Here is a 111,805-nt window from a genome sequence, read left to right on the forward strand (position 1 = left end):
CTTCAGGTTTTTTGTAATCCGCCAACAGGCGGTCTATGAGTTCGTTGCTTACGGTCATTTCTCTTCCTTTGAAGATGAAGGCAGTTTCCTGCCATTAGACCGTTTACACAAAATCTAGGACACGCCCGGTGGTGGGCTTTTTTGCGAAAGAACACTGAATACATTGCGTGCTGCGAGTCAGGGGGTAAAGGACCAATGAGTTAGTGTGGGATACCGTTGTTGAGCTGATTACGAAAAGTAGATCATTTCGTGAGATGACCAAGGTCGAAATCTTGGGTAAGGACTACACATCTTTGAAAGGCTCAGAAGAAGAAGCCAAGGAATCGACTCAGAAAATCAAGAGCCTGAAAAAAACACACAAAAAGATCGAAGAGGCACTGGCAAAGGTTGAAACAGATCGCTTGATGGACAGAATCAGCTTAGCCCAGTACCCAATCATTCGGGGAAATCTGACCAAAGAAATGCTGGAGGTTGAAGTTCAAATCGAGCGCTTAACCAACAAGGTCGAAAGCATTGGGAACGACAGACGCTTCTTCAAATGGTTGGACGATTTTCAGAAAAAAATCGCTTCGTTCAAGAACTTTAAGCCAGAGCAAAAAAGGGAAGCCCTGTTGGGCTTGATTACTGCCGTCGACGTCTTTATGATCGATCCACAGACACATTGGCTGGAAATCCAGTTCCATATCCCACTAGTCGGTGATGAACTGGTCTACAAAGACCCCAAAAATAAAAAGCTGGGCTATGCCATCAGGAACGGTCAAGAATCTTTCATGGTTCAACTGGGGCAGAAGTCCCACAGCAAAAAAAAACCTTAACCCGTAAGGCTTTCCATGAAGGTCAAAAGGAATTTAGTCTGCCACTGTTGAATAAAAGCACGAAAAAGTACGTGATAAACGATGCATTTATGGGTCAATAAATGTAGAATTTCGTGCATATGAAAAGTTGCACGCTTCAACTCTACGCCCAAGGCGCATGGCATGACGTAGCCAGTGTTCGCCTGAGCGGCGATGAGGCTGAGGGTTGGAAGGCCAAAACTTATTCAGGTTATGCGCTCGAGTGGGCCTTTGCGCATGCAGGCGCGACTGACGCACATGCGCTGTGCGCGGGCTGGCCGGTTGGCTTAGAGCCTTTGCAGCTGGGGCACTGGCCCGTGTTCCTGATTGACATGCTGCCGCAAGGCTTTGGCCGGCAAGAGCTGTTGCAACGCATCGGGCTCTCACCCATGGCGGGTGTGCCAGCTGATTGGCCATTGCTGTTGGCTGGTGCTGGCAATCCCATTGGTCATTTGCGCATCAAAGAAGCGGCTCAATGGCTAGAGGCCCATGCAGGTGCGCAGCGTGGTTTTACCGACGAAGAGGTGGCGCAGCGTGGCGATGCGTTTTCTGAATACCTCGCGTCGTATGGCTTATTTGTGGCGGGCTCATCGGGCGTGCAGGGCGAGTGGCCCAAAGTGCTGCTGACTCGCGCCAAAGACGGTTTGCTGTACCTCGACCACACGCTGCCTGACGCGCAGGCCGTGCAACACTACATCGTCAAGTTTGGGCGAGGCACGGATCGGCAGTTGGCCAGCATCCTGCGCCACGAAGCACCCTACATGACACTTGCCCAGCAACTGGGTTTGCGCGTGCAGGCGCCGTTGGTGCTGCGCGAGCGGGCGCTGTTTATTCCAAGGTTTGACCGAGTGGTGCAAGACGGGCAAGTGCTGCGTTTGGCCCAAGAGAGCATTGCCACGCTGACCGGCATGCCAGGCTTTGAGTCTGTGCCCACGCATGACCAAGTGTGCGCGGCCTTGATGCGCCATTGCACCGATCCACAAGCGGAAGTGTTGGAGTACATCAAACGTGATGTGGTGAATTTGGCCTTGGGTAACAAAGACAACCACGCACGCAACACCGCTGTGCAACGCGACTTCAATGGGCATATTGCCCTCACGCCCTTGTACGACTTTGCCCCCATGTACCTCCACCCCGATGGCATTGCACGGCGCATTCGTTGGGAGGGCAATGATGGGGGGCAGCCAGACTGGGCGCGCGTGCTGGACCGCGTGTGTGAGCTCAGCGAGCAAGTGACGAGCCATCCAAATAAGTCACGTAAAAAAGGGGCAGCACGACTGCGCCGAGCGCCTTTGGTCGAGGGGCTCAAGGCCATGGTGCCCGCTTTAGAACGCATCGCGTCGGAAGGCGAAACCATGGGGCTAGAGCCGGAGGTGTTCAGTCACCTGCGCCAATACCTGTTGGCGCGTGCACAAGAATTGACTGTATTGGTTTAAGGGCCGGCATGGACAAACGTTTCAACACCCTCACCTTGGCGCAGCAACTCGACCTGCGTCAACAAGCCATTGAAGAGGTGCTGGCTCACCCCGAATGGTCGTTGCCGCAAGCGGTCCGTCACCTCAAAAAAACCATGCGCATCACCACCGTTGAGATGGCCAAACTGTCAGGCGTGGCTTACCGAACCATGCAAGACATTGAACAAGAGCGCAGCGATGGCAGCGTGCAAACCATGAACCGCATTTTTGGCATGCTGGGCCTCAAGCTCAGCGTCGCGCGAATCGCGCGCGACACCGATGCGTGAAACACATGGGTGACAAACATGCCTGAGATTCGCATCGAAGTCCGAGGCTCCGAAGTCCACGGCCAAGGCGTATTCGCCCTGTGCCCCATGGCCGCAGGCGAGACGGTCATCGAGTACGTGGGCGAAATCATTTCCATGGCCGAAGCATTGCGTCGCCACCCGCACGACCCCAGCAACCCTGAGCACACGTTTTACTTTCACATCGACGACACGCGTGTGATTGACGGTTTGTACGGCGGCAATGCGTCGCGGTGGATTAACCACTCGTGCAAACCCAATTGCGAACCGGTCGACATCAAAGGCCGCGTGTTTATCAAAACGCGTCGTCAGGTGTGGCGTGGTGAAGAGCTGACGTTCAACTACGGGTTGATCAGCGACGAGCCTTTGACCGATGCACTCAAAGCCAAATACGCGTGTCGCTGCGGGGCTCAAAAGTGCAAAGGCACAATGCTGGCTGCTTAAGACATTGAAATGACAGACGAGATGAAAGACGACATCACAGACCCGCAAACGCAATGGGAAAAGGCCTGCAAAAACTTGGACGAAGAGTTTCATTTGCGTGCCGAGGAGCTGCCCACAATTGACACCGCCAAGGCTTTGTTTTTGCAGCGCGTGGGTCGCCGCGAGATCACGCAAGAAGCGGCCAATGCGTTGATGTTCAGTTTGTATTTTTCTGGCTATCTCAGCATGTTGCTGGCCTTCAAGGCGGAGTCGCCAGACTTTGCGGTGCCCGATTATTTGCACAGCCATCCCGTGTTGGAGGCGTCCAACCGATGGGCACAGCGTGCGAGCGATGGCCATTTGTTGGCGCAGTTGGCAGAGCCCATCATTCGCGACACGCAAGATTTGTTGGATGCGCTGAATTAGGCGTCACCTCTGCACAGACACCGCGTTGTGCGCTAGCGCACTGTAAGTTCTGTGCCGTACATATATAAATATCCCTACACTTTAAGACAACGGGATGGTCTCGTTCGTCGATAAAAACGGGATGGTTTGTGAATTCTTTGCCTAATGGTTTGATCGCGCAATTGGCGCCTTTGGACCAAGCGTTACTGTTGCGGAATGCGCAACTCATCCGTTTCAAAGCTGGCGATGTCTTGGCCGTCCCCCATCTTGAAACACCACACATTTACTTTCTCACCCGTGGCTCGGTCGCCTTGTTTGTGGGCAAAAAACCGAAAGACATTCACACAGGATTAGCGGTCGGCTTGGTGGGTGCAGAAGGTGCGCTAGATTTGCAGTTGGCCTTGAATTTAGGGTTAAGTAGTTTGACGTTCATCGCGCAATCCCCCGGCACGGCTTACGCGGTGGATGCCTCGCTGGCGCAGCGGCTGGTGCGTCGCAAAGCGGCACTCCTGTTGACCTTCGCACGCTACCTGTGGACCGAGTATGAAAGCGTGGCTAATCTGGCCGCGTTGTCGCACACCCAAGACATTCGTAAGCGTTTGGCGCATTGGCTGTTGCTCAGCGCCCAACGCTGTGCCCCCGATGCGTTGATGCTCACGCGTGCACACATCGCGCACATGTTGGGCGTACGACGAGCCAGCATCAGCATGGCGGCACGGGACATGAAGATGGCTGGCTTGATCGATTACAGCCGTGGTCACCTACAGCTCAAAAAGCCAGAAGCGCTGCAACGCCTTGCGTGTGGGTAGGGCTTGACAGGCGCGTTGTCAGCGCACCGCCCCGTAGGGGCAATACCCAGGCCGTGGCCCCACTTGCGGGTGCAGTCGGCAGGTGTTGGGGCGTTTGTCGTACACGTTGCAGCGGCGTGTTTTGGCATCGAGGTTTTGACAATCGCCGTTCGAGCGGCGTGACAGGGTGAAGATGCTGTTTTTGAAATTGAAGTGTTCGATCACACCCATTTTTTGCAGGCGCTTGGCGATTTGCTTGGGCTCTTCGTGTTCTGCTTCAAACGGGTCGACCAGCTCCAGCCGCACCAAGTCCGGCAGCTTGACTTCCACGGGCATGGTGCAACAGTTCGCGGCGCAGGTGTTGCACAGCCCGTTGCGGTAGCGGGTCCAGGTGTCGCAGTTGTCGACGTTGACGATGGCGATGTGTGAGCGCATCTGGCTTATCCTCAGAACGTGGCGAGGGCGTCAGCCACGAGTTTGATGGAGATCATCAGGAGTCCGAGTTGGACGAATTTATAAAACCAAACGTCGTTGATCTTGCGCGTCAAATAAGCGCCGAGCACGGTGCCCACCAAGGCAAACGGAATCAACACCGCCGCGCTCATCAAGTCGTCATAGGTATAGGGGCGCAGCTGTTGGTAAGGCCAAATTTTGGCGGCGTTGATGACGGTAAACAAGAGCGTGGCTGTGCCGGCATACACCGCTTTCGGTAATTTTTGCGGCAGGATGTAGACCTGAAAAGGGGGGGCGCCTGCGTGTGAAATGAAACTGGTGAACCCTGCCAACAAGCCCCAAAACAAACCCTTCTTCACATTGGCTGGGCGGGGTGTTTGTTCGGTTTTACGTTTGAGCCACGTGTTCAGGCAAAACCCAATGCCCATCAAGCCCATCAACAACTTCACCGCAACGTCTGACACCACCGAGGCGGTCAGCCAGCCAATCAACACGCCGCCAATGCCCGCAGGAATGAGGATTTTTAAATTCACGGCGCTGAAGTTTTTGCGATACAGCCAAATACCCATCAAGTCGGAGATGACGTAGATGGGTAGCAGTAAGACAGCGGCCTTCACGGGCGACATGAACAACGAGAGGACAGGCACAGACAGCATGCCAACCGTGGGCAGACCGCCCTTGGACAAGCCCACCAGCATGGCCGCAAAACCGGCCCAAAGTAAATAATTTTCCATAAAGAGTCAGGCCCATGGCCTGACAAGGTGCAAAGCTGAGAAGCGCTTATTTTCTCTTCTTTGTACGGGGCGCTTTTTGGGTCAACCTTTCCAGCACGTCATAGACCGACGCGGTGTCGTTCATGCCGTGGCCCATGGCCATGGCGGCGTTGTAAATGGGCTGGGTGGCGGCAAACAGCGGAGCCGGCGTGTCTGTGGCTTGCAACAGCGCTTGAATCAGCGCCATGTCTTTTTGCCAGGTCGACACTTTCATGGTGGCGTCTTCCCATGAGCGGTCCACCATCATGGGTCCGCGCACTTGCAGCATGCGTGAGCCGCCTGCCCCATCGGCCACCACTTTGACAATCGTGGCAGGGTCGAGGCCTGCGCGCGCGCCCATCAAAATGGCTTCGGCAGACGACACGTTGTGAATCGCCACCAACAGGTTGGCCACCAACTTCATGCGCATGCCATTGCCAAAGTCGCCCACGTCATAGCGGGCGCGTGCAAAGCCCGCAAACACCGCATGCATGGCGCGAATGGCTTTGGCGTTGCCGCTGGCGTAGACCGCCAAGTCGCGGGTCAGCGCTTGGGCACCAGTGCCCGACAGGGGGCAGTCCAGCAAAGTGATGCGATGTTGAGCCAGCGCCGTTTTGTTGCGCTGTTTGCACACCTCGGGCAAGGTGCTGGTTTCGGCGGCAATCAAGCCCTTGAGGCCGGTGGCCATCAGCTCGGCACAGACTTGGTCAAGGGCGGCTTCGCTGGGCAGCGACAGCAGCAGGTGCGTGGCGTGTTGCGCAACCTCACCTACGCTTTTGCAGGCGTGGCCACCCGCTTTTTTCAGGCGTTGGCGTGAGGCGGCGACCGGGTCGTAGCCAAACACCTCAAACCCCGCCTTCACCAAATTAGCCGCCATCGCTGAGCCCATGATGCCCAGCCCGATGACGCCCACGATGGGGCGGTTCGCGTGTGCGGTGGTGGTCAAGCCTTACTCCACTTTGATGTCAAAGTCTTTGACGATCTTGCCCCAAAACGCGTAGTCCGATGCTGCACCCGCGGACAGCACATCTGCCGATGTACCGGTGGGCGTCAGGCCCAAATCGCGCATGCGCGATTGAATCTCGGGCATCTTCACAATCTTCACAATCTCGGTGTTCAGCTTGGCGATGATGTCGTCTGGCGTGCCTTTGGGCGCGAAGATGCCGTGCCATGAACTGCCAATTTGGCCGTTCACATCCAGCGTAGAACCGAACTCGGTCATGGTGGGCACATCGGGCAAGCTGGCAATGCGCTCTGCACCCGAGATGGCCAAGCCTTTGACCTTGCCCGACTTGATCAACGGAATGGCCGTGGTCGATGCTTCAATCGACAGACTCACCACACCACTCATCACATCAGGCGATGGGTTGGTTTTGTAGGGAATGTGGTTGAGCTTGATGCCCAATCTTTGCGCCCATGCTTCCATGGCAACGTGTGGCTGCGAGCCCACCCCCAAAGAGGCGAAGTCGATCTTGCCGGGGTTGCGCTTGGCAAACTCCACCAGCTCTTTCATGTTGTTGTAAGGCGTGTTGGGCGATGCGGTCAGCACATGCGGCACCAGCAGCAATTGGCTCACCGCTTTGAAATCGCGCACAGGGTTGAACTGAGGCTTTTGATAGACGTTGGGTGCAATCGCATGCACCGCCTTCACGCTGTAAAACAAGGTGTAACCATCGGCTGCGCTGGTGCTGGCCGCATCGGAGCCAATCATGCCGCCGGCACCTGGACGGTTGTCGATCACCACCGGTTGGCCCAGCGCTTGGCTGAGTTTGTCGCCCACCAAACGCGCAATCACGTCGGGTGAAATGCCAGCAGGAAATGGCACGATCATCTTGATCGGGCGGCTGGGGTAGCCTGCGCTTTGTGCCCAAGCGGAGGGCATGGCGATGGTAGCGGCAGCTGCGGATGCGGCGGTCAAAAGGTGTCTGCGTTGCATGAGGTTTGTCTCCGTGGTGTTGTTAAATTTTGGTGTTTTCTGCGCCCTTGAGCTGCAGGATGGCGCGGGCTTCATCGGGTGTGGCCACTTCAAGCCCCAGCCCTTCGATGATCTGTCGGGCTTGGCGCACTTGCTGTGCGTTGCTCTCGGCAAGCTTGCCTTTGCCAATCCACAAGCTGTCTTCAAGGCCGACGCGCACATTTCCCCCTAGGCTCGCGCCCATGGCAGCGATGCGCATTTGGTGGCGTCCAGCGCCCAGCACTGACCATTGGTAATCCTTGCCAAACAAGCGGTCGGCCGTGCGCTTCATGTGCATCACGTCTTCAGGATGGGTGCCAATGCCGCCCAAAATGCCGAACACCGATTGCACAAAGAAGGGGGCTTTGATCAAGCCTTTGTCGACGAAGTGCGCCAAGTTGTAAAGGTGGCCAATGTCGTAGCACTCAAACTCAAAGCGCGTTTGGTTGGCGTTGCAGGCCTTCAATGCAAACTCAATGTCTTTGAAGGTGTTGCGGAAAATCAAGTCGCGGCTGTTTTCTAAATGCTCACGTTCCCAATCGTGCTTCAAATCGGTGAAACGCTCCAGCATCGGGAACAGCGCAAAGTTGAACGACCCCATATTGAGCGACGCCACTTCGGGTGAAAAACGCATCGAAGGTTGAATGCGCTCGTCGATTTTCATGAACGGTGAGCCACCGCTGGTGAGGTTGATGACGGCGTTGGTGCCCGCTTTGATTTGTGGCAAAAACTTGGCAAACGCCTCGGGGCTTTGATCGGGCTTGCCTGTGATGGGGTCACGTGCATGCAAGTGAATGATGGCGGCACCCGCTTCGGCAGCACCCAACGACGCTTCAATGATTTCTTCAGGGGTCACCGGCAAATGTGGCGACATGGAGGGCGTATGAATCGCACCCGTGACCGCACAGGTGATGATGACTTTAGACATGGAAAACCTTCAAAGATGCAGAACAAGACGAGATGCCTTGAATGGTTAGCATGCTACAAATTCAGGCTGCGACCCACACGCTCGTAAACCCTCAAACCATGGGCGAGATTTAGAAAAACTGTCGCCAATGGAACAGTGCAAAAACTTCTTTGTGTGACGATTGCCCGCCTGATGAGTGGCTAGTTCGTGGTCACTGGTCTTGATACCAAGGAGTTCTTCGATGAGAAAGTTCGTCACGTTTTCTAAACTGGTGCTGGGCGGTTTGGCCCTCACCTTGGCTGGCCAAGTGATGGCGCAGGCTTACCCCAATAAATCGATTCGCTTGATCGTGCCGTTCCCCCCAGGTGGTGGTAACGATGTGATCGCGCGCGTGATCGCGCAAAAGCTGGGCGAACGTTTGGGCCAACAGGTGGTGGTCGATAACAAGGCGGGTGCCAATGGCATCGTCGGCTTGCAAGCCTTGATGGCCGCGCCGCCCGATGGCTACACCTTGGCCGTGGGCGCTGCCGGACCCTTGGCCGTCAACCCCAGTCTTTACGACAAGTTACCGTACGACCCGACCAAAGACTTTTCGCCGATCACCAACATGGTGAACTACCCGCTGCTCTTGGTCACGCACCCTTCTGTGCCTGTCAAAACCACGCAAGACGTGGTCAACCTCGCCAAGGCCAAGCCCGGCACCTTGTATTTCGCGTCGCCCGGCAGTGGTAACTCCGGCCACTTAGCCGGCGAGTTGTTCAACAACTTGGCCCGTGTGAAAACGGTGCATGTGCCTTACAAAGGGCAGGGCCCTGCTTTGTCGGATTTGCTGTCAGGGCATGTGCAAATGCTCTACAGCAGCATTCCGTCGGTGATCTCGCAGGTCAAACAAGGTCAGCTCAATGCCATTGCGGTGGGTAGCGCCAAGCGCTTGCCCTCGTTGCCCGATGTGCCCACGATTTCGGAGTCGGGCGTGCCCGGCTACGAAGCGTATTCGTGGGTGGGCATGTTGGCCCCTGCCAAAACGCCCAAAGACATCGTGAACAAACTCAATGCCGAGATTGTCGACATCCTGAAACAAAAAGATGTGGCGGACAAACTCAACCAGCAAGGTGCCTTGCCTGTGGGTGACACGCCGGAGCAGTTCGGCCTTTATATCAAGGCTGAAATTGACAAATGGGGCGCGGTGGTGCGCTCGGCCAACATCAAAGCAGATTGATTCACATGACACAAAAAAAATCTCAAGCCGTCAGCACTTCGGCTGCCAAGACCCTTGCCAAAAGTGAATCTAAGAAAGCAGCCCCCCAAAAGGTGCGTTCTGCCGCCTATAAAGCCGGATTGGCCATGCGCAGCAAAGTGCTGGGCGAAGACTACGTGGCACGCTCTTTTGAAAATGCGACCGACTTGAACATGCCGTTCCAAGAACTCGCCACCGAGTTCGCCTGGGGCAGCGTTTGGACGCGCCCTGGCCTGTCGCTGCGTGAGCGCAGCTTGGCGACCTTGTCGATGTGCATCGCGTTGAACCGTCCCGCAGAAATCAAAATCCATCTACGCGGAGCCATTCGCAACGGCGTCACGCAAGTGGAGTTGCGCGAGCTGATCTTGCATTCGTTTTTGTACTGCGGCGGGCCTGCGGCTTTGGATGCCTACAAGGCGGTGCGCGACGAGTTGCCCTTGATTGCCGAGGTCGAGAAAGCGGCTAAAAAATTGGCTGCAGCCAAAAAGTCTTCACCCAAAAAGGCTTTACCCAAAACGGCCGAAGTGAAAAAAGCGGCGACCTCCAAAGTCGCTAAAAAATAGACTTTAAGCCAGCCATCGCACCCATCACTTCGGCGGTGGATGCGGTGTCTTCTTGTGACAGGCCCTGCGCCATCGCTGCGGTGTAAACCGAGGCCGCGGCAGAAAACAAAGGCGTGGGGCAGTCGACCGACTTGGCCATGTCCCCGATCACTTCCATGTCTTTTTGCCACACCTCCACCTTCATGGTGGGCGGTGAGTATTGGCGCTCGAGCATCATGGCCATGCGCAAGCGCATCACGCCCGTGCCGATGACGGGGCTGTTGCCAAACAGCTTGAGCACCTCGCGTGGGTCCAAGCCCATCTTGCGCGCCAAGGTGACCGACTCGGCATAGGCCACGTTGTAAATGGCCACCAAGTGGTTGGCCGCAAACTTCATCTTGGTGCCGCTGCCGTAGGGGCCAACATAAGGCACGTTGTCGGTGAACACCTGCAACACAGGCCGCACCTTTTTGTAAGCCGCTTGGGTGCCACTGACAAACACCGTCCAAGCCCGCTCTTTGATGCGCACCGCCGTGCCGCTGATGGGGGCGTCTAGTGTGCTCACGCCTACCTTGCGCAGTTGTAGAGCGCAGGCATCTTTGTCGGCCATGGGCAAGGTGCTGGTTTCAATCACGATTTGCTGTGCGGGCCGAATTGCTTTGGGCACCGAAGCAATGGCCTCGGTCACCAGTGACAAGGCCTTGGAGGTCGACAACGACACGATCAAAACTTGCGCTTGCGCGGCCACGTCTGCCGCATTGGGCAAGGGCTGCCCGCCTGCTTTTTTCAGTCGTTTCTGGGTTTTGGCGTCCACATCAAAACCGCACACGGTGTAACCCGCTTTGAGCAGTTCTTCGGCCATCGTGCCGCCCATGATGCCTAGGCCAATCACACCCACAGTGGGGCGCGTTGTAGATGGGGTCGCCATGCTGTTTAGCCCACCACCAAGCCAGCGGCTTGAATACCAGCCATGCAAATGGCTTCGTCTTCATCGCCCGTGCCACCGCTGGCACCGGCTGCACCGATGACCTGGCCTTGTGCATCTTTGATCAATACCGCGCCGGGTTGCGCCAAGAACTTGCCATCGGCAGAAGCCGCCAGCGAGATGAAGAAGGTGGGGTTGTCTTTGGCGCGTTCAGCCAAGGCACGGCTGGAGGTGCCCATGCCCACTGCGCCCCAGGCCTTGCCGCGTGCGATGTCAAAGCGGAACATGCTGGCGCCGTCTTCGCGTGCAAAGGCCACCATCTGGCCAGAGGCATCCAGCACCACCACGCCCATGGGTTTGTAGTTGGCTGCGCGTGCGTTTTGGAGGGCACCTTGCAAGATTTGAGTGGCTTGTTCGAGGGTGAGGGACATGAAATTTCCTTGAGAGTCAAAAAGTAAAGGGGTTGAAAGAACGGCCGAAAGCTTAGTCGATGGTGACGCCGCCGGTCTTGATGACCTGACGCCAACGTTCGGTGTCTTCCTTCATCCATTGCGCCATTTCTTCGGGGGTGTTGCCCACGGGTTCAGCGCCGACTTCGGCGAAGCGACGCGCCATCTCGGGCGTGCGCAAAATCTCACCGATCAGAGCGGACAAGCGGTTGACGATGGCAGCGGGTGTTTTGGGGGGCGCCACCATGGCAAACCACGCCACCGCCACCACACCCGGGACGATTTCTTGCATGGCAGGAATGTTGGGCATGCTGGTGATGCGTTTGGCGCTGGTCACAGCCAGTACCTTGAGTTTGCCGCTGCGTAAATGCGCCGAGGCTTGCGCCACGTTGCCAAACATCACGTTGACATGGCCTGCCAACAAATCGGCCACGGCGGGGGCATCGCCTTTGTAGGGCACATGCACCATTTTCACGCCGGTTTTTTGCTTGAACAGCTCGGCCGTCAGGTGCGCGGTGGAGCCGTTGCCTTGTGAGGCGTAGCTGAGCTTGTCGGGGTTGGCCTTGGCGTAGGCGATCAGCTCTTGCACGGTGCTCACGGGCACCGAGGGATGCACCATCAAGGCATTGGGTACCAACGACAAAATCGTGATCGGTACAAACTTTGACGGTTCGTAATTGAGCTTGGGGTACAGGCTCACGTTGATCGACAAGGGGGGTGGTGGGGCGGCCATCAGGGTGTAGCCATCGGGCTCGGCATTGAAAACAAATTCGGCGGCAATGTTGCCTGCTGCGCCCGGTTTGTTCTCGATCACGATGCTTTGTCCGAGCTTGGCCATCAAGGCCTCAGAGATCAAGCGCGGAAACAAATCAGCGCTACCACCCGCAGGGTTGGGCACGATGATCTTGATGGTTTTTTGCGGCCAAGCAGCATTGCTTTGCGCTTGGGCGTGTGTGGCAGACAAGGGCAAGGCGAGCGCGATGGATGTGCTTAAAAATTCACGGCGGTTAGCGTGTGTCATGTGGCGTCTCTTGGAGTTTGTGGTGTGGTTTAGATGGGAATGACCAGCAAGGTCTCGATGATGCGCGAGTCGTACAAAAACAAACGTTGTTTGAATTTCGGACCTTCGGAGGTGATGAGCACCTCGTCATGGCATTGACCTGTCGAGAAGATTTTCATATCGCCATCCAGGGCCATGGTGCGCACCACCAAGTAGTTGGAACGCACGTGCAACACTCCGTTTTCCTCACCCACAATTTGCACACCCGACACGATGTGTCGGTAGTGGTGTGGCTCGTAAATGTTGGCAATGCGCATGGACTTGATGCGGTCACGCAGCTGCGCGGCGCTGCGGCTGTCGATGACTGCCATGGGCAGATCGCGGTCGTGGTTGAAGCGCGATTTCACGGTGTAGCGGCCCTCGGGCAGCAGCAAGTCGGCAATGGCTTCGACGCGGTCTTCGTCAATGGCGCGCGCCCATTCGTAGATCAAGTTCTCGACGGCTCTGAAGTGGGTGTCGTGGTGCGGGGTCATGCTAGGCCCATGTCTAAACGGTAGTTGTGCCAAAAGTTACGGATCGCGCGCTCGGACAGTTTGGTGTTGCCGCCGCTCTCCAAGGTTTTACCGCCCATCTCAATGAACGATTCACCGCTCTGGCCATCGGCCATGGCGCGTTGCATCATTTCGCACACGGCCGCGTCTTCGACCGAAATCATGCCGGCGGAGCCTGCCAAATTGGCTTGCACCAAACGGGTCTGGGTGGTGGCGTCGTCGTCGTCGGCAAAGCCGAAATAGGTCCATACCAAGTCGGACTCGCCGACGCCACGCGGGATGAGTTGCCGCGTGGCCAAGCTGTTGGCAATTTGGTGCAACACAAACGAGGGGTAGGTGGTGAGCACTTGCACGCTCACGCCGTCGCCAAACTCGTCGCGCCATTTCAAGATGCTGGGGTCTTCCAGTTTCATATCGTCGTTGACGGAGCGCAAGGCTGAGCTGGTGGTGTCGAAGTCTGCCGACTTTTTCTCAGTGCCCGCCTTGGTATAGAAATACACATGGCGGCCGCTTTTGTCCAAGGTCATGCCCGACTCTTGCGATTGGCGCGACAAACCAAAGGTGCCGTAAAACGTGTGCAAGATATTGGCGTGGTATGAGTCGCGTGGGTTCTCGTGGTACGTCTTCCAATTGGCGTGAATGCGCTGGGTGTCGTACCCCAGCACCTTGAGTGGCTTGTGCAGCACGCGGCGAATGCCTTGCGCCACGTCGCCCAACCAGTCTTCGAGCGGTTCTACCTCGTCAGAAAACGTTGCGAACACCAAGCCACAAAAGGTAGCGACGCGCAATTTTTGCAGGCCGTGCTCGGACAGCTGAAAGTCTTTGGGCAGCCCGCCTTCGCCGCGCAGGCCGTGGCTGAAGGCCGCGTGGGTGAGGTCGCCTTTGAGGTTGTAGTTCCACGCGTGGTAAACGCAATAGAGCTTTTTGACTTTGCCAAAGGCGTCGCGGCACAGCATGTTGCCTCGGTGCGCGCAGCGGTTGACCACCACATGCAGCGAGCCATCTTCGGCCCGTGTTAGCACCACCGACTGCTCGCCAATGTAGGTTGTTTTGAAGCTGCCAACGTCGGGCACTTCGGCCTCTAAACCGACGTAATGCCACGCTTTGCCTCTGAAAATTTTGCTCTGTTCTTGGGCGTAAATATCGGGGTCGGTGTAGACCCAATACGGCGCACGCGTGTAGCCCTCGGCGGGCCAAGTGCGGGGCGCTGCTGCTTTATGGCTCAGGGGGCCGTGAACGACGGCCTCATGAAAGGAGGTGTTGGACGTAGACATGGGTTGGCTGAATGCGTGGAATCAATCAATCGAGATTTTTTCGTCTTTCACGATCTTGGCCATGGCCGGAATTTCGGTTTTGAGCCATTGCCCAAATTGCTCGGGTGTCATGGGTGAGGGCTCTGCGCCCAAGGTGGTCAGGCGCTCTTTGACATCGGGCAGTGCGGTGATGCGCATCAACTCGGCATTGAGCTTGTCCACGATGGCTTTGGGAGTGCCCGCAGGGGCCAACAAGCCCTGCCAACTGCCGGTCAAAAAGCCGGGCAAGGTCTCGCCCACGGTGGGCACGTTGCTGAGTTGCGCGTTGCGTTTGGCGCTGGATAGGGCAATGAGTTTGATCTTGCCCGACTTGACGTGTGGGTAGGTGGCGACCATGCCGTTGAAGGTCACGTCCACTTGGCCGCCGATCAAATCGGTCATGGCTTGTGCGCCGCCTTTGTAGGGCACGTAGCCCCATTCGATGCCACTGCGTTGGGCAAACACCACGCCTGCCAAGTGCGTGGCGCTGCCCATGCCTGCGGCAGCTGCATAGTTGAGCTTGCCTTTTTGCGCTTTGGCGTAGGCGATGAGTTCGGCTGTCGTGTTCGCCGGTACTTTGTCGCTGACGACCAACAGGTGGGGTGAGTAGCCCACCATGGCCACGGGCGCAAAGTCGGTCAACACGTTGAAGGGCAGTTTATAAAGCGCAGGGCTGATGACCAAGTTGCCCACATCCATCAGCACCAAGGTGTGGCCGTCTGGCGCTGACTTGGCGCCTGCATCGGCGCCTACGTTGCCACTCGAGCCCGCGCGGTTGTCGATCACCACAGGCTGGCCCCAAGACTCGGTCATTTTTTGACCGATCAAGCGGGCCAGCACATCAGAGGTGCCGCCGGCTGGAAAGGGAACGATGATTTTGATGGGCTTGTCGGGGTAAGCGTGTGCCAAAGGGGCAAACAGCGCGGCCAATAAGAGGAAAAACGAGAGGGGAAGAGCGGTCAATTTTTTCAACATGAAAACATCCTAGTTACCCAATGAACTATCGCCGCAAGCTGGGTGTTTTTTAATCACCAAGGCGACAGCGCGGCAGGGCTTGCCCTCTGGTCAGCGCTGCGCTAACCACGTAAGTTGATGCATCTCCAATGAAGAGCTTTTTATGACCGACACACACGCCGAAAACAACATCCATCCCGAAGGCAGCATTGACACGGAGGTGCGTGGCCATGTGCTGCTGATTGCCATCAACCGGCCCAACAAGCGCAACGGTTTCACGCCCAAGATGTTCCGAGAATTGGGCGAGGCCTACACCCGCCTCGACGACGACCCAACGCTGCGCGTGGGCTTGCTGCATGCCAAAGGCGCACATTTCACGGCAGGTTTGGATTTACCGTCCATCGCGCCGCTGATGCGCCGTGGTGAGAAAGCGGTGCCCATGGGGCTGGTGGACCCGTGCGATCTTGGCATCGCGGGTTATCGGCGTCGTACCAAGCCGATGGTGGTGGCGGTGCAAGGCATCACCTACACCTTGGGCATTGAGCTGATGCTGGCCGCCGACATCGTGGTGGCTGCCGACGATTGCCGTTTCTCACAGCTCGAAGTCAAGCGCGGCATCATGGCCACGGGTGGCGCGACCTTGCGCATGGCCGAGCGCGCGGGCTTGGGCAATGCCATGCTCCATTTGCTCACTGGCGATGTGTTTGATGCCGCCGAGGCGCTGCGTCTGAACTTTGTGCAAAAAGTTGTGCCTGCCGGTCAAGAGCTAGAGGCTGCCCTGGCCATTGCCAACGCGATTGCCGCGCAAGCGCCTTTGGCGGTGGTGGCAACGCGTCTGAATGTGTTGAAAGCCGTGGAGCACGGCCCCGTGGTGGCCATGCATGAGTTCATTGCCACACAACAACTCTTATCCAACAGCGAAGACGCCAAAGAGGGTGTGCTGTCGTTTGTTGAGAAGCGTGATGCGAAATTTACGGGGCGTTGATGCGTTGGCCAAACTGGGCTGGAGCGAAGCTCCAAGCCCGGCCTTCAGGCAACGCCAATTGACTCAGAGTTGTGGCGAGCGTTCTAGCTTGCTGAGGTCAAAGCCTTGCGCGCTCAATCGTTTGAGCAAAGCGTTGTAGGCGTTGGCATCCACCGTCGGGGTGCGCGACAGCACCCACAGGTATTCGCGGGAAGGTTCACTGACAGCGGCGAGCTGGTAGTTGTCATCCAGGTCAATCACCCAGTAATCCCCCCAGACCAGCGGCAACCAGCCCAGCCATGCGGGGGCAAAACGTACTTTGAGTTTGGGTGAGGTGTTGGCCCCAATTTGTCGCGCTAAACCCAAGGCATTGATTTCTTCTCCGCTCTCGGTGACGCAACGGTTCAGCACCTGTACCGTGCCGTCGGCTTGTGGTGTGTATTGGGCCCGGGTGTTGCGAGCACATCTGCGTTGAAAAATGTTGGGATATTTGGCAACTTCATACCAAGTGCCCATATAGCGGGGCACATCGATGCTGGCAATGCTGACCACGTCAGGCCGTGTAGGGGTCGCCAGGTTTGTTGCTGGGGGGCGGTCGCTTGTCTGCGCGTGCAAATGCGCCAACGACAGCGCGCCGAATGACGCGCCCACAACCATCACCCAACGCGACAACACGAACAAATGACGCAAAGAAAGTGTCATGGCTGATTCCTTTAAAACACAGCACCAGCGCGCAAGGTGTTGAGCACAATCTCTGCAATTTGCAACAGCAACAACAACGCCAAAGGCGACAAATCGACGCCGCCCATGTGTGGCAACAACCGACGCAAAGGGCGCAGCAAGGGCTCCACCAACTGTGCCAAGAAGTAACTCACATCCGTGCCGGACTTGAGCCAAGACAGCACGGCATAAATGATGACCAACCACATCAGGCTGGAAAGACAGGTGCTCAACAGCTCAAAGCCTGCCTGCGTGAGCAAACTCAACCAATGCGGCATGGCAGCTGAGATCAGGCCCAGCAAGGTGTATTTGGCCAACAGCACCGCGAAGGCCGCGACCAAGCTGGCGGTGTCCAAGCGACCGAAGGCGGGCACATAGCGGCGCACCGGCAGCACGATCCAATTGGTGAGGGCAAAAATGAACGGTGCTAAGGGGTTGCCCGAGCGCGCTGAAAGCGGCACGCGCTGCAAATGCATGTACATGCGCAACAGGCAGGTGCTGGCCACCACGCCCACCACGACTTGCAAAATGAGGGAGAAAATTTGAAACAGCATGTCAAGAGTTTAGTGGGCTCAGGCAAAATTTGAGCCTTCTTGTGGAAATGGTTTTATGTCACAAAAATCTGCGTTACCTCGATTTATTTTTGCCAGCCGATGGATGCAAGTGCCCTTGTACTTGGGCCTCATTGCGGCGCAAGCGGTCTATGTGTTCCATTTTTGGGTGGAGTTGGTGCACCTGCTGGAGGCGGCCATGGGCAGCCGCACGGCTTTGGATGCCTTGATCAGCAGCATTGGTTACAAGTCTGATGTGGTGGTCACTCAACTGAATGAGTCGGTCATCATGTTGGTGGTGCTGGGTTTGATTGACGTGGTGATGATCTCGAATTTATTGATCATGGTCATCGTTGGAGGTTATGAAACCTTCGTCTCGCGCATGTACTTGGAAGACCATCCCGACCAGCCCGAGTGGCTCAGTCATGTCAACGCCTCGGTGTTGAAAGTCAAGTTGGCCACCGCCATCATTGGCATCTCGTCCATCCACCTGCTCAAGACATTCATCAACGCCGCCAATTACGATGTCAAAGTGTTGATGTGGCAAACACTCATTCACATCACGTTCTTGCTCAGCGCGTTGGCCATTGCGCTGACCGACCGTTTGACGCACCACCCCAAAGATGACCATTGAAAGGGACCGCGTGTCCATCTCCTTGCCTACTGCTGCCCCGCGCCAATTGGCGCACACCCGAGAAGTCACCTTTCATGGCTACCGACGCGACGACGGCTTGTGGGACATCGAGGGCCACTTGCGTGATACCAAGCCCGTGCCCTTCACCATCCCGAATGAGCGGACGTGGGAAGCCAACGAGCCGATGCACGACATGCACATTCGCCTCACCGTAGACACCCAATTGGTCATTCGTGACATTGCAGTGGCCATGCACAAAGTGCCCCATGCGGGATGTCCAGAAGCTGCGCTGCCCATGCACAAAATGATTGGCTGCACCTTGGGCGCAGGCTGGCGTCGCGCCATCGAAGAAAATTTAGGCAACGAAAAAGGTTGCACCCATTTGCGTGAGCTGCTGTTCAACATGGCCACGGCCGCGTTTCAGTCGGTCACGGGCACATTTGCCAACCGAAACACGGACCAACCGCCCCCCCATTTGGGCCGCTGCATGGCGTGGGGTTTTAACAGCCCGTTGGTCGAACGCTTGCACCCCGTATTTTTTAAATGGCCCGACAAGGCCAAGACTGTGAAATGAAAAACGTCATCCATCGCAATGCGCTCGTGCTGTTCTCAGGCGGACAAGACTCCACCACCTGTTTGGCCCATGCCTTATCGCAATACGAGCGCGTGGAAACCTTGGCCTTTGATTACCGCCAGCGTCACCATGTGGAGCTCGAAGCGCGCATTCAAGTGCTGGCGCAAGTGCGCCAACAGTTCCCGCAATGGGCGCCCAAGCTGGGGGAAGACCATTTGCTCGACTTGGCCGTGTTGGGCCAAGTGAGTGAAACGTCACTCACCCGCGACATGAGTTTCAAGATGGAAGCCTCGGGCCTGCCCAACACCTTTGTGCCGGGTCGCAATTTGTTGTTCTTGACCTTGGCCGCTGCCTTGGCCTACCGCCGTGATTTGGATGTCATCGTCACCGGTGTGTGCGAGACCGACTTTTCGGGCTACCCCGATTGCCGCGACGACACCATGAAGGCCATGCAAATTGCCTTGTCTTTGGGTATGGACCGTCGCTTGCTGATTGAAACGCCTTTGATGTGGATCGACAAAGCGCAGACGTGGCAGTTGGCCTACGACCTCGGCCAAGCCGACCATCCGCAAGGCGGTCAGCAGTTGGTGGATCTCATCGTGGAGCACACCCACACCTGCTATTTGGGTGACCGCGAACACCGTCACGATTGGGGCTATGGCTGCGGCACTTGCCCTGCTTGTGATTTGCGTGCCAAAGGCTGGCAGCGCTGGAAGGCTTGAAATTTCTAAGCCTTGTGGCGCGCTAAGCGCTAAGCGCGATCACGGTATGTGAGTGTGAATTGCGCTGCGCCCTCGGGTGTTGGCGCCGCTTGTCCAGTTGACTCAAACACCCACTGCTGCGCGTGATAAGCCGCTACACCTGGGCGGTGCGCGATGGACACCAAGGCGCCGCCTTGGGTCTGCACCATGGCCCGTAATTTTTCGTACAAGATTTTTTCGCTGGCTTCATCGAGTGCACTGGTGACCTCGTCGGCAAACACCCAGCGAGGGCGCTTGAGCAGCACGCGCGCCAAGGCCAAGCGTTGCTGTTCGCCACCCGAGAGTTGCTGCGTCCAATGGCCTTCAACGTCCAGTTGCGACACCAAGTGCGGCAACAGCGCTTCTTCTAAGGCCTGCTGCAGTTGGGCATCGCTGTAAGGCTCGGCGCTGTCAGGGTAAGCCAAGGCTTGGCGCAAACTGCCTTCGGGGAAGTACGGCCGTTGTGGCATGAACACGCTGCCGTCTGGCAGGGTGATCAACGGTGCTGTTGCGATGGCATGCGCAGAGGCTTCAGCGCTTGATTCACGCGATGTATTGCTCAGCGCGATCTCCACAGAGGTTTGTGAGGCATACGGCCAAATGCCCGCCAACACCCGCAGCAGGGTCGATTTGCCGCAGCCTGAGGTGCCGCGAATCAGCACGCTGTCACCGGCATTCACGGTGAGTGTGGTGTTGGCCAGCAACACTTGGCCGTTGGGCAGCCAAACGGTGAGGGGGGCGGTGTGTAAAGAGGTGACGCCTTCGGCGTGCACGGTTGGCGCTGAGCTGATGGCAGTCTCGGTTGAAGCTGCAGTCGCTCTCCCTAGTTCCGAGATTTTTTCCGCTGCTGGGTCTGAAATGGCTTGCATCTGATCTTGAAAACTCGTCAAACGCAGGGTGGTGGCTTGCCACGAGGCCAACCGGCTGTAGTTGGTGATGAACCAACTCAGCGACTCTTGCACTTGGCCAAAGGCCGACGAAATCTGCATCAACTCGCCCAATTGAATGGCACCGCTGAAATAGCGCGGTGCGGCCACCAGCATGGGGAACACCACCGCTGCTTGGCCATAGCCGGAGTTGAACCAGGTGTAGCGTTTTTGCACACGCAGCAAGCGCATGAAGTTGTCCAGCACTTGGCTGAACCGCGTTTGCAGCGATTGACGCTCAACCGTGTGGCCTCGGTCCAGCGCAATCGCTTCGCTGTACTCGCGCACGCGCATCAGGTGGTGGCGAAAATCCGCTTCTAAGCGTTGCTGGGCGAAGTTCAGCGAGGCCATCGACTTGCCAATCCAGTGGCCAATCAGGCTGCCGCTCAAGGCGTAGGCCAACGCCATCCACACCATGAAGCCCGGAATTTCGTAGGCCGAGCCTTGCCATTCAAAGCTGAAACCACCAGACAAGGCCCACAAAATGCCGATAAAGCTCAGCAGCGTCACGGTGGCATCGAGCAAACCCAGCGACAGCCCCACCGTGTCGGCGGTGAACTGTTGAACGTCTTCTTGAATGCGTTGATCGGGGTTGTCCGTGCCGCCGTTTTGCGACTGCAGTTCGAGCCTGTAAAACACGTTGTTTGACAACCAGCGTTGCAAGTAGTCCCGCGTCATCCACGCGCGCCAACGCATTTCGAGCAATTGCGTGAGGTAGAAGCGATACACGGCCACGATGATGAAACATGTCGCCAAGCCCGCAAACACCCCCAGTTGCTGCCAAAAAACCTCGGCATCGCGGTTTTGCAGTGCGTCGTAGAACACGCGGTTCCAGTCGTTGAGCAAGACCATCAGGTAGACCATGCCCAAGTTCAGGCCTACGCAAGCGGCCAGCAGCAAGCGGGCACGCCACTTTTCTTCCGACTTGAAATAGGGCAACGACAAAGCCCAGACACGGCTGAGCTGCAAGCGGCTTTTTTGCCAATTGCGGGTCACGTCGTGCGCGACGCTATAAAAGGCGTTCATGGATTTCAAAGCTCGGTGTTGCGCACACCGCTGGCCACATGCCCAGCGGGGACGTGGCGAGCGGCCGATTCGATGTGGCCGGTTTGGTCGTCAAAGAAAAAGTCGGGTTCAAACTCGCGCAAGAACTCACCTTTTTCTAAGCCGCCCAAGAACATGGCTTGGTCCACATCGATGTTCCAGTTCATCAGCGTGCGAATGGCGCGTTCGTGCGCAGGGGCGCTGCGTGCCGTGACCAGCGCGGTGCGGATGCGCATGTGCGGCGTGCCTGCTTGTTGCAACACTTGTAAGGCGGCGAGCAAGGGCTTGAACGGGCCTGCGGGCAAGGGGTGGGCCGCATTGGTTTTTTCATGCTGTTGAAAGGCGTCCAAGCCTTGGGCTTGAAACACACGCTCAGCCTCGTCGCTGAACAGCACGGCGTCGCCGTCAAAGGCAATGCGCACTTCGTGGGGGTTGGCTTCAGACGCGTGGGCCGAGTGCGGGTACACCTGTGCGGCGGGCACGCCCGCATCGAGGGCGGAGCGCACGTCTGACAAATGAGTGGACAAAAACAAGTTGGCGTTGAGCGGACGCAGGTAGCGCCAAGGCGATTCGCCGCGCGTGAAGGTGCAGCGGATGATGGGCAGCGCATAGTGGGCGGCCGACTTCATGACGCGCAAGCCGCTCACCGGGTCGTTGCGCGAGAGGATGACCACCTCCACGCGTTGCGCCTCGGAGGTGTTGAACGCCAACAGTTTTTGCACCAACGAAAACGCCACGCCAGGCTTAGCGGGCGACTCCAGCCGATCGAGCTGCAGCTTCATGTACGCACGGTCATCGCCTTGTTCGAAGATTTGGTTTTCTTCTTCGAAGTCGAACAGGGCTCTTGAAGAGATGGCGACGACTAACTTACCGTCAAGAGAAACGCTCATGTGAATTCTCCAAGTACGGTCCGCCTTCGGACCGTTCCTAAGGCATGGGATTTTATTTGACCCATTGGTTGAGCTGGATGATGGGCAACATCACCGCCAACACAATGAGCATCACCATGCCGCCCATGGCCACGATCAGCAACGGCTCCAAGATGGTGGCGAGTTGCATGGCGCGGCGTTGCACCTCTTCGCTGAGCTGCTGTGCGGCGCGCTGCAGCATGGTGGGCAAGGTGCCGGTTTGTTCGCCCAAGCGCGAAAACATCACCAACAAACGCGGAAAGCGCTCTTTTTGCGCCAAGGCCGAGGCCAGCGGGGCGCCTTCGCGCACCAGCACCAAGGCTTCTTGTGCATCGTGTCGCAAGGCGGTGTTGGATAGCGTGTCGGCAGCGGCTTGCAGCGCTTTCAAAATCGGCACGCCCGCCGTGGCCAACATGGCCAGCGTGCTGGCAAAACGCGCAGCGTTGTAGCCACGGGCCAAGCGGCCGATGACGGGCAGTTGCAGCCAGGCTGCGTCAAAACTGCGGCGCAGGGCGGGTTGTTTCAAAGCGGTACGTGCGGCGATGACGCCTGTGGCGAGCAGCAACAAGCCCCACAACCAAAACGTTTGCACCAGCTCGCTCAAGCCCAGCATGAAGCTGGTGAGAAAGGGTAATTTCTGTTGGTTGCTGCCAAACACTTGCGCGACTTGTGGCACCACAAAAGCCAGCAAAAACAACACGATGGCCAGCGCCACCACACACACGATGGCGGGGTACAAACCCGCGGCCAGCAGTTTGCCGCGCAGGTTTTGTTGCTCTTGCTGGTCGTCGGCCAAGCGCTCTAGAACCAGTCCTAAATGCCCACTTTGCTCGCCTGCGCCGATCACCGCCACATAGATGTTTGAGAACTCACGCGGATGCTGAGCCAGCGCTTTCGCAAACGGCGCTCCCGCGTTCACCTCGGTGCGCAAGGCGGACACCAAGTCACGCTGGCGCGGTGTTTCGGCCTCGTCACTGAGCGCGCTCAAGGCCCGCTCCAACGGCAAACCCGCGGCCACCAAGCCTGCGAGCTGACGCGTCCACACGGTGAGCGCGGTGCGGCTGAACACTTTGCTTTCCCAAATGACCGTGTTCATGCCCGTGTTTTGGCTGCGCTGCACGGGCTCGACTTTGAGCGGCACCAAATCTTGCGCGCGCAATTGGCTGCGCGCCGTGCGTGCGCTGTCGGCTTCCAACACGCCACGGCGGGTTTGGCCTTGGGGGTCTAGGGCTTCGAACGCGTAGGCGGGCATGGGGGCGCTGCTTCGGGGTTCAGTCGCGGGTTACGCGCACCAGCTCTTCGTGCGTGGAAATACCCAAACGCACCAAGCGTTCACCGTCGTCGCGCATCAGCGCCATGCCGTTTTGCAAGGCGGCCTCGCGCAGTTGCGCTTCGCTGGCTTGGTTGTGGATGAGGGCGCGCATGTCGTCGTTGGTGGTGAGCAATTCAAAAATGCCGGTGCGGCCTTGGTAGCCGCTTTGGCCGCATATCTCACAGCCCTGGCCTTGACAATGCGTGCAGGTTTTGCGCAACAGGCGCTGGGCCAACACGCCCAAGAGCGATGAGCTGAGCAAGAAGGGCTCCACGCCCATGTCGGTCAAACGGGTCACGGCGCTGGCAGCATCGTTGGTGTGCAGCGTGGCCAGCACCAAGTGGCCGGTGAGTGAGGCTTGAATGGCGATTTGCGCGGTCTCAAAGTCGCGGATCTCGCCAATCATGATGATGTCGGGGTCTTGGCGCAGGATGGCGCGCAGGGCCTTGGCAAAGTCCAGATCAATCTTGGCGTTCACCTGCGTTTGACCGACGCCGGCCAACTCATATTCAATCGGGTCTTCCACCGTCATGATGTTGTTGCGCGTGGCGTCCAGACCTTGCAGCGCCGCGTACAGCGTGGTGGTTTTGCCAGAGCCTGTGGGACCGGTGACCAAAATGATGCCGTGGGGCTGGTGCACCAAAGCCTCAAAGCGGCGCAGCGTGTCGCCCTCCATGCCCACGGCTTGCAGCGTGAGTTTGCTTTCTGACTTGTCGAGCAAACGCAGCACGGCGCGTTCGCCATGCGCGCTGGGCAAGGTGGACACCCGCACGTCAATGGCGCGTTGGCCGAGGCGCAACGAAATGCGCCCGTCTTGCGGCAAACGCTTTTCGGCAATGTCCAGCTCGGCCATGATTTTGAGGCGCGAAATCAGCGCCGCATGCAAGGCGCGGTTGGGTTGCACCACTTCGCGCAGCGTGCCGTCGACGCGAAAGCGCACGCTGCTGTGGCGCTCGTAGGGTTCGATGTGAATGTCGCTCGCACCATCGCGTGCGGCTTGCGTCAGCAGTGCGTTGAGCATGCGGATGATGGGCGCGTCGTCGGCGGCTTCGAGCAAGTCTTCCACGGCAGGCAGTTCTTGCATCATGCGCGTCAGGTCGGCGTCGCTCTCGACCTCGCTCACCACGGCAGCTGCGTTGCTGTCAGCTTGCGCGTAGGCCTCGCTGATGCGTTTGGCTAACGTGGCTTTGTCGGTGTATTCAAACGACTGCACGGCGTGGCGGCGTGTGATCTCGCTCCACGCGCTCAGGTCGGGCGCATCGCTGTGCCACAGCGTGAGTGTGTGGCCATCGTCCTCCAGCAAGAGCTGGTGGGTGCGGGCAAAGGCGTAGGGCAGCGGGCGGCGCATGGTTTAGCGGGGTGCAGGCGTGGTGGCGGGCATCGTCGCTGCAGGTTGGCTCGGTGGGGCCAAGGGCGGCAGAACGGGCGCGGGTCCCGTGTCGAGCAAGGGGTTGAACGACGGCACCGCATTGCGCTGTAGGCCCATCATTTGTTGGTAACGATTGTTGCTCAACACATCCGAGGCATGGCTGTCACGAACCACCACGGGGCGCAAGAACACCATCAGGTTTTTCTTGCTGCGCGTGCGGCTTTCGCTTTTGAACAACCAGCCAAAGCCGGGAATGTCACCCAGGCCTGGCACTTTGCTGGCATTGCCCGAGTACTCGTCGGACAACAGACCACCCAACACGATGATGGCGCCATCGTCCACTAGCACGTTGGACTCGATGCTGCGTTTGTTGGTGATCAAGCCAATGCTGGCGGCCTTGGAATAGTCCACGCTGGAGACTTCTTGAAACACGGTCATCTTGACGGTGCCCGTCTCGCTGATTTGTGGCCTGACCTTGAGCGTCAAGCCCACGTCTTTGCGTTCCACGGTTTGAAACGGGTTGACCGCCGCACCGGTGGTGGCGTTGGTGTATTGGCCAGTGACAAAGGGCACGTTTTGGCCCACCACGATTTTGGCTTCTTCGTTGTCGAGGGTTAGCAAATTGGGCGTGGAGAGGATGTTGGCGTCACCGTTGGTTTCTAGAAAGTTAGCCAAGCTGCTCAGGATGGTCGTGCCATTGACGTTGCGAATGGTGCCAATGTTCAAGCCGCCGCCAATGCCTGCTGTTGCCGCAGCTGTGCCGCCTTGCGACAAGCCCACGATGTTGCCGGTGGAGCCAAAGTTGGTACCCGCCACGCCGCTGCTGCCTAGCGCGCCCTGCCATTGAATGCCCATTTGCAGCGCTTTGTCAGCGTTGACCTCGGCAATCAAACTTTCCACCATTACCTGCGCGCGGCGTTGGTCCAGCAAGTCGATCACGGCGCGCAGCTGGCGGTATTGCGGCTCGGGCGCGGTGATGATGAGCGAGTTGGTGGCCGTGTCGGCTTGAATTTGTCCGCCGGTGGTTGGGCCGCTAACTGTGTTGGTGGCACCCAACGTGGTGCCCGATGTGGCGCCGCCCAGCGGCGTGTTGGCAGTGGGCGACATGCCCGTGTTGACTGTGCCTGCGGTATTGCCGCGTACTTCACCGCTGACCGCTGCACGCAAGGTGGCAGCCAGTTTGGTGGCATCGGCATTTTTCAAATACACCACATGGATGTTGCCGCGCGGGTTGTTGCTGCCGGGTTGATCGAGCTTCTCGACCAAGGCGCGCACCAGTGCCACGCGGGCAGGGTTGGCGGCACGCAAGATGAGGGTGTTGCTGCGCGGCTCGGCCACCAAGGTGGTTTTGTATTCGGCACCGGTTTGCCCAGGTGTGGCAGCGACTGCAGTGGCGCCACCCGACTCGATCAAGCGCAACACCAAGGGCGCCAAGTCGATGGCGATGGCGTTTTTGAGCTGAATCACCTCGATGTCGCTGGCGTTGGACACGTCGAGCGCCGCAATGATGCGCGCCATGCGCTGCAGGTTGTCGGCGTAGTCGGTGATGATGAGCGAGTTGTTGCCAGGGTTGACGTTGATGGTGTTGTTGGGGCTGATGAGCGGGCGCAGCACGGGCAGCACGTTGTTGGCTTGCTCAAAGTTGAGTTTGAAGATGTGGGTGACGATTTGGCCGTTGGCCGTCCCCGAGCCTGCGTTGTCAATTTGTTGCACGCTGCCGCCTTGCAACTTCGCATCGGCTTCGGGCACAATTTTGTAAAGTCCTTTGGTTTCGACCATGGCAAAACCTTGCAAGCGCAAGGCCGCCAAGAACTGGCTCCACGCTTCGTTGGGCGAGACGGGCAGCTCGGTGCTGAGGTTGATCGTGCCTTTCACGCGAGGGTCTACCACCAAGTTGCGGTTGGACAGCGTGGCCAAGGTGCGAGCGACGGCTTCGATGTCGGCGTTCACAAAGTTCAGGGTGATGGGCTCTGCCGCATTGGCTTTTTTGACCGGCGGTGCGGCGTTTGTGAGCGACAAGCCGCTGAGCGCAGGAAGCAGGCCCAGACAGAGGCCCAAGGCCAGCGTCAGCGCGGTGGGTTTGAAAAATGTGTGTTGCTTTGGCATATGCGTTAACCCAGTTTCAAGATCGACTTGGCACCTCGGCGTTGGCCGAGGATGTTCAACAAATTAGAGAGTGCGGCCTCGGCATCGGGTTCGCTCGATGCTTCGCCATTGAATTGCAAATGTCCGTTGCGCCATTGGCCCGTGCCTTGCAGCTGCAAGCTGCCTTCCACGGTGTCGAGGGTGAGGCGCATTGTGTCACTCGCTTCAGCGCCCGTTGTCACATCGCCTGTGCCCTGCAGCACCACGCGGTAGCTGCCCAAGGGCTTGAGGGTGGACAGGCGGGTGGAGATTTGCTGCAGGTGCAACTGGGCTTGGCCTTGCAACTGCGTTTGGCCAGCGATGTGTTGCCAGGCTAATTGCTGGGTGCTGAGTTGCAGCGCGCCTTCGGGTTGCATGGTGTTCCAAGGCGCGCCCAAACCGGTCAACCAAGATGCGGGCCAGGTCGAGCGTTGGTCATTCACTTGGACGCGCACCCCGCGCCATTGGGGCGTGACATCCACGGACAGGGGCTGCGTGGTGCAGCATTCAGACGACAGGCTGAGGCGCAGCCCCAATTGGGCCGCTGACCCGTCAAGGTGCGGCCCCAGTTGCCACAGCAAGCGGGTGGGCAGGGCGGTGTTGGAGGCGTTGGCTTGGGGGCCGGCGCTGAGCACGGCCTGTGCCGAGCCTTGCCACACGGTGCCTTGGGCGTTTTGCAGGATCACGCGTTCGCCGCTGACTTGGGCGACGAGCTGTGCCAACCAATAGGCGGGCGCTTGGCTGACCAAAGCCAGCACTGCGCCAATGAATGCGCCCGTCCATGCCCAGCGGCGGGTGCTCACTGCGCCCTCGCGGTGTTGTCGGGCAGGCGCAGGACCAAGCTGCCGTTCCAGATCGCGACGTTTTTGTCGGCTTCATTGCCGCTGCCACTGCCGCGCGTCAAGTGCGCTTCAATGGGCAGCACTTGCGCTTGGCTACGCACTTGGGCCAGCCAAGTGCCCAAGGTGGAGGCGGGCACGGCCTTTAGCTGCACCGACACGCGCTCGCCTTGCACCGTCAGTTGCAGGCTGGGGTTAGTGCTGAGGCTTTGCAAGGTGCGCAGCGCTTCGTCGCGTGACAGCGGTGTGCGTTGTTGCAGCGCTTGCGCCTGCGCTTGCAAGGCCAGCATGTGGGCTTGCTGTGTGCTGATGTGGGCGCGGCGAGTGTGGCTGTCGCGCAACGTGTCTAGCGCGGGCGCGATGGCCACGGTCCAGATCAGCGCGGCGGAGAGTAGCAGGCCCAGCCAAGTTAAGCCGCGTTGCTCGCGGGTGGACAGGGCTTGCCAGCGCGTGGCTAACGTGGCTTTGAAGCGGTTGAGCGTGCTCATGGGCGAGCCTCCGCTTGCAACACCCAAATGTTGTTGGCTTCTTGACGCCAGCTAAGGCCTTGGGTTTTGAGGTTAGCTTGAGCACTTTGGGTGGCTTTGTCGTCTAGCGATAGGCTGTGTACGCGCAGCGCGGCGTTGACGAAGTGCAGTTGCGTGGGCACTTGACCCGCAGGCAGCACGCCAGCGAGGGCGGCCAACAACGGCTCTAAATCGGTGCGGCTGACATGGCCTGACTTCTGTTGCAAGGCATCCACTTCGCGTTGCATTTGCAAAGGGGCGTCGATCACCAAACTCACAGCGGGAAAGCTGGTTTTCAAAATGCGTTGCAGCGCCTGTTGCTGTTGATCGAGGGCTGATTTTTCGCGCCACGCCAAAGCATTCAAGCCCACGATTTGCAGCAGCACCAAGGCGGCAATGCCAACACGTACCGCACGCCAAGCGGGAGCATGCGCCAAGGTTTGCCACGCACTTTGCAGGCCACGTTGCAGGCGTTGGCTGCGGCCTTGGGCCCATTCGCCCTGCGCCAAATCCCAGGCGGATTGGCTGGCTGCGACCCAACGTTGCGCCGCACTTTGCAGCACGGGTTGGCGCTGCAACAGGCTTTGCACACGCGCCACCATGGCGGGTTCGGCATAAATTTGCAAAGCGGTGTCGTTCTGGGCGTCCGTGTTGCCGTTATTCAGGGCCTGAAAAGCGCGCCAAGACGCGGCGTTGGTCGGCATCACGCTGACGCCTTCAAGCTGAGTCAATACGCTGACCGATTGGTCAGGTTCACCCACGACGTGCAGCGTCGGTGTGTCGGTGGGCTGTAATTCGGGCACCAAGCGTTGCACGGTCAAGCCAGCGGCATGCAGCGGGGCGAGGGCTTCGCGCAGCCAGGTTTTGTCACACGCAGCTACCCAGGTGGTGCCACCTGTTCGGGCCAAGGCTTGGCTGTTGGGGGGCAGTACAAGGTGTAGCTGTTGCGGGTCGTCTAGCAAACGGTCTTCCAACAAACCGTGCAGCACGCTCATCAAACGGGGGCCGTGGCTGGCGGGGGGCAGTTGCACGCTGAGCCACGACATGCGGCTGTGGGGCACCACGGCCACCACCTCGCCGGCATGGGCTGATAACGTGGCGGCTGCGCCTGTGGCGCTGCGCGTCACGCTGTGACCGTCGGAATGCACATGGGCATAACCGGTGGCGGCGTGGGCAGAGGTGTGAGGCAGGGCAATGATCAGCATGAGAACGGTCATTGTAGAGAGCCAAACTCACGCCATATGACGGTTTGGTTACTGGTTTCACGCTTGACCAAGGAGCGCTCTTGCAGGGTGGTTTGCGACATGCGCAGGCGGCCCAACACTTCAAAAAACTGGGTGTTCACGCTGTGGCTGTTTTGCAGTTCAACCGGTCGGCCCACCGCTTTGACAAAGTCCTCCAGTGTGGACCACGGCGTGCGTTCGCGTTGTTGGACCAAGCGCTGCGCGTCGCTCATGCTCAAGCCTGGCACGCTGGCGTACAGCACTTGCTGGGTGGCGGTGTTCACATTGACAGGAGTGGCAGTGGGCAACAGCGTGAGGTGAGGGGCCAAGGTTTTCAGTGAGGCGGGCGAGAGGCCTAACCATGTCAGCTGTGTAACGCGTTGGGGCATCAGCGGCGTGCTGGCGTCGCCGCTGTTGGATGACTTGCGCTGCGCGGCTTGTAAGCCTTGCACCAAGAGGTTGAGCTGGAGTGGCGGCACACCCAAGGCGTCAAACAAACGCGTCAACGCAGCGAGGGCGGCGGGGTCGGGCTGGTCGCCCTTCATCAAATTGGTGACGTTGAGGCGGCCTTGCAAGTCTGTGATTTGGCCCGACAAAAACACGTTTTGCGCGAGGTTGTCGTCTTCGCTGCTGTTGCCGGTGGTGACGCTGCCATCGGGCATGGCGGCTAAAAAGCTGGACAAACGCGCCTCTTGCAGGGGCACGGCCCAAGGCTCGGTCAAGCTGTCGGTGGGGTTGTTGGGGTTATCTGCACGGGCGTCTTCGCGCAGGATGACGCGGGCCCAATCGAGCGCGCCCGTCAGCAGCCAGTGCGCTTGCGAGCGTTGGCGTTCTGCACTTTCTACCTCGATGGATCGCCACTGTTGCCACATCGCGCCCGCCGCCAAAGTGGCCACCAACGCGACGGTGAGCATGGCGGCCAGCAAGGCTGCACCGCGCTGCGAACGTTGGGTTGTGCGCTTCATGTTTTGGTGTTGCTGAAATTGGGGCGCACCCAGTCGAGGGTGAGGCGTCCGCGCAGGCCGGTTTGGGCGGGAAGTTCCAAAAGCAGGCGAATGGCGTCGGGGGTGGCCGGCGTGGCGTTGCTGTTGGGCAGGACGCCGCCGTTGGGAGGTGCGCCACCGCTTGTGGGTACGCTGCCGCCGGTGGAAATGCTGCCACTGGCCACATCACCGCTGGACAGCGGGTTGCTCCAGGCGTTGCCCCTGAAGTAGCTGATTTGCCATAAGTTCAGCGGCAGCAAGGTGGTCTCAAACGCTTGGTCTTCGCTGCTGGGGTTTTTGCCCCAGCGTTCGGCTTGGGTCCATGCCTGCAGCAGGCTGGCGCGGCTTTGCAAGGCGGGGGACTGCCAACGCACCCAGACGCCTTGGTTGTTGCCTGCTTGCGGTGTGTCACGACGTGTCCAAGCCACGACCCACAGGCCCGCATCGCTGCCGTCGGCACGCCACGTGCTGGCGCGGCGAGTCAGGCGCAGGGTTTGGCCATCCCAACTGACGCCCGCGTCATTCAAGGTCGGCACGGGCTGCATGGCGTCGAGGTCGGCATGCCATTGGGCGAGCACGGTTTGCACCACCGCAATTTGATCGACATGGGTTTGGGTGGCGTTGCGGGTGCGCATGAGCCCGTCCAAGCCGCGCCAACTCATGCCCGCCATGATGGCCATCAAGGTGATGGCGATCAGCAGCTCGATCAGCGTGAAGCCGCGTTGCGGGTTGTGGCGTGCCATCAGTAGCGCCCCAACACGGTGGTGACCCGAAGGATGGGCGAGTTGTTGCTGAACACTTGGGCGTCTACCCGGCGAAACGCGGGGTTGGGCGTGGTGCGCACGGTCAGCGCTACGTCGAAGTTGCGTTCGGCTTGTACGCAGGGCACGCGCGAGTCGCCCACGCCTGGCATTTGTTGGGCCAAACGGAGTTGCTGAATGGCGTTGTCAGCGCAAATTTGCCCCAGCAACACATCGGTTTGGCGCTGTGCGTTGTGGGTCAGCGCACCGCTGACTTTGGTGCCCGTCATCAAGGCCAGTGCGACGATGGCGAGGGCGACCAAAACTTCAATCAAGGTGAAACCTTGTTGGCTTTGTTTCATGGCATCACCTGAAAGGGGCGCAGCCCGTCGGTGGCTATTCGTAATTGTTGTGATTGCTGCTGCTGTGGCGCCCTGTTTGCGTTGACCGTGTTGCCAGGTTCAGCCGTCACCGTCAGCGTGATGCTGGCCGGAGCGATGATGGGTTCTGGCCCCAGCACCACCCAATTTGTGGCTGTGGCATTAGGGTTCGAGGCGATGGAGTTGACGTGCGCTTGCGTGCTGGGGCTGAGCCAAGCTTCTCGGCGGGTAGCCAACCCGCTGCCCGCTACGGCGCTGGTGATGTCGTAGCCGTCCGCTGTGGTGCGCCAAATCAGCGCCACGCCACTGGTGCGCGATTGGGCGCGGGCCGCTTCAAGCTGGGCGGTCAGTCGCTGCGCCTCGCGTTCGAGTTGGGTTTGGCTGCTGTCGCGCATCGCCAAACTCACGCCCGCCATGGCAAAGCCAATGATGGCCAGCACCACCAACAGCTCCAACAGGGTCAGGCCGCGTTGGCGTTGCATGACGGGGTTGACCGTGTGTTTTATTGCCAGCTGCCGATGTCGGCGTTTTTGCCTTCGCCGCCGGGTTGGCCATCGGCACCCAGTGACAGCACGTCGATCTCGCCCTTCACACCAGGGTTCATGTACTGGTAAGGACGGCCCCAAGGGTCATTGGGCAGCTTGTCGATGTAAGGCTTCCAGTTCAGCGGCGCTGGGCCGGTGGTGGGCTGCACCACCAAGGCTTGCAAACCTTGCTCGGGCGCGGGGTAGCGTTGGTTGTCCAAACGGTAGAGCTTGAGGGCTTGCATCAGGTTGCCCACATCGGTTTTGGCGGCGGTCACGCGCGCATCGTCGGCGCGGTTGAGCACGTTGGGCACCACCAGTGCGGCGAGCACGCCAATGATGGCTAGCACCACCATCAACTCAATCAGCGTGAAGCCGCGTTGTTTTTGGCGTGGGCGTTGAAGGGTTACGGGGTGGGCGGTGTTGGGGAGGGTAGTCATCAAGAGGCTCACAAGTTCTGTGTCAAGCATGAATCATAATCCGCGCATGCCTCGCCAACGCCCTTCCTTCGCCGCTGTGTCCTCGTTGTCCTTTGCGCGAGGTGTGTCCAATACTTGGCTGCTCAAGGCGTTGACCGCGGCGGTCTGGGCCGGTGTGGCGTTCAGCGCGGTGAGCTGGAGCTTGCGCTGGACAGCGGGTGGGCAGGCGTCAGGCGCAGCCATGGCAGCGCCGCAGGCTTTGGCGGATGTGGACACCACGGCTGCAGCGCGCAGCTTGGGCGCCATGCCTGTGCAAGCGGCGGCAGCGCCCACTGTGGCGAGTCGATTTCAGTTGATCGGCGTTTTAGATGGCGGCCCTAACGCAGGTGCTGCCTTGATCGCGGTGGACGGCAAACCCGCCAAACCCTTTCGCGTGGGCGCCACGGTGGCCGATGGGCTGGTGCTGCAAGGCACAGAAGCCAAGCGTGTCAGCCTAGGTGCAGGGTCGCAAGGCCCGAGTTTGTTGATGCTGGATTTGCCGGCTAAAAAGTAATCAGCCAATTAGCCAATCAGGCATTCGGCTGAAATCCCCAAACCCAGGTGTAATTTGCGGACCATGTTCATGGTCAATGGGCGTTTGCGGTTCAAGATTTCGTAAACACGATTGCTTCGTCCAATCATGGGTTCAAGATCTTTTGGTTTGAGGTCTTGCTGCTCCATTCGAAATTTGATGGCTTCAATGGGGTCTGGCAAGTCGATGGCGTAGTGACGCGCTTCGAATGCTTGAACGAGCGTTACCAATACATCAAGGCGGTCGCCTTCAGGCGACGCTAAATCAGGGTCGCTCTCCATCAGTAGGCTGACCTCTTTGAGGGCGGCTTTGTAGTCGTTTTCGTTGCGAATTGGCTTGATGTCCATTTTGAGCTCCTTCAGTTCATGTCCACGGTCGTCGCATCCACCGTGTCGTATTGCGCATGTGTGCCAACGAACTTGATGTAGATGATGCTCAGCTTGTAAGCAATCGCCACGATCAACCGAAAGTCATTGCCTTTGATATTGAACACCACACGGTTGTTGCCAACAAAACTGGCGCTGGCGAAATGTCGCTTGATGTCAGCGGGCGTTTGCCAACTGGCTTTGTACGCCTCATCATGCCAAGCTAACAAGGCTTGCTTCGCTTGTGGATGTTTGACGCTGAAGTCTCGCAAAGTTTTGACAGCAATGACACACATGTGTGAATCATAGTCCCAAATCGGGACTATTCCTAACGCTGCAAAAACAAGCGATAGGCAGGATTCAACGTTTCTTCGACAAACGGATAACCCAAGTCTTCCAAGAACTTCGCAAATGCCTTGTTGTCGGACTTAGGCACCTGCAAGCCCATCAAAATGCGGCCGTAGTCTGCGCCTTGGTTGCGGTAATGGAACAGGCTGATGTTCCAGCCCGGGCGCATGGCCAACAAGAACTTCATCAACGCGCCGGGACGCTCTGGGAACTCAAAACGCAAGATGCGTTCTTCGTGGGCCAGTGATGAGTGCCCGCCCACCATGTGGCGCAAGTGCTCTTTGGCCAGTTCATCGTGCGTGAGGTCAATGGCTTCAAAGCCGTTTTTGGAGAAGTGACCCGCAATCTTGGTGCTCTCACCTTTGATGCCCGTGGTCAAACCCACAAACACATGAGCCTTGGCTTGGTCGCTCATGCGGTAATTGAACTCGGTCACGTTGCGGGGCGATTTGCTGCCGCCAAAGCTGGGTAGCTTGCCAATCAACTCGCAAAATCGGCGCAGGCTGCCGGGCTGCTCGGGGATGGTCACCGCAAACAAGGCTTCTCGCTCTTCGCCCACCTCGGCGCGTTCTGCCACAAAACGCAAGCGGTCGAAGTTCATGTTCGCGCCACACAAAATGGCGGCATAGGTTTCGCCTTTGGTTTTGTGCTCGGCCACGTATTGCTTGATGGCAGCCACGGCCAAGGCGCCTGCGGGCTCCACGATGCTGCGGGTGTCCACAAACACGTCTTTGATGGCGGCGCACACGGCATCGGTGTCGACCGTGATGTAGCTGTCGACCAAGTTTTTGGCCACACGGTAAGTTTCTTCGCCCACCAGCTTGACGGCGGTGCCATCAGAAAACAAGCCCACATCGTTGAGCGTGACGCGTTTGCCTTTGGCCACTGACTGCATCATGGCCGACGAGTCGTCCATTTGCACGCCAATCACTTGGATGTCGGGGCGCACCGCCTTGATGTAGTTGGCCACGCCGGCAATCAGGCCGCCACCGCCAATGGCGACAAACACAGCGTCTAACTTGTGAATGTTCAGGCCTTGCAGCTGGCGCAGCATTTCCATGGCAATCGTGCCTTGGCCGGCAATCACATCGGGGTCATCAAACGGATGGACAAAGGTCATGCCGTTTTTCTTTTCTAGCGTCAGCGCGTGGGTGTAGGCGTCTGAGTAACTGTCGCCCGATAACACCACGTCGCCACCCAAAGCCTTGACGGCTTCGATCTTCACGCTGGGCGTGGTGGTGGGCATAACGATGATGGCTTTGGTGCCTAGGCGTTTCGCGCCCAACGCCACGCCTTGGGCGTGGTTGCCAGCTGAGGCGCAAATCACGCCTTTTTTCAACTGCGCGGGCGTGAGGTGCGCCATCTTGTTGTAGGCGCCGCGCAGCTTGAAACTGTGCACGGGTTGCTGGTCTTCGCGCTTGAGAAGTACCGTGTTGTTCAAGCGTTGGCTGAGGTTTTTGGCAACTTCTAACCCAGATTCAACGGCCACGTCGTACACACGGGCGGTCAAGATCTTTTTCAGGTAATCGGCGGGTTGCAAGGCGCGGGGCTTGGGGGTGCGGGTAGACATGAAGGGATTGTCTCTTAAGCCTTGGGTACTCAATCTCTGAGTTTGGCAAGCTTGTTCGCTTGTGCTTTGTTTCAAAGTAGTGCCCTCACTTTCATTATTGCATACGTGCTATAAAATATGGATTACGAAATTCAATTCTTTGCCGTTTCGGTTGAGGTTTCGATCACGAAATGGCCGAGCGGTATCTTTGCCAGTTTTGTGCGTATTACTGAGCAAATGGTGCTGAGCGGCCCGAATTTGGGCATGCCTTACACCAAAGCTATGGGTGACGGTTTGTTTGAAATCCGAGCAAGAGGTGTTGAAGGCATTGGTCGTGCCTTTTTTTGCTGCATGAAGGGGCGGCGTGTCGTCATCTTGCATGGCTTTGTCAAAAAGACCCAAGCAACACCGATCAAAGATCTTCGACTGGCAAAACAACGAATGAAAGAGGTTTTAAATGACTGATGTTATTCACGAAAAATTTAAGCCTGTTGGCTTTAACCCAAAGCAAACAGCAGCGCAAAAGCGGGCAACTGACCCAGCGTTTCAAAAGGCCTATGACGCACTTGAAGATGAATTTGCCGCACTCGCAGAACTGCTCAAAGCCAGAAAAGAAGCCGGCTTGACTCAGGCTGATGTCGCACAGCGCATGGGCGTTAGTCAGCCTGTGTTGGCACGTATTGAGTCTAGTTTGGGCAGCCGCAACCACGCACCCTCGCTGAGTACTTTGCGACGTTATGCGCAGGCTTGCGGTAAGCGCTTAGTCATCAGCATGGTGTGACACTGAGGCGAAAAAAACCCCGAGTTTTGCAACTCGGGGCTGAATCCACTTTTGAGGGTGGAGGAGACAAGCCTCTAGTGTATACATTTTCTGTTGCAGTGCAACAATTGTCAGACAATTGGCCATCAATTTTTAGGAGAACAATATGGAATGCACCGTCAGCTGGACCGGCAACTCAGGCACCCGCTCAGGCATGGGCTTTGTGGCAGAAACCGGCAGCGGTCACGTTGTGGCGATGGATGGCGCGCCCGATGCGGCCAAACCCGAAAACGGCGGCCAAAACTTGGCACCGCGCCCGATGGAGATGTTGTTGGCTGGCACAGGTGGCTGCACCGCTTACGACGTGGTGCTGATTTTGAAGCGCGGTCGCCACGATGTGCGCGGCTGCAGCGTGAAGATCAGCAGCGAGCGCGCTGACGTTGACCCCAAAGTGTTCACCCAGATCAACATGCATTTCACCGTGACCGGCAAAGCCATTCCCGCCTTGGCTGTGGAGCGTGCCATCGCTATGAGCCATGACAAATACTGTTCTGCCAGCATCATGTTGGGCAAAACGGCGGAAATTACGACCAGTTTTGAGGTTGTTGAAGCGTAAAACGGCGGCGCAAGTAGCGCTTTAAACCCGATGTGCCACGCCCGTCATCACCTTCGAGGCCAACTTCATCAAGCCTTTGACGGGCGCGGGCAGCTCAGCGGCGCCTGCTGCCAGCGCTTCTTGTGCGTGACGCGCTTCGTCGGCTTTCATGGTCGCCACGATGGCGCGTGAGGCGGTGTCTTTCTCGGGCAATCGGTGCATATGGCTTTGCAAATGTGCTTCGACCTGTCGCTCGGTTTCCACCACAAACCCGAGGCTCATGCGGTTACCGCCTAGCTTGGCTGCCGCGTACCCAATGCCAAATGCGCCCACATACCAAAGCGGGTTCAGCAAGCTGGTGCGCCCGCCCAGCTCTTTCAAGCGCTGTTCGGTCCATGCCAGATGGTCGGTTTCCTCATTACAAGCCTCGGTCAAGTGCTGGCGCAGGCGGGCATCGCGTGTGGCCAAGGCTTGCGCTGTGTACAAAGCTTGGGCGCACACCTCGCCCACATGGTTGACCCGCATCAGTGCGGCAGCTTCGCGCTTTTCAGCATCGGTCATTTGAGCGGCCAAGGGCCCGGTTGAAGGCGCTGCCGCATGGCTGGGGTTTGCGCGGTTCGCGTGATGTTGGGCAAAGAGCGTGCGCAAAGCGCTGTCGGCGGCGATGAGTAAGGCGTCCATTTTTTATGCAGCCAAGGTTAAAAATATTTTTCAGGATATCAGGTTCGGCTGTGAGCAATCACGCGGTGGCGTTAGTGCAAGGTAGGGTGGTGCAACACGTTAAATCGCTCGGCCAACACCGACAGTCGCTTGTCCAGCGTCCATAGCTCGACACTGGGTGACATCAAGGTTGATGCAAGCAGCAGCAGGTCGACAAGACCGCAGCCCAGACCAAACAGGCGTTCGTTTTCGATGAAATCCACAACCTCACGAATACTTGCCTGCTGGGTCTGTTGTAAACACTGAAGATCAGACAGTGTTTGCGTCCGATTTGGCGGTGTTCCGCACGCTATTTCTCCGATGACCAGGGGATGCGCCATGACCAAGTCGAGCTCAAGCAGACCGACCAATGCATCGTTTTTCTGGCGGAAATGGTCGACCCAAACCGAGGTGTCGACAAGCACGCACTTCATGGTTGGGAGCCTTCCCGACGGCGTGGAATGTCACGCATCTCAGGTGCGCTTGTCCCCAGCGAGGCGAGCCGTTTTGCGGCTTGCACCCGTACGAAGCTCTTGACCGCTTCACGAAACAGATCGGCTTTGTCCATCGTTGGATCAGCAACCTCCAAAGCCTTTTCATAAAGAGCGTCGTCAATTGTTACGGTTGTACGCATTGCAACTCCTCGGCATCAAAAATGATGTTATTTTTCATCATTCCAGATGGAAAATCAAGGCTTGCGCAAGTGACGAATCTGATGGAGTTGCTGGTGGGGGTTAGCAGTCGTGTTTAGTTTCGTATGTCACGTCTAAGTCGCGATATGAAGCTGCGCCGTTTTGAAACCCCGCAACCACAAATGCACGAAGCTGCTAATTTCCTAGGGTTTGCCATGCAAAGCAGCACGCTTTGTTGCAGCAAAGCAACATCAAAGCCCTATTTTTGGTTTTTGTTATGGAATGTTGCGGAGCTGTCTGGTTCAATAGCGCCAACTTCCCGAAAACGGAGGTTGGCTCTGGATAGTCTGGAGCCCCTGTTCAAACCTTGGAGAACCTTGAAATGAAAAAAACCCTCGTTGCTATCGCAGCACTCGCCGCTTTCGGCGCACAAGCTCAATCTTCTGTTCAGTTGGACGGCGTTGTTGACGCTGGCTACCAATCTGTCAATTACAAAGGCAACACAGTTAACGGCATCGCTGGTAACGGTTCTAGCACTTCACAATTGAACGTGCGCGGTACTTCTGACCTCGGCGGTGGCTTGAAATCTACTTTCCGCGTCGAAACCGACTGGAACATGGTTTCTAACTTCGCAAACACCGGTACATCTACTGGCGTGAACTCAACCAGCTCAGCTAACAGCATCAACGGTGCTGGCGGTACTTTCGGCAACGGCGAAATCCGCGTTGGTTTGGAATCAGCTTCCATGGGTCAAATCCACTTGGGCGCTGTGAACTACAACACATTGGGCACCTTCTTGACTGGCCAGCCTTTCGGTACAGCCATCGGTTCAGGCTTCCGCACGTTCTACATCAACGATGCACAAGCTACTTCTTCAGTTCGCGCTGAAAATGCAGTCAAGCTCGTGACTCCCACATTCAGTGGCATCAACGCTTCTTTCTACAAGTCAAACAAGCAAACAAAAGCTACAACTGTTGCTGCTGCTGGTACATCCACAACAGGTTTGATCACTCAACCTAACGCTTTCAGCTCTTCTATTGGTGCTTACGACCAAGTTGGTACGCAAGAAATCGGCGTGAACTACGCAAACGGCCCAATCGCAGCTTCTTACAGCAGCTTGAAGCAAGACTTCGTTGGCGTATCTGGCGTCAACGGTAGCTTGGCTGCTGCCGGTACAACAGAGTCAACTGTCAATACTTTGGGTGCTAACTACACCATGGGCGCTGCCAAGTTCTTCTTGTTGAACCAAACCAACAAGACCAACACCAGCAGCACAGACAACAAAGCAACCACAGTGTCTGCCACTTACACCATGGGTAACATCGTTTTGATGGGCCAAACTGGTTCGTTGAAGAACGCTGCTGGTGTCAAGTCCAACTTGACTGGCTACGGTGCTGACTACAACTTGAGCAAGACAACCGCTGTTTATTTCCGCGCTGAGTCGATCAACGACAAAGCAGGTGCAATGAACGCTGCTGTGACTCCTGGCGCTATTAAAGGTACAGACACTAAGTTTGCACGTACAGCCTTGGGCCTGCGCGTCGCGTTCTAATTCCCAACTGGCTTAGCCAGTTAAGGATTTAAAAAGTCTAAAACCCCATCACGCGCAAGCGTGGTGGGGTTTTGTTTTAGGCCTCAGATTCAGGGATTTCCCTTTGCTGGTGTTCTCTAGAATGCAGCACACACATTTATTCATTTTCAACTGGAGCCTCACATGAAAAAGCATTTGTTCGCCTTGGTCATTGCCTCGTTGCTGGCCAGCACCGCCTTCGCGCAAGCCAATGACACCATCGCCAAAGTCAAAGCCTCTGGCAGCGTCACCATGGGTGTGCGCGACTCGTCGGGCGCGTTGTCTTACACCTTGGGTGACGGCAAGTATGTGGGCTACCACGTTGAGATCTGCCAACGCATCATCGACAACTTGGAAAAAGCGGCTGGCAAGAAGCTGGACGTCAAATACACCTCCGTCACCTCACAAAACCGCATTCCTCTGACAGAGAACGGCACCGTGGACATCGAGTGCGGCTCCACCACCAACAACGAAGCGCGTCAAAAGCAAGTGGCTTTCGCGTTCACCACCTTCGTGGAAGAAGTGCGCATTGCGGTGCGCGCCAACTCGGGCATCACCAACATCGCTCAGCTCAACGGCAAGAACGTGGCCACCACCACCGGTACCACCTCTGTGCAACTGTTGCGCAAGAACGAGCGCGCCACAGGCGTTGACTTCAAAGAAGTGTTCGGCAAAGACCACGCAGACAGCTTCCTGCTGCTCGAGTCTGGCCGCGCTGATGCGTTTGTGATGGACGGCCAAATCTTGGCTGGCAACATCGCCAACTCCAAAGCCCCAGGCGATTTCAAAATCGTGGGTGAAGTGCTGAACGTCGAGCCCATCGCCATCATGTTCCGCAAGGACGACCCTGCGTTCAAGAAATTGGCAGACGACACCATTGCTGCTTTGGCCAAATCGGGCGAGCTCGCCAAGCTGTACGACAAGTGGTTTGTGCAAGCCATCCCACCCAAGAACACCAAGTTGGGTTTGACTGCCAGCGACGCCACCAAGGGTGCTTGGGCGAACTTGAACGACAAGCCTGTCGAAGCCTACGCCAAGAAGTAATTTCTAAAAGCGAACAGACATGGCACTCGAATGGCAGGTTTTTCTAGAAGACGATGGCGGAGGAAGAACCTACCTCGAGTGGCTGTTTGAAGCCTGGGGCTGGACGCTGTCTGTAGCGGGCTGTGCTTGGGTGGTGGCTATTGCGTCAGGATGCCTGATGGGCGTCTTGCGCACCTTGCCCCAAGACACGCGTTTGAATGTCGGCTTAGCCCGATTCGCCACAGCATGGGTGGAGCTGTTTCGCAACATCCCCGTGTTGGTTCAAATTTTTCTCTGGTACTTTGTATTACCCAAGGTCTTTCCGGCCATGCAACAGGTGCCGGGGTTTTTGTTGGTGGTGTTGGGACTGGGGTTTTTCACGTCTTCACGCATTGCAGAAATGCTGCGTGCGGGTATTCAAGCCATGCCACGCGGCCAGCGTTATGCGGCCATGGCCATGGGCTTTACCACGTGGCAAACCTACCGTTACGTGCTGCTGCCCATTGCGTTTCGTACCATTTGGCCGCCACTCACCAGCGAGTCGATGAACTTGCTCAAAAACTCATCGGTGGCTTTTGCGGTGTCGATTGCCGAACTCACCATGTACGCCATGCAAGTGCAAGAAGAAACTTCGCGCGGCATTGAGGTGTACTTGGCCGTGACGGCGCTGTACACCCTGTCAGCCTTCGCGGTGAACCGTGTCATGGCGTTTGTTGAACGTCGCTTGCAAATTCCCGGCATGGTGGTGGCGGGCAATGTGGGCGGGGGGCACTGAGCATGAGTGCACTCGATTTTTCGTTTGTCGACTGGGACATCTTCAGCAAGTTTGTGCTCAAGGGCATGTTGTTCAGCATTGAGCTGACCATCGTGGCCACCATCGGCGGCATTGTGTTTGGCACCATCTTGGCGCTCATGCGCTTGTCGGGCAACAAAGTGTTGTCCACGCCGGCCGTCATTTATGTGAACGGCATGCGCTCCATCCCCTTGGTGATGGTGATTTTGTGGTTCTTCTTGCTGATTCCGTTTTTGATTGGCCGCTCGATTGGCGCTGAGCTGTCCGCCACCATTACTTTTGTGGCGTTTGAAGCCGCGTACTTCAGCGAAATCATGCGGGCGGGCATCCAGTCCATCCCGCGTGGCCAGGTCATGGCGGGGCAGGCTTTGGGTATGAGCTATGGCCAAAACATGCGCCTCATTGTGTTGCCGCAAGCGTTTCGCAACATGATTCCTGTGTTGCTGACGCAAACCATCATCTTGTTCCAAGACACCTCGCTGGTTTACGCCATTGGCGCGTACGACATGCTGAAAGGCTTTGTGACGGCGGGCAAGATTTATGGCCGCGTGGAAGAGGTCTACATCATGGCCGCCTTGGCGTATTTTGTGATTTGTTTTGGCCTCTCGGCCCTCGTGCGTCGCTTGCAAGCACGCATTGCCATCATTCGATGAGCGCTTTGACGTTCGCTGGAGTTTGCTGTGATTGAATTGAAAAATGTGTCCAAGTGGTACGGCCCTATTCAGGTGCTGAACAACTGCTCCACCGTCATCCAAAAGGGCGAAGTGGTGGTGGTCTGTGGTCCCTCGGGCTCGGGCAAATCCACCCTCATCAAAACCATCAACGCCTTGGAGCCTTTCCAAGAAGGTGAAATCTTTGTAGAAGGCGTGTCCGTGCACGGCAAAGACACTGACTTGCCCAAGCTGCGCAGCCGCGTGGGCATGGTGTTTCAAAGCTTTGAGTTATTCCCGCACTTGTCGGTGACCCAAAACCTGACCATTGCCCAGCAAAAGGTGTTGGGCCGCAGCGAGGAAGAGGCGCATGCACACGGTTTGAAGTACTTGGAGCGCGTAGGCCTGATGGCTCACAAAGACAAGTTCCCAGGCCAACTCTCAGGCGGTCAGCAACAACGCGTGGCGATTGCCCGTGCCTTGAGCATGGACCCCATCGTGATGCTCTTTGACGAGCCCACCTCTGCCCTCGACCCCGAGATGGTGGGCGAGGTGTTGGATGTGATGGTGGACTTGGCCAACGAAGGCATGACCATGATGTGTGTAACCCACGAAATGGGCTTTGCCCGCAAAGTGGGCAGCCGTGTGATCTTCATGGATGTGGGCGGCAAGATTTTGGAAGACTGCTCGAAAGACGAGTTCTTCAACCACCCTGAAAATCGCCAGCCTCGCACCAAAGAGTTCTTGAACAAGATCTTGGCGCACTGAACTTAATTGGGGTCAGATCCTAATTAATTGGCGTCTCTCTTGATTGGGTGCCTTTGTTGTTTATCTTCTTTCGTGAAGATTTCTCGCCGTAGAGGGTTGCGCAGCTTGGGTACGGCGGCTTCCTCATAATGGGTACATCAAATCGTCAGCCGCCGCACCCAAGCCGCGCAACTGCTTGAGTTTGAAATATTTCAGGCGAGCATGTTTTCTTGGTTAGCGCTGATGTACGCGTATGTGTGCAAAAGCAGTCTTTGACGAAGCTGCGCAGGCGCACCAACAGTCCAACCGAACTTCTGCCAGCCGCAGTCTGTGGGTAGATGTCTTGGGCCGGTGACGATTTTAGGTACCCCTCATGAGGAACCGGCCCAAGGCCTCTGCCCACAGCGGGCCCAGCAAAAAAAACAGAAGACAATCACCACCATGACGCAACAAATCACCATCACAAAACCCGACGACTGGCACCTGCACGTGCGCGATGGCGCTGCACTCAACACCGTGGTGCCTCACACCGCCGCCGAATTTGGCCGCGCCATCATCATGCCTAACCTCAAGCCCCCCGTCACCACGGCGGCACAAGCGCTTGCGTACAAACAACGCATCTTGGCAGCTGTCCCGCAAGGCATGAGCTTCGAGCCTTTGATGACGCTCTACCTCACCGACAACTTGCCCGCTGACGAAATCGCCCGCGCTAAAGATGCAGGCGTGGTCGCTGCCAAGCTCTACCCAGCCGGCGCCACCACCAACAGCGATGCCGGCGTGACTGACCTGCGCAAGACCTACAAAACACTCGAAGCCATGCAAAAGGCGGGCATGTTGTTGTTGGTGCATGGCGAAGTGACCAGCAGCGACATCGACTTGTTTGACCGTGAAGCCGTGTTCATCGACACCCAGCTGATTCCGCTGCGCAAAGACTTCCCCGAACTCAAAATTGTGTTCGAGCACATCACCACGGCCGACGCTGCCCAATACGTGGCCGAAAGCGACATGTACACGGGTGCCACCATCACCGCGCACCACTTGCTGTACAACCGCAACGCCATCTTCACCGGTGGCATTCGCCCGCATTTCTACTGCTTGCCCGTGTTGAAGCGTGAAACACATCGCCAAGCTTTGGTGAAGGCTGCCACCAGTGGCTCGCCTAAATTCTTCTTGGGCACCGACAGCGCGCCACATCCTGCACAGCTCAAAGAACATGCCACTGGCTGCGCGGGTTGCTACACCGCCCACGCCGCCATGCCCATGTATGCCGAAGCGTTTGATAACGCCGGTGCGCTCGACCAACTCGAAGGCTTTGCCAGCTTCCATGGTGCAGACTTTTACGGCTTGCCACGCAACACCGGCACGCTCACCCTGCGCAAAGAAAGCTGGATGCCGCCCGAGAGCTTTGCGTTTGGTGAAGCAGAGTTGAAGCCCTTGCGCTCTGGCGAGACATTGCCTTGGCGCGTGGTTTAAACAAAACTGCCAACACTTCAGCCGCAACGCGCACAACCAACACGGTCCGTTGCAGTGATGCAGCGGCTGACACCGCAAAACCCGGTGTGTTGGGCGGTGCTGTGTTAGCCAGCATCGATTGGTCGCAGCCGTGGTTCACGCCGTGGCGCGAACTTGGCGAGCCCACGGCATGCCAAGCACTGCAACAACAAAGTGTTGCCGAAGCGCTGAACGCAAACGCAAACGCAAACGCAAAAACCGTCGTAGCCAAGCGCGAGGCCAACGACGTGAAGTTCGTCCCCCAATCCGCTTTGCCAGACAACCAAGCCTACGAAGACTTCATCTTCAAAACCGCCCAAGTGCCCACCCGCGACGGCCTGCACGACTTCTTCAACGGTCTCTGCTGGCAACGCTTTCCGCTGGCCAAACGCCGCCTGAACCAACTGCAAGCCGCAGAGCTTGAAGCCCAAGGCGTTCGCGCCACCCGCGGCCCCGTGCGCGACGCGCTCACGCTGTTCGATGAAAACGTGGTGCTCATGCATGCGCCTGACGCGGTATGGGCGGCGTTACAAGCACGCGATTGGCTCAGGCTATTGGTCGATTTGCGAGAGCAATGGCAGGAGGTACACCTGGTGTTGTTTGGCCACGCTTTGCTTGAAAAACTCGTCATGCCCTACAAGTCCATCACGGCGCATGTGTACCGTGTGTCGAATGAGATCAACCCGCACGACGAAGCAGCACTCGATGCTTGGCTAGCACGAGACCTGCAACCTGCCAAACTCGCCACCAAACCGTATGAGCCACTGCCCGTCTTGGGCGTGCCCGGTTGGTGTGCTGCCAACGCAGATCGGGCTTATTACGAAGATGCCAAGGTGTTTCGCCCCAAGCGTGAAATCGTGGGCAAGACACCCCACGAGCCAGCGACATAAGCCGTCAAACTGGGCATAGCTTTGCCTAACTTTTGTGTGGCTTTTTAAATGCACTGTATTGAATTGCCAGCAATCGCCCCTACCATTCAAACCCGCGGTCCTTTGTATTCACCGCTGAAAAGGAAACCATGAAACGCATTCTTCTGTTCGTCCTCACCAACCTCGCCGTCATGGTGGTGCTGGGGGTCGTCGCCAGTTTGCTTGGCGTCAACCGCTTTCTCACCTCCAACGGTTTAAATCTGTCGGCCTTGCTGGGCTTTTCGCTCATCATGGGTTTTGGCGGCGCTTTCATTTCACTCTTGATGAGCAAGCCCATGGCCAAGTGGAGCACGGGCGCGCGCGTCATCAACCAGCCCGCCAACCAAGACGAAGCTTGGTTGGTCAGCGTGGTGCAGCGCTTGTCGGAACGCGCAGGCATCACCATGCCTGAAGTGGCGATTTACGACGGAGAGCCCAACGCTTTTGCCACTGGCGCATTCAAAAACTCCGCCTTGGTGGCCGTGTCCACAGGTTTGCTGCAAGGCATGACCAAAGAAGAAATTGAAGCCGTGTTGGGCCACGAAATTGCCCACGTCGCCAACGGCGACATGGTCACGCTCACGCTGATTCAAGGCGTGCTCAACACCTTTGTGGTGTTCTTGAGTCGCGTGGTGGGCTACTTTGTGGACAACATGCTGCGCAGCAAAGACGATGAATCCACCGGCCCTGGCATGGGTTACTACATCACCAGCTTCGTGCTCGACATCGTGTTTGGCTTGGTGGCCAGCATGATCGTGGCGTGGTTCAGCCGCCAGCGCGAGTTTCGTGCCGACGAGGGTGCCGCACAACTGATGGGCAACAAGCAACCCATGATCAACGCCTTGGCGCGCTTGAACAGCATGCAAGCGGGCGCGTTGCCCACCAGCGTGGCGGCCATGGGCATCACCGGTAGCTTGGGCCAGTGGTTTGCCTCGCACCCACCGTTGGAAGAGCGCATTGCGTCTTTGCAAAACGCCAGAGGCTAAGCGCCTTTCCAACGCGTGACAACGCACACAAGGGCCTGCTTAAGATGAAGTTTTTTCTTTGAGCCATTCATCCTCTCCCTGGACGGTCGCCCCTGTGAAAGCAGTGGCGACCGTTGCCATTCAGCCTGCCGCTGAACTCACGGCTGCGCAAAAGCGTTTCAACACCTTGCTGGCGCGGGTGTCGGCCTTGTCTGATTCCATCGCCACGCTAGAGGCCTTGTCCACGCAGCACCGCAGCAGTCACTTGACCGCGATGAGTGCGTTGAAGAGCCAAGAAGACGCGGCTCGTAAAAACCTGTTGCTGTATTTGGATGGCTGTCTGCACCAAGCCGATCTGAACCCCAAACACCGCCGCAGCGCCACGCAAATCATCCTTGGCCTATGTGAAGCGTTGGCGCACAAAAACGACGGCCAAGTGCAAGCCGTGTTCAACCAACACCACAGCGAAGAAGACGCGCAAGCCTTGGCCGAAGAAGCCCGTGCAGGCGCCGAGCACGCCAAAGCTGTGTTCGAAGATTTGTTCGGCAAGCCCTTGCATGGCGCGGACGATTTGCACACGGCAGAGGCGGTGTTCGAAGCTGGCCTGCGCCAATACCGCGAACAGCAACAACGCTTGGAAGACAAGCGCCAAGCCAAAAAGGCCAAAAAAAAACCAGCGGCTCGCCAGCTCAAAGACGCACAGCAAAAGATGGATGCCAACACTGCGCTGCGTACCGTCTATCGCCAGCTGGCCAGTGCCTTGCACCCCGACCGCGAACCCGATGAGACCGAGCGTTTGCGCAAAACCGCGTTGATGAGCGAAGTCAACGCCGCTTATGACCGCAAGAACTTATCCGAACTGCTGAAGCTGCAATTGCAGCTGGCCCAAATCGACAGCGCAGCCTTGAGCCGCATCGCTGACGACAAGCTCAACGCCATGTGCCTGCTGCTCAAAGAGCAAGTGGAAGCGCTGGAAGAAGACGAAGCACAAGCCCAGTTTGAAATTCGCCACTACCTCGGTGTGAACGATCTTGACCACATCAGCGCCGAGAGCTTGGCGCGCGCGCTGGCTATTCAGCTGCGCGACAAAGAGCACGAGGTGGACACACTAGAACGTGACTTGCGCCGCATTCAAAGCGAAGCCGAGCTGAAACGCTGGCTCAAAGAACAAGCGCAGCTGGCCAAAGAGGCACGGGCTGAGCTGACGGATTTGGATAGGTTGTTGTACCGCTAAAAACAACCTGCACCTTGGTGTCTTTTTAAGCTCAGATCAATATTTGTATATACGATATGCAAAAAAAATACCTTCTGGCTTATGGAGGTTGTTTGCAGTGAATCACTTAATAATCAGTCAAGGCATTCTGCGTAAACTGTCGATCAAACACGCAGTGACACGCCAAGAGGTAGAGCAGTGCTTTGTGAATCGATCTGGTCGGCTCTTGATGGATACGCGAGAAAGGCACAAGACAGATCCACCAACGCTTTGGTTTCTTGCACTAACAAACCAGTCCCGTATTTTAAAAATTGTGTATATACAAATTGGTTCTACAATTTATCTCAAGTCGGCATTTAGCCCGAATGAGACAGAAATTGAGATTTATAGCCGCTACGGGTAACCGGCAAAGTGGCCCCGAAAAAAGGTAAACGACCGTGAACACATCCAAAATTGAAATCCCCGCAGAAGCTTGGGACACTCGGGCACTGGGTGCCAGCGCCGATCATGTTGCTGTTGCAGATGTTGCGAACGAACAAGCGCTAGATAAAGCCCTTGAGTTGCAGTCCATTTCGATTCGCTTACCCAAGCAATTGATTGAGCAATACAAATTGATTGCGCATTTTCACGGTGTTGGATATCAGCCATTGATGCGCGATACCCTGACGCGTTTTGTACCGAATGCGCTGCAAGAAATCATGCAAACACAAATGAGGCAAGCTTTAGATGCTGCTTCCTCGACACGTGTTGTTCCCAAGAAAAAAGCGCCGGCCAAACCGACGCTTCGTAAAACGCACAAGCAAACGGCGTGATCAAACCGGCAAGTAACCTTCCACCGACAAATAACGCTCGCCGGTATCGTAGTTAAAGCCCAGCACAGTCGCGCCCGCTGCAATCTCTGGCAGCTTTTGCGCAATCGCTGCCAGCGTCGCACCCGACGAAATACCGACCAACAAACCTTCTTCAGCTGCACTGCGGCGGCCCATGTCGCGGGCGGCCTCGGCGTCGACTTGAATCACGCCATCGAGCAGCGAAGTGTCTAAGTTTTTAGGAATGAAGCCCGCGCCGATGCCCTGGATGGGGTGCGGTGCGGGGGATCCGCCTGAGATGACGGGCGATGCCGATGGCTCGACCGCATACACCTTCAAATTGGGCCACTTGGCTTTGAGCACTTTGGCGGCGCCCGTTAAGTGGCCGCCTGTGCCCACGCCGGTGATCAGCACGTCAACGCCTTCAGGAAAGTCCGCGATGATTTCTTGCGCGGTGGTGCGTACGTGCACGTCGATGTTGGCGGGGTTTTCAAACTGCTGTGGAATCCACGCGCCCGGGGTTTGTGCAGCCAGTTCTTCGGCGCGGGCGATGGCGCCCTTCATGCCTTTTTCGCGAGGCGTCAAATCAAATGTGGCGCCGTAGGCCAACATCAAGCGACGGCGCTCAATGCTCATGCTGTCGGGCATGACCAAAATGAGTTTGTAGCCTTTCACAGCGGCCACCATGGCAAGGCCAACGCCTGTGTTGCCTGATGTTGGTTCGATGATGGTGCCACCCGACTTCAAAGCCCCCGACTTTTCAGCCGCCTCCACCATGGCCAAGGCGATGCGGTCTTTGATGGAGCCACCGGGGTTGGTGCGCTCGGACTTGATCCACACCTGATGCGTGTTGCCAAACAAACGGTTGATGCGGATGTGCGGCGTGTTGCCGATGGTGTCTAAAACGCTGTTGGCTTTCATGAGTGGCTCCTTGAAGAAATAATTTGTCTCGCGACGGCTTCACCGACTTTAATGCCATCCACCCCTGCCGACAAAATGCCGCCCGCATAGCCAGCGCCTTCACCTGCTGGGTAAAGGCCCACGAGTGTGGGGCTTTGCAAGGTGTGGTCGTCGCGGGCGATGCGCAGGGGCGATGAGGTGCGTGTTTCCACACCCGTCATCACCGCGTCGTGCATGTCAAAGCCTTTGATTTTTTGGCCAAACACCGGCAGCGCTTCGCGCATGGCGGCGATGGCGTAGCTGGGCAAGGCGCTGTTGAGGCTGACCATCTTCACGCCCGGTTTGTACGAGGGCTCGACGCTGCCCAGCGCGGTGGATGCGCGGTCGGCCACAAAGTCGCCCACCAGTTGCGCAGGCGCTTCGTAGGTGCTGCCGCCCAAGGTGTAGGCGTGAGCTTCGAGTTGACGTTGCAACACCAAGCCGGCCAGCGGGTGATAGCCGCCGGGTGCGTCGTGTGTGGTGTGGCGCACGGCGTTACCAAGCTCTTGGCCCAGCTCGGCTTCAAAGGCGGCGGGGTCAGTGGGGTAGTCGCTGGGGTCAATGCCCACCACGATGCCCGCGTTGGCATTGCGCTCGGCGCGTGAGTATTGGCTCATGCCGTTGGTTACCACGCGGCCTGCTTCGCTGGTGGCAGCCACCACCGTGCCGCCGGGGCACATGCAAAAGCTGTACACAGCGCGGCCGTTTTCAGCGTGGTGCACCAGCTTGTAGTCAGCGGCGCCCAGCAGTGGGTGGCCTGCGTGTTGGCCCCAACGTGCGCGGTCAATCACGCCTTGTGGGTGCTCAATGCGCACGCCGACTGAAAACGGTTTGGCCTCCATCGCCACCGCATGGCGGTGCAGCATGGTGAAGGTGTCGCGTGCGCTGTGGCCCAGCGCGATCACCACATGGTGGGCAGCCAGGGTGTAGGTCTCGTCGGTCGCTTGGTTGTGAATGCGCAGGGCTCGAATGGCTCTGGGCGATGACGCCATAGACGCGTTGCTTGAGGTGCCTTCGTAGTCCATATCCACCACCCGTTGCTCAAAGCGCACTTCGCCACCCAAACGAATGATTTCTTCGCGCAAGCCTTCCACCACTTTCACCAGTTTGAAGGTACCGATGTGTGGGTGCGCGGCAAACAAAATTTCTTCGGGCGCACCAAAGCGCACAAACTCGTTCATCACCTTGCGGCCCAAGTGGCGTGGGTCTTTGATTTGGCTGTACAGCTTGCCGTCCGAAAACGTGCCGGCCCCACCTTCGCCGAACTGCACGTTGCTTTCGACGTTCAAAATCTTTTTGCGCCACAAACCCCAGGTGTCTTTGGTGCGCTGACGCATGGGCGTACCACGCTCGATCACGATGGGCTTGAAGCCCATTTGCGCCAACACCAGCGCCGCAAAAATACCGCAGGGCCCAAAGCCCACCACCACGGGGCGTTCGCCTTCGTTGTTCCCCCAGTCGCTCGGCACATGCGCAGGTGCGTGCCACGTCATGACAGGCGTGGCTTGGATGTGTGAGTTCTTTTCGTACTTGGCCAGCAGCGCGGCTTCTTGCGAAGCATCGATCAAGGTGATGTCCACGATGTAGACCACCAACAGGTTTTGCTTGCGCGCATCAAAGCTGCGCTTGAAAACATTCAGCGTAGCGATGGCGTCAGGCGAAAGCCCCAAGGCTTCAGCGGCTAGGGTACGCAGTGCGTCAACAGGATGGGGCGGGAGTTGTCGGTCTGCCTCGGTTTCGGCCGGCGCATCAGCGGCGCGGCGTTGTTCAACGGGAAGGGCAGACAGCGGGAGTTTGAGTTCTGAGAGTCGAATCATGGCGTAGGTGGCCCGTGGTCATCAGGCAAGTCATGTTTGAGATTGAAAAACCCGCCTGCAATGTGCGAGGCGGGTTGCGTGAAGTTCAGAAATTAAACGGGTACTTTTCCGTTTGTTTCTTTGTTCGTGGTTTGGTTTGCGGATCGACGAAGGGCACGAATTTCCTTTTTCATCGCCATGACGGCCCCCACAAAGGGAGCGAAGTAGAGCCTAGGCGCTTGCCGGGCTGCAATTTGCATTTCGTGTAAAAGTTTGTTCATTCCGTCATCTCCCTTACGGCATTGATGCCGGTAATCACCAGATAAGCCAAGAAAGCCATGGCGTCAATAGTGACGATGGCATATTCTAATAAAGTCAGCACTTGAATCACATAGGGGGCCGTCCCATTGGCTGCTAAGTACTGAACGAGTAAGCCGAGTCCAAAAGCAGGCAGTGATATCAATACAAAAATCAGGGAACCCACCACGATATGTACACCGAAGTGCACCACGGGTGACCACCAAGTTTGTTGGCCCTTTTGATTCACAAACCCTCCTCTACTGAAGATTTCAAAATGACCTAATTTTTCGTCTTTTGGTGCTGAGTGATGCTGAGTTGAGGTCTAAAAGATAAGGACTCTCGCATGAGCGACAACCCTCAGCCTCTGTGAGTGAGTGAGTGACGGTTTCGCGGCCAAACAAAAAACCCCACCACGCTTGCGCGTGATGGGGTTTTAGACTTTTTAAATCCTTAACTGGCTAAGCCAGTGTGGGGATTAGAAAGACTTTTTCAGACCAGCAGAAGTGATCGTACGGTCACCAGTTGTCAAGCTGTTGGAATAGGCTGTACCTGTGTCAAACTTCTCGTAACCAATGTAAGCAGCTGCAGTCTTGCTCAAGTTGTAATCAGCACGGAAGCCAGTCACTTTAGCTTTAACTTCTGCACCAGAAGTGCCAGAGTTAGCCGTTTGGTTAGTCACGGTTGCCATCAGGTCAATTGCACCCATGGTGTGCTTGATAGCATAACGAGAACCTTTGGATTTCACAGCTGCACCGTCAGTAGCAGCGAAACCAGCCAAGCGATCGCCGTCGTTCCAGCCAGCGTACACAGTAGTGTTGCCGAGGGTGTAGCTTGCGTTCAACAAGTTGACAGATGTCTTCTTGAGCGATGTTGTTGCTGAGTAAGCTGCAGCCGAGTACCAACCAGCTGCGTTGGCTTGCTCAGTTTGAGCTACGTTTGCGAAAGCAACAGTCAAAGGACCATTGGCGTAACGCAAACCAAACTCGGTCCCTTTACGTGCATTAGGAATCAAAAGGGCTGTAGAAACACCGGAGGCAGCGTAGTAAGTTTGGTCGTTGCCTGGTGCCATCAAGTAGGAAGCAGTGAAGCCAGCCATCACAGGGCTGTCCCAACGGATAGAGCGGCTGTAACGAGTTTGCACAAAAGAGTTGGTCATGGTAGCTGCAGTGCCGCCACCAGTGTAGCCAGAGCCTACGCCTGTACCAGCTGGTGAAGCAACTTGGAAAGTGTTCAGACCAATCGAGTTAGGTGCACCCAAGCGGATGTTACCGAAAGCACCCTCGATGCCAACAAACGCTTCATCACGTGCCAGACCAGTAGTTGTGTTTGTAGGAGCAGATTGTGCAGCGGCTGCAGGGTTGTTGTTGGTAACAGCCAAGCTGTCGTTGGCCAAAGCACGTGGGTCCAGACCGTAATGAGCTGTAGCCTTCAAGCCAGCGCCCAAGTCTTCCACAGCGCGGATGTTGATCACGCTGGTAGAAGCAGTGCCAGCACCAGTAGAAATTGTTGAGCCTTTGGCCAACAACTGAGTGCCGCCAACGTTAGCGTAAGCAAAATCGAGATTACCCGACAAAGTTACAGAAGATTGCGCTTGTGCGCCGAATGCGGCCAATGCGGCCAGTGCAACGAGGGTTGTTGTCCTTTTTCATAAAGACACCAAGAAGCAGCCCAGTAAGTAGGGGCTCGCCAGCTTTCGCGTTTAAAAATTCATAAGTCAATCAACTTATGAACTGTGGACACCAATGAACGCATGGATGCCCAGCGCTGATAGCGCTGCGAATGAAGATTACTTTCACCAATCACGCGTTCGTAGCGCGCCCATCAAGTCGAGCATGACCTGTCTTGATGGACTTCCCAAAACATTAAAGATTTATCGAATTGCAGGCAGCAAGTATTGGCAAGTTCGGTTTTACAACCAAGGTCGATACATCACGCAAAGTCTCAAAACTACGAATGCTGATGAAGCCAAGGCATCGGCCTATGTGTTTTTCGAAAAGTTAAAAGCGTCTGGCGTACGCTTGGCAAATACTGAAGATTTAATTGCCACAACGGCTCTTCAAAATCAGCAACTGCTCCATGATTTGATAGAAGAGGTGATGTTGGCGGAGCTGCAAAAAGTACATCGTGATGAAATCAAGCACGCCACGTATGTCATGACCAAAATCAGGTTAGAAGGTGTGGTTTTTGAGTTTTTCAGCAGGCAAACGCTAAGTGAAATTGATGAGCGCGTTTTGGAGGATTTCATCGGATTTTTGACTCGAAAAAACCTAACGACTTCAACGATACAGGGCTACATCGCACAAACAAGAAAGGTCTTGCGTTTGCTGTGCCGCAAGAAAATCATCCCAGCGGTGCCACCATTCCCTTCGCTTAAATCTCAGCCTAACCCCAGAGGTGCATTCACGCTGACTGAGTACAGCGCTATTTTGCGCCGGTCAAAACAGTTGAGAAATCAGACCTATGTCGATTGGCGCAATGGGCAGACACATTGGATTCGATCGGCGTATCACCAGATGCCAGCTGAGATGAATTGGTTGATCCGTTTTATGGTCTACACCTTTGTGCGTCCGGGTGATATTCGACAAATCAAGAACAAGCACATCGAGGTTATTCGCAATGGCTATTCTTATTTGCGATTGAACTTGCCCGAGGTTAAGCGTCACAAAGCAGCAACGGTGAGTTTGCCCGCAGCTGTTCAAATTTATGCCACGCTGCTCAAGTATCAAAAAAATCAGGGCTATGGGCAACCTGATGACTACGTGTTTTTTCCGGAACTGCAAAACCGCCGCATGGTGATTGATATCGCAGGGTGGTGTTTGAATTGGATTTTGAAAGACCTTGGATTAAAGGCAGGGCCGCATGGCACGGATCGATCGTTGTACAGCTTGCGTCACACGGCCATCACGTTTCGTTTGATCTACGGCGGCAACATCGATTTGCTGACCTTGGCACGCAACGCACGAACTTCAGTTGAAATGATTGAAAAGTTTTATGCAAGTACGTTATCGGCTGAAATGAACATAGCGCTCCTTCATGGCAAGCGGCAGTAGTCGATAATCAAGCCGTGAAGTTCGCTAGGCCGTCGCTGGTGCAATCTGGGAAACCAGGCACTGGAGGAACGTCCGGACTGCGTAGGACAGCGTAAGAGGTAACACCTCTCCACCGTGAGGTGAGGATCAGAGCAACAGAGACGAGCCGATTGAGTTCGGGTGAAACGGGCAATCTCTACGCGCAGCAATACCAAGTAGGCCAACGCTGAGGCGGTCCGCTGAGTTGGCGGGTAGGTAGCACCGAGCCGAGTGGGCAACCCTCGGCCCAGATTAATGACGGTCACGCGTGAGGTAACTCGCGTGCACAGAATCCGGCGTATCGGCGAGCTTCACACTTTTTTCAAGCCAGGCTGCGTAGGCGCTCTACATGCGCCGTCAGCGAGCGCATGGCGACAGGCCACAACCGTGGTGGCACATCGTCATAGGCCAGTTGCACCCAATCGTCCATGCTGCCGTGCGGGTGCTTTTGCATCACACCCAAAATTTTGGCTTCACGTTTCAATCGGTGATTTTTCAGGTGGGTGATGCAAGCCCGCGCATCGTGCGCCTCATCCCACACGTTGCCCAACACGTAGCCGTGGGCGGGCAGGATGAATTCAATGCGGTTTTGCGCGCAGGCGGCGAGCAGTTGGTCGAGTGAATTTAAGTAGTCGGCCATGTTGCCGTCGGGCGGATCGATGACGGTGGTGCTGCCGTTGAGCACATGGTCACCACTGAACAACAAGCCGTCTTCTTCGAGCACCAAGCACAAATGATTGGCCGCATGGCCAGGCGTGTGCACCACACGCAGGGTGTGGGTGGTGCCGTTGCCTTGTAAGACCAACAACTCACCATCGGTCAATTCGCGGTCGGGCGTGAAGCTGCTGTTCGCTCGGGCCGTGGGCAACGACGACAGGCCCAACACGGGCGGCGTGTGGCCGTGTTGGGCGCACAAGGCTTGCAGGGGCGCTGCGCCGGGGGAATGGTCCGGGTGCGAGTGGGTGCAGACGATATAGCGAATATCGCCACCTGCTGCGCGCCACAAACGGTCCAAGTGCTCGGGGTCGGCGGGGCCGGGGTCGATGGCGGCGTAGCCTGTGTCGGGGTCACCCACCAAGTAGCTGTTGGTGCCGGGGCCGGTCATCACGCCGGGGTTGGGGGCGGTGAGGCGTTGCACGTTTTTCAGCAGCAGCACGGGCTGGTTGCTTTGCCATTCAAGGTGGTGGGCGATTTGGCCGTCGGGGCAGGTGAGGGCGAGTTCGCCAAACGGCTGCTCGTGCTCCATGTAGCGCACCTCTTGGCCCGCCAACCAGCCCGCGCGCGGGCAACTGGTGAACCACGGTTGCTCGCTGGCGCAGGCGGCCAACACGCTGTCGACGGTGGCGTAATGCTGCAAGCGCTCCAAGGTGCGTATGGTGGGGAAGATGATGAAGAAGTCGCCCGCTTCGTGACGGCTCAGCGCATCGGCGGGTCTCACCCACACGGGCTCGAACTGTTCTTTTTCGTCGGCGACGGGGGGTTGCGCGTCCGGCATGCGGGCCACCAAGAACGGCACGTCAAAGCGGCGGGGCAGGTCGCGGTCGGTGATCCAGTGCGCCAAGACAAACACTTCGTCGGCGGCCAAGGTTAGGCCACGCGCTGCACATTGGCTGGCAAATTTGTCGCCAGAGGCTTGGCGGTCCAGCGCGGCAATGTCTGCGGCGTTGGCCATTTGCCCGTTGGCGTGGCGAGCCAGCAAAATGCCCAGCTCTTCAAAACTCTCGCGAATGGCGGCGATGGCTTGCGTCAAGTGCAAGTCGCTTTGTGTGGCGCGGCGTCGTGCGTGGGGGTGGGCTTGCGCGTCTGCGGCATCAATGCCGCCACCCGGGAACACATAAGCGCCGGGGGCAAAGCTGGCCGTCGCGGAGCGGCGTGTCATCAGCACCTCTAGGCCGTTGGGGCCATCGCGCAGCAGCAACACGGTGGCGGCAGGGCGCACGGCAGCAGCGGTGCGGGCGGGGTGTAAAAGTTGGGTAGAACGGGCCATGCTGAATTATGCGGAGGCCTGTACCTAGTGTTTACCCTTGCGTATAAGCCGCAAAGTTTGGTGGGCTGCGCTCACGAACAATTTCGACTTAGACAAAAACTCGGAGAAATTGAGCATGCAACGACGTACTTTTAAAACCGCTTTGGGTTGTGCCATGACTTTGGCTGCGCTGTGCGCACCGCAGTGGGCTGCCGCGCAGGCTTGGCCGACCAAGCAACCTATCAAGCTGGTCGCGGTGTTCCCGCCAGGCGGCTCGGTAGACCAAGTGGCGCGCATCATCGCGCAGCCGCTGTCGTTGGCATTGGGACAGAGCGTGATTGTGGAAAACCGGGGCGGTGCGTCCGGCGTCATCGGCACAGCTGCCGTGGTGCAAGCGCCTGCCGACGGCTACACCTTTGCCGTGGTGTTTGACACGCACGGCGTGAACCCCAGCCTGAACCCCAGCATGCCTTTTGACAGCAAAAAAGACTTGGTGCCCTTGGTGCTGGTCGGCACGTCACCGATGGTGCTGGCCACCCACGTCAACTCGGAATACAAAACATTTGCCGACGTGATGGCAGCGGCCAAGGCCAAGAAAAACGTGAGTTTTGGCACGATTGGCAACGGCAGCCTGGGTCACTTGGCGATGGCGCTGTTGGGCAAAAATTCTGGCGTGGAGTGGACACACGTGCCTTACAAAGGCGGCGGCCCCTTGATGAGCGACGCCGTGGCTGGCCATGTGCCTTTGTCCATTGGTTCAGTGTTTGTGACCAAGCCCCACATCGACAGCGGTCGCATGCGTCCGTTGGCCGTCACGTCGACCAAACGTTCACCTGACCTGCCCAATGTGCCCACGGTGGCTGAAAACGGCTACCCCGGTTTTGAAGCGCCTGCTTGGTGGGCGCTGTTGGCCTCTTCCAAAGTGCCACCTGAAATCGTCAAGCGCATGAATGAAGAGCTCAACAAAGTGCTGAAAAACCCAGAAGTGGCCAAGAAGCTCGATGCGCAAGGTATCGACATCATGGGCGGCAGCTCTGCCCAAGCCAGTGCGTTCATCGAGAAGCAAATGGACATTTGGGCCAAAGTGGTGAAAGACAACAACATCAAAGCCGATTGAGTTGCCTTTCAGTCCCGTCTAGGGCTCCGAGTCGCATCAACGGTGCGGCTCGCCCTCGGGGGTGATTTGCAAGGCCACCAACAAGCGCGCCACCATGTTGTAGGTGGCGATCGCGGTGGTCAATTCCACCAGCTCGGTGGTGCTGAAGCGGGCCTTCAACGCGTCAAACACGGCGTCTTGCACGGCCACGTCGCGGGTCATTTGCGCGGCGTATTGCACCACTAGGCGCTCGACCTCGCCAAAAGCAATGTCGGTGTTGGGTTGGCGTGCATCGCCTTGCACCGCACGGTTCAACGCGTCGAGTTCGGCTTGGGTGCCGCCTGCGGTTAAGAAGTCGGGTGCGTGGTGGTGGTACTCGTAGTGAGCGCCTGTCAACAGTGCCACGGTGCAAATGCCCAGTTCGCAAAGTTTGCGGCTGGTGGGCAGGCCTGTGCGCACGTTTTTCATGTACACGTTCCAGCCGCTGGCCACGGGCTCACTCCACAGCAAGGCGCGGTCGAGGTTGATGAATTCGCCACCGCGTCGCGCCAAAATGGCGTCGGTCAAGTCTTTGGGTTGGGGCTTTTGTTCGGGGGTCCAAGCGGGAATGCGCATGAGATGGCCTTGTGTGACGTTGAAAGATGGCCGCGAGCATAGACGCACAAACGTGTAGGTCTTGACCACTGCGTGACACGCGGTGTCCGATAATCGACCCATGCGAATTAGCTTCACCAAAATGCAGGGTGCAGGCAACGATTTCGTGGTCTTGGATGAGACCCGCGAGCGTCTGAACCTCACCCCTGCCCACTACCGTTTCTTGGCAGACCGCCACTTTGGCATCGGTGCCGACCAAATTTTGACCGTGCGTCCTGCGCCGCAGCCTGATGTGGACTTCGAATACGTGATTCACAACGCCGATGGTGGTGAAGTTGAGCAATGCGGCAACGGCTCGCGCTGCTTTGTGCGCTTTGTGCGCGAGCAAGGCTTGACCGACAAAACTACGGTGCGGGTCAAAGTGCACGGCGGCGTGATCACCCTGCAAGAAATGCCAGACGGTCAAGTGACGGTCGACATGGGCGCCCCTGTGTTCGACTTGCCCCAAGTGCCCTTTGCCCCCGAACACGCCCAAGCCTTGGATGCACCGGCTTCGGCCGCCTCATCTGCCGATGTGTTGGCGTGGCAATTGCCCCTCGGCAACGGCGACAGCCCCCGCGTGGGTGTGGTCTCGATGGGCAACCCGCACGCCGTGCAGGTTGTCGCTGATGTGGACACCGCGCCCGTGTTGACGCAAGGCCCGTTGATCGAGCACCACGCTGCTTTCCCCAAACGTGTGAACGCAGGTTTCATGCAAGTGCTCAGCCGTGGCGCTGTGCGCTTACGCGTGTTTGAGCGCGGTTCAGGCGAGACCTTGGCCTGCGGCACCGGCGCTTGCGCGGCGGTGGTCACAGGCATTCGCTGGGGTTTGCTCGACGCATGCGTGACCGTGCACACCCACGGCGGCACACTCACCATTGAATGGCAGGGCGGCGACACACCCGTGCGCATGACCGGCCCATCCACCACCGTCTTTCAAGGCGAAATTACCCTTCCGGACACCTTATGACCAACCCTGCCATGAACCCCATCACCGAAGACGACATTGCCAATTTTTTGGTGAACACGCCTGATTTTTTTGAGCGCCATGCCGAGCTGCTGTCTGCCGTCAAGCTCAACAGCCCACACAGCCACCGCGCCATCAGCCTGCAAGAACGTCAAGCCGAAATGATGCGCGAGAAAATTCGCGCCCTTGAGCTGCGCATGATGGACATGATGCGCCACGGCACCGAAAACGAGGTGCTGATTGAGCGCATGCAGCGCTGGGTGAAAACCTTGTTGATGACTGCCAACGCACGTGATTTGCCGCACACCATCGCCGACCAAATTCAACACACTTTTGTGGTGCCGCAAGTGGCCATCAAGGTGTGGGACGTGCGCGAGGATTTCAAAATTGAGCCCTTTGCGCAAAGCGTGATCGACCCCATCAAAGACTTTGCTGCGTCGTTGGCCAAACCCTATGTGGGCATCAACAACAACTTCGACGCCGTGCAGTGGCTGGCCGACCCTGCCGCAGCGCAGTCGGTGGCCTTGATCGCCCTACGTGCCACACGCCCCGAAGACACGCCACAAACCGCCGCTGAGCAGCCTGTGATCGGTTTGTTGGTGCTGGCCTCGCCTGACCCGCAGCGCTACTACGAGGGCATGGGCACCACCATCATCGAACGCATGGGTGACTTGGCCAGCGCGGCGCTGTCGCAGCTTCGTTAAAGCATCCCGCCTTCTACGCACATGGACTTGGTCGCCCGCTACCTCGACCACGTTCGCTTTGAAAAGCGTTTGGCTGAGAGAACCGTCACGCTTTACAGCTTAGACCTGCAAAAGCTCACGGACTACGCGGCCCTTGCCGACGTGGCGCTTGACGCGGTGCAAAGCACACACATTCGCCGCTGGGTCTCGCACATGCACAGTGGAGGTCGCAGCGGGCGTGGCATTGCGCTCATCCTCTCGGGCTGGCGCGGGTTTTATGCGTGGTTGGGCCGCCAAGGTTTGGTCAGCAGCAACCCTGTGCAAGATGTGCGCGCCCCCAAATCGCCCAAACCGTTGCCCAAAGCCTTGAGCGTGGATGACGCCGTGCAACTGGCCGAATACAAAGCGCCTTTCGACGTCACAGATCCTTGGCTAGATTGCCGCGACTCGGCCCTCGTTGAATTGCTCTATGGCTGCGGTCTGCGCGTGGGCGAACTGGTTGGCCTCGACGTACAAGCGGGCGCGCAAGCCAAAGGCTGGATTGACTTGGAGGGCGGCGAAGCCCACGTGCTGGGCAAAGGCAGCAAACGCCGCAGCGTGCCCGTGGGCGGCAAAGCGCTAGAAGCCATGCAAGCTTGGGTGGCGGTGCGCGACCAAGGCCTCACCCCCGCCACTGCCGAACAAGCCGCCATGTTCATTGGCCGCAATGGCACACGCTTAACGGCGCAAGCCATTTGGCAGCGCTTACGTCAGCGCAGTTTGAAAGCGGGCTTGTCGACCCCCGTGCACCCGCACATGTTGCGTCACTCCTTCGCGAGCCACCTGCTGCAGTCCAGCAGTGACTTGCGGGCCGTGCAGGAGTTGCTGGGGCACGCCAACATCACCACCACGCAGGTGTACACGCGGTTGGACTTTCAGCATTTGGCGCAGGCGTATGACGCGGCGCATCCGAGGGCGCGAAAGAAGTAACGACAATGGTCGGTATGAAATCGATCAAACTCAGAGAAGGCAAAGAGCGCTCCGCGCTGCGCCGCCACCCATGGATTTTTGACAGCGCCATTGCCAAAGGCAGTGGCGATGCGGGTGAGACCGTTCGCGTCGAGGCCCATGATGGCAGGTTCTTGGGTTGGGCCTCGTTCAGCCCCGAATCCAAAATCCGCGCACGCATTTGGAGTTTTGATGAAGGCCAACGCATTGACGCCTCGTTCTTCAAAGCGTCCATCGCCCGCGCCATTGCAGCGCGCAGCCGGTTTGACATTCAAAGCAATGGTGTGCGCCTGATTCACGGCGAGTCCGACGGCTTGCCAGGCCTCATCGTGGACCGTTATGACGACATCTTGGTGGCCTCGTTTTTGTCGTGCGGCACCGAGCGCTGGAAAGCGGTCATTGCCGATGAGCTTCTGGCGCAAACAGGCTTGAGCAAACTTTACGAACGCTCAGACTCCAATGTGCGCAAGCTCGAAGGTTTGCCCGAAGTCACAGGCTGGCTGCGCGGCGAGGGCGCCACAGGCGTGGTGCTGCGCGAGCATGATTGGCAGTTGTCGCTGGATGTGGCCGAGGGCCATAAGACCGGTTTTTATTTGGACCAGCGCGACAGCCGCAAGAAGTTTGCCGATTACGCCAAGCGCCTGCAGTTTCAGCGCGTGCTCAATTGCTACTGTTACACCGGTGGCTTTACTGTGGCGGCGTTGGCCGGCGGTGCAGCGCATGTGACGTCCATCGACTCATCTGGTCCAGCGATTGAGCTGGCCAAAGCGAACGTCGCGTTAAACGGTTTTGACGCCGCACGCACCACCATGATGGATGCTGATGTGAATGCGTCGTTGCGCCAATTCATTCAAGCCGGCCAAACCTTTGACGCCATCGTCCTCGATCCGCCCAAGTTTGCGCCGTCTGCCGCGCATGCCGACCGCGCGGCGCGTGCTTACAAAGACATCAACCGCTTGGCCTTCAAGCTGCTAGAGCCAGGGGGCGTGCTGTTTACCTACAGCTGCTCGGGCGGTATCAGCGCTGATTTATTTCACAAAATTGTGGCGTCAGCGGGCACCGATGCGCCGTGCGATGGCTACATCAGTGAACGCATGCAAGGCGCACCCGACCACCCGATGACCTTGGCCTTTCCTGAGGGCGAATACCTCAAAGGTTTGGTGGTCGTCAAGGCGGCGGAACTGGTTGAAAAAACCAACTCAGCCACAATATCAGGCTAATTCAGTCACTTCTCACAAGGCTCCCTCATGTTGATCCCCGCCACCATCCTGACCGGCTTTTTGGGCTCGGGCAAAACCACCTTGCTCAAGCGCGTGTTGACCGAGGCCCACGGCCAAAAGATTGCCATCATCGAAAACGAGTTTGGCGAAGAAAACATTGACAACGAGATCTTGGTGTCGGACACCAACGAGCAAATCATTCAGATGAACAACGGCTGCGTGTGCTGCTCGATCCGCGAAGACTTGCGCACCACCCTGCAACTGTTGGCAGCGAAAAAGCGCAAAGGCCTGTTGGACTTTGACCGTGTGGTGATCGAGACCACCGGCTTGGCTGACCCCGGCCCGGTGGCGCAGACTTTCTTCATGGACGACGAGATCGCCGAGAGCTTTTTGCTCGACTCCATCTTGACCTTGGTCGACGCCAAGCACGCCGCGCAGCAATTGAACGACCGCCAAGAGGCGCGCCGCCAAGTGGGCTTTGCCGATCAAATTTTCATCAGCAAGTCGGACCTGGTCTCGCCCGCTGAGTTGGATGCCTTGCAGCATCGCCTGAAGCACATGAACCCGCGCGCGCCGCAAAAAGTGGTGCATTTTGGCGAGGTGTCCTTGGCCCAAGTGTTTGACCTGCGTGGCTTCAACCTGAACGCCAAGCTCGACATTGACCCCGACTTCTTGTCGGACGACGACCACCACCACCACGATGGCGAACATTGCGACCATCCTTCGCACAAGCAGGGTGATTCACATGACCACGCCCACGATGACCATGCCCACCACGACCATGAACACGGTGAGCATTGCGACCATCCCTCACACGCACATGAGCACGACCATGGCCCCGGCCACCATCACCACCACGATGACGACGTGAAAAGCTTTGTGTTCAAGTCCAAGCGCCAGTTCGATCCGGCCAAGTTGGAAGATTTCTTAGGCGCCATCGTCAACATTTACGGTCCCAAGATGCTGCGCTACAAAGGCGTGCTCAATATGAAGGGCACCGAGCGCAAAGTGATTTTCCAAGGTGTGCACCAGCTGATGGGCAGCGATTTGGGACCTGAATGGGCCGAAGGCGAAGAGCGTGTCAGCAAAATGGTCTTCATTGGCATTGATTTGCCAAAAGACATCTTGGTGCAAGGTCTTGAGCAGTCTTTAGTTTGATAAATGAAGCGACACTCAAAGTCTTGATAAATGATGCCTGCGTTTGTGGCTACAATCCCGCGCGCCAGACCCAAGCTGTGATGCCGCCGCCTTTTTGGATGCGTCACAGGGTTAAAACCCTCGCACACACCCGTGCGGTAAAGGCCTGCGAGGAGACACACTGTGAACGCTAAAGCCCGAAAACCCGCTTCGAAGAAGCCTGAAACTGCCAAAAAAGCAGTTAAAAACGGTGCATCGCCCAAAGCGGTTGCGAAAAAAGTAGTGAATAAACCTGTCGCAAAGCCCGCGCCTGCGAAAGCGGTGAAATCTGTGCCCGCAGCCAAGTCAGCCAAACCCGCTGCAAAACCTGCAGTTGCCGCAAAAAAGGCAGCGCCTGTCAAAGTTGCGGCAAAACCGGTGGCTAAGAAAGTTGCGGCGAAGGCGGCGCCTGTGGCTAAAAAAGCGGTTGCCAAGCCCGTGGCCAAATCTGCGGCCAAGCCTGTGGCTAAAACGGCGCCTAAAACGCCGTCAAAAGCAGTTCAAAAAGTCCCTGTTAAATCTGCAGCCAAGGTCGCCGCGAAGCCGGCTGCCAAGCCAGCTGCAAAGGTGGCAGTCAAAGCTGCAACCAAGCCAGTCGCCAAGCAGATGGTGAAAGCGCCTGTGAAGGCGTCCCCGAAAGCCGCCCCCAAAGTGGTGGCCAAGCCTGCTGCTAAAAAAGCGGTGAAGGCTCCGGTTGTGAAAGCAGCCAAACCCACAGTTGAGAAAAAGCCGTTGGTGAAAGCTGCAGAGCCTAAAGTGGTGCTGGCCAAGCCAGAGAAAGCCATCAAACCTCCCAAAGCTGTCAAAGCACCTAAAGCTGCCAAAGAACCCAAAGTCAAAGCCAAGCCTGTTGCGGCACCCATCGTGCATGTGGTGCCCATCATTCCTGGTTACACCCCTGTTGTGCACAAGAAAAACTCCAGAGCTGCCAAGATGGCGGCTTTGGTTCCTCCCCCGCCAGCTCAAGTGGTGGCGTCGAACGCCGCCAAATCTAGCTTTATGCCGATCTCGGCTCCTTTTGCCCCAACTATTGTTCCTGTGATACCTACCAAAGACGCCAAACTCGCCAACAACTGGAAAACCAAAACGGCTGATCAGCTCACCGATGCTGAAATCATCGCCATGCCAGACAGCGAGTACATGAACGACACGCAAATGGCGTTTTTCCGACTCAAGTTGGTGGTCCTTAAAAATGAAGTGCTGACCAATGCCAGCGAGACCACCGAGCATTTGCGTGAAGACACCGTGGTGGTGCCTGATCCGGCCGACCGAGCCACCATCGAAGAAGAGCATGCCTTAGAGCTCCGTACACGGGACCGCGAGCGCAAATTGCTCAAGAAAATCGAGCAGTCCATCCACCGCATCGACAGCGGTGACTACGGTTACTGCGACGAGACTGGCGAAGCCATTGGTGTGGGTCGCTTGTTGGCGCGCCCCACAGCGACCTTGTCTTTGGAAGCGCAAGAGCGTCGCGAGATCAAGCAACGTATGTTTGGGGATTGATGAATCGTCAATTTTGATGAATTTCAACCAGCAGGCCACCATGGCCTGCTTTTTTTTGTCTTTCCGATGTCTTCATAAGCCACTTTTACAGACGTGGCTAAGTGCTTCATTTATATAGATTTTTATTCGTGAAGGTAAATCTCAAAATCAACGTAAGTCCTTGATTTCATTGAAAAAAATCCAAATACTGCCGGTCTTATCAAATTTCCCTGCTACAGTGCAAATAAGTGCAATTAAGTGGTGAAAAGTGCGTTTCGCATGTGCTGCTTAAAAGCTTTGTCTGAGTTTGCCTAGGAAAAAGGTCGTTCACGTGTTTCAGGGTGCTTCATCGCTGAGTCTCGACGCCAAAGGTCGTTTGTCGGTGCCAACGCGGCACCGCGACGTCTTGAGCGCGACTGCGGCTGGGCAACTGACCGTCACGCGCCATCCGCACGGCTGTTTGATGGTGTTTCCGCGCCCTGAGTGGGAGAAGTTTCGCGAACGTGTGGCCGAGCTGCCGATGAGCGCGCAATGGTGGAAACGCATCTTTTTGGGTAACGCCATGGATGTTGAGATGGACGGCACAGGCCGTGTCTTGATTTCCCCTGAGTTGCGCACCGCTGCAGGCATCAGCAAAGACACCATGCTGCTCGGCATGGGCAACCACTTTGAACTTTGGGACAAGGCGACCTACGAGGCGCAAGAGGCCCAAGCCATGCAGGGAGAAATGCCTGATGTGTTCAAGGACTTCTCTTTTTAAAGGATAACGGTGGAACAGCCCTGGCAGCACACCACCGTCCTACTGCACGAAGCGGTCGAGGCACTCGACATTCAGCCGGACGGAACTTATGTAGACGCGACCTTTGGTCGCGGTGGGCACTCCCGTCTGATCTTGTCCAAGTTGTCGCCTCAAGGTCGACTGATTGCGTTTGACAAAGACCCTGACGCGATTGCCGCTGCAGCGCAAATTCAAGACCCACGTTTTTCAATTCGCCACCAAGGCTTCACCGACTTGGGTGAGTTGCCCGCGGGCAGCGTGGACGGCATTTTGATGGATTTAGGGGTGAGCTCCCCGCAAATTGACAACCCTGCACGTGGGTTTTCATTTCGATTTGAAGGTCCCTTGGACATGCGCATGGACACCACGCGTGGCCAAAGCGTGGCCGAGTGGCTGGCCGAGGCAGAGCTCCAACACATTGCGGAGGTGATACGTGAATATGGCGAAGAACGGTTTGCTCTACAGATTGCAAAGGCGATTGATGCTCGCCGACAAGAAGGGCGCTTGCCTACAAGCACCTCTGAATTGGCCCAACTCGTGGCTGACACGGTCAAAACCCGCGAGTCGGGCAAGAACCCTGCAACGCGCACATTTCAGGCTTTTCGGATTTTCATCAATGCCGAGCTTGAGGAGTTGCAACAAGCGCTAGAGGGTGCATTGACGGTTTTGCGTCCCAAGGGGCGATTGGCCGTCATTAGTTTCCATTCGTTGGAAGATCGCATCGTCAAGCAATTCATCGTGAAGCACTCGAAAGAGGTGTATGACCGCCGTGCGCCGTTTGCGGTGCCCAAGGTGATGGCTTTCAAGCCGGTCGATCGCATCAAACCCAGTGCCGAAGAGCTCAAAGGCAATCCACGTTCAGGCAGCGCCATCATGCGCGTGGCCGAACGTTTGGCGGACACGCCAGAGGCTCGGTCATGAGTCGCGTGAGCTTGGTCTTGTTTTTGGCTGTGATGGCGAGCGCCTTTTATTTGGTGCACACGCAGTACGAGTCGCGCTCCTTGACCACCGAGATTGACCGTGCCAACAGCGAAGCGCGCCGCTTAGAAATTGAGAACGACCGTTTGGATGTGGAGCGTCGCGCCCAAGCGACGCCTTTGCGCGTTGAAAAGCTGGCGCGTGAGCAGTTGCGCATGCGCACCATCACACCCGCCATCACGCAATACGCCACTCTGCCCAGCAGCGCTGCCTCCGCACAGGTGAAGCCATGATCAAGAGCAGCCGCAGCGTTCAATACAGCTCCAGCCCTTTGCTGGCCAGCAAGACACCGATTTGGCGCAGCCAACTCATCGTCGGATTCATTGCCGCTGGCTTTTTGGGCTTGGTGGCGCGCGCCGCTTATGTGCAGGTCATTGACAACGCATTTTTCAAACGTCAAGGCACCGTGCGCTTTGTGCGCAATTTGGAGTTGCCCGCCAACCGCGGTCGTATCTTGGACCGCAATGGCCACATCTTGGCATCCAGTGTGCCCGTGCCCAGCATTTGGGCCAGCCCTGAAGACATTGAGCGTGACCCTGTGAAACTCAAAAGCTTGTCCAAGCTTTTGGACATGAGCCCTGCGGAGTTGGAGAAGAAGCTCAAAGACGAGGATAAAAATTTCGTCTGGATTAAACGCCAAGTCGATGAGTCGGTGGCCAAGCAGATTGAGGCGCTGAACATCAAAGGTGTTTACGCGCGCAAAGAGTACAAGCGCATCTACCCTGAGGGTGAGGCGGTGGCCCATGTGGTGGGTTTCACCAACGTCGAAAATTTGGGGCAAGAAGGTGTGGAGCTCACCTTCAACAAAGACTTGGGAGGCAAGTCCGGCTCACGCCGCGTCATCAAAGACCGTCTGGGCCGTGTGGTCGAAGACGTGGGCGAGATGGTGCCGCCTTTGGATGGGCGAGATTTGCAGCTCAGCATCGACAGCAAAGTGCAGTACTTTGCGTACGAAAAAATCAAAGAAACCGTGATCGCCAACAAAGCTGCCGCTGGCAGCGTCGTTGTGTTGGATGTGCAAACCGGTGAGATTTTGGCGCTCACGAATTACCCCAGCTACGCGCCTGGCAAACGGGGCAGCTTGAGCGGCGCACAACTGCGCAACCGCGCACTGACCGACACCTTCGAGCCCGGTTCGACCATGAAGCCACTGGTGATTGGTTTGGCGTTGGAAAAAGGCATTGTCAAGCCCGAGACCATGATCCAAACCGCCCCAGGTCGTCTTCAGATGGGCAGTGCCACCATCACCGATTCGCACCCGCACGGCATGCTCAGTGTGAACGAGGTGATTCAGAAATCCAGCAACGTCGGCACGGTCAAGATTGCGATGCAAATGCAGCCGCAAGACATGTGGGAAATATTCACACAAATGGGACTGGGGCAAAAGCCCCAAGTGCCGTTTCCGGGGGCTGTGTCTGGCAAGGTTCGCGCTTACAAAACATGGCGTCCGATTGAGCAAGCCACCATGAGCTACGGCTATGGGTTGTCCACCAGTTTGTTTCAGCTGGCGCAGGCCTATAGCGTGTTTGCGCATGATGGCGAGTTGCTGCCCGTCAGCTTGATCAAGTTGCAGCAGCCTGCTGCGGGCGCGCGCGTGCTGTCCAGTAAAAATGCCGCCGCCGTCCTCAATATGTTGCACATGGTGGCCGGCCCAGGGGGCACGGCGGTCAAGGCGCAGACCATGGGTTACTCCGTGGGAGGCAAAACTGGTACAGCCCACAAGGTTGAAGGCAAGGGCTACGCGGGTAAAAAATACCGCGGCTTTTTTGTAGGGATCGCGCCTATTGAAAACCCACGCATCGTGGTGGCCGTGATGGTCGACGAGCCAACCAATGGTTTGTATTTCGGCGGCGATGTGGCCGCACCTGTGTTTAGCCAAACGGTTCAGCAAACGCTGCGCTTGATGGGCGTGCAGCCCGATATGGCCGTGAAGCCTCAAGTGTTCACGCAAGTGGAAAAGGAGTCGTTCTGATGAAGCGACTCCACACCCACCAAGAAGCCGCGCAATGGCTGCACAGTCGCGTGAGCGGCGTGTTGCACACCGACAGCCGTCGCGTTCAAGTGGGTGATGGCTTTGTGGCGTGGCCCGGCGGTGTGACCGATGGCCGTGCTTACGTGGCGCAAGCTTTGCAGCAAGGTGCCTCAGCGTGTTTGGTGGAATACCAAGGCGCAGATCAATTTGATTGGTCCACATCGGCTGACAGCGCAATGGCCGCCTACGACGGTTTGAAGGCCGCCAGCGGCCCGATCGCCGCGGCTTATTACGAACAACCCAGCCGAGCGCTCGACGTGGTGGCCATCACCGGCACCAATGGCAAAACATCGACTGCCTGGTGGTTAGCGCATGCCTTGGGCCAAGTGGGGCAGCGTTGCGCCATGGTGGGCACTTTGGGGGTGGGCGAGGTGCATGCGCTTGAAGTCACCGGCATGACCACGCCAGACCCCGTGTTGTTGCAAGCCCGCTTGCGTGACATGGTGGCGGCAGGCGTTGACGCCTGCGCCATTGAGGCCTCGTCCATCGGCCTGGCGGAGCATCGGCTAGATGGCACCCACGTGCGCGTGGCGATGTTCACCAACTTCACCCAAGATCATCTGGACTACCACGGCAACATGGCCAGTTACTGGCAGGCTAAAGCTGCGCTGTTCGACTCGGCAGGTTTGCAAGCCGCCGTTGTGAATGTCGACGATGCGCAAGGCGTTTTATTGGCCACGCAACTCCAAGAGGCTGGCTCACTCAGCGTGTGGACCGTGTCGTGCGATGCGTCCATCGTTTCGAATCTGACTGCATTACCCGCGAAGCATCTGCAAGCCTGCAACATCACACACGGCCACTTGGGTCTGAGTTTTGATGTGGTGGAAGGCTTGGACTCTCACCATCTCGACACCCGCTTGGTCGGCCACTACAACATCAGCAATGTGCTGGGAGTGTTGGCTTGTTTGCGCGCCATGGGCCACAGCTTGGCCGATGCCGTTCAGGCCTGCGCCCATTTGCCCGCCGTGCCAGGCCGCATGCAAGCCTTGACAGCCGACGGAGCCCCCTTGGTCGTTGTTGACTATGCCCACACCCCAGATGCTGTGGCACAAGCCGTGCAAGCCTTGTTGCCGCTGGCGAAGTCTCGCGGTGGCGACGTGACTTGTGTGCTTGGTTGCGGTGGCGACCGCGATGCGGCCAAGCGTCCCTTGATGGCCGCTGCCGCTGAGCAGTGGGCACAGCATGTGGTGCTGACCAGCGACAACCCGCGCAGCGAAAACCCACTAACGATTTTGAACAGCATGTTGACGGGCTTGCAGCGCACGCAAAGCGCCACGCTGATCGTTGACCGTGCCCAAGCTATTGCACATGCTGTCGCCAACGCCCAGCCTGCTGATGTGGTGCTGATCGCTGGCAAAGGTCACGAAGATTACCAAGAGGTGATGGGTGTCAAACATCCGTTCAGCGATGTGGCCCATGCCCAAGTCGCGTTGGCGCAAAGGAGTGTCCATGTCTGACATGAACCTCAGCTTGCAACGCATTCAATCGTGGCTGTCTGATGCCCAATTGGTGGGCGATGCGCAGCAAATGTTCAAGCGCGTGCACACCGACAGCCGCAGCGTGCAACCCGGCGATTTGTTTGTGGCCCTCAAGGGCGAGCGCTTTGATGCCAATGATTTTTTGGTCGATGTCGCTGCTGAAGGTGCCAGTGCCGCGTTGGCGCACCACGGTTTAGCCGCCGCTCAGCTGGCAGGCTTTGAAGTGCCTGACACGCGCATGGCCTTGGGTCAGTTGGCCGCAGGCTGGCGTGCTCAGTTTGCGCTGCCTGTGATTGCCGTGACGGGCAGCAATGGCAAAACCACCGTCACCCAAATGATCGCCAGCATCTTGCGTGCGGATGTGGGTGACGACGCCTTGGCCACGCAAGGCAACTTGAACAACGACATCGGCGTGCCCCAAACGCTGTTGCGTTTGCGCGCCCATCACCGCCGTGCGGTGGTGGAGTTGGGCATGAACCACCCAGGCGAAATTGCTGGTTTGGCTGCCATGACCCAAGCCACCGTCGCTTTGGTGAACAACGCACAACGCGAGCACCAAGAGTTCATGGCCACGGTCGAGGCCGTGGCGCAAGAAAACGGCGAGGTGCTCAAAGCCTTGCCCGCAGATGGTGTGGCAGTTTTTCCGGCCAACGACACCTATTCCGAGCTGTGGCAAACCTTGGCGGGCGAGCGTCGCTGCTTGCGTTTTTCAAACCAAGTGTTGGCAGCAGGCCAAACCATGGCAGAGGTTCAGTTGTTGCAAGCCGATTGGCACCAAGGCCACTGGGCGGTGCGTGCTCAGACGCCAGCAGGCGAGTTGGCCATCCAGCTTCACATTGCTGGTCGTCATAACGTGGGCAATGCCTTGGCTGCAACAGCTTGTGCCCTGGCTGCGGGCGTGCCGCTGGCCCAAGTGGTCATAGGCTTGAACAGCTTTGAGCCCGTCAAAGGCCGTTCGCGTGCCTTTGAAGTTCAGTGCCAAGGCCGTTCTATCACCGTGGTGGACGACACCTACAACGCCAACCCAGACTCGGTGCGCGCCGCGATTGACGTGTTGGCCGAGTTGCCCCAACCCCGTTTGTTGGTGCTGGGTGACATGGGCGAAGTGGGCGATCAAGGCCCCGAGTTTCACCAAGAAGTGGGCGTGCATGCCTTGCAATGCGGCATCGAGCACGTTCTGTGTTTGGGCGACTTGGCCGCACACAGCGCACAAGCAGGCGGCCCACAAGCACAACACTTTGCTGACATTGACAGCCTCAAGGCGTGCGTACAGACGCTGCTGCCTCGCATGGGCAGCGTACTGGTTAAAGGCTCACGATTCATGAAGATGGAGCGGGTGGTCGAAGCCATCACCGCTGCACAAGACCCCAAAAAGGAACACACGCCATGCTGCTGATGTTGGCCCAATGGCTGCAAACCCTCTCGCCCGATTTCGGGTATTTCCGCGTTTTCCAATACCTCACCTTCCGTGCGGTGATGGCCGCACTGACGGCGTTGTTGATTGGCCTGATCGCCGGGCCCGCTGTGATTCGCCGTTTGGCGGCGCTCAAGATTGGCCAGCCAATTCGCGAGTACGCCATGCAAACGCATTTGGCCAAGAGCGGCACGCCCACCATGGGCGGTGTGTTGATCTTGATCTGCATCGCGCTGTCCACGTTGTTGTGGGCCGACTTGTCGAACCGCTTTGTCTGGATCGTGATGATCGTGACCTTCGGCTTTGGCGCCGTGGGCTGGGCCGACGATTGGCGCAAAGTGGTCAACAAAGACCCCGAAGGCATGCCCTCGCGTGAGAAGTATTTGTGGCAATCGGCGATTGGTTTGGTGGCCGCCTTGTATTTGGTGTTCAGCATTTCCGAGAGCAGCAACTTGCGCGTGTTGGAGTTGTTCTACTCGTGGGTGAAGTCCGGCTTTGATGTGAACTTGCCACCCAAGGCCGGTCTGCTCTTGCCCTTCATCAAAGAGGTGAGCTACCCGCTGGGCGTGTTTGGCTTTGTCATCATGACTTACTTGGTCATCGTGGGCTCGAGCAACGCGGTGAACTTGACCGACGGCTTGGATGGTTTGGCCATCATGCCCGTGGTGATGGTGGGCTCTGCTTTGGGCGTGTTTGCCTATGTGACCGGCAGCTCGGTGTACTCCAAATATTTGCTGTTTCCCTACATCCCCGGCTCTGGCGAGTTGATGGTGTTTTGTGCCGCCATGGCCGGTGCAGGTTTGGCCTTTTTGTGGTTCAACACCCACCCGGCCCAAGTCTTTATGGGCGATGTGGGCGCTTTGGCACTGGGTGGTGCCTTGGGCACGGTGGCGGTGATCGTGCGTCAAGAAATTGTGCTGGCCATCATGGGCGGCATCTTTGTAGTGGAAGCCCTGTCGGTCATGCTGCAAGTCACGTACTTCAAATACACCAAGAAAAAATATGGCGAAGGCCGTCGCATTTTGAAAATGGCGCCCTTGCACCACCACTTTGAGAAAAGCGGCTGGAAAGAAACCCAAGTCACCGTGCGTTTTTGGATCATCACCATGCTGCTGTGCTTGGTGGGTTTGTCGACCTTGAAGCTGAGATAAGACGATGCAGCAACTCCTCAACCAATCGGTGCTGATTCTGGGCTTGGGTGATTCCGGCCTGGCGATGGCGCGTTGGTGCGTGCGTTGCGGGGCGCAAGTGCAAGTGGTCGACACGCGTGCGGAGCCGCCGCACCTGGCAGCCTTGCGCAGCGAGTTGCCACAGGTGACGTTCGTGCATGGTGCATTTGATGCCGCGTTGTTGCAGGGTTCCGACGACGGTCATGGCATTCGCGCCGTGTTCAAGAGCCCAGGGTTGAGCCCAGAGTCGGTGGCCTCTGTTTGGCAAGCGGCTCAGGCAGCTGGCTTGTGGATTGGCACAGAACTCACCTTGTTTGCGCAAGCCCTCAGCGATTTGCAAACAACAGCGGCTTATCACCCCAAGGTGTTGGCCATCACGGGCACCAACGGCAAAACCACGGTCACGTCCTTGACGGGCCAGTTGTTAGAGCGTGCGGGTTTGCGCGTGGCCATCGCAGGCAACATTGGTCCCACCTTGCTCGACACCTTGACGCAAGCGCTCGATGCCGCGGCCATTCAAGAGGCCGAGGCTGCTGAAAAAGCCAAGGCCGAACAAGACGAACTGGAAGCCGCACAGGCCGAAGAAGCCAAAGTGCAAGAGTCATTGGCAGCTGCGCAAGCGGCCAGCGTGTTGGCCGAGGCCAAACTCCAAGCCAGCGTGGATGCTGCCTTGGCCGCTGCCGATCATGCACAACTCAGCATGACGCTGACGCAGCAAACTGAATCCTCTGAGGTGGAAGTTGTTGCCAGCCCTGACAGCGCAGAAACAACCGACAGCGAAATCGCGGTTGAAGAAGCCGCTGCAGATACGCCCTTCGATGTCGAGTTGCCCCAACTCGTGCCGCCACCTCCACCGCCAGTGGATCATCCCTACTTGCCGCAAGTCTGGGTTCTGGAGTTGTCTAGCTTCCAGTTGGACGGCGTGACCAACTTCGAGCCCACCGCAGGTGCGGTGCTCAACCTCACACAAGACCATCTAGATTGGCATGGCGACATGCGTGCCTATGGCGCTGCCAAAGCCCGCATTTTTGGCCAGCACGGTGTGCTGGTGCTCAACCGCGACGATTTGGGCGTGATGAACATGCTGCCCGAACCCGTGCGCGTGAAGTTGCAAAAACCGCAAGTGCGTGCACACATCACCTTTGGCGGCGACTTGCCCCAACGCCCTGGCGACTACGGCATGGAGACGGTCAACGGCATGACCTGGCTGGTGCGGGCCTTGGAAGCCGACGAAACACGTCGCCGTCGCAAAGACGATGCAGAAGAAATTCACATTCAACGCTTGATGCCCGCCGATGCCTTGCGCATTCGCGGCCGCCATAACGCGCTGAACGCGTTGGCTGCACTCGCTTTGGCGGGAAGCACACAGGCTACTTTGGCCCCGATGTTGTTTGGCTTGCGTGAATATCGCGGCGAGCCACACCGTGTTGAATCGGTCACGGTATTGAACGACGTCGAATACTTTGACGACAGCAAAGGCACCAATGTGGGTGCCACCGTGGCTGCGCTGCAAGGCTTGGGTGTGGAGCGCCGTTTGGTGGTGATCTTGGGTGGTGATGGCAAGGGGCAAGACTTCGCGCCCCTGCAAACCCCCATCACCCGCTATGCGCGCGGGGTGGTGCTGATCGGACGTGATGCGCCCTTATTGCGAGAGGTGTTGCAAGACTGTGGCGTTCCCTTGGTTGACGCGACGAACTTGCCTGACGCTGTGGTGCAAGCCAGTCGCATGGCCCAAGCGCGTGATGCTGTGTTGTTGTCGCCGGCATGCGCAAGCCTCGACATGTTTCGCAACTACGCCCATAGAGCCGAGGTATTTGTGAGCGCCGTTCAAGCCTTGGCCGACGAAGCCGGACAGGTGTTGGACGTGACGCAAGGGGCAGGTGTATGACCGCACTGCGACAACCTAGCTTTGTGCCGAATTTTTTGCGTGCCATTGGACAGCGCGTCAGCCGCCTATGGGACGCCGACCAACCCGAAGCGGGCATCGATGTGTTGCCCGTCCGTGTGCAAGGCACCGAGTTCACCCACACCACAGCCTCCCCTGTGCATGTGAAAGGATTCGACCAGCCTTTGGTGTGGGTCACCTTCGCCTTGTTGATGTTTGGCTTGGTGATGGTCTATTCCGCATCGATTGCCATTCCGGATAACCCACGCATGGGTGCGAACTACTCACCGACGCACTTTTTGACGCGCCACGCCATGTCCTTGTTTGTGGCATTTGTGGCGGCGCTGTTTGCCTTTCAAGTCCCGCTCAATACCTGGGAGCGCGTGGCGCCTTGGGTGTTTGTGGTCTCTATCGTGTTGTTGATTGCCGTGTTGATACCTTTCATCGGCAAGTCGGTGAATGGCGCACGACGTTGGATCAGTTTGGGTTTTATGAACTTTCAGCCCTCTGAGTTGGCCAAATGGGGCGTGTTGCTCTACGCCGCCAACTACATGGTGCGCAAGATGGACGTGAAAGAAAAGTTCTTTGCCGCTGTGATGCCCATGGGCGCTGCGGTGTCCATTGTGGGTTTGTTGTTGTTGTCCGAACCCGACATGGGCGCGTTCATGGTGATCGCTGTGATCGCCATGGGCATCTTGTTTTTGGGTGGTGTCAATGCCCGCATGTTCTTCTTGATTGCGACGGCTTTGATTGGGGTGTTCGCTTTGATCATCGCGTCCTCGCCCTGGCGTCGCGAGCGCATTTTTGCCTACCTCGACCCTTGGAGCATGGAACATGCGTTGGGCAAGGGTTACCAGTTGTCGCATTCTTTGATTGCCATTGGTCGTGGAGAGATATTTGGCGTGGGTTTAGGCGGCAGTATTGAAAAACTGCATTGGTTACCCGAGGCGCACACCGACTTTTTGCTGGCGGTGATTGGCGAAGAGTTTGGTTTTGTCGGCGTGGTGTTGGTGATTGGCATGTTCATGTGGCTGACGCGCCGCATCATGTACATCGGCCGCCAAGCCATCGCCATGGACCGTGTGTTTGCCGGTTTGGTGGCGCAGGGCGTGGGCATTTGGATTGGCTTTCAATCGTTCATCAACATGGGTGTGAACCTCGGCGCTTTGCCCACCAAAGGACTGACCTTGCCATTGATGAGCTACGGCGGCTCTGCCATCTTGCTCAACCTCATTGCGATTGCGGTCGTGCTGCGCGTGGATTATGAAAACCGTGTGGTCATGCATGGAGGGCGGCTATGACCATGCGCACCTCCAAGCTCACTCGCACCGCGTTGATCATGGCGGGCGGTACAGGTGGTCACATCTTTCCAGGCTTAGCCGTGGCTGCGCTGATGCGCGAACGCGGTTGGCATGTGCATTGGGTAGGCGCACCAGCGCCCAGCATGGAAAGCCGCTTGGTGCCTGCGCAAGGCATTGCCTTGGAAACCGTGCAGTTTGGTGGTGTGCGCGGCAAAGGCTTCAAGACTTTGGCGTTGTTGCCTTTCAAGCTCTTGCGTGCGTTCTGGCAAAGCTTGCAAGTGGTGCGTCGCGTGAAACCCGATGCCGTGGTGGGCTTGGGTGGCTACATCAGTTTCCCTGCGGGTTTGATGGCCGTGTTGCTGGGTAAGCCCTTGGTGCTCCACGAACAAAATTCCGTGGCAGGCATGGCTAACAAAGTGTTGGCCAAAGTTGCCGACCGCGTGTTCACCGCCTTCCCGAGCGTGATGCCCAAAGCCGAGTGGGTGGGCAACCCTTTGCGTGAGGGTTTTGTCACACAAGCCACACCGGCTGAGCGCTTTGCCAACCGCAGCGGCCCCTTGCGCGTGTTGGTGGTCGGCGGCAGTTTGGGTGCGCAAGCCTTGAACACTCTCGTGCCGCAGGCCTTGGCCTTGATTCCTGTAGCCCAGCGTCCCACGGTCTTGCATCAAAGTGGTGCCAAACAAATTGACGCCTTGCAGGCTGCGTATGCGCAAGCAGGCGTGCAAGCCGAACTCACCCCCTTCATTGACGACACCGCCCAAGCCTTTGCCATGGCTGACATCGTCATTGCCCGTGCGGGGGCCAGCACCGTCACCGAGTTGGCCGCGGTGGGCGTGGCAGCGATTTATGTGCCATTCCCCCATGCGGTGGACGACCACCAAACCACCAACGCCCGTTTCTTGGTAGAAGCTGGCGGGGGTTGGTTGATTCCACAAGCCGAGTTGAACGCCCAAGACTTGGCCAACCGATTGCAATTCATGACACGACGCACGCTGCAAGCCTGCGCAGAGAAAGCCTACGCGATGAGAAAAATTGACGCCGCTCAAGCGGTGGTCGCTGCCTGCGAAACCTTGGCAGCCAAAGGGGATAAGGCATGAAGCACGCCATTCGTCACATCCATTTCGTCGGCATCGGTGGTGCAGGCATGAGCGGCATCGCTGAGGTGCTGCTGAATTTGGGCTATGTCATTTCAGGTTCCGACTTGTCAGACAGCGCCGCCTTGAAGCGCTTGAAAAGCTTGGGTATTCAAACCTACGTGGGCCACGATGCCGCTCACATTGTGGGTGCCGATGCGGTGGTTACCTCGACGGCTGTGCAAGCCAGCAACCCCGAAGTGGTGGCGGCACACGCCAAACTCATTCCTGTGGTGCCACGCGCTGTCATGTTGGCCGAGTTGATGCGCCTCAAAACCGGCGTGGCCATTGCGGGCACACACGGCAAAACCACCACCACCAGCTTGGTCGCCAGTGTGTTGGCCGAAGCAGGCCTAGACCCCACGTTTGTGATTGGTGGCAAGCTGACCAGCGCGGGCGCGAATGCCAAATTGGGTTCAGGCGACTACATCGTGGTCGAAGCTGACGAGTCGGATGCCTCGTTCTTGAACCTGCTGCCTGTGATGGCCGTGGTGACCAACATCGACGCCGACCACATGGACACGTATGGCCATGACTTCAACCGGTTGAAGGCCGCGTTTGTGGAGTTTTTGCACCGCATGCCGTTTTATGGCGCTGCTATTTTGTGCACCGACGATGCGGCTGTGCGCAGCATCTTGTCGGATGTGTCGCGCCCCATCACCAGCTACGGCTTCAACGAGCAAGCACAAGTGCGCGGTGTGAATGTGCGTGCCGACAACGGTCGCATGTGCTTCACCGTGCAACGCCGCAATGGCATCACGCTGCCTGACTTGGACATCACTCTGAACTTGGCAGGCGAGCACAACGTGCTCAATGCCTTGGCCGCCATTGCGATTGCCGTGGAGCTCAACGTGCCAGACGAAGCGGTGCAAAAAGCTTTGGCCGAATTCAAAGGCGTGGGTCGTCGGTTCCAGCGTCACGGCGAAGTCGCGGCGAAGGCGGGGGGTGAGTTCACGCTCATCGAAGACTACGGCCACCATCCCGTGGAAGTGGCCGCAACGTTGGCTGCGGCACGCGGTGCCTTTCCGGGCCGTCGTTTGGTGTTGGCATTTCAGCCGCACCGCTACACACGAACCCGTGACTGCTTTGAAGACTTCGTGCAAGTCATGGGCCGCGCCGATGTGCTGTGGCTGTCCGAGATTTACGCTGCCGGCGAAACCCCAATTGCCGCCGCCGATGGCCGCGCCCTGTCGCGTGCCATGCGTGTAGCGGGACACGAAGCTTTGGTCTTTGTGGATGACATTCAAAACATGGCCCAAGTCATTGCCGACCACGCCCGAGCGGGCGATGTGGTGATGTGCATGGGCGCAGGCTCCATTGGCCAAGTGCCCGCCCAAGTGCTGGCGCTGGTCGCGCAACACAACACTTCTGTGAAAAGTTAAGTCATGAGTGACACCTCTACATTCAATATCGAGAACGCCAAGGTCGCGGTGCTGATGGGCGGCATGTCGGCCGAGCGCGATGTGTCGATCATGTCGGGCACGGGCGTGCTCAAGGCGCTGCAGTCCAAAGGCGTGAACGCGTTGGCGTTTGATCCGGCTGAACGCAGCTTGGACGATCTCAAGCGCGAGGGGTTCACCCACGCCTTCATCGCTTTGCATGGCCGTTACGGCGAAGACGGTTCGGTGCAAGGCGCGCTGGAGTTGTTGGGCATTCCCTACACCGGCTCTGGCGTGATGGCCTCGGCCATGGCCATGGACAAGGTGATGACCAAGCGTGTGTGGTCGGCAGTCGGCTTGTCGACACCGGGCTATGTGTGGCTCGCCCCTGAAGACCAAACGGCCGAGAATATTCAAGCCATTCCAGCCAAATTGGGATTGCCTTTGATCGTGAAGCCACCTCGCGAAGGCTCGTCGATTGGCATGAGTAAGGTCACTGAGGCCTCGCAAATTCAAGCGGCCACCGCGTTGGCGACGCGTTACGACCCTGATTTGTTGTGCGAAGAATTCATCACGGGCGAAGAATTGACGTGTCCGATTTTGGGCAATGGACCCACTGCACGCGCTTTGCCTGTGGTGCGCATCGCCGCTCCCGATGGTGCCTACGATTATCAAAATAAGTATTTCACCGACGATGTGAAATACCACTGCCCAAGCGATTTGCCTGAAGCCGAAGAGACCGAAATTCAACGCTTGGTCGTGGCGGCCTACCGTGCCTTGGGTTGCCGTGGTTGGGGACGCGCCGACATCATGTTGCGTGCCAGTGATCGCAAACCCTTTTTGCTGGAGATGAACACCTCCCCAGGCATGACCAGCCATTCGTTGGTGCCCATGTCGGCGCGCGCCGCAGGCATCAGCTACGAAGATTTGTGCTTGACGCTGCTGGCCAGCGCCACGCTGGATCACCCACAAGGACCTGCGCACGCATGACCTCGCGCTACACCACCCACCTGCGTCCGCGCCCTGAGGTCAACACCTCGGTGGCCTTGCCGCTGGATGTTCGTCTCATGCACATGGCGGCGTCGCTCATGTTTGTGGCGGTGATCGTGGGTGTGCTGTGTGCCGGTGTATGGGCCTTGGTCCGCTTGCCTGTGTTTGCCTTGACGGGTATCACGGTGTTGGGTGAGGTCGATCACAACAACGCGGTGACTTTGCGTGCCAATGTGACGTCCAAGATGACGGGCAACTTCTTCACCGCCGATTTAGACCGCGTGCGAAGCACGTTTGAGAACGTGCCTTGGGTGCGTTTGGCGACCGTGCAGCGTGAGTTCCCCAACCGCTTGCGCGTGACCTTGCAAGAGCACAAGCCTGTGGCGTTTTGGGGCGATGACAGCGAGTCTCGTTTTGTCAACTCTTACGGCGAAGTGTTTGAAGCCAACGTCGGTGACTTAGACGACGAAAAATTGCCACGTTTGAGTGGCCCAGACAGCCAGTCAGAGCAAGTCTTGGCCATGTATTTGGCCTTGGCGCCACAGTTCAAAAACATGACGTTGGTGCTCGACAGCTTGGAACTCACGGGGCGCGGCAGTTGGCGCGCGCATGTGGGCCGCAATGCGGTGATTGAGTTGGGTCGTGGCAACACGCAAGAAGTGATAGCGCGCATGCAAGTGATGAACCAGACCTTGGTGCAAGTCACCCAGAAATTAGGCCGCAAGGTCAGCGCCATTGAGTCAGCGGACTTGCGACACGACAACGGTTATGCGCTTCGATTGCGCGGCGTCAGCACCCAAGATGTGTTGGCGCCACGCGCACGAACTGGGCAATAGAAGAGAAAGAACGAGGCTGTTATGGCAAAAGAGTACAAAGATTTGGTGGTCGGCTTAGACATTGGCACAGCCAAGGTCATGGTCGTGGTCGCCGAAGTTCTGCCAGGCGGCGAGCTCAAGCTCGCTGGTTTGGGCGTATCGCCCAGCAGCGGTTTGAAACGCGGTGTGGTGGTCAACATCGACGCCACCGTGCAAAGCATTCAACAGGCCTTGAAAGAAGCCGAGTTGATGGCCGACTGCAAGATCACGCGGGTCTACACGGGCATCACGGGCAGCCACATTCGCGGCATCAACTCGACGGGTATGGTGGCGGTGAAAGACAAAGAAGTCACAGCGCCTGATGTCGCGCGTGTGGTGGAAACAGCCAAAGCCATCAACATTTCAACCGACCAACGTTTGTTGTTGGTGCAGCCGCAAGAATTTGTGATCGACGGTCAAGATGTGCGTGAACCGATTGGCATGAGCGGTATTCGTTTGGAAGCCAAGGTGCACATCGTCACAGGGGCGCAAAGTGCGGCAGAAAACATCATCAAATGCGTGCGTCGCTGCGGTTTGGATGTGGACCAGTTGATGCTCAACCCCTTGGCGTCGAGTTTGTCGGTGTTGACCGATGACGAGCGCGAATTGGGTGTGGCTTTGGTCGACATTGGTGCGGGCACCACCGACGTGGCGATCTTCACCAACGGTGCGATCCGTCACACCGCCGTGATTCCCATCGCGGGTGACTTGATCACCAGTGACATTGCGATGGCTTTGCGCACGCCCACCAAAGATGCGGAAGAGATCAAGATTGAATCGGGCTATGCCAAGCAAATGTTGGCTGACCCGGAGGTGCAAGTGGAAGTGCCAGGCCTGGGTGACCGCGCACCGCGCATGCTCAGTCGCCAAGCGTTGGCTGGTGTGATTGAGCCGCGTGTGGAGGAGATCTTTTCGTTGGTGCAACAAGTCATCCGCGAGTCCGGTTACGAAGAAGTGCTGTCGTCAGGCATTGTGCTGACGGGCGGCAGCGCGGTGATGCCAGGCATGGTCGAGTTGGGCGAAGACATTTTCTTGAAGCCCGTGCGTCGCGGTGTGCCGCACTACAAGAGCGCCTTGGCCGACATGGTCTCGCAACCGCGTTCTGCCACGGTGATGGGCTTGCTCGAAGAAGCCCGCATGGCACGTTTGCGCGGTTTCAAAGTGTCGCAAAAGGGTGGTTCGGTGAAGTCTGCGATGGACCGAATCAAAGACTGGTTCGTGGGGAACTTTTGACCATGATCCCTTTTCACACCCATTATTTTGCGCGTGGCGGTCCACCCCCGAGGCGGCTCAGTGGTCGACGATGGCGACCCTGCGCTGCAACCGCCCCGCCATCCTGAGGCGCGGTATGAACAGACAAGAATTTTTGAAATCAAGGCAACTGCAAATTTTTAGATCGATAGGAGAAAAATCATGAGCATCGAAATGATCGAAGTTGAAGCATTCAACTCAGGCACCCAAATCAAAGTCATTGGCGTGGGCGGCGGCGGCGGCAACGCGGTCGAGCACATGATTCGCTCGGGCGTGCAAGGCGTGGAGTTCGTCACCGCGAACACCGACGCACAAGCCTTGCGCGTGAGCAATGCGCACAAAGTGATTCAACTGGGCTCGAGCGGCCTAGGCGCTGGCAGCAAGCCAGAGCGCGGCCGTGAAGCGGCTGAAGCGGCGATCGATGAAATCCGTATCGCACTGGAAGGCACCAACATGCTGTTCGTGACGGCCGGTATGGGCGGCGGCACCGGCACGGGCGCTGCGCCTGTGGTGGCACGCGTAGCACGCGAAATGGGCATCTTGACCGTGGGCGTGGTGACCAAGCCGTTTGAGTTTGAAGGCAACCGCCGCATGGGCAATGCCGAAGCAGGCTTGGCCGAGCTCGAAGCCAATGTGGACTCCTTGATCGTGGTGTTGAACGACAAGTTGATGGACGTGTTGGGCGACGACGCCAGCCAAGACGAAGCCTTCGCTTTTGCCAACGACGTGTTGAAAAACTCGGTCGGCGGTATTGCCGAGATCATCAACGTGGAAGCCTTGGTGAACGTCGACTTTGAAGACGTGCGCACCGTGATGAGCGAGACTGGCAAAGCCATGATGGGCACGGCGGTGGCCAATGGCCCAGACCGTGCACGCATCGCGGCTGAGCAAGCCGTGGCTTGCCCGCTGCTCGAAGGCGTGGACATGTCGGGTGCCAAGGGCGTGTTGGTGTTGATCACTGCTGCCAAGGGTGGCTTGAAGATGTCTGAGTCGCGCGAAGCCATGAACACGATTCGCAAGTTCGCTTCACCAGACGCACATGTCATTTACGGTACGGCTTATGACGAAGATCTGGGCGACCAAATTCGCGTCACGGTGGTCGCCACAGGTTTGGCCGGTGGCCGTCGCGCAGCGCCTCAGTTGCAAGTGTTGCGCACAGGCACGGACGGCATGAGCTTTCCCACCACGCAAGCGCCTAACGCATCGCCCGCAGGTTTAATGGCCGCAGCGTCGGCTGGCTTGTCTGGCTTGGCCTCTGGTTTGGGCGTGGGGACTACCCGCGCACAGCCTGACTACAACAGCATGGCCGTGCCTAGCGTGTGGCGTACCAACCGTACCCAAGCCGCTGCCAAGGTCGATGCTTTGTCATCGGGTGGTATGGACGATTACGAAATTCCAGCCTTCTTGCGCAAGCAAGCTGACTAAGAATTTCGATCGCAACGATTGAACCGATCAATCCCTCTGCAAAGGGGGACTGATTAAAATTCATCCGTGCTTAAACAACGAACCCTTCAATCCCTCACCAAAGCGGTGGGTGTCGGCTTACACAGCGGTCAACGCGTGGAGCTGACCCTGCGGCCTGCGCCGCCCGACACGGGCATCGTGTTCCGTCGGGTGGATTTGCCGCAGCCGATCGACATCCCGATCACCGCGACTGCTGTGACCGACACGCGCTTGGCCTCGACCATTTCTAACGGCGGCGCCAAGGTGTTCACCGTTGAGCACTTGATGTCGGCGTGTGCAGGCTTGGGGATTGATAACCTCATCATCGACATCACCGCTGAAGAAGTGCCCATCTTGGATGGCTCAGCGTCGTCGTTTGTGTTTTTGTTGCAAAGCGCGGGCATCGTTGAGCAAAACGCACCCAAGCGTTTCATTCGCGTATTAAAAACCGTGGAAGTGCGTGAAGGCGAGGGCGATAACGTCAAGTGGGCCCGCTTAGAGCCACACCACGGCTACAAGCTCAGTTTCGAGATCGACTTTCACCACCCCGCCGTCGACTCCACAGGGCAAAGCGTGGTGTTTGATACCGACACCCATGATTACACCCGCGACATTGCGCGTGCCCGCACCTTTGGCTTCACACGTGATGTGGAGATGCTGCGTGCCAACGGCTTGGCCTTAGGCGGAGGCTTGGACAACGCCATCGTGATGGATGACTACAAGGTCTTGAACAGCGACGGTTTGCGCTACGACGATGAGTTTGTGAAACACAAAATTCTCGACGCCATGGGCGACTTGTTCTTGATCGGCAAACCTTTGCTCGCGTCGTATGTGGCGTTTCGCTCTGGCCACGGCATGAACAACAAGTTGTTGCGGGAGTTGCTGAGTCGCCCAGACGCTTACGACTTGGTGACCTTTGCCGATGCACGCAAGGCGCCTAAAGGTTTGGCGCATTTAGCGCCTGCTTGGTAATTCAAGTTCGAGAAAATTCAGCGGCTGCGACCGGCCCGGTACATGCCGCTGGTTTTGCGATCCAAAGGGGTGGCAGCTGCCAACCGTGCCATCGCCTGTCCAGCGTGCGCATGGGTGATGGCTAGGCCCAAAGCGTCGGCCGCATCGGGCCCGGGCAAGCCGGGCAAGTTCAGCAAGCGTTTGACCATTTCCTGCACCTGCTCTTTTTTGGCCATGCCGTGTCCGGCCACGGCTTGTTTCATTTGCAGCGCGGTGTACTCAGCCACGGTCAGATTGCAGGTCACCAAGGCGGTCACGCAAGCGCCGCGTGCTTGACCCAGAAGCAAGGTGGCTTGCGGGTTGACGTTGACAAACACAATTTCGACCGCCGAACAATCGGGCTTGTAGCGCTCCACCACTTCGTGAATGCCGTCAAACAGCACCTTCAAACGCTCAGGCAAATTGCCTTGGGCTTCTTTGTTGGTGCGAATGGTGCCACTGGCCACGTACAGGAGTTGGCTGCCGTGTTTCTCCACCACACCAAAGCCTGTGGTGCGAAGTCCAGGGTCGATGCCAAGGATGCGCATGGCGGTTAGGGCAACTGTGCGCTGTTCATGCGCGCCACGATGATGTCGGTGCGACCTGCCAAGTAGGCAGATTGCGGAAATTTTTGATAGTGCTTGGGGCGAGGCAACATCACGGCCAAGCGCCCGGCTTCCCAGGGTGCGAGTTGCGCGGCTGATTTGCCAAAGTAATGCTGAGCAGCAGCTTCTGCGCCAAAAATGCCTTCGCCCCATTCCACATGGTTGAGGTAAATCTCCAAAATGCGTTGCTTGGACAGCAGGGCTTCGAGCATCAGGGTCAGCACAAATTCTTGGCCCTTTCGCAGAAAGGTACGTTCGCCGGACAAAAACAAATTTTTAGCCAACTGCTGCGTGATGGTCGAGCCGCCCACGACTTTGGGCGGACGCGATTGGCTCGCGCGGCTGGCTTGCAGCTCAGCCTTGGCATTTTTAGCCCACGCTTTTTCAATCGCCTCCCATTGCACGCCGTCGTGCTGCGCAAAGATGTCGTCTTCAGAGGCAATCACAGCGCGCTTTAAGTGGTTTGAGATGGCGTTGTAGGGTACCCAGTCTTGCCGCCAGCGAAGGGCGTCTTGGGTGGTCGCGATGCGCCATGCTTCCGATCGTTCAAACGCGGTGGACTCCGGTGCCACCCGCGCCATCACTGCGATGCGTGCGAGGAAGAAAAATTGCAAACTAATCCAAGCCACCACCACGAGCAGCAGCCAGCGAAGCCAGGGGCGTTGGCTTGCAGTGATAGCAATCATGGTGCGTCAGCCTTCATGGCGTAGTGCCCTCAGCACGGGTGAGCAGCGTGTTGTCTTTGCCAAATACAAAACGGGAAACGACACCCAGCTGGTCGGCCTTTTGTCGCATCTCATCCGTGAAATTGCCGAAAGGGCCGGCGCTGGTGACGATGGCTTGTGCGCGACGGTCCAAGTCTGTCTGGCCCGAGCTCTGGAGGATGTCAGTTTTCAGCACATGACCATCAGGCGCAATGGTGATGACCATGGTGAGTTCTCCGTAGAGTTTTTGCCCATCGCGCTCGGGAAAGTTACGTGTGCCACGGTCTTCGATCTTGCGTTTGAGCGCGTCGTAGTAAGCGGCATAGGCCACTTCGCGCGTCGCGGGACTGACGTAATGCTTGGTCGGGCGGGCGTTTTGCTGCTCGATGCGTTGCTCAATTTCGGCCAAAAGCTTGAGCATTTGCCGCCGCTTTTGCTCCAGCTCTTCGCGCTCAAGCTGGCTCGTGTTGGGTTGTGGTGGGGGCAGTTGCGCCAGCATGGTTTTGACTTGAGCCAGCAGCAAGGACTGCTCTTTTTTCAAGTTCGCCACTTGGCGTTGCACGGTGCTCACGCCGTCACCTTGGGTGGTTTGGGCAGACATGGCGAGTGGCGATGCAGCACGGCCTGCTTGGAGCGCACCACCGCCAGCCAATTGGGTTTGCGCCAAGGCTTGCGCTTTCTCAGGCGGCGCTTGAGATTTGGCGCTGGTGTTGACCAAAATGACCTCGAGCGTGGTGTTGTCGAACATCCGCTCAAAACGTTCTGGGGAGGCGATGCGCAGCGATAAGACAGCGATGTGCAAAGTCAAGGAAAGTGCCAAGGCCACCTGTAAGGTGGTCCAACGTGACACATTCATTGACAAAGCTGCGTGGTTCACGAGCCCGATGCTTCCGTGCTGGGGGCCTCGTTGACGTCGACAGCAATGGCGATGGGGCCGGCGGCGTTGTCGTCGTCCTCTTCGGGGACTTCGCTGGCATCGGTGCCCATGGGGTCGTCTGCTTCGAGCACGTTCAAGAGATGACCGGTGATGTCGAGCGTGATGTCGTCCATGTCGCTCAAGCGCACTTGTAGGCGCGCGCCGCGGGGTGCGTCGCCCGCGCTCATGACGGGGAACACCAAGGGCAGGGTGTCGGCACGCGCCATGGGCGGGTGACCTGGGAAGGTCTTGAACACCGTGGCGGTGAGCTCGGTGATGTTGTTTTGCTTCAAGTACTGCAAGGTCCAAAAGCGTTCCATGCCACTTTGGTAGCCGTTGTTGGCGCTGTAAGCGCCATCAAACGCCGAGATGATGGAGAACAACTCCGCATCTTTGGGTTTGAACGGTGCTGCCAAAGCCGCGGTGCTGCCGTGTTTGGCGCAGGCAATGATTTGCCATTGGTTGACCAAGTCGGTGTAGCGGCGCAGGGGCGAGGTGCTCCATGCGTAGCTGGGCACACCAATGCCGGCGTGCGGCAACGCTTTGGTGCCCATGCGCACTTTGACGCCGGGCAGCAAACTGGCTTGGCTGCGGTAAATGCCGGGCACGCCGAGCTCGGCCATCCAGTTGCCCCACGTGCTGTTGGCCAAAATCATGGCCTCGGCCACCATCAGGTCTAGGGGCGCGCCGCGTTGGCGTGTGGAAATTTGCACGTGCTCGAAACCTTGGGGCTCTGCGCCTTCGTTGCCGACCAAACGGAAGTTGTAGTCGGGACGGTTGAAGGTTTCGGGCTTGCCGCGCACCACTTCGCGTTGCGCTTTGAGGTGTTGGGCCAAGCGGAACAAGAAGGCGAGTTGTGCGCGTGGCATGGCGGGCTCTTGCACATCCACGCTGTGGCTGAAGCCGCTGTCTTTGAGCCAAGTTTCGGTGACGATGGCATCCAGCTGGTCGTGGCGCAAATTGGCGGCAATGGCCACGCGCTCCACACGGGTCGTCGTGCTTTGCTGGGCCAGTGTGGCTTCGTCAAAGGTGACGTACAGCGACACGGCGGGGCAGTCACGCCCTTCTTGCAGCGTGTAGGTTTGCACCACCTCGTCGGGCAGCATGGTGATTTTGTAGCCCGGCATGTAGACGGTGGACAAGCGGTTGCGGCCCAGTTGGTCGATGGGGCTGCCAGGCTTCAAGGCCAAGGCCGGTGCGGCAATGTGGATGCCCAGCGTGACGGTGCCTGTGCCCAGACCTTGGACTGACAAGGCATCGTCGATCTCGGTGGTCTGCGAGTCGTCGATGGAGTACGCCTGCGCCGTGGACAGCGGCAACTCGTCCGCAATGGCGGGCGCTTGCAGGGCGGGAAAGCCTGTGCCTTTGGGGAAGTTGTCAAACAAGAACCGCTGCCAATGAAACTGGTAGGCCGAGGTGATCGCGCCTGCACGTTGCAGCAAGGCCAAAGGCGCAGTTTGGGTGGCGCGGGCCGCGTCGACCACGGCCTTGTATTCGGGCGCGTTCTTGTCAGGCCGGAACAAAATTTTGTAGAGCTGCGTTTGAATGGGCGCTGGGCAAGTGCCTTGCGCCAATTCAGCGGCCCAGGCTTCAATTTGCGCCTGAAGTTGTTTCTTCTTTTCGATGCCGGCCAAGGCTTGCTGAATCACGTCAGCCGAAGCCTTTTTGAAACGGCCTTTGCCTGCGCGGCGGAAATAGTGGGGGGCGTCGAACAAGCGCAGCAAGGCGGCGGTTTGCTCGGTCAGCGTAGCTTGTGCGCTGAAGTACTCGCGGGCCAAGTCGGCAAAGCCAAACTCGTCTTCGGGGGCGAATTCCCAAGCGAGGTCCAGCTCAATGGTGGCGCTCACGGCTTGGGCCTCGCGCATCAAGTCGGCGGGGGAGGGCTTGTCAAACTTGATCAGGATATGGGCGGCTTTGACCTTGACCCGTTTGCCGGATTCCAGCTCGATTTGGGCCGAGCTTTCAGCTTCGGAGAGGATGCGGCCCGTCTGGAATTTACCAGCGTCTTCAAACAATGCGTACATGGGTGCAATTGTCCCATGATCGCCTTGGCGGTTCTTGGCTGATTCTTTGTCAGTTAAGCCAAATCTAAAAACGCCAGCACCCGGGGAAGGTGCGTTTCGAAGTCGCTCAGGGCGTGGTCGCTGTCCTCTATCAGTTCGTGTTGGGCGTGCGGGTAGCGCGCAACCATTTCGCGCCAATCCAATACTTCATCGCCTTTGGCGATCAAGGCCAGCAGTTGGTCTGGGCCAGGCTGGAAGGCAGGGCTTTCGAGCGCCCGCAACTCGTCCACAAACTCGGGGGCAAAGTAAAACCGTTCGTCGGGGTTATGCCAAGCGGTTTGCTCGCCGATGTACTTGGCCAAATCGCGGGCGGGAAAGACGGCGGGATTGATCAACACCGCTTTGCAGCCGCGCTGTGCGGCCGCCCACGTGGCGTAAAAACCGCCCAAGGACGAGCCCATCACCGCCATGGTTTGCGCGGGCCAGTTGGCGGTGCCCTGTGCGATCAAGGCTGCGGCGGCTTGGGGTGAGGGTGGCAGTTGCGGGCACAACCAAACAACCGACGGATACCGCTCGGCCATCAGCGCCGCCATCTGGCGCGCCTTGGTGGACTGTGGCGAAGAGCGAAAGCCGTGCAAATACAGCAGATGGGTCACGGCGGTGGATGGCTTGGTGCTGAGGGGCGAAGAATCTTGGGGCATGGCTGAAATATTAGCAGTCGCTGTGTAAAAGGGATAATCCAGCTCATGCCCACCGTGATTCATAAACCCAGTCCGTTTCAACGTTTGATGCCCCTGCTGCGGGGTTTTGACGGTCCTCTGGCGTTTGGCGTGTTTTTGTTGGCCTGTGCGGGCATGTTGACCATGTATTCGTCAGGCTTTGCCAACGGCTCGCGTTTTTTTGACCACGGTCGCAACATGTTGATCGCAGGTTTCATCATGTTTGTTGTGGCGCAAATTCCGCCGCAACGTTTGATGGCGTTTGCGGTGCCGCTCTATACCGTGGGCGTGGCTTTGTTGGTGGCCGTGGCCTTGTTTGGCTTGACCAAAAAAGGGGCACGTCGCTGGCTGAATGTGGGGGTGGTGATCCAGCCCAGTGAAATCATGAAAATCGCCATGCCTTTGATGTTGGCGTGGTGGTTCCAAAAGCGCGAGGGCCAGTTGCGGCCACTTGACTTTTTGGCAGCGGGCCTTTTGCTGCTGGTGCCGGTGGGGCTGATCGTGCGTCAGCCCGATTTGGGCACCGCTATTTTGGTGCTCTCGGCAGGTTTGGCAGTGATCTTCTTTGCAGGTTTGAGTTGGTTTTTGATCGTGCCACCCATCGTGTTGGGTTTGATTGGCGTTGCCATGGTGGTGATTTTTGAGCCTACCTTGTGTGCTGATGGTTTTCGCTGGCCCATCCTGCACGACTACCAGCAGCAGCGCATCTGTACCTTGCTGGATCCGTCGCGAGACCCGTTGGGCAAAGGTTTTCACATCATCCAAGGCATGATTGCCATTGGCTCGGGTGGCTTTTGGGGCAAGGGCTTCATGCAAGGCACACAAACCCACCTCGACTTCATCCCCGAACGCACCACCGACTTTGTGTTTGCAGCGTTTGGCGAAGAGTTTGGTTTGTTGGGCAATTTGCTGCTGATCTCGGGCTTTATCTTCTTGGTGTTTCGAGGTCTGGCGATTGCCGTGGAAGGCCCCACGCTGTTCACGCGCCTTTTGGCGGGCAGCATTACCTTGAGTTTTTTCATTTACGCCTTTGTCAACATGGGCATGGTCAGTGGCATCTTGCCCGTGGTCGGTGTGCCTTTGCCCTTTATCAGCTACGGCGGTACCGCGATGGTCACGCTTGGTCTGGGGCTGGGCATATTGATGTCCGTGGCCAAAGCCAAACAGTTGGTGCAGTCTTGATATGACACACGTTGTTGGTGTGATCGGTGTTGGCAATATGGGGGCTGGGATGGCCCGAAATTTGTTAGTGCATGGCTACAGCGTGCATGTGCATGACATCGATCCCACACAGACACAACAGATGCGCGATGCGGGGGGTGTGGTGCACGACAGCCCCTATGCCCTGGCGCATGCGGCGACGTTGATCATCATTGCCGTGGTCGATTCGGATCAAGTCCTTCAAGTGATGTTGAGCTTGAGCGAAGCCTTGACCTCAGAGCACACCGTCATGTTGTGCCCCACCATTTCACCCCATGACGTGGTGCAATTTGCGCAACGTATTCAAGCTACGGGGGCATCTGTCATTGATGCGCCTATGTCAGGCGGCCCAGCGAGGGCGCAAGCTGGCACGATGAGTTTGATGGTGGCTTGCGAGGCCGCCGTTTTTGCCAAGCACGCCCAAGTATTGAATGTCTTGTCGAACAAGATTTTCCGTATCAGCGAAATCCCCGGGGATGGCGCAAAAACCAAATTGGTCAACAACCTATTAGCGGGCATCAATTTGGTAGGTGCGGCTGAGGTGTTGGTGTTGGCCGAGCGCATGGGTTTGTCCGCCCACACAACCTTGGACGTGATGGCGCAATCGAGCGCGCAAAGCTGGATTGGCAGTGACCGCATGGCCCGCGCTTTGGTGGATGACTTGGCACCACGCGCTCACATGACGCTGTTGACCAAAGACACACGGTTGGCATGCGACGCAGCCGCCACGGTGAATTGCGAGGCGCCTTTGGGTCAACTGGCCGCGCAGGTTTTTGCCAAAGCGTGTGAGGCGGGATTGGCTGATTTGGACGATGCGGCCTTGCTGCAGTTCCTGAGACGCATGAATTAGGTCAATTCCTGCATCACTGCAGGATGTATTGGTGCGCTCCTACAATCACACCCATGATTTCACGCGAACCCACCCTTGAGCGATTGGCCATTGCCCGTCAACTGTTGTTAGAGCCTTTTGGTTTGGACGAGACGCACTTGGCCCGTACTTTGGCCGAAATCAAGGCCCACCAAGTGGACGAAGCCGATTTGTACTTTCAATACACGCGTTCCGAAGGTTGGAGTCTGGAAGAGGGCATTGTGAAAACCGGCTCGTTCAGCATTGACCAAGGTGTGGGTGTTCGTGCCGTGAGTGGCGAAAAAACCGCGTTTGCTTATTCAGACGACATCTCAGAAGCCTCGTTGCTCGACGCGGCCCGCACAGTGCGCACCATCGGCGCTGCCTCGAAAGGCGGACGCGTCAAAGTGCCTTCGCGCAAAGTGGCAGCTAGCCGTTCTTTGTACCGTGACCTCGACCCAATTGCCTCACTCGACAGCACCGAAAAAGTGGCCTTGCTCGGCCGTGTGGAGCAAATGGCACGCGCCAAAGACCCGCGCATCATTCAAGTGATGGCCGGTTTGGCCAGTGAGTATGACGTGGTGATGGTGGTGCGCGCTGACGGCACGCTGGCTGCCGATGTGCGACCTTTGGTGCGTCTCAGTGTGTCTGTGATTGCTGAACAAAACGGCCGTCGCGAGTCGGGTTCAGGTGGCGGTGGCGGGCGTTTTGGCTTGACACATTTTGATGATGCGCTGGTGCAAAGCTATGTGGACGAAGCTGTGAAATGTGCGTTGACCAACTTGGAAGCACGCCCCGCACCGGCCGGTGAAATGAGCGTGGTGTTGGGCCCTGGCTGGCCGGGCATCTTGTTGCACGAAGCGATTGGCCACGGTTTGGAAGGTGACTTCAACCGCAAAGGCTCCAGCGCCTTCAGTGGGCGCATTGGCCAACGCGTCGCCGCCAAAGGCGTGACCGTGCTCGACGATGGCACCTTGCCAGACCGCCGTGGTTCGCTCAACGTGGACGACGAAGGCAACGCCAGCCAACGCAATGTGCTGATCGAAGACGGCATCTTGAAGGGTTACATCCAAGACAGCATGAATGCGCGCTTGATGGGGGTAAAACCCACGGGCAACGGCCGTCGCGAGAGCTACGCCCATGTGCCGATGCCACGCATGACCAACACCTACATGCTCGGTGGCGATAAGTCACCCGAAGAAATTGTGTCGAGCTTGAAGAAGGGCTTGTACGCGGTGAACTTTGGTGGCGGTCAAGTCGATATCACCTCAGGCAAGTTTGTGTTTTCGACCTCCCAAGCCTTTTGGGTCGAGAACGGCAAGATTCAATACCCCGTCAAAGGCGCCACCTTGGTGGGCAACGGCCCCGATGCCTTGACGCGTGTGAGCTTGATTGGTAACGACATGTCGCTGGACACAGGCGTTGGCACTTGCGGCAAAGAGGGTCAAAGCGTGCCTGTGGGCGTGGGTCAACCCACCTTGCGCATTGATGGCTTGACGGTAGGTGGCACGGCATAAAGCGGTGCCAGTCATGCCTCTGCTTGCGAGTAAACCCCAGTGATTTGTCATCAAACTGCCAGATTCCCTGTGCTACATTTCAATTTATGAGTTCAGCCCGTTTTTATTTTGCTTACTTTTTTATCTCACGCCCCCACGGCGGTCGAGAGATCTGAACGTAGCCCAAACGCTCTGAACTCCAAAACCAACCGCCGGACCACCCGGCGGTTTTTTTTTGCCAAATTTCTAGATCACTTTTTTCAAACTTCAGGACGAGACCATGAAAACGAACACCAGCTATCCAAGCCACGTTGAAAACACCAGTCAAACCGACGACCAACGTATCAAGGACATCACCGTGCTGCCTCCTCCCGAACATTTGATTCGCTTCTTCCCGATCCAAGACACACCGGTCGAGAAGCTCATCACGCAGACCCGCAAGACCATCCACCACATCATGAACGGCAAAGACGATCGCCTGTTGGTGGTGATTGGCCCCTGTTCCATCCACGACCCCGCTGCCGCGATTGACTACGCGCGTCGCTTGCAACCGCTGCGCGAAAAGTACGCCGACACCTTAGAAATCGTGATGCGCGTGTACTTCGAAAAGCCACGCACAACCGTGGGCTGGAAGGGTTTGATCAACGACCCGTACTTGGACGAGAGCTTTCGCATTGACGAAGGCTTGCGCATTGCACGCCAGTTGCTGATCGAGATCAACCGCCTTGGCCTGCCCGCAGGCAGCGAGTTCTTGGATGCCATCAGCCCCCAATACATTGGCGACCTGATTGCGTGGGGCGCGATTGGTGCGCGCACGACCGAGAGCCAAGTGCACCGCGAGTTGGCCTCTGGCATTTCAGCGCCCATCGGTTTCAAGAACGGCACGGACGGCAACATCAAAATCGCGACCGACGCCATCCAAGCTGCTGCTGGCGCGCACCATTTCTTGTCGATTCATAAAAACGGCCAAGTGGCGATTGTGCAAACCAAGGGCAACAAGGATTGCCACGTGATCTTGCGCGGCGGCAAAGCGCCTAACTATGACGCCGCCAGCGTGACGGCTGCTTGCGAAGAGTTGGCCAAAGCCAAATTGCCTGCTTCGTTGATGGTGGATTGCAGCCACGCCAACAGCAGCAAGCAGCACGAACGTCAACTGGTGGTGGCCAAAGACATTGCCGAACAAATCAGCGGTGGCTCACACCAAGTGTTTGGCGTGATGATTGAAAGCCACATTTTGGGTGGCGCTCAAAAGTTCACGCCTGGTAAAGACGATGTGTCGAAGCTGGAATACGGCAAGAGCATCACCGATGCGTGTTTGGATTGGGACGATTCGGTCGCTTCGTTGGACGTTTTATCTGAAGCTGTGGCGGCGCGTCGCCAGCGTTCTTAACGCGACGCGCGTGTGGGATCACGCCAAGGCTGCAAGCAGCTTGGCGTGAATGCCACCAAACCCCCCATTGCTCATGCACAACACATGGTCGCCTGCTTGCGCTGCTGCTACGAGCTGTGTAATGACTTGTTCCACCGATCCAGCCACCGACGCTCGCGCACCCATGGGCGACAAAGCGTCGACCGCATCCCAGTCCAAACCACCTGAGTGACAAAACGCGAGGTCTGCGTCTTCCAAACTCCACGGCAGTTGCGACTTCATCGTGCCCAGTTTCATGGTGTTGCTGCGTGGCTCAAATACGGCCAAGATGCGCGCATTCGGGCCCACTTTGCGACGCAGGCCGTCGACGGTGGTGCGAATGGCGGTGGGGTGATGGGCGAAGTCGTCGTACACCGTGATGGCGCCGCCGGCACGCGCCACCGTGCCACGCACTTCCATGCGGCGACGCACATTTTGAAATTCGCTCAACGAGGCCGAGGCTTGCGCAGGCGACACACCTAAATGTTCTGCGGCGGCAATGGCCGCTAAGGCATTGAGTTGGTTGTGCACGCCGGTGATGTCCCATTGCACGCGGCCTACTTCTAGGCCTTGGTGCAGCACAGCAAAGTTGTCGGGCTCGCCTTGTATAGACCAGCCGTCGGGACCCGAGGCGTTGGCGCTTACGCCAAATTTGGCCACGCCGCTCCAGCAGCCTTGGTCCAGCACGCGTTGCAGACTGTCTTCATCCGCGTTCACCACCACGCGGCCACTGCCGGGCACGGTGCGCACCAAGTGGTGGAACTGGCGCTCGATGGCGGCGAGGTTATCAAAGATATCGGCATGGTCGAACTCGAGGTTGTTCAAAATCGCCGTGCGGGGGTGGTAGTGCACAAACTTGCTGCGTTTGTCAAAGAAGGCGGTGTCGTATTCGTCGGCTTCAATCACGAAGGGAGTGCGTTTGTGGGCGGATACGTCGGCTTCTGAGCTCAAACGGCCCAAACGTGCTGACACGCCAAAGTTCATGGGCACACCGCCCACCAAGAAGCCTGGCTCTAACCCCGCGGCTTGCAAGATCCAAGCGAGCATGGACGTGGTGGTGGTTTTGCCATGTGTACCCGCTACGGCCAGTACATGGCGCGGTTGGCTGGGGTGGTGCAGCACATGTTCAGCCAGCCACTGCGGGCCGCTGGTGTAGGTGGCACCGCTTTCCAAAATGGCTTCCATCAGCGGAAATTTGGGGCTTCCATCGGCCAAGCGGGCACGCGAGACCACGTTGCCGACGACGTACACATCGGGATTCAGGCGCATTTGGTCAGCGTCAAAGCCTTCGATCAGCTCAATGCCGAGGCTGCGCAGCTGGTCGCTCATGGGCGGATAGACGCCCGCGTCGCAACCTGTCACCTTGTGGCCTGCTTCACGCGCCAACGCTGCCAGTCCACCCATGAACGTGCCGCAAATTCCCAGAATATGTATGTGCATGCCCTGATTTTAGGTGGGTGTTCCTATCGATTTCGAGACCGTTCGTCGGGGCTTGGCGCGACAATGTGGCCTATGAATACGGTTCAAGAAGAAATTGCGGCCACAGCGGCGAGCATGGTGGTGGAAGAAGGCTTGGAGTACGGCGCTGCCAAGCGTCGTGCTGTGAAGCAGCTGGGCCTGAATGGTCGTGCGCCGTTGCCGAATAACGACCAAGTGGAAGACGCTGTGCGTGAGTACATCGACTTGTTTTGCGCGGATACGCAACCTGCGCAGCTGTTGGCACTTCGTCAGTTGGCGGTGGTGTGGATGAACCGTTTGACTGAATTTCGCCCGCATTTGGGCGGTGCGGTGTGGCGTGGTACCGCCACGGACTTGTCGGACATTTACCTGCAGTTGTTTTGTGATGACCCCAAATCAGCCGAAATCAAGCTGATTGACCACCAAGTGCGCTATGAAGTGAGCACGGTGCAGGGCTTTCAAGGTGAGGCAGTGGACGCCTTGAGCTTGGTGTGTGTGTGCCCGGGCCTGACCCAAAAAGTGTTGGTTCACTTGATGATTTATGACCATGACGATCTGCGAGGTGCCTTGAAGCCCGATGCCCAAGGTCGGACTCAGCGTGGCAATTTAGCGGCATTAGAACGATTGATGAAGGAAGAACTATGACGATATCAACATCGCGTCGCAATTGGCTGTATGCCGGTGTGGCTGCTTTGGCAGGTTTGGCTGGTGCCGGCTTTGCCTGGCGGCGTCATGCGGTGACGGATATCCCGAATGAGGCTTTGGCGGCCCTTTGGGCCTCCGAATTTGAGTCGCCCAGCGGAGAGGTTTTGCGATTGGCTGATTTAAAGGGTAAACCCTTGGTGTTGAATTTCTGGGCTACATGGTGTCCACCTTGTGTCGGAGAAATGCCGTTAATCGATGCCTTTTACCGTCAAAACTCGGTAAAAGGCTGGCAAGTGATAGGGTTGGCCATTGACCAGCCCAGCCGCGTGAGGCAGTTTTTGTCACAACATCCAGTGTCATACCCCATTGGTCTGGCCGGGTTGAATGGCACCGAGCTGGGTAAATTGCTTGGAAATACCCAAGGCGGCCTCCCATTCACGGTGGTTTTGAATGCGCAGGGTCAGCTCAAACAGCAGAAATTGGGGAAATTGTCTGAAGATGATGTGAAGCTTTGGGCGTCGTGACGGGAATTCCTGAGAATGGATTTGCAATTTGGTGTAAATTAGGCACTTATTTACAACAAATAAGGTGTAGTTATGGATTTGCGAAAACTCAAGACGTTGATTGACCTGGTCTCCGACTCCAATGTGTCTGAACTCGAAATTACAGAGGCAGAAGGCAAGGTTCGCATCGTCAAGAGTGCGCCAGCGCCGATGGCGATGGTCACGCAAACGATGAACGCACCCGTCGCCGCAGCGCCTGCCCCTGTCGCTGCACCTGTCGCCGCACCTGCTGTTGCTGTGGTTGAAGCGGTTCCTGCAGGTCACACCGTGAAGTCACCCATGGTGGGCACGTTCTACCGTTCTTCTAGTCCAGGTGCCAAGTCCTTTGTTGAAATTGGCAGCCAAGTCAAAGAAGGCGACACCATCTGCATCATTGAAGCGATGAAGATCTTGAATGAGATCGAAGCTGACAAGTCCGGCACCATCACCCAAATCTTGGCCGAGAACGGTCAAGCAGTTGAATACGGCGCGCCCTTGTTCATCATTGAATAAGGGGTTCACGCCATGTTCAAGAAAATTCTGATCGCCAATCGCGGCGAGATTGCCCTTCGCATTCAGCGCGCGTGTCGCGAGCTGGGTGTGAAAGCGGTGATGGTGTATTCCGAGGCCGATCGTGACGCGAAATACGTCAAATTAGCCGACGAAGCGGTGTGTATTGGCCCTGCGGCATCCGCTCAGAGCTACCTCAACATGCCGGCCATCATTGCGGCGGCTGAGGTGACCGACTCTGAGGCCATCCATCCAGGTTACGGTTTTTTGAGTGAAAACGCCGACTTCGCCGAACGTGTCGAGAAAAGTGGCTTCCAATTCATTGGTCCGACCGCTGAATCGATCCGCATCATGGGCGACAAAGTGTCGGCCAAGCAAGCCATGATTCGTGCGGGCGTGCCTTGTGTGCCAGGCTCGGAAGGCGAGTTGCCAGACGATCCTGCGCAAATCCGCCGCATTGCCAAAAGCGTGGGCTATCCCGTGATCATCAAAGCCGCTGGCGGCGGCGGCGGTCGCGGCATGCGCGTGGTGCACACCGAAGCTGCGTTGGTCAACGCGGTGGCCATGACCAAGGCTGAAGCGGGCACCGCCTTTGGCAACCCCGCGGTGTACATGGAGAAGTTCCTCCAGAACCCACGCCACATTGAAATTCAAATCTTGGCCGACAAGTTCAAGAATGCTGTCTATTTGGGTGAGCGTGATTGCTCGATGCAGCGCCGTCACCAAAAAGTGATCGAGGAAGCGCCTGCACCTGGTATTCCCCGCAAATTGATTGAGAAGATCGGCGAGCGTTGCGCAGCGGCATGTAAAAAGATTGGCTATCGCGGCGCAGGCACGTTCGAGTTCTTGTTTGAAAACGGCGAGTTTTATTTCATTGAAATGAACACCCGTGTGCAAGTGGAGCACCCGGTGACCGAGTACATCACGGGCGTGGACATCGTGAAAACGCAAATCATGGTGGCTGCAGGCTTGAAGTTGCCGTTCACGCAGCGTGATATTCACGTGCGTGGCCACTCGATTGAGTGCCGTATCAACGCAGAAGACCCATTCAAGTTTATTCCCTCACCTGGCCGTATCACCATGTGGCATGCGCCCGGTGGTCCCGGTGTTCGCGTGGACACGCACATCTACACCAACTACTTTGTGCCACCGAACTACGACTCGATGATTGGCAAGATCATTGTGCACGGCGATACCCGTGACGAGGCTTTGGCACGCATGCGCACGGCGCTGAATGAAACTTTGGTCGAAGGCATCAACACCAACATCCCGTTGCACCGCGAGTTGATGGTGGATGCCAAGTTCATGGCGGGCGGTACCAACATCCACTACTTGGAAGAGTGGCTTGCCGCTCACAAGCGCTGATGTTTGAGTTGCGACTGATGTGCCCTGAAGAGGGCGTGGAAGCCGTCAGCGATGCGCTGGACGCCTTGGACGCGTTGAGTGTGTCGGTGGAAGACGCCGATGCACAAACCGATGCTGAGCAAGCCTTGTTTGGCGAGCCCGGGATGCCACCGCCCAAAGGCGGTTGGAAGCGTTCGCGTATCGTGGCCTTGTTTACCGAGCAAACAGCGGCGCAAGACGCTGCGCGTTTGCTGGCCTTGCAAGACTTCTTTGAGGGCTCTGAGGTGTTGGGCATCCAAGCAGTGGCGGATCAAGATTGGGTGCGTTTGACGCAGTCGCAATTCGCCCCCGTTGAGATCACGCCTGAGTTTTGGATTGTCCCGACATGGCATGAGCCACCTGCACAAGCCCAGAGAGTGATTCGCCTTGACCCCGGTTTGGCGTTTGGCACCGGTACCCACCCCACCACGCGCATGTGTTTGCGCTGGATTGCCACCCACGATGTGGCCCAGCAACGCGTGCTTGACTACGGCTGTGGCTCAGGCATCTTGGCGATTGGCGCAGCCTTGCATGGCGCGACATCGGTCGATGCGGTGGACATTGACGATGCCGCCGTGACCGCGACCACCTTGAATGCAGACGCGAACAACGTGCGCTTGAATGCGGGATTGCCTGATCAAGCGTCGGGTATGTATCAAACTGTGTTGGCCAACATCTTGGCTACGCCATTGAAAGTGCTGGCGCCGCTGCTGTGCAAGCACGTGGCTGCTGATGGTCATTTGGTGCTGGCTGGCATTTTGGAGCGTCAAGCGCAAGAGCTGAAAGATGCTTATGCACCTTACTGCGTGTTGCAAGTGAGCGATCAAGAAGACGGTTGGATTTTGATGACCGCCAAACTCTGACGTTTGCAATGCAAATCACGCACTGCCCCACATGTGCCACTTCTTTTCAAGTCACGCCCGATCAGCTCAGGCAGGCTGACGGGTGGGTGCGGTGTGGGCGTTGCGAGTACGTGTTTGAAGCCTTACTCCATCTGACACCGCCTGCTGCTATCAGCGACGCGAGCTCACTTGCCGCCTTGTTTGCAGAGTTGGATTTGCCATTGCCCACGCCTGAGGCCAAGACAACAGCCCTGCCGGAGATGGCGCCCGCACCCGAACCTGCGCCCGCATCAGCGCCTTTGCCTCGCTGGCGAGGACTGTGGCTGTTTGCATGTGTCAGTTTGCTGCTGCTGTTGATGGCTCAATTTGCATGGGTGGGGCGACATGTGTTGTTCGCGCAAGTTCCCGCGTTGCGACCCGCTTTGCTGGCAGCCTGTGAATCATTCCAGTGTGAAGTCACTTGGCCGCGAGCGCCCGATGCGGTGTTGATTGAAAGCAGCCAATTCAGTGAGGCGCCGGGAGGTGGTTATGCCGTGGACTTGCACTTGAAAAACACAGAGAGCTATCCCGTGGCCACGCCTGCATTGGAGCTCACTTTGTTGGATTTGCAAGACCAAGTGGTGGTGCGGCGTGTGTTCAAGCAAGATGAGCTGGGTTTGGAAGATCACATGTTGGCGCTGCGAGAGGTTCGTGTCCACCTTCATTTTGATTTAGAAGCCGGCGCCAGTCAGCGCACCGTGGGCTTTCGCGCCTTGGTTTTTTATCCGTAAGAAGGTCAGCATGGCTTCTTTGATTTGTGGCTCTTTGGCATTTGACTCCATCATGACCTTTGAAGGTCGATTTGCTGAACAAATCTTGCCCGATCAGCTGCACATCTTGAATGTGTCTTTTTTGGTACCCGCTTTGCGTCGCGACTTTGGGGGTTGCGCTGGCAATATTGCCTACAGCCTGAAGATGCTGGGTGGTCATCCCCTGCCTATGGCGACGCTGGGATCTGACGGTGCCGATTACTTGAAACGTTTGATGAGCTTGGGCATTTCGACCGAGTTTGTGCGTCAAGTGGAAGACACGTACACCGCACAAGCCATGATCATGACCGATCGGGACAACAACCAAATCACGGCATTTCACCCGGGCGCCATGATGCAAGCGGACGCTCTGCGCATTGAAAAGCGCGCCGACATCAAGTTGGGCATCATTTCTCCAGACGGTCGTGATGCCATGTTGCTACACGCGGACCAGTTCAAGGCCGCAGACATCCCATTTGTCTTTGATCCCGGCCAAGGTTTGCCGATGTTTGATGGGTCTGAGCTCGCACGTTTCATCGACCAAGCGACATGGGTCACCGTGAATGACTACGAGGGCAAGATGCTCAGCGACCGCACAGGTTTAACCCATGCCGAGATTTCTCGCCGTGTCGATGGTTTGATCGTGACCCTAGGCGCGCAGGGTTGCGAGGTTTGGGTGAATGGGGAGAAAACGGTTGTGCCACCCGTTAAGGCACTGGCGGTGGTCGATCCGACGGGTTGTGGTGATGCTTGGCGTGGCGCTTTGTTGTTTGGCTTGGAGCAAGGCTGGTCTTTGGCTCGGTGCGCAGCGTTGGGCAACCACGTTGGCGCCTTGAAAATTGCGCAACGCGGCCCACAAAATTACAGCGTAGAAGTTTTGAGTTGAGAAACATCAGGCATAAGCACCTGCCACATACGCCATAAGAAAAAGCCCGAGACCTTGCGGTGTCGGGCTTGAGATGACGGTCAAACCGTCCCAGAGATCTGAATGATCAGGGCTTGCTGGCTGTTGGAAAAGGCCAAGCAGCTTGCGGGTTCAGCGTGGTCTGCGCAGGGGCAGCTTTCGCAGCTTTCTTAGGGGCAGGCTTTTTAGCAGCTTTCTTCGCGGCTGGTTTTTTAGCAGCAGGCTTTTTAGCGACAGCAGCCTTGGCTACTTTTTTCGCGGCAGGCTTGGCAGCTGGTTTAGCAGCAGGCTTGGCCGAAGCTTTTTTGGCGACTGGCTTAGCAGCAGCTTTTTTAGCAACGGGCTTTTTAGCGACAGCAGCCTTGGCTACTTTTTTCGCGGCAGGCTTGGCAGCTGGTTTAGCAGCAGGCTTGGCCGCAGCCTTTTTGGCGACGGGTTTAGCAGCAGCTTTTTTAGCAACTGGCTTAGCAGCAACAGCTTTTTTAGCGGCTGGTTTAGCAGCAGCAACTTTCTTGGCCGCTGGTTTTTTTGCAGCGACAGCTTTTTTAGCAGCTGGTTTAGCAGCGGCTACTTTCTTAGCGACGGGCTTGGAAGCCGCGACAGCTTTCTTTGCGGGGGCCTTTTTAGCGGCCGGTTTTTTTGCAGTTGCCATTTATGTTCTCCTAGATCGGATTTAGATCATTGGGTGAAAACACTTCGCACTTGTTTTGTGTGCAAAGCGATTCATGGCGCTGGACCCGGGTCCAACCCCATGAACACGGTGTGTCCACCACAACGTCACGATCACGGACGTTTTGAACTGTGGCAGACAAATTAGGTGACATGTGTATCGTGAATCAACTCAGTCCCAAGACAAAGCACCACCCGTTTGGTACTCGATCACGCGGGTTTCGAAGAAGTTGCGTTCTTTTTTCAGGTCGATCATTTCGCTCATCCAAGGGAAAGGGTTTTCCTCATTGGGGAAAAGCGCTTCCAAACCGATTTGCGTGGCGCGGCGGTTGGCGATGTAGCGCAGATAACCTTTGAACATCGATGCATTCAAGCCCAGCACGCCACGGGGCATGGTGTCTTCTGCATAGCGGTATTCGAGCTCAACAGCTTGCATGAACAAAGCGTTGATTTCGGCTTTGAACTCGGCTGTCCACAAATGTGGGTTTTCCAGTTTGATCTGGTTGATCAAATCGATGCCAAAGTTGCAGTGCATGGACTCGTCACGCAAGATGTATTGGTATTGCTCTGCAGCACCGGTCATCTTGTTTTGGCGACCTAAGGCCAAGATTTGAGTGAAGCCCACATAGAAGAACAAACCTTCCATCAAGCATGCAAACACGATCAAGGACTTCAAGAGTGTCTGATCGGTTTCGGGTGTGCCGGTGTGGAAGTTGGGGTCCATGATCGCGTCGATGAACGGGATCAAGAACTCGTCTTTGTCGCGGATGGATTTGACTTCGTGGTATGCGTTGAAGATCTCGCCATCGTCTAAGCCCAAAGACTCGACGATGTATTGGTAAGCGTGTGTGTGGATCGCTTCTTCAAACGCTTGACGCAACAAAAACTGACGGCACTCAGGTGCGGTGATGTGGCGGTAGGTGCCCAACACGATGTTGTTGGCGGCCAATGAATCGGCGGTCACGAAGAAGCCGAGGTTGCGCATGATCAAGCGACGCTCATCATCGGTCAAACCATTCGGGTCTTTCCACAAGGCGATGTCACGTGTCATGTTCACTTCTTGCGGCATCCAGTGGTTAGCGCAAGTCGCGAGGTATTTTTCCCATGCCCATTTGTATTTGAAAGGCACCAGCTGATTGACGTCGGTTTGGCCGTTGATGATGCGCTTGTCTGCAGCAGTCACACGGCGTGTGCTGGGCTTAGCTGCGGCAGTTGAGGGAGTTGGCGCTGGTGCACCATCGTTCAATGTGCGTGCCGCTGCTACAGGCTGAGCATCAGGTGTCGCAGAAAGAGGTGGGAATTCCATCGAGCGGTTGGGTAAACCGCTGGCAAGAGGTGATGGCGATGAGGGCTTGATTTCTTCGTCCCAGGTCAACATAAAAATTTTTCCAATGCTTGAATTATGGATGCAAGAAAGTGAATCGCAAAGCGATCACGAACTTCCTTGCAAATATTGTTGTGCAATTACAAATTACTGACAGGACTCGCAGGTGGGATCGTCCACGCCGCAGAACGCGATGTCAGTGGCGGGGATGGCATTCATCTGCGCTTGCGCTGCAGCGGCAGCGGCTTCAAGCGCTGTCATGCCGCTTGATGCAGGACCTGACGAAACCGAGTTGTGAGAGCCTGCTTGCACGGTTGATTTTTCGACTTGTTGTGCGCTGGACGTGCGGAGGTAGTAGGTGGTTTTTAAGCCACGCAACCAAGCGAGTTTGTAAGTCTCATCGAGCTTCTTACCGGACGCACCTGCCATGTAGATGTTGAGCGACTGCGCTTGGTCAATCCACTTTTGACGACGCGATGCGGCTTCAACCAACCAAGTAGGTTCCACTTCGAACGCCGTGGCATACAAGGCTTTGATTTCTTGCGGCACGCGGTCGATAGGGCGCAGTGAGCCGTCGAAGTGTTTCAGGTCCATGACCATCACGTCGTCCCACAAACCTAAACGCTTCAAGTCGCGCACCAAGTAGTTGTTGATGACCGTGAATTCACCAGACAAATTGGACTTGACCGACAAGTTGCCAAAGCAAGGCTCGATGGAGGCGTCCACGCCAATGATGTTGGAAATGGTAGCGGTGGGTGCGATGGCCACACAGTTGGAGTTACGCATGCCATCTTTGGCAATCTTGGCACGCAGTGCGTCCCAATCCATGGTCTTGGAGCGATCCATTTCTAAGTAGCCACCACGCGCTTCGGTCAGCAAGTCGATCGAGTCCAGAGGCAAGATGCCTTTGTCCCACAACGAGCCTTTGTAGCTGGCGTATTTGCCGCGCTCTTTGGCCAATTCGCTGGACGCCCAGTAGGCGTAATAACAAACGGCTTCCATTGAACGGTCTGCAAACTCCACCGCTTCTTGCGAGGCGTAAGGCACACGCATGGCGTACAAGCTGTCTTGGAAAGACATGATGCCCATGCCCACAGGACGGTGGCGCAGGTTGGAGTCGCGTGCCTTCTTGACGGCGTAGTAGTTGATGTCGATCACGTTGTCGAGCATGCGCATGGCCACATTGATGGTGCGCTTGAGTTTGTCGTGATCGAGCTCTTTACCGTTGGGGCCGTCTTTCAAGTGTTGAGACAAGTTGACGGAGCCCAAATTACATACCGCAGTTTCGGTGTCGCTGGTGTTGAGCGTGATCTCGGTACAGAGGTTGGATGAATGCACCACGCCCACGTGTTGTTGGGGTGAACGCACGTTGCATGGGTCTTTGAAGGTGATCCATGGGTGGCCGGTTTCAAACAACATCGTCAACATCTTGCGCCACATGTCGGTGGCTTGCACGGTTTTGCTGGGTTTGATTTCGCCGCGCTTGGCTTTTTCTTCGTAGGCCACGTAAGCTTTTTCGAAGGGGGCGCCGAACAGGTCGTGCAAATCAGGCACATCAGAAGGTGAGAACAAGGTCCACTCACCTTTCTCCATCACACGACGCATGAACAAGTCAGGGATCCAGTTGGCGGTGTTCATGTCGTGGGTACGACGGCGGTCGTCGCCGGTGTTTTTGCGCAACTCGAGGAACTCTTCGATGTCCAAGTGCCAGGTTTCGAGGTAGGTACACACCGCGCCTTTGCGCTTGCCGCCTTGGTTCACCGCCACAGCTGTGTCGTTGACCACTTTCAAGAAAGGCACCACGCCTTGTGATTCGCCATTGGTGCCCTTAATGTGGCTGCCCAAAGCGCGCACGCGGGTCCAGTCGTTGCCCAAGCCGCCAGCAAATTTAGACAGCAAGGCGTTTTCTTTGATCAACTCGTAGATTCCGTCCAAATGGTCAGGCACAGTGGACAAGTAGCAGCTGGAGAGTTGCGAACGCAACGTGCCACTGTTGAACAGGGTGGGCGTGCTGGACATGAAGTCGAACGAGGACAGCACTTCGTAGAACTCAATCGCACGGGCTTCGCGGTCGATTTCGTTCAGCGACAGGCCCATGGCCACGCGCATGAAGAAGGCTTGTGGCAGCTCGATGCGTGTTTTGCGCACATGCAAGAAGTAGCGGTCATAGAGCGTTTGCAGGCCGAGGTAGTCAAATTGCAAATCGCGGTCTGCTTTGAGGGCCTGGCCCAAGCGCTCCAAGTCGAACTGAAGCATCTTGTCGTCGAGCAAGTCGTTCTCGACGCCTTTTTTGATGAACTGAGGGAAGTATTCGGCGTAATGCTGACCCATGTCGGCGTGCAGTACTTCTTTGCCAAGCACTTCTTTGGCGATGGTGTGCATCAACAAGCGTGCAGTGGCGTAGGTGTAGTCAGGGTCTTTTTCGATCAGGGTACGGGTGGCCAAGATGGCCGCTTTGTACACCTCGTCCATGGGCACACCGTCGTACAGGTTGCGCATGGTTTCGGCCAAGATCGGCGCGGGTTTGACGTCAGCACCCAAGCCAGCGCAGGCGTCGTTGATCAGACGTTGCAGGTGTGGCACATCCAATGGCACACGCTGACCGTCATCGATCACATGCAGCTCAGGTGCTGCAGGCGCTGCTTGTTCTTTGGTGTGCGCACGTTCTTGGGTGCGACGTTCACGGTAGAGCACGTAAGCACGGGCAATTTCGTGGTGGCCACCGCGCATCAAGCCCAATTCTGCTTGGTCTTGCACATCTTCAATGTGGAAGGTGCCGCCGCCTGGACGTGAGCGCATCAAGGCGCGCACCACGTTTTGAGTCAACACATCGACGGTTTCGCGCACGCTGGCAGAGGCGGCGCCTTGTGTGCCGTGTACCGCCAAAAAGGCTTTCATCATGGCCACGGCAATCTTGGCCGGCTCAAAAGGCACCACGGCGCCGTTGCGACGGATGATTTGGTAGTGGGCCAAGCTGTTGTGGGTGTCCATCACGGCGCGGTCTTGCGCGACGGGCGCGTGTTGAGCGGTGATGGCGGAATGGGTTTGTGCTGCGGTTTGCATATCGTTGTTCTTCCTTGCTTCGGGGTCAGTGGCGTGGGTCATGGGGCGCGCTGTTGCGCATTCAAAACCTGCTGCGCGGCGTCTTTGGATGAGACAACTGCGCCAACACCACACACTATATCTGGTGTTCGAGGGTGTGTCCAAACACTACCGGTAGTGTTTGTGTGTCAATTCGTATTCAATTTTATTTTGTGAAAATCGCAGGCGGACTACAGGGCGTTTGACGATGCAGCGTGGGCCCTATGTGGGTGGGGAATTGATGGATAAGACCTTGATTTCAAGCGCTCTTCGGCATGATTTGGGCTGCAAAAGCCCATGCCTTCTCACCTTGATTTTTTGATGCACAAACTCTGTGCAGCATCAAGCGTGTGTATATTTTTTTCGCGCTTGGCTAAAGAAAACTATTTTTCGGGAAATAACGTGCGTCCCAGCCCAAGCTTCGGCGCAAAAGTGGCCAATCAAAGCCTGCACCTGGGTCCTGCTTGCGTCCCGCTGCCACATGTTCGTGGCCCGCGATATGTTGCGCTGGGTAGTGTTGGGCAATGGCTGCACACACGCTGCTGAGCGTGTCGTATTGCTCAGGCTCAAAGGTTTGACCTTCCAAACCTTCCAGCTCTAGGCCAATGGAATGGTCGTTGCAGTTGTCACGTCCTAAATAGTGCGACTTGCCCGCATGCCAAGCGCGGTCGTCACAACTGACAAACTGAATCAGGGCGCCGTCACGGCGAATGAAAAAGTGCGCGGACACTTCCATGCCACGAATTTTTTCAAAATAAGGGTGCACATCCCAATCTAAGGTGTTGGTGAAAAGTGAGGCCACTTCTGGCCCGCCGTATTGGCCGGGTGGCAGGCTGATGGAATGGATCACCATCAAGTCCGCACGAACGCCTGATGGACGCGGTCCAAAGTTGGGGGAGGGCGTGTGTTGCGCAAAGTTGTACCAGCCGGCGCGCCACAAGGGGGTGTCAGCAGACATGCATCAGCCTTCTTGGCGCTGTCGATGCGCCTCGCTGCAATACACGCCTTGTGCGCCTTGTATGGCCTCTGATTCAGGCAAATGCACGCCGCAATGCGCACAGGGCGTCATCACTTGTGGGCCTGACTCGGAGCTACGCCCAGTTGCGTCTGTTTTTTGACGTGTTTGATGGGCAGGCGCTTTGCGTTGTTGGCGAATCCACCAAATGCCTGCGACTATGACGACCAGCCAGATCAGGTACTTCATGCCACGCGGCCCAACACCACTTCCACCACAAACCGCGAGCCCGCATAGCCCAGCAGCAGCAAGCCCGCTCCCGCATACAACACCCGCACAGCCTTGCGACCCCGCCAGCCAAAGCGGCTGCGCCCTACCAGCAACACGGCAAACGTGAACCACGAGAGCAGAGAAAACACAGTTTTATGGTCCCAGCGCCACGCCGCTTTGGCACCGTACAAGCTGTCGCCAAACAGCCAGCCCGCGGCCAGTGTGGCGGTGAGCAAGATAAATCCAGCTTTGACAAAACGGAAAGTGAGTCGCTCCAGGGTCAACAACGGCAAGCCCACCGCCGTGTCAGCGCTGGCCATGCGCATGCTCTTCTCTGCCCGGGTCATCAACCATGCATGTACCACGGCAGCGGCAAACAAACCATAAGACGCCACGCCCAAGGCCAAGTGCATGGGCAACCAAGGTGATGCCGCCGTGTGCAGCGGTGAACCAGGGAAAAAAGCGGCGAGCAACACAACGGCCGCCCCCAAGCCCGTCATGGTCCAACGTGTGCGTAGTTGCGGAAACCAGTGTTGCTCCAGCACATAAAAGGTCAGCATCAACCAAGTGGTGACCGACAGCGCGGGTGCAAAGCCGAAGCGCATCCCCTCGGGTTGAGGCGCAAACAGTGCAAAAACCAAACCCAAGCCGTGCAGCGTCAATGGGCCCCACATCAGTCGATGGCCACGGCCGACAGACAAACGTGGGCCGATCAACGCTGTCAACGCGTAGGCCGTGGCAGTCAAGAGGCTGAGCCACAGAGTGACGGAGAAGTCGCTGGCTAAAATCATGCGACAAGTTTAGCGTTTTGCTTGGACTCCCTCACTTTGCCCAAACAAGGGTTCTATATGGCCTCAGCTCTCACCGACAAACTCTCGCGCCTCGTCAAACAGATCAGCGGACAGGCCCGCATCACCGAGAGCAACGTGGCCGACATGTTGCGCGAGGTCCGCATGGCCTTGCTCGAAGCCGACGTGGCCTTGCCCGTGGTGCGCGACTTCATTGCACGCGTCAAAGAAAAAGCGCTGGGCCAAGAAGTCATTGGCTCTTTGCAGCCCGGTCAGGCCTTGGTGGCCATCGTCAACAAAGAGTTGACGGCCACCATGGGCGAAGGCGTCAGCGACTTGAACCTCGCCGCCCAACCCCCCGCCGTCATTTTGATGGCCGGTTTGCAAGGTGCCGGTAAAACCACCACCACCGCCAAGCTGGCACGTTGGCTCATCAACCAGCGCAAAAAGAAAGTGCTGACCGTTTCTGGCGACGTGTACCGCCCTGCGGCCATTGAGCAGCTCAAAACCGTGACCGCTCAAGCCGGTGCTGAATGGTTCCCAAGCTCTCCCGATCAAAAGCCCGAAGACATTGCCCGCGCCGCCCTCGACTACGCCCGCAAGCACTACTTCGATGTGTTGCTGGTCGACACCGCCGGTCGCTTGGCCATTGACGAAGCCTTGATGGCCGAGATCAAAACCCTGCACCGCGTGTTGAACCCCGTTGAAACCTTGTTCGTGGTGGACGCCATGCAAGGTCAAGATGCCATCAACACCGCCAAGGCCTTCAGTGAAGCCTTGCCTTTGACGGGCATCGTGCTCACCAAACTCGACGGCGACTCACGGGGTGGTGCCGCACTGTCGGTGCGACAAATCACCGGTGCGCCCATCAAGTTTGCGGGTACCAGTGAGAAGCTGGATGGCTTGGAGCTGTTCGATGCTGCACGTCACGCCGGTCGCGTGCTGGGCATGGGCGACATCTTGGCCTTGGTCGAGCAAGTCACCGCGGGTGTGGACATGCAAGCCGCGCAAAAGTTGGCCGACAAGGTCAAGCGCGGTGATGCGTTTGACCTCAACGACTTTTTGTCTCAAATTCAGCAGATGCGCCAAATGGGTGGTTTGTCCAGCCTGATGGACAAATTGCCCACACAAATGGCTGCCAAAGCCGGTCAAGTTGACATGGACAAGGCCGAAAAAGACATTGGCCGCAAGCAAGGCATCATCCACAGCATGACGCCGCAAGAACGCAGCAAACCCGACCTCATCAAAGCCACCCGCAAACGCCGCATTGCCGCTGGCGCAGGCGTTCAGGTGCAAGACGTGAACCGCATGCTCAAAGAGTTTGAGCAAATGCAAGACATGATGAAGAAGATGAGCGGCGGCGGCCTGATGAAGATGATGAAAAAACTGGGTGGCATGAAGGGGATGAAGGGCATGCCTGGCATGGGCGGTGGCGGCTTTCCTGGCATGCGCTAAACCTTCAAACTAAGCCTCCACACGGCTCGGCCCTGACCTAGGCCGTGTGACGCGTCTTCAATATTGGCTGGCCGGCAAATCGATCTGCATGCCATTCATGCCTTCGGTCAGTTTGATCTGACACGACAAGCGGCTGTTGGCTTGGCGCGCACAGGCCGCAAAGTCGAGCATGCCGTCCTCGTCGTCGGTGATGGCCGGCAATTGACTCAACCACGGCTCACGCACCATCACATGGCAGGTGGCGCAGGTCAGGGTACCCCCGCAATCGGCGGCCACGCCTTCAATGTCGGCGGCCAAGGCGGCTTTCATCAAAGTTTGGCCGGGTTTGGCAGTGATGGTTGTGCCTTGGGTGTCGGCGGCGTTTTCAAAAATAACAAGTTCAATCATGGGGGTCTCGCGGGGTCTTAAGGCGTCTGTTGAAAGCTGTTTGTTGATGGCGGTCTGCTGCGCCATTGTCGTGGCGGTGTTGGGGTGGCTTAAATGCGCCCGAAGTACTCGCGGCGTTGAAACTCTAACGCGTCTTCAGCCGCGTCCATGCGCGCTTGCTCTGCCGCTTTGATGCGGCTGTAGTAACGCACAAAGTCGGTCCCAAAACCTTGGCACATGGCAGCATCTTCTTGCAATGCCGCTAACGCATCGCCCAAGGTGTTGGGAATGCGTGTGTGGCTGTCTTCGCCCAGTTCGGCATACGGCGCTTCGGAGGCCACGGGCGGCACCAGTTGCTGGCGCAGGCCAGACAGGCCGGCATGAATTTGCGAGGCCATGTACAAATAGGGGTTGGCGGCTGGCTCGCCCAAGCGGTTTTCAATGCGCGTCGCACCATCGCCCGCTTGACCCACCACGCGAAGCATGGCACCTCGGTTGTCGCGTCCCCACACGATGGACTGCGGCGCCAAAGCGTTGGGCCGGAACCGTCCAAAGCCATTGGCGGTGGGTGTGCACATCACCGTCATGCCGCGTGCGTGTTGCAGCAGGCCCGCCAAATAGTGAGCGCCCAAGTCCGACAACGTGTGGCGTGCGTCTGTGGCTTGGGTGTGCGGTGCGGGCGTGTCGCGCATGAAGGCGTTGCGGCCTGTGTCCAGCGCCACCAGCGACTGGTGCAAATGCCAACCGCTGGACATGATGTGCGCAAACGGCGGGCGGCACATGAAGGTGGCGTGGTAGCCCGCGCGGCGCAGCGCTTGTTTGACGGCGCTGCGAAACAGCACCATGTTGTCGGCGGCGGTCAGCGCGTCGGTCGCGTCAAACACGGCTTCGACTTGGCTGGGGCCCAGTTCAATCTCTAGCGACTGCAGTGGCAAACCCAGCGCTTGCGCCGTGTGTTGCACGATGCGCAGCGGCTCTTCGCTCATGTCAAAACAATGCTCGGACAACAAGTTGTAGCCCGGGTGAATCAAGCTCACCTCTGGGCTGGGGCCTGGCCATGCGGCGGTGTACGGGTCTAGGTCGTGGCCGTGGGTGGGGTCTTTCAAGCGGTAGATGTGAAACTCCACCTCCAAGCCGCAGACCATCCCCAAGCCCTGTTGCGCGAGCAAGCCGAGGGCGTGTTGCAGTTGACGGCGCGTGTCAAACGGTACGGGCGTGCCGTCTTGAAACACGGGCTGGCATTGCACCCAACCGGTTTTGTCGGCCCAAGGCAGGATATGAAAGCTCTCGGGGTTGGCCATCAACAGCAAGTTGCTGGCGAACTCAAAGCCCGGCAACTCATCGGCAATGCCCGCTTCAAACACCTTGAACGCCGTGCGGTCCGAGGTGTCTTTGAGCATCAAGGTGCTCACCATGCCCACGCCGCTGCGCAAGGCTTTGACAGCGGCGCTGGCCGTCAGCGTTTTGCCGCGCACCATGCCGTGCGTGTCGCACCACGCAAAACGCACCAGTTCTAGGCCGCTTGTTTCAATCAGACGCGCGGTGCGTGCGAGGGCGTCGTGTTTGGCCTCGCTCACGATTGACCTTCTGGCAAGGCAGCATCCCACGGGGCGTTGGTGCGTTTGCTGGCTACGGCGTGCTGCCACCAGTTTTCCCAATCTTGCGCGGGGGCGATGCCGTCCACCGTGTCGGGGCCCATGCGTTGGGCGGCAATGTCGGGCTGCGCCAAGCCCATGGGTAGCTTGCCCGCTTCTACATCGTCAATCGCTTTGAGCAGGTTGCGGCGGTTGGCCATGATGGCCACATCGCTGGTGCCCAAGTGTTCGCGCGTGCGGTCTTGGATGGGGCCCATGCTTTCGCACGCCCATTGGTCGTGCACGTTGATGTCGTGCTCGCCCATGCCTAAGTAAGTGCGGGTGTTTTGCTCTTCGGCGTCAAAACCCCAGTTGTTGTGGCGGCCTGATTTGGGGATGTAGTCGGGCAAGTTGATGGCGCTCAGCCGCTGGTTGCGCATGGCCTCTTTGTCGACGGGGCCTGCAAAGCTGGTGAACACCGAGTACCAGTACGTGTGTGTGTCGTCCACGGGCACATGCATTTGCGTGATGGTCATGGTCTCGGACAGCGGAATCACAAAGGTGTGCGGAAAG

At 57.4% G+C, this 111,805-nt stretch carries 116 protein-coding genes and 1 other RNA gene (1 of these 117 cut by a window edge); 63 read left to right on the forward strand and 54 right to left on the reverse strand.

All coding sequences use genetic code 11. The annotated features are described in order from the left end of the window. Nucleotides 1-254 precede the first annotated feature (254 nt). The 6 genes from B9Z42_RS13325 (at nt 255) to B9Z42_RS13350 (ending at nt 4,229) form a co-directional block, all read left to right on the forward strand. Nucleotides 255-815 (forward strand): hypothetical protein, encoded by a 561-nt coding sequence (locus B9Z42_RS13325; protein ID WP_100133902.1) that lies wholly within the window; start codon nt 255-257, stop codon nt 813-815. Between the two features lie 119 nt (nt 816-934). Next, a complete protein-coding gene (locus tag B9Z42_RS13330; protein ID WP_100133903.1) occupies nt 935-2,269 on the forward strand; it encodes a type II toxin-antitoxin system HipA family toxin in 1,335 nt (444 codons plus the stop codon). 8 nt (nt 2,270-2,277) lie between these two features. Next, a complete protein-coding gene (locus tag B9Z42_RS13335; protein ID WP_100133904.1) occupies nt 2,278-2,574 on the forward strand; it encodes a transcriptional regulator in 297 nt (98 codons plus the stop codon). A gap of 18 nt (nt 2,575-2,592) precedes the next feature. Continuing rightward, nucleotides 2,593-3,036, forward strand: coding sequence for an SET domain-containing protein (locus tag B9Z42_RS13340; RefSeq protein WP_100133905.1), 444 nt, complete (start codon nt 2,593-2,595; stop codon nt 3,034-3,036). Between the two features lie 9 nt (nt 3,037-3,045). Next, nucleotides 3,046-3,441, forward strand: a complete 396-nt coding sequence (locus B9Z42_RS13345; RefSeq protein WP_100133906.1) for a hypothetical protein — start codon at nt 3,046-3,048, stop codon at nt 3,439-3,441. A gap of 128 nt (nt 3,442-3,569) precedes the next feature. Further along, nucleotides 3,570-4,229 carry a Crp/Fnr family transcriptional regulator gene (locus tag B9Z42_RS13350; RefSeq protein ID WP_158235964.1) on the forward strand — a complete coding sequence of 220 codons (660 nt, stop codon included), beginning with the start codon at nt 3,570-3,572 and terminating at the stop codon, nt 4,227-4,229. 18 nt (nt 4,230-4,247) lie between these two features. On the opposite strand, the gene B9Z42_RS13355 is transcribed toward B9Z42_RS13350, so the two are convergent. The 5 genes from B9Z42_RS13355 to B9Z42_RS13375 are packed head-to-tail and all read right to left on the reverse strand — an operon-like array spanning nt 4,248 to nt 8,295. Further along, nucleotides 4,248-4,643 carry a YkgJ family cysteine cluster protein gene (locus tag B9Z42_RS13355; RefSeq protein WP_100133908.1) on the reverse strand — a complete coding sequence of 132 codons (396 nt, stop codon included), beginning with the start codon at nt 4,641-4,643 and terminating at the stop codon, nt 4,248-4,250. A gap of 11 nt (nt 4,644-4,654) precedes the next feature. After that, complete coding sequence (locus tag B9Z42_RS13360) at nt 4,655-5,395, reverse strand: sulfite exporter TauE/SafE family protein (protein ID WP_100133909.1); 741 nt, start codon at nt 5,393-5,395, stop codon at nt 4,655-4,657. A gap of 46 nt (nt 5,396-5,441) precedes the next feature. Next, nucleotides 5,442-6,359, reverse strand: coding sequence for an NAD(P)-dependent oxidoreductase (locus tag B9Z42_RS13365; RefSeq protein WP_100133910.1), 918 nt, complete (start codon nt 6,357-6,359; stop codon nt 5,442-5,444). 3 nt (nt 6,360-6,362) lie between these two features. Next, nucleotides 6,363-7,349, reverse strand: a complete 987-nt coding sequence (locus tag B9Z42_RS13370; RefSeq protein ID WP_158235965.1) for a tripartite tricarboxylate transporter substrate binding protein — start codon at nt 7,347-7,349, stop codon at nt 6,363-6,365. Between the two features lie 22 nt (nt 7,350-7,371). Further along, the gene (locus B9Z42_RS13375; RefSeq protein WP_100133912.1) at nt 7,372-8,295 is read right to left on the reverse strand and encodes a 3-keto-5-aminohexanoate cleavage protein; all 924 of its coding nucleotides are present in this window, start codon (nt 8,293-8,295) and stop codon (nt 7,372-7,374) included. Between the two features lie 220 nt (nt 8,296-8,515). On the opposite strand from B9Z42_RS13375, the gene B9Z42_RS13380 reads away from it, so the two are divergent. Further along, complete coding sequence (locus B9Z42_RS13380; protein ID WP_100133913.1) at nt 8,516-9,493, forward strand: tripartite tricarboxylate transporter substrate binding protein; 978 nt, start codon at nt 8,516-8,518, stop codon at nt 9,491-9,493. A gap of 5 nt (nt 9,494-9,498) precedes the next feature. Next, nucleotides 9,499-10,074, forward strand: a complete 576-nt coding sequence (locus B9Z42_RS16515; protein ID WP_199172072.1) for a carboxymuconolactone decarboxylase family protein — start codon at nt 9,499-9,501, stop codon at nt 10,072-10,074. Here the strand turns inward: B9Z42_RS16515 and B9Z42_RS13390 are convergent. From B9Z42_RS13390 to B9Z42_RS13415, 6 genes are read right to left on the reverse strand one after another with little or no spacing between them, the layout of a single operon-like run. Then, nucleotides 10,064-10,981: an NAD(P)-dependent oxidoreductase gene (locus tag B9Z42_RS13390; RefSeq protein ID WP_100133914.1), complete on the reverse strand. Its 918-nt coding sequence runs from the start codon at nt 10,979-10,981 to the stop codon at nt 10,064-10,066. The genes B9Z42_RS16515 and B9Z42_RS13390 overlap by 11 nt on opposite strands. Before the next feature lie 5 nt (nt 10,982-10,986). Continuing rightward, nucleotides 10,987-11,409: a heme-binding protein gene (locus B9Z42_RS13395; RefSeq protein ID WP_100133915.1), complete on the reverse strand. Its 423-nt coding sequence runs from the start codon at nt 11,407-11,409 to the stop codon at nt 10,987-10,989. Nucleotides 11,410-11,461: 52 nt separating this feature from the next. Further along, nucleotides 11,462-12,448 (reverse strand): tripartite tricarboxylate transporter substrate binding protein, encoded by a 987-nt coding sequence (locus B9Z42_RS13400; protein ID WP_100133916.1) that lies wholly within the window; start codon nt 12,446-12,448, stop codon nt 11,462-11,464. A 29-nt stretch (nt 12,449-12,477) separates the two neighbouring features. Beyond that, on the reverse strand, nt 12,478-12,960 hold the full coding sequence (locus tag B9Z42_RS13405; RefSeq protein WP_100133917.1) for a nuclear transport factor 2 family protein: 483 nt from the start codon (nt 12,958-12,960) through the stop codon (nt 12,478-12,480). Continuing rightward, entirely contained in the window at nt 12,957-14,252 is a 1,296-nt protein-coding gene (locus B9Z42_RS13410) for an SRPBCC family protein (protein ID WP_100133918.1), read from the reverse strand. The genes B9Z42_RS13405 and B9Z42_RS13410 overlap by 4 nt, the downstream gene beginning before the upstream one ends. 21 nt (nt 14,253-14,273) lie before the next feature. After that, entirely contained in the window at nt 14,274-15,245 is a 972-nt protein-coding gene (locus tag B9Z42_RS13415) for a tripartite tricarboxylate transporter substrate binding protein (RefSeq protein ID WP_100133919.1), read from the reverse strand. A 142-nt stretch (nt 15,246-15,387) separates the two neighbouring features. Between B9Z42_RS13415 and B9Z42_RS13420 the strand changes: the two genes are divergently transcribed. Next, the gene (locus tag B9Z42_RS13420; protein WP_100133920.1) at nt 15,388-16,209 is read left to right on the forward strand and encodes a crotonase/enoyl-CoA hydratase family protein; all 822 of its coding nucleotides are present in this window, start codon (nt 15,388-15,390) and stop codon (nt 16,207-16,209) included. A 63-nt stretch (nt 16,210-16,272) separates the two neighbouring features. On the opposite strand, the gene B9Z42_RS13425 is transcribed toward B9Z42_RS13420, so the two are convergent. Together B9Z42_RS13425 and B9Z42_RS13430 are read right to left on the reverse strand one after the other, a co-directional pair. Then, on the reverse strand, nt 16,273-16,890 hold the full coding sequence (locus B9Z42_RS13425; protein WP_233203649.1) for a lipocalin family protein: 618 nt from the start codon (nt 16,888-16,890) through the stop codon (nt 16,273-16,275). Nucleotides 16,891-16,901: 11 nt separating this feature from the next. Next, complete coding sequence (locus B9Z42_RS13430) at nt 16,902-17,462, reverse strand: YggT family protein (RefSeq protein WP_100133921.1); 561 nt, start codon at nt 17,460-17,462, stop codon at nt 16,902-16,904. A 55-nt stretch (nt 17,463-17,517) separates the two neighbouring features. On the opposite strand from B9Z42_RS13430, the gene B9Z42_RS13435 reads away from it, so the two are divergent. From B9Z42_RS13435 to queC, 3 genes are read left to right on the forward strand one after another with little or no spacing between them, the layout of a single operon-like run. Then, nucleotides 17,518-18,093, forward strand: coding sequence for a TIGR00645 family protein (locus B9Z42_RS13435; protein ID WP_100133922.1), 576 nt, complete (start codon nt 17,518-17,520; stop codon nt 18,091-18,093). A gap of 10 nt (nt 18,094-18,103) precedes the next feature. After that, nucleotides 18,104-18,667, forward strand: coding sequence for a DUF2889 domain-containing protein (locus B9Z42_RS13440; RefSeq protein ID WP_233203650.1), 564 nt, complete (start codon nt 18,104-18,106; stop codon nt 18,665-18,667). A gap of 8 nt (nt 18,668-18,675) precedes the next feature. Next, a complete protein-coding gene (gene queC / locus B9Z42_RS13445; protein WP_100134041.1) occupies nt 18,676-19,389 on the forward strand; it encodes a 7-cyano-7-deazaguanine synthase QueC in 714 nt (237 codons plus the stop codon). 29 nt (nt 19,390-19,418) lie between these two features. Here the strand turns inward: queC and B9Z42_RS13450 are convergent, their stop codons facing one another. The 13 genes from B9Z42_RS13450 to gspG are packed head-to-tail and all read right to left on the reverse strand — an operon-like array spanning nt 19,419 to nt 32,725. Further along, nucleotides 19,419-21,359 (reverse strand): ABC transporter ATP-binding protein/permease, encoded by a 1,941-nt coding sequence (locus tag B9Z42_RS13450; RefSeq protein ID WP_100133924.1) that lies wholly within the window; start codon nt 21,357-21,359, stop codon nt 19,419-19,421. A gap of 5 nt (nt 21,360-21,364) precedes the next feature. Continuing rightward, entirely contained in the window at nt 21,365-22,267 is a 903-nt protein-coding gene (locus B9Z42_RS13455) for a 5'-nucleotidase (protein WP_100133925.1), read from the reverse strand. Nucleotides 22,268-22,319: 52 nt separating this feature from the next. Beyond that, nucleotides 22,320-23,537 (reverse strand): type II secretion system inner membrane protein GspF, encoded by a 1,218-nt coding sequence (gspF, locus tag B9Z42_RS13460; RefSeq protein ID WP_100133926.1) that lies wholly within the window; start codon nt 23,535-23,537, stop codon nt 22,320-22,322. A gap of 19 nt (nt 23,538-23,556) precedes the next feature. Next, nucleotides 23,557-24,945, reverse strand: coding sequence for a GspE/PulE family protein (locus B9Z42_RS13465; RefSeq protein ID WP_100133927.1), 1,389 nt, complete (start codon nt 24,943-24,945; stop codon nt 23,557-23,559). 3 nt (nt 24,946-24,948) lie between these two features. Beyond that, nucleotides 24,949-27,072 (reverse strand): type II secretion system secretin GspD, encoded by a 2,124-nt coding sequence (gene gspD, locus B9Z42_RS13470; RefSeq protein ID WP_100133928.1) that lies wholly within the window; start codon nt 27,070-27,072, stop codon nt 24,949-24,951. A 5-nt stretch (nt 27,073-27,077) separates the two neighbouring features. Continuing rightward, complete coding sequence (gene gspN / locus B9Z42_RS13475; RefSeq protein WP_100133929.1) at nt 27,078-27,893, reverse strand: type II secretion system protein N; 816 nt, start codon at nt 27,891-27,893, stop codon at nt 27,078-27,080. Further along, entirely contained in the window at nt 27,890-28,417 is a 528-nt protein-coding gene (gspM, locus tag B9Z42_RS13480) for a type II secretion system protein GspM (RefSeq protein ID WP_100133930.1), read from the reverse strand. Before gspM ends, gspN begins: the two co-directional genes overlap by 4 nt. Then, complete coding sequence (gspL, locus tag B9Z42_RS13485) at nt 28,414-29,640, reverse strand: type II secretion system protein GspL (protein WP_158235966.1); 1,227 nt, start codon at nt 29,638-29,640, stop codon at nt 28,414-28,416. The genes gspM and gspL overlap by 4 nt, the downstream gene beginning before the upstream one ends. Nucleotides 29,641-29,648: 8 nt before the next feature. Further along, nucleotides 29,649-30,623 carry a type II secretion system minor pseudopilin GspK gene (gene gspK, locus B9Z42_RS13490; RefSeq protein WP_100133932.1) on the reverse strand — a complete coding sequence of 325 codons (975 nt, stop codon included), beginning with the start codon at nt 30,621-30,623 and terminating at the stop codon, nt 29,649-29,651. After that, the gene (locus B9Z42_RS13495) at nt 30,620-31,384 is read right to left on the reverse strand and encodes a type II secretion system protein J (RefSeq protein ID WP_100133933.1); all 765 of its coding nucleotides are present in this window, start codon (nt 31,382-31,384) and stop codon (nt 30,620-30,622) included. The genes gspK and B9Z42_RS13495 overlap by 4 nt, the downstream gene beginning before the upstream one ends. After that, on the reverse strand, nt 31,384-31,743 hold the full coding sequence (gene gspI, locus B9Z42_RS13500) for a type II secretion system minor pseudopilin GspI (protein WP_100133934.1): 360 nt from the start codon (nt 31,741-31,743) through the stop codon (nt 31,384-31,386). Before gspI ends, B9Z42_RS13495 begins: the two co-directional genes overlap by 1 nt. Then, nucleotides 31,740-32,243 (reverse strand): prepilin-type N-terminal cleavage/methylation domain-containing protein, encoded by a 504-nt coding sequence (locus B9Z42_RS13505; protein ID WP_100133935.1) that lies wholly within the window; start codon nt 32,241-32,243, stop codon nt 31,740-31,742. The genes gspI and B9Z42_RS13505 overlap by 4 nt, the downstream gene beginning before the upstream one ends. 20 nt (nt 32,244-32,263) lie before the next feature. After that, entirely contained in the window at nt 32,264-32,725 is a 462-nt protein-coding gene (gene gspG, locus B9Z42_RS13510) for a type II secretion system major pseudopilin GspG (RefSeq protein ID WP_100134042.1), read from the reverse strand. A 46-nt stretch (nt 32,726-32,771) separates the two neighbouring features. Between gspG and B9Z42_RS13515 the strand changes: the two genes are divergently transcribed. Then, nucleotides 32,772-33,257, forward strand: coding sequence for a general secretion pathway protein C (locus B9Z42_RS13515; protein ID WP_100133936.1), 486 nt, complete (start codon nt 32,772-32,774; stop codon nt 33,255-33,257). Between the two features lie 8 nt (nt 33,258-33,265). On the opposite strand, the gene B9Z42_RS13520 is transcribed toward B9Z42_RS13515, so the two are convergent. Genes B9Z42_RS13520 through ilvA form a run of 3 tightly spaced genes read right to left on the reverse strand, consistent with a single transcriptional unit; the run spans nt 33,266 to nt 35,558 of the window. Next, a complete protein-coding gene (locus tag B9Z42_RS13520; RefSeq protein WP_100133937.1) occupies nt 33,266-33,622 on the reverse strand; it encodes a type II toxin-antitoxin system HigA family antitoxin in 357 nt (118 codons plus the stop codon). An 11-nt stretch (nt 33,623-33,633) separates the two neighbouring features. Next, nucleotides 33,634-33,936 (reverse strand): type II toxin-antitoxin system HigB family toxin, encoded by a 303-nt coding sequence (locus B9Z42_RS13525; protein ID WP_100133938.1) that lies wholly within the window; start codon nt 33,934-33,936, stop codon nt 33,634-33,636. Nucleotides 33,937-33,968: 32 nt separating this feature from the next. After that, on the reverse strand, nt 33,969-35,558 hold the full coding sequence (gene ilvA, locus B9Z42_RS13530) for a threonine ammonia-lyase, biosynthetic (RefSeq protein ID WP_100133939.1): 1,590 nt from the start codon (nt 35,556-35,558) through the stop codon (nt 33,969-33,971). Nucleotides 35,559-35,675: 117 nt separating this feature from the next. On the opposite strand from ilvA, the gene B9Z42_RS13535 reads away from it, so the two are divergent. The 3 genes from B9Z42_RS13535 to B9Z42_RS13545 all read left to right on the forward strand — a co-directional run bounded on the left by B9Z42_RS13535 (nt 35,676) and on the right by B9Z42_RS13545 (nt 36,913). Then, a complete protein-coding gene (locus tag B9Z42_RS13535; RefSeq protein WP_100133940.1) occupies nt 35,676-36,002 on the forward strand; it encodes a type II toxin-antitoxin system RelE/ParE family toxin in 327 nt (108 codons plus the stop codon). After that, entirely contained in the window at nt 35,995-36,318 is a 324-nt protein-coding gene (locus B9Z42_RS13540; protein ID WP_100133941.1) for a helix-turn-helix domain-containing protein, read from the forward strand. The genes B9Z42_RS13535 and B9Z42_RS13540 overlap by 8 nt, the downstream gene beginning before the upstream one ends. Before the next feature lie 145 nt (nt 36,319-36,463). Beyond that, nucleotides 36,464-36,913, forward strand: a complete 450-nt coding sequence (locus tag B9Z42_RS13545; protein ID WP_100133942.1) for an OsmC family protein — start codon at nt 36,464-36,466, stop codon at nt 36,911-36,913. A 21-nt stretch (nt 36,914-36,934) separates the two neighbouring features. Here B9Z42_RS13545 and coq7 read toward each other — a convergent pair whose 3' ends face one another. The 3 genes from coq7 to B9Z42_RS13560 form a co-directional block, all read right to left on the reverse strand. Beyond that, entirely contained in the window at nt 36,935-37,573 is a 639-nt protein-coding gene (coq7, locus tag B9Z42_RS13550; protein WP_100133943.1) for a 2-polyprenyl-3-methyl-6-methoxy-1,4-benzoquinone monooxygenase, read from the reverse strand. 71 nt (nt 37,574-37,644) lie between these two features. Further along, nucleotides 37,645-38,025: a type II toxin-antitoxin system VapC family toxin gene (locus B9Z42_RS13555; RefSeq protein ID WP_100133944.1), complete on the reverse strand. Its 381-nt coding sequence runs from the start codon at nt 38,023-38,025 to the stop codon at nt 37,645-37,647. Continuing rightward, on the reverse strand, nt 38,022-38,225 hold the full coding sequence (locus tag B9Z42_RS13560; protein WP_100133945.1) for a type II toxin-antitoxin system VapB family antitoxin: 204 nt from the start codon (nt 38,223-38,225) through the stop codon (nt 38,022-38,024). Before B9Z42_RS13560 ends, B9Z42_RS13555 begins: the two co-directional genes overlap by 4 nt. A gap of 380 nt (nt 38,226-38,605) precedes the next feature. Here B9Z42_RS13560 and B9Z42_RS13565 point away from each other — a divergent pair, with 380 nt between their 5' ends. From B9Z42_RS13565 to B9Z42_RS13615, 10 genes are all read left to right on the forward strand, one after another. Then, nucleotides 38,606-39,775: a porin gene (locus B9Z42_RS13565; RefSeq protein ID WP_100133946.1), complete on the forward strand. Its 1,170-nt coding sequence runs from the start codon at nt 38,606-38,608 to the stop codon at nt 39,773-39,775. Between the two features lie 162 nt (nt 39,776-39,937). Continuing rightward, entirely contained in the window at nt 39,938-40,837 is a 900-nt protein-coding gene (locus B9Z42_RS13570; RefSeq protein WP_100133947.1) for an amino acid ABC transporter substrate-binding protein, read from the forward strand. A 19-nt stretch (nt 40,838-40,856) separates the two neighbouring features. Then, complete coding sequence (locus B9Z42_RS13575; protein ID WP_100133948.1) at nt 40,857-41,591, forward strand: amino acid ABC transporter permease; 735 nt, start codon at nt 40,857-40,859, stop codon at nt 41,589-41,591. A gap of 2 nt (nt 41,592-41,593) precedes the next feature. After that, nucleotides 41,594-42,262 (forward strand): amino acid ABC transporter permease, encoded by a 669-nt coding sequence (locus B9Z42_RS13580; RefSeq protein ID WP_100133949.1) that lies wholly within the window; start codon nt 41,594-41,596, stop codon nt 42,260-42,262. A gap of 27 nt (nt 42,263-42,289) precedes the next feature. Next, complete coding sequence (locus B9Z42_RS13585; RefSeq protein ID WP_100133950.1) at nt 42,290-43,027, forward strand: amino acid ABC transporter ATP-binding protein; 738 nt, start codon at nt 42,290-42,292, stop codon at nt 43,025-43,027. 420 nt (nt 43,028-43,447) lie between these two features. Further along, the gene (pyrC, locus tag B9Z42_RS13590) at nt 43,448-44,479 is read left to right on the forward strand and encodes a dihydroorotase (RefSeq protein WP_100134043.1); all 1,032 of its coding nucleotides are present in this window, start codon (nt 43,448-43,450) and stop codon (nt 44,477-44,479) included. Further along, the gene (locus B9Z42_RS13595) at nt 44,464-45,387 is read left to right on the forward strand and encodes a DUF3025 domain-containing protein (RefSeq protein WP_369806879.1); all 924 of its coding nucleotides are present in this window, start codon (nt 44,464-44,466) and stop codon (nt 45,385-45,387) included. Before pyrC ends, B9Z42_RS13595 begins: the two co-directional genes overlap by 16 nt. Before the next feature lie 128 nt (nt 45,388-45,515). After that, a complete protein-coding gene (gene htpX, locus B9Z42_RS13600; RefSeq protein ID WP_100133951.1) occupies nt 45,516-46,391 on the forward strand; it encodes a protease HtpX in 876 nt (291 codons plus the stop codon). Nucleotides 46,392-46,449: 58 nt separating this feature from the next. Further along, complete coding sequence (locus tag B9Z42_RS13605; RefSeq protein WP_143474097.1) at nt 46,450-47,604, forward strand: hypothetical protein; 1,155 nt, start codon at nt 46,450-46,452, stop codon at nt 47,602-47,604. 416 nt (nt 47,605-48,020) lie between these two features. Further along, nucleotides 48,021-48,395 (forward strand): hypothetical protein, encoded by a 375-nt coding sequence (locus B9Z42_RS13615; protein WP_199172080.1) that lies wholly within the window; start codon nt 48,021-48,023, stop codon nt 48,393-48,395. On the opposite strand, the gene cysK is transcribed toward B9Z42_RS13615, so the two are convergent. The 5 genes from cysK to B9Z42_RS13635 all read right to left on the reverse strand — a co-directional run bounded on the left by cysK (nt 48,396) and on the right by B9Z42_RS13635 (nt 53,048). Continuing rightward, nucleotides 48,396-49,313, reverse strand: a complete 918-nt coding sequence (gene cysK / locus B9Z42_RS13620) for a cysteine synthase A (RefSeq protein ID WP_100133953.1) — start codon at nt 49,311-49,313, stop codon at nt 48,396-48,398. Then, on the reverse strand, nt 49,310-51,148 hold the full coding sequence (locus B9Z42_RS13625) for an NAD(P)/FAD-dependent oxidoreductase (protein WP_100133954.1): 1,839 nt from the start codon (nt 51,146-51,148) through the stop codon (nt 49,310-49,312). Before B9Z42_RS13625 ends, cysK begins: the two co-directional genes overlap by 4 nt. A gap of 92 nt (nt 51,149-51,240) precedes the next feature. Further along, nucleotides 51,241-51,408, reverse strand: coding sequence for a hypothetical protein (locus B9Z42_RS16295; protein ID WP_158235967.1), 168 nt, complete (start codon nt 51,406-51,408; stop codon nt 51,241-51,243). Beyond that, the gene (locus B9Z42_RS13630; protein WP_100133955.1) at nt 51,405-51,674 is read right to left on the reverse strand and encodes a hypothetical protein; all 270 of its coding nucleotides are present in this window, start codon (nt 51,672-51,674) and stop codon (nt 51,405-51,407) included. The genes B9Z42_RS16295 and B9Z42_RS13630 overlap by 4 nt, the downstream gene beginning before the upstream one ends. Before the next feature lie 228 nt (nt 51,675-51,902). Further along, entirely contained in the window at nt 51,903-53,048 is a 1,146-nt protein-coding gene (locus tag B9Z42_RS13635) for a porin (protein ID WP_100133956.1), read from the reverse strand. 121 nt (nt 53,049-53,169) lie between these two features. On the opposite strand from B9Z42_RS13635, the gene B9Z42_RS13640 reads away from it, so the two are divergent. Together B9Z42_RS13640 and rnpB are read left to right on the forward strand one after the other, a co-directional pair. Continuing rightward, nucleotides 53,170-54,477, forward strand: a complete 1,308-nt coding sequence (locus tag B9Z42_RS13640; RefSeq protein WP_100133957.1) for a phage integrase SAM-like domain-containing protein — start codon at nt 53,170-53,172, stop codon at nt 54,475-54,477. 16 nt (nt 54,478-54,493) lie between these two features. After that, nucleotides 54,494-54,812, forward strand: an RNA gene (rnpB, locus tag B9Z42_RS13645) — RNase P RNA component class A. 5 nt (nt 54,813-54,817) lie between these two features. On the opposite strand, the gene B9Z42_RS13650 is transcribed toward rnpB, so the two are convergent. Continuing rightward, nucleotides 54,818-56,482 carry an MBL fold metallo-hydrolase gene (locus tag B9Z42_RS13650; protein ID WP_100133958.1) on the reverse strand — a complete coding sequence of 555 codons (1,665 nt, stop codon included), beginning with the start codon at nt 56,480-56,482 and terminating at the stop codon, nt 54,818-54,820. A gap of 115 nt (nt 56,483-56,597) precedes the next feature. On the opposite strand from B9Z42_RS13650, the gene B9Z42_RS13655 reads away from it, so the two are divergent. Next, nucleotides 56,598-57,578, forward strand: coding sequence for a tripartite tricarboxylate transporter substrate binding protein (locus B9Z42_RS13655; protein WP_100133959.1), 981 nt, complete (start codon nt 56,598-56,600; stop codon nt 57,576-57,578). Between the two features lie 36 nt (nt 57,579-57,614). Here the strand turns inward: B9Z42_RS13655 and B9Z42_RS13660 are convergent, their stop codons facing one another. Continuing rightward, nucleotides 57,615-58,274: a carboxymuconolactone decarboxylase family protein gene (locus tag B9Z42_RS13660; protein WP_233203651.1), complete on the reverse strand. Its 660-nt coding sequence runs from the start codon at nt 58,272-58,274 to the stop codon at nt 57,615-57,617. Between B9Z42_RS13660 and dapF the strand changes: the two genes are divergently transcribed. From dapF to lpxC, 22 genes are all read left to right on the forward strand, one after another. Further along, on the forward strand, nt 58,273-59,160 hold the full coding sequence (gene dapF / locus B9Z42_RS13665; RefSeq protein WP_100133961.1) for a diaminopimelate epimerase: 888 nt from the start codon (nt 58,273-58,275) through the stop codon (nt 59,158-59,160). The genes B9Z42_RS13660 and dapF overlap by 2 nt on opposite strands. Next, the gene (locus B9Z42_RS13670) at nt 59,157-59,861 is read left to right on the forward strand and encodes a DUF484 family protein (protein WP_100133962.1); all 705 of its coding nucleotides are present in this window, start codon (nt 59,157-59,159) and stop codon (nt 59,859-59,861) included. The genes dapF and B9Z42_RS13670 overlap by 4 nt, the downstream gene beginning before the upstream one ends. A gap of 21 nt (nt 59,862-59,882) precedes the next feature. Continuing rightward, a complete protein-coding gene (locus B9Z42_RS13675) occupies nt 59,883-60,809 on the forward strand; it encodes a tyrosine-type recombinase/integrase (RefSeq protein ID WP_100133963.1) in 927 nt (308 codons plus the stop codon). A gap of 14 nt (nt 60,810-60,823) precedes the next feature. Beyond that, nucleotides 60,824-62,047: a class I SAM-dependent rRNA methyltransferase gene (locus tag B9Z42_RS13680; protein ID WP_100133964.1), complete on the forward strand. Its 1,224-nt coding sequence runs from the start codon at nt 60,824-60,826 to the stop codon at nt 62,045-62,047. Nucleotides 62,048-62,074: 27 nt separating this feature from the next. Then, nucleotides 62,075-63,205, forward strand: coding sequence for a GTP-binding protein (locus tag B9Z42_RS13685; protein WP_100133965.1), 1,131 nt, complete (start codon nt 62,075-62,077; stop codon nt 63,203-63,205). A gap of 162 nt (nt 63,206-63,367) precedes the next feature. Beyond that, nucleotides 63,368-64,726 carry an RNA polymerase-binding protein DksA gene (gene dksA, locus B9Z42_RS13695; RefSeq protein ID WP_369806880.1) on the forward strand — a complete coding sequence of 453 codons (1,359 nt, stop codon included), beginning with the start codon at nt 63,368-63,370 and terminating at the stop codon, nt 64,724-64,726. A 310-nt stretch (nt 64,727-65,036) separates the two neighbouring features. Then, a complete protein-coding gene (gene mraZ, locus B9Z42_RS13700) occupies nt 65,037-65,465 on the forward strand; it encodes a division/cell wall cluster transcriptional repressor MraZ (RefSeq protein ID WP_100133966.1) in 429 nt (142 codons plus the stop codon). A gap of 9 nt (nt 65,466-65,474) precedes the next feature. Beyond that, nucleotides 65,475-66,404 carry a 16S rRNA (cytosine(1402)-N(4))-methyltransferase RsmH gene (rsmH, locus tag B9Z42_RS13705; RefSeq protein WP_100133967.1) on the forward strand — a complete coding sequence of 310 codons (930 nt, stop codon included), beginning with the start codon at nt 65,475-65,477 and terminating at the stop codon, nt 66,402-66,404. Then, the gene (gene ftsL, locus B9Z42_RS13710; RefSeq protein WP_100133968.1) at nt 66,401-66,694 is read left to right on the forward strand and encodes a cell division protein FtsL; all 294 of its coding nucleotides are present in this window, start codon (nt 66,401-66,403) and stop codon (nt 66,692-66,694) included. Before rsmH ends, ftsL begins: the two co-directional genes overlap by 4 nt. Beyond that, the gene (locus B9Z42_RS13715; RefSeq protein WP_100133969.1) at nt 66,691-68,433 is read left to right on the forward strand and encodes a penicillin-binding protein 2; all 1,743 of its coding nucleotides are present in this window, start codon (nt 66,691-66,693) and stop codon (nt 68,431-68,433) included. The genes ftsL and B9Z42_RS13715 overlap by 4 nt, the downstream gene beginning before the upstream one ends. Then, entirely contained in the window at nt 68,433-69,950 is a 1,518-nt protein-coding gene (locus tag B9Z42_RS13720; protein ID WP_100133970.1) for a UDP-N-acetylmuramoyl-L-alanyl-D-glutamate--2,6-diaminopimelate ligase, read from the forward strand. Before B9Z42_RS13715 ends, B9Z42_RS13720 begins: the two co-directional genes overlap by 1 nt. After that, nucleotides 69,943-71,367 carry a UDP-N-acetylmuramoyl-tripeptide--D-alanyl-D-alanine ligase gene (murF, locus tag B9Z42_RS13725; protein WP_100134048.1) on the forward strand — a complete coding sequence of 475 codons (1,425 nt, stop codon included), beginning with the start codon at nt 69,943-69,945 and terminating at the stop codon, nt 71,365-71,367. The genes B9Z42_RS13720 and murF overlap by 8 nt, the downstream gene beginning before the upstream one ends. Continuing rightward, nucleotides 71,358-72,536, forward strand: a complete 1,179-nt coding sequence (gene mraY, locus B9Z42_RS13730; RefSeq protein WP_100133971.1) for a phospho-N-acetylmuramoyl-pentapeptide-transferase — start codon at nt 71,358-71,360, stop codon at nt 72,534-72,536. Before murF ends, mraY begins: the two co-directional genes overlap by 10 nt. A gap of 4 nt (nt 72,537-72,540) precedes the next feature. Further along, nucleotides 72,541-74,442 carry a UDP-N-acetylmuramoyl-L-alanine--D-glutamate ligase gene (murD, locus tag B9Z42_RS13735; protein WP_100133972.1) on the forward strand — a complete coding sequence of 634 codons (1,902 nt, stop codon included), beginning with the start codon at nt 72,541-72,543 and terminating at the stop codon, nt 74,440-74,442. Beyond that, nucleotides 74,439-75,740, forward strand: coding sequence for a putative lipid II flippase FtsW (gene ftsW, locus B9Z42_RS13740; protein WP_100133973.1), 1,302 nt, complete (start codon nt 74,439-74,441; stop codon nt 75,738-75,740). Before murD ends, ftsW begins: the two co-directional genes overlap by 4 nt. Next, a complete protein-coding gene (gene murG, locus B9Z42_RS13745; protein WP_100133974.1) occupies nt 75,737-76,837 on the forward strand; it encodes an undecaprenyldiphospho-muramoylpentapeptide beta-N-acetylglucosaminyltransferase in 1,101 nt (366 codons plus the stop codon). Before ftsW ends, murG begins: the two co-directional genes overlap by 4 nt. Next, on the forward strand, nt 76,834-78,255 hold the full coding sequence (gene murC, locus B9Z42_RS13750) for a UDP-N-acetylmuramate--L-alanine ligase (RefSeq protein WP_100133975.1): 1,422 nt from the start codon (nt 76,834-76,836) through the stop codon (nt 78,253-78,255). The genes murG and murC overlap by 4 nt, the downstream gene beginning before the upstream one ends. Nucleotides 78,256-78,258: 3 nt before the next feature. Then, on the forward strand, nt 78,259-79,242 hold the full coding sequence (locus B9Z42_RS13755) for a D-alanine--D-alanine ligase (RefSeq protein WP_100133976.1): 984 nt from the start codon (nt 78,259-78,261) through the stop codon (nt 79,240-79,242). Next, the gene (locus B9Z42_RS13760; protein ID WP_100133977.1) at nt 79,239-80,078 is read left to right on the forward strand and encodes a cell division protein FtsQ/DivIB; all 840 of its coding nucleotides are present in this window, start codon (nt 79,239-79,241) and stop codon (nt 80,076-80,078) included. Before B9Z42_RS13755 ends, B9Z42_RS13760 begins: the two co-directional genes overlap by 4 nt. Nucleotides 80,079-80,099: 21 nt before the next feature. Further along, nucleotides 80,100-81,329 carry a cell division protein FtsA gene (gene ftsA / locus B9Z42_RS13765; RefSeq protein WP_100133978.1) on the forward strand — a complete coding sequence of 410 codons (1,230 nt, stop codon included), beginning with the start codon at nt 80,100-80,102 and terminating at the stop codon, nt 81,327-81,329. 180 nt (nt 81,330-81,509) lie between these two features. Further along, nucleotides 81,510-82,772 carry a cell division protein FtsZ gene (gene ftsZ, locus B9Z42_RS13770; protein ID WP_100133979.1) on the forward strand — a complete coding sequence of 421 codons (1,263 nt, stop codon included), beginning with the start codon at nt 81,510-81,512 and terminating at the stop codon, nt 82,770-82,772. A 66-nt stretch (nt 82,773-82,838) separates the two neighbouring features. Next, nucleotides 82,839-83,762 (forward strand): UDP-3-O-acyl-N-acetylglucosamine deacetylase, encoded by a 924-nt coding sequence (lpxC, locus tag B9Z42_RS13775; protein ID WP_100133980.1) that lies wholly within the window; start codon nt 82,839-82,841, stop codon nt 83,760-83,762. A gap of 17 nt (nt 83,763-83,779) precedes the next feature. On the opposite strand, the gene ruvC is transcribed toward lpxC, so the two are convergent. Genes ruvC through B9Z42_RS13800 form a run of 5 tightly spaced genes read right to left on the reverse strand, consistent with a single transcriptional unit; the run spans nt 83,780 to nt 88,709 of the window. Beyond that, complete coding sequence (gene ruvC, locus B9Z42_RS13780) at nt 83,780-84,328, reverse strand: crossover junction endodeoxyribonuclease RuvC (protein WP_100133981.1); 549 nt, start codon at nt 84,326-84,328, stop codon at nt 83,780-83,782. A gap of 5 nt (nt 84,329-84,333) precedes the next feature. Continuing rightward, entirely contained in the window at nt 84,334-85,071 is a 738-nt protein-coding gene (gene mtgA / locus B9Z42_RS13785; protein ID WP_100133982.1) for a monofunctional biosynthetic peptidoglycan transglycosylase, read from the reverse strand. A gap of 13 nt (nt 85,072-85,084) precedes the next feature. Further along, nucleotides 85,085-85,945: a TonB family protein gene (locus B9Z42_RS13790; protein ID WP_100133983.1), complete on the reverse strand. Its 861-nt coding sequence runs from the start codon at nt 85,943-85,945 to the stop codon at nt 85,085-85,087. Between the two features lie 17 nt (nt 85,946-85,962). Continuing rightward, a complete protein-coding gene (locus B9Z42_RS13795; protein ID WP_100133984.1) occupies nt 85,963-88,029 on the reverse strand; it encodes a ribonuclease catalytic domain-containing protein in 2,067 nt (688 codons plus the stop codon). A 53-nt stretch (nt 88,030-88,082) separates the two neighbouring features. Continuing rightward, nucleotides 88,083-88,709, reverse strand: coding sequence for a YqiA/YcfP family alpha/beta fold hydrolase (locus B9Z42_RS13800; protein ID WP_100133985.1), 627 nt, complete (start codon nt 88,707-88,709; stop codon nt 88,083-88,085). Nucleotides 88,710-88,754: 45 nt separating this feature from the next. Here B9Z42_RS13800 and rodA point away from each other — a divergent pair, with 45 nt between their 5' ends. The 4 genes from rodA to B9Z42_RS13820 all read left to right on the forward strand — a co-directional run bounded on the left by rodA (nt 88,755) and on the right by B9Z42_RS13820 (nt 93,660). Next, the gene (rodA, locus tag B9Z42_RS13805) at nt 88,755-89,909 is read left to right on the forward strand and encodes a rod shape-determining protein RodA (RefSeq protein ID WP_100133986.1); all 1,155 of its coding nucleotides are present in this window, start codon (nt 88,755-88,757) and stop codon (nt 89,907-89,909) included. Nucleotide 89,910: 1 nt separating this feature from the next. After that, nucleotides 89,911-90,777 (forward strand): NAD(P)-dependent oxidoreductase, encoded by an 867-nt coding sequence (locus B9Z42_RS13810; protein WP_100133987.1) that lies wholly within the window; start codon nt 89,911-89,913, stop codon nt 90,775-90,777. Nucleotides 90,778-90,830: 53 nt separating this feature from the next. Continuing rightward, nucleotides 90,831-92,291 carry a metalloprotease TldD gene (gene tldD, locus B9Z42_RS13815; protein ID WP_100133988.1) on the forward strand — a complete coding sequence of 487 codons (1,461 nt, stop codon included), beginning with the start codon at nt 90,831-90,833 and terminating at the stop codon, nt 92,289-92,291. Between the two features lie 259 nt (nt 92,292-92,550). Beyond that, nucleotides 92,551-93,660, forward strand: a complete 1,110-nt coding sequence (locus B9Z42_RS13820) for a 3-deoxy-7-phosphoheptulonate synthase (RefSeq protein ID WP_100133989.1) — start codon at nt 92,551-92,553, stop codon at nt 93,658-93,660. A gap of 18 nt (nt 93,661-93,678) precedes the next feature. On the opposite strand, the gene mpl is transcribed toward B9Z42_RS13820, so the two are convergent. Then, a complete protein-coding gene (gene mpl / locus B9Z42_RS13825) occupies nt 93,679-95,118 on the reverse strand; it encodes a UDP-N-acetylmuramate:L-alanyl-gamma-D-glutamyl-meso-diaminopimelate ligase (protein ID WP_100133990.1) in 1,440 nt (479 codons plus the stop codon). Between the two features lie 72 nt (nt 95,119-95,190). On the opposite strand from mpl, the gene B9Z42_RS13830 reads away from it, so the two are divergent. The 7 genes from B9Z42_RS13830 (at nt 95,191) to B9Z42_RS13860 (ending at nt 100,732) form a co-directional block, all read left to right on the forward strand. Beyond that, on the forward strand, nt 95,191-95,781 hold the full coding sequence (locus tag B9Z42_RS13830) for a hypothetical protein (RefSeq protein WP_100134049.1): 591 nt from the start codon (nt 95,191-95,193) through the stop codon (nt 95,779-95,781). A gap of 38 nt (nt 95,782-95,819) precedes the next feature. After that, nucleotides 95,820-96,305 carry a TlpA disulfide reductase family protein gene (locus tag B9Z42_RS13835; protein WP_369806881.1) on the forward strand — a complete coding sequence of 162 codons (486 nt, stop codon included), beginning with the start codon at nt 95,820-95,822 and terminating at the stop codon, nt 96,303-96,305. Between the two features lie 72 nt (nt 96,306-96,377). After that, complete coding sequence (gene accB / locus B9Z42_RS13840) at nt 96,378-96,836, forward strand: acetyl-CoA carboxylase biotin carboxyl carrier protein (protein ID WP_100133992.1); 459 nt, start codon at nt 96,378-96,380, stop codon at nt 96,834-96,836. A gap of 12 nt (nt 96,837-96,848) precedes the next feature. Further along, on the forward strand, nt 96,849-98,198 hold the full coding sequence (accC, locus tag B9Z42_RS13845) for an acetyl-CoA carboxylase biotin carboxylase subunit (RefSeq protein ID WP_100133993.1): 1,350 nt from the start codon (nt 96,849-96,851) through the stop codon (nt 98,196-98,198). Next, nucleotides 98,198-99,079 (forward strand): 50S ribosomal protein L11 methyltransferase, encoded by an 882-nt coding sequence (gene prmA / locus B9Z42_RS13850; RefSeq protein ID WP_100133994.1) that lies wholly within the window; start codon nt 98,198-98,200, stop codon nt 99,077-99,079. The genes accC and prmA overlap by 1 nt, the downstream gene beginning before the upstream one ends. A gap of 8 nt (nt 99,080-99,087) precedes the next feature. Further along, nucleotides 99,088-99,828, forward strand: a complete 741-nt coding sequence (locus B9Z42_RS13855) for a zinc-ribbon and DUF3426 domain-containing protein (protein ID WP_100134050.1) — start codon at nt 99,088-99,090, stop codon at nt 99,826-99,828. A 10-nt stretch (nt 99,829-99,838) separates the two neighbouring features. Next, on the forward strand, nt 99,839-100,732 hold the full coding sequence (locus B9Z42_RS13860) for a carbohydrate kinase family protein (RefSeq protein ID WP_100133995.1): 894 nt from the start codon (nt 99,839-99,841) through the stop codon (nt 100,730-100,732). A gap of 106 nt (nt 100,733-100,838) precedes the next feature. Here B9Z42_RS13860 and B9Z42_RS13865 read toward each other — a convergent pair whose 3' ends face one another. The 6 genes from B9Z42_RS13865 to B9Z42_RS13890 all read right to left on the reverse strand — a co-directional run bounded on the left by B9Z42_RS13865 (nt 100,839) and on the right by B9Z42_RS13890 (nt 107,840). Continuing rightward, nucleotides 100,839-101,402 carry a histone gene (locus B9Z42_RS13865; RefSeq protein WP_100133996.1) on the reverse strand — a complete coding sequence of 188 codons (564 nt, stop codon included), beginning with the start codon at nt 101,400-101,402 and terminating at the stop codon, nt 100,839-100,841. Between the two features lie 189 nt (nt 101,403-101,591). Next, on the reverse strand, nt 101,592-102,797 hold the full coding sequence (locus tag B9Z42_RS13870; protein ID WP_100133997.1) for a ribonucleotide-diphosphate reductase subunit beta: 1,206 nt from the start codon (nt 102,795-102,797) through the stop codon (nt 101,592-101,594). Nucleotides 102,798-102,890: 93 nt separating this feature from the next. Beyond that, nucleotides 102,891-105,806 (reverse strand): ribonucleoside-diphosphate reductase subunit alpha, encoded by a 2,916-nt coding sequence (locus B9Z42_RS13875; protein WP_100134051.1) that lies wholly within the window; start codon nt 105,804-105,806, stop codon nt 102,891-102,893. A 391-nt stretch (nt 105,807-106,197) separates the two neighbouring features. After that, nucleotides 106,198-106,782 (reverse strand): 1,6-anhydro-N-acetylmuramyl-L-alanine amidase AmpD, encoded by a 585-nt coding sequence (gene ampD, locus B9Z42_RS13880; protein ID WP_100133998.1) that lies wholly within the window; start codon nt 106,780-106,782, stop codon nt 106,198-106,200. Nucleotides 106,783-106,785: 3 nt separating this feature from the next. Beyond that, on the reverse strand, nt 106,786-107,028 hold the full coding sequence (locus B9Z42_RS13885; RefSeq protein ID WP_100133999.1) for a PP0621 family protein: 243 nt from the start codon (nt 107,026-107,028) through the stop codon (nt 106,786-106,788). Then, on the reverse strand, nt 107,025-107,840 hold the full coding sequence (locus B9Z42_RS13890) for an inner membrane protein YpjD (protein WP_100134000.1): 816 nt from the start codon (nt 107,838-107,840) through the stop codon (nt 107,025-107,027). Before B9Z42_RS13890 ends, B9Z42_RS13885 begins: the two co-directional genes overlap by 4 nt. 57 nt (nt 107,841-107,897) lie before the next feature. Between B9Z42_RS13890 and ffh the strand changes: the two genes are divergently transcribed. Continuing rightward, nucleotides 107,898-109,292, forward strand: coding sequence for a signal recognition particle protein (gene ffh / locus B9Z42_RS13895; RefSeq protein WP_100134001.1), 1,395 nt, complete (start codon nt 107,898-107,900; stop codon nt 109,290-109,292). 57 nt (nt 109,293-109,349) lie between these two features. Here the strand turns inward: ffh and B9Z42_RS13900 are convergent, their stop codons facing one another. The 3 genes from B9Z42_RS13900 to B9Z42_RS13910 form a co-directional block, all read right to left on the reverse strand. Next, nucleotides 109,350-109,679, reverse strand: a complete 330-nt coding sequence (locus B9Z42_RS13900; protein WP_100134052.1) for a 2Fe-2S iron-sulfur cluster-binding protein — start codon at nt 109,677-109,679, stop codon at nt 109,350-109,352. 89 nt (nt 109,680-109,768) lie between these two features. Then, nucleotides 109,769-111,235, reverse strand: a complete 1,467-nt coding sequence (locus B9Z42_RS13905) for a glutamine synthetase family protein (RefSeq protein ID WP_233203652.1) — start codon at nt 111,233-111,235, stop codon at nt 109,769-109,771. Then, nucleotides 111,232-111,805, reverse strand: partial view of a Rieske 2Fe-2S domain-containing protein gene (locus B9Z42_RS13910; protein WP_100134002.1) — the 3' portion only. Its footprint extends 794 nt past the window's final position; 574 of the gene's 1,368 nt are visible here — the last part of the coding sequence; its start codon lies off the right edge, out of view; it ends in the stop codon at nt 111,232-111,234. Before B9Z42_RS13910 ends, B9Z42_RS13905 begins: the two co-directional genes overlap by 4 nt.

The sequence above is a fragment of the Limnohabitans sp. B9-3 genome (assembly GCF_002778325.1).
GTDB classification, from domain to species: domain Bacteria; phylum Pseudomonadota; class Gammaproteobacteria; order Burkholderiales; family Burkholderiaceae_C; genus Limnohabitans; species Limnohabitans kasalickyi.

Bases quoted from the DNA above. Each gene is read 5' to 3' on its own strand.
- mtgA (WP_100133982.1), bottom strand. From the start codon at position 85,071: ATGATTGCTATCACTGCAAGCCAACGCCCCTGGCTTCGCTGGCTGCTG.
- ffh (WP_100134001.1), top strand. From the start codon at position 107,898: ATGGCCTCAGCTCTCACCGACAAACTCTCGCGCCTCGTCAAACAGATC.
- B9Z42_RS13885 (WP_100133999.1), bottom strand. From the start codon at position 107,028: ATGAAGTACCTGATCTGGCTGGTCGTCATAGTCGCAGGCATTTGGTGG.
- B9Z42_RS13565 (WP_100133946.1), top strand. From the start codon at position 38,606: ATGAAAAAAACCCTCGTTGCTATCGCAGCACTCGCCGCTTTCGGCGCA.
- B9Z42_RS13830 (WP_100134049.1), top strand. From the start codon at position 95,191: ATGAATACGGTTCAAGAAGAAATTGCGGCCACAGCGGCGAGCATGGTG.
- B9Z42_RS13640 (WP_100133957.1), top strand. From the start codon at position 53,170: ATGAACGCATGGATGCCCAGCGCTGATAGCGCTGCGAATGAAGATTAC.
- B9Z42_RS16515 (WP_199172072.1), top strand. From the start codon at position 9,499: ATGACACAAAAAAAATCTCAAGCCGTCAGCACTTCGGCTGCCAAGACC.
- mraY (WP_100133971.1), top strand. From the start codon at position 71,358: ATGCTGCTGATGTTGGCCCAATGGCTGCAAACCCTCTCGCCCGATTTC.
- B9Z42_RS13435 (WP_100133922.1), top strand. From the start codon at position 17,518: ATGTCACAAAAATCTGCGTTACCTCGATTTATTTTTGCCAGCCGATGG.
- B9Z42_RS13875 (WP_100134051.1), bottom strand. From the start codon at position 105,806: ATGCAAACCGCAGCACAAACCCATTCCGCCATCACCGCTCAACACGCG.
- gspF (WP_100133926.1), bottom strand. From the start codon at position 23,537: ATGCCCGCCTACGCGTTCGAAGCCCTAGACCCCCAAGGCCAAACCCGC.
- htpX (WP_100133951.1), top strand. From the start codon at position 45,516: ATGAAACGCATTCTTCTGTTCGTCCTCACCAACCTCGCCGTCATGGTG.
- B9Z42_RS13575 (WP_100133948.1), top strand. From the start codon at position 40,857: ATGGCACTCGAATGGCAGGTTTTTCTAGAAGACGATGGCGGAGGAAGA.
- B9Z42_RS13900 (WP_100134052.1), bottom strand. From the start codon at position 109,679: ATGATTGAACTTGTTATTTTTGAAAACGCCGCCGACACCCAAGGCACA.
- B9Z42_RS13655 (WP_100133959.1), top strand. From the start codon at position 56,598: ATGCAACGACGTACTTTTAAAACCGCTTTGGGTTGTGCCATGACTTTG.
- B9Z42_RS13330 (WP_100133903.1), top strand. From the start codon at position 935: ATGAAAAGTTGCACGCTTCAACTCTACGCCCAAGGCGCATGGCATGAC.
- prmA (WP_100133994.1), top strand. From the start codon at position 98,198: ATGTTTGAGTTGCGACTGATGTGCCCTGAAGAGGGCGTGGAAGCCGTC.
- gspG (WP_100134042.1), bottom strand. From the start codon at position 32,725: ATGACTACCCTCCCCAACACCGCCCACCCCGTAACCCTTCAACGCCCA.
- accB (WP_100133992.1), top strand. From the start codon at position 96,378: ATGGATTTGCGAAAACTCAAGACGTTGATTGACCTGGTCTCCGACTCC.
- B9Z42_RS13370 (WP_158235965.1), bottom strand. From the start codon at position 7,349: ATGCAACGCAGACACCTTTTGACCGCCGCATCCGCAGCTGCCGCTACC.
- gspK (WP_100133932.1), bottom strand. From the start codon at position 30,623: ATGAAGCGCACAACCCAACGTTCGCAGCGCGGTGCAGCCTTGCTGGCC.
- B9Z42_RS13415 (WP_100133919.1), bottom strand. From the start codon at position 15,245: ATGTTGAAAAAATTGACCGCTCTTCCCCTCTCGTTTTTCCTCTTATTG.
- mpl (WP_100133990.1), bottom strand. From the start codon at position 95,118: ATGCACATACATATTCTGGGAATTTGCGGCACGTTCATGGGTGGACTG.
- B9Z42_RS13625 (WP_100133954.1), bottom strand. From the start codon at position 51,148: ATGATTCGACTCTCAGAACTCAAACTCCCGCTGTCTGCCCTTCCCGTT.
- B9Z42_RS13515 (WP_100133936.1), top strand. From the start codon at position 32,772: ATGCCTCGCCAACGCCCTTCCTTCGCCGCTGTGTCCTCGTTGTCCTTT.
- cysK (WP_100133953.1), bottom strand. From the start codon at position 49,313: ATGAAAGCCAACAGCGTTTTAGACACCATCGGCAACACGCCGCACATC.
- murG (WP_100133974.1), top strand. From the start codon at position 75,737: ATGACCATGCGCACCTCCAAGCTCACTCGCACCGCGTTGATCATGGCG.
- B9Z42_RS13520 (WP_100133937.1), bottom strand. From the start codon at position 33,622: ATGGACATCAAGCCAATTCGCAACGAAAACGACTACAAAGCCGCCCTC.
- B9Z42_RS13570 (WP_100133947.1), top strand. From the start codon at position 39,938: ATGAAAAAGCATTTGTTCGCCTTGGTCATTGCCTCGTTGCTGGCCAGC.
- B9Z42_RS13865 (WP_100133996.1), bottom strand. From the start codon at position 101,402: ATGGCAACTGCAAAAAAACCGGCCGCTAAAAAGGCCCCCGCAAAGAAA.
- B9Z42_RS13380 (WP_100133913.1), top strand. From the start codon at position 8,516: ATGAGAAAGTTCGTCACGTTTTCTAAACTGGTGCTGGGCGGTTTGGCC.
- B9Z42_RS13355 (WP_100133908.1), bottom strand. From the start codon at position 4,643: ATGCGCTCACACATCGCCATCGTCAACGTCGACAACTGCGACACCTGG.
- B9Z42_RS13675 (WP_100133963.1), top strand. From the start codon at position 59,883: ATGGACTTGGTCGCCCGCTACCTCGACCACGTTCGCTTTGAAAAGCGT.
- B9Z42_RS13760 (WP_100133977.1), top strand. From the start codon at position 79,239: ATGACCTCGCGCTACACCACCCACCTGCGTCCGCGCCCTGAGGTCAAC.
- B9Z42_RS13855 (WP_100134050.1), top strand. From the start codon at position 99,088: ATGCAAATCACGCACTGCCCCACATGTGCCACTTCTTTTCAAGTCACG.
- B9Z42_RS13755 (WP_100133976.1), top strand. From the start codon at position 78,259: ATGAGTGACACCTCTACATTCAATATCGAGAACGCCAAGGTCGCGGTG.
- B9Z42_RS13810 (WP_100133987.1), top strand. From the start codon at position 89,911: ATGACACACGTTGTTGGTGTGATCGGTGTTGGCAATATGGGGGCTGGG.
- B9Z42_RS13685 (WP_100133965.1), top strand. From the start codon at position 62,075: ATGTTGATCCCCGCCACCATCCTGACCGGCTTTTTGGGCTCGGGCAAA.
- B9Z42_RS13580 (WP_100133949.1), top strand. From the start codon at position 41,594: ATGAGTGCACTCGATTTTTCGTTTGTCGACTGGGACATCTTCAGCAAG.
- ampD (WP_100133998.1), bottom strand. From the start codon at position 106,782: ATGTCTGCTGACACCCCCTTGTGGCGCGCCGGCTGGTACAACTTTGCG.
- B9Z42_RS13795 (WP_100133984.1), bottom strand. From the start codon at position 88,029: ATGTACGCATTGTTTGAAGACGCTGGTAAATTCCAGACGGGCCGCATC.
- B9Z42_RS13375 (WP_100133912.1), bottom strand. From the start codon at position 8,295: ATGTCTAAAGTCATCATCACCTGTGCGGTCACGGGTGCGATTCATACG.
- B9Z42_RS13465 (WP_100133927.1), bottom strand. From the start codon at position 24,945: ATGCGCCGCCCGCTGCCCTACGCCTTTGCCCGCACCCACCAGCTCTTG.
- gspL (WP_158235966.1), bottom strand. From the start codon at position 29,640: ATGCTGATCATTGCCCTGCCTCACACCTCTGCCCACGCCGCCACCGGT.
- B9Z42_RS13525 (WP_100133938.1), bottom strand. From the start codon at position 33,936: ATGTGTGTCATTGCTGTCAAAACTTTGCGAGACTTCAGCGTCAAACAT.
- B9Z42_RS13430 (WP_100133921.1), bottom strand. From the start codon at position 17,462: ATGCTGTTTCAAATTTTCTCCCTCATTTTGCAAGTCGTGGTGGGCGTG.
- ftsA (WP_100133978.1), top strand. From the start codon at position 80,100: ATGGCAAAAGAGTACAAAGATTTGGTGGTCGGCTTAGACATTGGCACA.
- B9Z42_RS13870 (WP_100133997.1), bottom strand. From the start codon at position 102,797: ATGTTGACCTGGGACGAAGAAATCAAGCCCTCATCGCCATCACCTCTT.
- B9Z42_RS13390 (WP_100133914.1), bottom strand. From the start codon at position 10,981: ATGGCGACCCCATCTACAACGCGCCCCACTGTGGGTGTGATTGGCCTA.
- B9Z42_RS13410 (WP_100133918.1), bottom strand. From the start codon at position 14,252: ATGTCTACGTCCAACACCTCCTTTCATGAGGCCGTCGTTCACGGCCCC.
- accC (WP_100133993.1), top strand. From the start codon at position 96,849: ATGTTCAAGAAAATTCTGATCGCCAATCGCGGCGAGATTGCCCTTCGC.
- B9Z42_RS13800 (WP_100133985.1), bottom strand. From the start codon at position 88,709: ATGCCCCAAGATTCTTCGCCCCTCAGCACCAAGCCATCCACCGCCGTG.
- B9Z42_RS13660 (WP_233203651.1), bottom strand. From the start codon at position 58,274: ATGGGTCGATTATCGGACACCGCGTGTCACGCAGTGGTCAAGACCTAC.
- B9Z42_RS13405 (WP_100133917.1), bottom strand. From the start codon at position 12,960: ATGACCCCGCACCACGACACCCACTTCAGAGCCGTCGAGAACTTGATC.
- B9Z42_RS13345 (WP_100133906.1), top strand. From the start codon at position 3,046: ATGACAGACGAGATGAAAGACGACATCACAGACCCGCAAACGCAATGG.
- B9Z42_RS13680 (WP_100133964.1), top strand. From the start codon at position 60,824: ATGAAATCGATCAAACTCAGAGAAGGCAAAGAGCGCTCCGCGCTGCGC.
- ftsW (WP_100133973.1), top strand. From the start codon at position 74,439: ATGACCGCACTGCGACAACCTAGCTTTGTGCCGAATTTTTTGCGTGCC.
- B9Z42_RS13450 (WP_100133924.1), bottom strand. From the start codon at position 21,359: ATGAACGCCTTTTATAGCGTCGCGCACGACGTGACCCGCAATTGGCAA.
- ruvC (WP_100133981.1), bottom strand. From the start codon at position 84,328: ATGCGCATCCTTGGCATCGACCCTGGACTTCGCACCACAGGCTTTGGT.
- B9Z42_RS13890 (WP_100134000.1), bottom strand. From the start codon at position 107,840: ATGATTTTAGCCAGCGACTTCTCCGTCACTCTGTGGCTCAGCCTCTTG.
- B9Z42_RS13395 (WP_100133915.1), bottom strand. From the start codon at position 11,409: ATGTCCCTCACCCTCGAACAAGCCACTCAAATCTTGCAAGGTGCCCTC.
- B9Z42_RS13535 (WP_100133940.1), top strand. From the start codon at position 35,676: ATGGATTACGAAATTCAATTCTTTGCCGTTTCGGTTGAGGTTTCGATC.
- rodA (WP_100133986.1), top strand. From the start codon at position 88,755: ATGCCCACCGTGATTCATAAACCCAGTCCGTTTCAACGTTTGATGCCC.
- B9Z42_RS13790 (WP_100133983.1), bottom strand. From the start codon at position 85,945: ATGAATGTGTCACGTTGGACCACCTTACAGGTGGCCTTGGCACTTTCC.
- B9Z42_RS13540 (WP_100133941.1), top strand. From the start codon at position 35,995: ATGACTGATGTTATTCACGAAAAATTTAAGCCTGTTGGCTTTAACCCA.
- pyrC (WP_100134043.1), top strand. From the start codon at position 43,448: ATGACGCAACAAATCACCATCACAAAACCCGACGACTGGCACCTGCAC.
- B9Z42_RS13360 (WP_100133909.1), bottom strand. From the start codon at position 5,395: ATGGAAAATTATTTACTTTGGGCCGGTTTTGCGGCCATGCTGGTGGGC.
- B9Z42_RS13340 (WP_100133905.1), top strand. From the start codon at position 2,593: ATGCCTGAGATTCGCATCGAAGTCCGAGGCTCCGAAGTCCACGGCCAA.
- murD (WP_100133972.1), top strand. From the start codon at position 72,541: ATGCAGCAACTCCTCAACCAATCGGTGCTGATTCTGGGCTTGGGTGAT.
- B9Z42_RS13425 (WP_233203649.1), bottom strand. From the start codon at position 16,890: ATGACACTTTCTTTGCGTCATTTGTTCGTGTTGTCGCGTTGGGTGATG.
- murF (WP_100134048.1), top strand. From the start codon at position 69,943: ATGTCTGACATGAACCTCAGCTTGCAACGCATTCAATCGTGGCTGTCT.
- murC (WP_100133975.1), top strand. From the start codon at position 76,834: ATGAAGCACGCCATTCGTCACATCCATTTCGTCGGCATCGGTGGTGCA.
- B9Z42_RS13650 (WP_100133958.1), bottom strand. From the start codon at position 56,482: ATGGCCCGTTCTACCCAACTTTTACACCCCGCCCGCACCGCTGCTGCC.
- B9Z42_RS13720 (WP_100133970.1), top strand. From the start codon at position 68,433: ATGAAGCGACTCCACACCCACCAAGAAGCCGCGCAATGGCTGCACAGT.
- tldD (WP_100133988.1), top strand. From the start codon at position 90,831: ATGATTTCACGCGAACCCACCCTTGAGCGATTGGCCATTGCCCGTCAA.
- gspD (WP_100133928.1), bottom strand. From the start codon at position 27,072: ATGCCAAAGCAACACACATTTTTCAAACCCACCGCGCTGACGCTGGCC.
- B9Z42_RS13670 (WP_100133962.1), top strand. From the start codon at position 59,157: ATGACCAACCCTGCCATGAACCCCATCACCGAAGACGACATTGCCAAT.
- gspI (WP_100133934.1), bottom strand. From the start codon at position 31,743: ATGAAACAAAGCCAACAAGGTTTCACCTTGATTGAAGTTTTGGTCGCC.
- B9Z42_RS13335 (WP_100133904.1), top strand. From the start codon at position 2,278: ATGGACAAACGTTTCAACACCCTCACCTTGGCGCAGCAACTCGACCTG.
- coq7 (WP_100133943.1), bottom strand. From the start codon at position 37,573: ATGGACGCCTTACTCATCGCCGCCGACAGCGCTTTGCGCACGCTCTTT.
- B9Z42_RS13505 (WP_100133935.1), bottom strand. From the start codon at position 32,243: ATGCAACGCCAACGCGGCCTGACCCTGTTGGAGCTGTTGGTGGTGCTG.
- B9Z42_RS13400 (WP_100133916.1), bottom strand. From the start codon at position 12,448: ATGACACACGCTAACCGCCGTGAATTTTTAAGCACATCCATCGCGCTC.
- B9Z42_RS13420 (WP_100133920.1), top strand. From the start codon at position 15,388: ATGACCGACACACACGCCGAAAACAACATCCATCCCGAAGGCAGCATT.
- B9Z42_RS13715 (WP_100133969.1), top strand. From the start codon at position 66,691: ATGATCAAGAGCAGCCGCAGCGTTCAATACAGCTCCAGCCCTTTGCTG.
- B9Z42_RS13325 (WP_100133902.1), top strand. From the start codon at position 255: ATGACCAAGGTCGAAATCTTGGGTAAGGACTACACATCTTTGAAAGGC.
- B9Z42_RS13560 (WP_100133945.1), bottom strand. From the start codon at position 38,225: ATGCGTACAACCGTAACAATTGACGACGCTCTTTATGAAAAGGCTTTG.
- B9Z42_RS13455 (WP_100133925.1), bottom strand. From the start codon at position 22,267: ATGAGCGTTTCTCTTGACGGTAAGTTAGTCGTCGCCATCTCTTCAAGA.
- B9Z42_RS13545 (WP_100133942.1), top strand. From the start codon at position 36,464: ATGGAATGCACCGTCAGCTGGACCGGCAACTCAGGCACCCGCTCAGGC.
- B9Z42_RS16295 (WP_158235967.1), bottom strand. From the start codon at position 51,408: ATGAACAAACTTTTACACGAAATGCAAATTGCAGCCCGGCAAGCGCCT.
- B9Z42_RS13495 (WP_100133933.1), bottom strand. From the start codon at position 31,384: ATGGCACGCCACAACCCGCAACGCGGCTTCACGCTGATCGAGCTGCTG.
- B9Z42_RS13860 (WP_100133995.1), top strand. From the start codon at position 99,839: ATGGCTTCTTTGATTTGTGGCTCTTTGGCATTTGACTCCATCATGACC.
- ftsZ (WP_100133979.1), top strand. From the start codon at position 81,510: ATGAGCATCGAAATGATCGAAGTTGAAGCATTCAACTCAGGCACCCAA.
- gspM (WP_100133930.1), bottom strand. From the start codon at position 28,417: ATGAGCACGCTCAACCGCTTCAAAGCCACGTTAGCCACGCGCTGGCAA.
- B9Z42_RS13820 (WP_100133989.1), top strand. From the start codon at position 92,551: ATGAAAACGAACACCAGCTATCCAAGCCACGTTGAAAACACCAGTCAA.
- dapF (WP_100133961.1), top strand. From the start codon at position 58,273: ATGCGAATTAGCTTCACCAAAATGCAGGGTGCAGGCAACGATTTCGTG.
- ftsL (WP_100133968.1), top strand. From the start codon at position 66,401: ATGAGTCGCGTGAGCTTGGTCTTGTTTTTGGCTGTGATGGCGAGCGCC.
- B9Z42_RS13555 (WP_100133944.1), bottom strand. From the start codon at position 38,025: ATGAAGTGCGTGCTTGTCGACACCTCGGTTTGGGTCGACCATTTCCGC.
- ilvA (WP_100133939.1), bottom strand. From the start codon at position 35,558: ATGTCTACCCGCACCCCCAAGCCCCGCGCCTTGCAACCCGCCGATTAC.